108 protein-coding genes, 1 pseudogene and 1 riboswitch (1 of these 110 only partly in view) are annotated in these 115343 nt (G+C 53.4%); of the genes and pseudogenes, 33 read left to right on the top strand and 76 right to left on the bottom strand.

From position 1 onward, the window contains the following. From wcaD to AC6EMZ_RS08250, 7 genes are all read right to left on the bottom strand, one after another. Window positions 1-305, bottom strand: the beginning of a protein-coding gene (gene wcaD, locus AC6EMZ_RS08280) for a colanic acid polymerase WcaD (RefSeq protein ID WP_498401968.1). It extends 916 nt beyond the left edge of the window; 305 of the gene's 1221 nt are visible here — the first part of the coding sequence; it begins with the start codon at window positions 303-305; its stop codon lies beyond the left edge, outside the window. Next, a complete protein-coding gene (gene wcaC, locus AC6EMZ_RS08275; RefSeq protein ID WP_498401967.1) occupies window positions 280-1497 on the bottom strand; it encodes a colanic acid biosynthesis glycosyltransferase WcaC in 1218 nt (405 codons plus the stop codon). The genes wcaD and wcaC overlap by 26 nt, the downstream gene beginning before the upstream one ends. Beyond that, window positions 1494-1982 (bottom strand): colanic acid biosynthesis acetyltransferase WcaB, encoded by a 489-nt coding sequence (gene wcaB, locus AC6EMZ_RS08270; RefSeq protein ID WP_498402302.1) that lies wholly within the window; start codon window positions 1980-1982, stop codon window positions 1494-1496. Before wcaB ends, wcaC begins: the two co-directional genes overlap by 4 nt. A gap of 2 nt (window positions 1983-1984) precedes the next feature. Beyond that, on the bottom strand, window positions 1985-2827 hold the full coding sequence (gene wcaA / locus AC6EMZ_RS08265) for a colanic acid biosynthesis glycosyltransferase WcaA (RefSeq protein ID WP_498401966.1): 843 nt from the start codon (window positions 2825-2827) through the stop codon (window positions 1985-1987). 96 nt (window positions 2828-2923) lie between these two features. Continuing rightward, complete coding sequence (gene wzc, locus AC6EMZ_RS08260; protein ID WP_498401965.1) at window positions 2924-5086, bottom strand: tyrosine-protein kinase Wzc; 2163 nt, start codon at window positions 5084-5086, stop codon at window positions 2924-2926. 2 nt (window positions 5087-5088) lie between these two features. Further along, on the bottom strand, window positions 5089-5532 hold the full coding sequence (gene wzb, locus AC6EMZ_RS08255) for a low molecular weight protein-tyrosine-phosphatase Wzb (protein ID WP_498401964.1): 444 nt from the start codon (window positions 5530-5532) through the stop codon (window positions 5089-5091). 6 nt (window positions 5533-5538) lie between these two features. Continuing rightward, a complete protein-coding gene (locus tag AC6EMZ_RS08250; RefSeq protein WP_498401963.1) occupies window positions 5539-6678 on the bottom strand; it encodes a polysaccharide export protein in 1140 nt (379 codons plus the stop codon). Between the two features lie 693 nt (window positions 6679-7371). Here AC6EMZ_RS08250 and AC6EMZ_RS08245 point away from each other — a divergent pair. After that, window positions 7372-8955, top strand: coding sequence for a TerC family protein (locus AC6EMZ_RS08245; RefSeq protein WP_498401962.1), 1584 nt, complete (start codon window positions 7372-7374; stop codon window positions 8953-8955). Between the two features lie 41 nt (window positions 8956-8996). Here the strand turns inward: AC6EMZ_RS08245 and asmA are convergent, their stop codons facing one another. From asmA to udk, 3 genes are all read right to left on the bottom strand, one after another. Then, complete coding sequence (gene asmA / locus AC6EMZ_RS08240; RefSeq protein ID WP_498401961.1) at window positions 8997-10844, bottom strand: outer membrane assembly protein AsmA; 1848 nt, start codon at window positions 10842-10844, stop codon at window positions 8997-8999. Between the two features lie 27 nt (window positions 10845-10871). Continuing rightward, a complete protein-coding gene (gene dcd / locus AC6EMZ_RS08235; RefSeq protein ID WP_498401960.1) occupies window positions 10872-11453 on the bottom strand; it encodes a dCTP deaminase in 582 nt (193 codons plus the stop codon). Window positions 11454-11544: 91 nt separating this feature from the next. Then, a complete protein-coding gene (udk, locus tag AC6EMZ_RS08230) occupies window positions 11545-12186 on the bottom strand; it encodes a uridine kinase (protein WP_498401959.1) in 642 nt (213 codons plus the stop codon). 343 nt (window positions 12187-12529) lie between these two features. On the opposite strand from udk, the gene AC6EMZ_RS08225 reads away from it, so the two are divergent. Next, a complete protein-coding gene (locus AC6EMZ_RS08225; protein WP_498401958.1) occupies window positions 12530-15859 on the top strand; it encodes a diguanylate cyclase in 3330 nt (1109 codons plus the stop codon). On the opposite strand, the pseudogene alkA reads toward AC6EMZ_RS08225, so the two are convergent. Further along, window positions 15827-16710 (bottom strand): annotated as a pseudogene (gene alkA / locus AC6EMZ_RS08220) (DNA-3-methyladenine glycosylase 2); the annotation flags it as partial. The gene AC6EMZ_RS08225 and the pseudogene alkA overlap by 33 nt on opposite strands. A gap of 133 nt (window positions 16711-16843) precedes the next feature. Between alkA and yegD the strand changes: the two are divergent. The 8 genes from yegD (at window position 16844) to trhP (ending at window position 30919) form a co-directional block, all read left to right on the top strand. Beyond that, entirely contained in the window at window positions 16844-18196 is a 1353-nt protein-coding gene (yegD, locus tag AC6EMZ_RS08215; RefSeq protein ID WP_498402301.1) for a molecular chaperone, read from the top strand. A gap of 203 nt (window positions 18197-18399) precedes the next feature. Beyond that, the gene (locus tag AC6EMZ_RS08210; protein WP_498401957.1) at window positions 18400-19638 is read left to right on the top strand and encodes an MdtA/MuxA family multidrug efflux RND transporter periplasmic adaptor subunit; all 1239 of its coding nucleotides are present in this window, start codon (window positions 18400-18402) and stop codon (window positions 19636-19638) included. Then, window positions 19638-22760 carry an MdtB/MuxB family multidrug efflux RND transporter permease subunit gene (locus AC6EMZ_RS08205; protein WP_498401956.1) on the top strand — a complete coding sequence of 1041 codons (3123 nt, stop codon included), beginning with the start codon at window positions 19638-19640 and terminating at the stop codon, window positions 22758-22760. The genes AC6EMZ_RS08210 and AC6EMZ_RS08205 overlap by 1 nt, the downstream gene beginning before the upstream one ends. Beyond that, complete coding sequence (mdtC, locus tag AC6EMZ_RS08200; RefSeq protein WP_498401955.1) at window positions 22761-25838, top strand: multidrug efflux RND transporter permease subunit MdtC; 3078 nt, start codon at window positions 22761-22763, stop codon at window positions 25836-25838. Further along, window positions 25839-27254, top strand: a complete 1416-nt coding sequence (locus tag AC6EMZ_RS08195; protein WP_498401954.1) for an MFS transporter — start codon at window positions 25839-25841, stop codon at window positions 27252-27254. It abuts the gene before it with no gap. Continuing rightward, the gene (baeS, locus tag AC6EMZ_RS08190; protein ID WP_498401953.1) at window positions 27251-28654 is read left to right on the top strand and encodes an envelope stress sensor histidine kinase BaeS; all 1404 of its coding nucleotides are present in this window, start codon (window positions 27251-27253) and stop codon (window positions 28652-28654) included. The genes AC6EMZ_RS08195 and baeS overlap by 4 nt, the downstream gene beginning before the upstream one ends. Continuing rightward, the gene (gene baeR, locus AC6EMZ_RS08185; RefSeq protein WP_498401952.1) at window positions 28651-29373 is read left to right on the top strand and encodes an envelope stress response regulator BaeR; all 723 of its coding nucleotides are present in this window, start codon (window positions 28651-28653) and stop codon (window positions 29371-29373) included. Before baeS ends, baeR begins: the two co-directional genes overlap by 4 nt. A 184-nt stretch (window positions 29374-29557) precedes the next feature. Then, window positions 29558-30919 (top strand): prephenate-dependent tRNA uridine(34) hydroxylase TrhP, encoded by a 1362-nt coding sequence (trhP, locus tag AC6EMZ_RS08180; protein WP_498401951.1) that lies wholly within the window; start codon window positions 29558-29560, stop codon window positions 30917-30919. Between the two features lie 526 nt (window positions 30920-31445). Here the strand turns inward: trhP and AC6EMZ_RS08175 are convergent. From AC6EMZ_RS08175 to AC6EMZ_RS08040, 28 genes are all read right to left on the bottom strand, one after another. Continuing rightward, complete coding sequence (locus tag AC6EMZ_RS08175) at window positions 31446-32558, bottom strand: SMEK domain-containing protein (protein WP_449567007.1); 1113 nt, start codon at window positions 32556-32558, stop codon at window positions 31446-31448. Window positions 32559-32783: 225 nt separating this feature from the next. Continuing rightward, on the bottom strand, window positions 32784-33005 hold the full coding sequence (locus AC6EMZ_RS08170) for a DNA-binding transcriptional regulator (RefSeq protein WP_449567006.1): 222 nt from the start codon (window positions 33003-33005) through the stop codon (window positions 32784-32786). Between the two features lie 76 nt (window positions 33006-33081). Further along, the gene (locus AC6EMZ_RS08165) at window positions 33082-34251 is read right to left on the bottom strand and encodes a phage late control D family protein (RefSeq protein WP_409255313.1); all 1170 of its coding nucleotides are present in this window, start codon (window positions 34249-34251) and stop codon (window positions 33082-33084) included. Beyond that, window positions 34248-34712, bottom strand: coding sequence for a phage tail protein (locus AC6EMZ_RS08160; RefSeq protein ID WP_409255314.1), 465 nt, complete (start codon window positions 34710-34712; stop codon window positions 34248-34250). The genes AC6EMZ_RS08165 and AC6EMZ_RS08160 overlap by 4 nt, the downstream gene beginning before the upstream one ends. Before the next feature lie 12 nt (window positions 34713-34724). Continuing rightward, window positions 34725-37145: a phage tail tape measure protein gene (locus tag AC6EMZ_RS08155; RefSeq protein WP_498401950.1), complete on the bottom strand. Its 2421-nt coding sequence runs from the start codon at window positions 37143-37145 to the stop codon at window positions 34725-34727. Further along, on the bottom strand, window positions 37135-37257 hold the full coding sequence (locus AC6EMZ_RS08150; RefSeq protein ID WP_106995048.1) for a GpE family phage tail protein: 123 nt from the start codon (window positions 37255-37257) through the stop codon (window positions 37135-37137). Before AC6EMZ_RS08150 ends, AC6EMZ_RS08155 begins: the two co-directional genes overlap by 11 nt. Window positions 37258-37289: 32 nt before the next feature. Continuing rightward, complete coding sequence (locus tag AC6EMZ_RS08145) at window positions 37290-37598, bottom strand: phage tail assembly protein (RefSeq protein ID WP_498401949.1); 309 nt, start codon at window positions 37596-37598, stop codon at window positions 37290-37292. A 56-nt stretch (window positions 37599-37654) separates the two neighbouring features. Then, a complete protein-coding gene (locus AC6EMZ_RS08140) occupies window positions 37655-38173 on the bottom strand; it encodes a phage major tail tube protein (RefSeq protein ID WP_449568517.1) in 519 nt (172 codons plus the stop codon). 12 nt (window positions 38174-38185) lie between these two features. Next, window positions 38186-39379, bottom strand: a complete 1194-nt coding sequence (locus AC6EMZ_RS08135; protein ID WP_409255316.1) for a phage tail sheath protein — start codon at window positions 39377-39379, stop codon at window positions 38186-38188. 123 nt (window positions 39380-39502) lie between these two features. Beyond that, window positions 39503-39925 (bottom strand): tail fiber assembly protein, encoded by a 423-nt coding sequence (locus tag AC6EMZ_RS08130; protein ID WP_409255317.1) that lies wholly within the window; start codon window positions 39923-39925, stop codon window positions 39503-39505. A gap of 1 nt (window position 39926) precedes the next feature. Further along, complete coding sequence (locus AC6EMZ_RS08125; RefSeq protein WP_409255318.1) at window positions 39927-41795, bottom strand: phage tail-collar fiber domain-containing protein; 1869 nt, start codon at window positions 41793-41795, stop codon at window positions 39927-39929. A gap of 11 nt (window positions 41796-41806) precedes the next feature. Further along, window positions 41807-42337: a phage tail protein I gene (locus AC6EMZ_RS08120; RefSeq protein ID WP_409255319.1), complete on the bottom strand. Its 531-nt coding sequence runs from the start codon at window positions 42335-42337 to the stop codon at window positions 41807-41809. Continuing rightward, a complete protein-coding gene (locus AC6EMZ_RS08115; RefSeq protein ID WP_409255320.1) occupies window positions 42330-43238 on the bottom strand; it encodes a baseplate assembly protein in 909 nt (302 codons plus the stop codon). Before AC6EMZ_RS08115 ends, AC6EMZ_RS08120 begins: the two co-directional genes overlap by 8 nt. Before the next feature lie 5 nt (window positions 43239-43243). Further along, a complete protein-coding gene (locus tag AC6EMZ_RS08110; protein ID WP_181826443.1) occupies window positions 43244-43594 on the bottom strand; it encodes a GPW/gp25 family protein in 351 nt (116 codons plus the stop codon). Further along, the gene (locus AC6EMZ_RS08105; RefSeq protein ID WP_123427377.1) at window positions 43591-44232 is read right to left on the bottom strand and encodes a phage baseplate assembly protein V; all 642 of its coding nucleotides are present in this window, start codon (window positions 44230-44232) and stop codon (window positions 43591-43593) included. The genes AC6EMZ_RS08110 and AC6EMZ_RS08105 overlap by 4 nt, the downstream gene beginning before the upstream one ends. Before the next feature lie 1295 nt (window positions 44233-45527). Beyond that, on the bottom strand, window positions 45528-46319 hold the full coding sequence (gene lpxA, locus AC6EMZ_RS08100; protein ID WP_409255321.1) for an acyl-ACP--UDP-N-acetylglucosamine O-acyltransferase: 792 nt from the start codon (window positions 46317-46319) through the stop codon (window positions 45528-45530). A 220-nt stretch (window positions 46320-46539) separates the two neighbouring features. Next, a complete protein-coding gene (locus AC6EMZ_RS08095; RefSeq protein ID WP_059179187.1) occupies window positions 46540-47004 on the bottom strand; it encodes a phage virion morphogenesis protein in 465 nt (154 codons plus the stop codon). After that, on the bottom strand, window positions 46997-47464 hold the full coding sequence (locus AC6EMZ_RS08090) for a phage tail protein (protein ID WP_498401948.1): 468 nt from the start codon (window positions 47462-47464) through the stop codon (window positions 46997-46999). Before AC6EMZ_RS08090 ends, AC6EMZ_RS08095 begins: the two co-directional genes overlap by 8 nt. Then, window positions 47427-47717 carry an Rz1-like lysis system protein LysC gene (gene lysC, locus AC6EMZ_RS08085; protein WP_449567002.1) on the bottom strand — a complete coding sequence of 97 codons (291 nt, stop codon included), beginning with the start codon at window positions 47715-47717 and terminating at the stop codon, window positions 47427-47429. The genes AC6EMZ_RS08090 and lysC overlap by 38 nt, the downstream gene beginning before the upstream one ends. Then, complete coding sequence (gene lysB / locus AC6EMZ_RS08080; protein ID WP_449567001.1) at window positions 47614-47994, bottom strand: Rz-like lysis system protein LysB; 381 nt, start codon at window positions 47992-47994, stop codon at window positions 47614-47616. Before lysB ends, lysC begins: the two co-directional genes overlap by 104 nt. Beyond that, on the bottom strand, window positions 47976-48404 hold the full coding sequence (locus AC6EMZ_RS08075) for a DNZ54_00345 family protein (RefSeq protein WP_059179190.1): 429 nt from the start codon (window positions 48402-48404) through the stop codon (window positions 47976-47978). Before AC6EMZ_RS08075 ends, lysB begins: the two co-directional genes overlap by 19 nt. Then, the gene (locus AC6EMZ_RS08070) at window positions 48401-48913 is read right to left on the bottom strand and encodes a lysozyme (protein WP_449567000.1); all 513 of its coding nucleotides are present in this window, start codon (window positions 48911-48913) and stop codon (window positions 48401-48403) included. The genes AC6EMZ_RS08075 and AC6EMZ_RS08070 overlap by 4 nt, the downstream gene beginning before the upstream one ends. After that, complete coding sequence (locus tag AC6EMZ_RS08065) at window positions 48897-49118, bottom strand: phage holin family protein (RefSeq protein WP_498401947.1); 222 nt, start codon at window positions 49116-49118, stop codon at window positions 48897-48899. The genes AC6EMZ_RS08070 and AC6EMZ_RS08065 overlap by 17 nt, the downstream gene beginning before the upstream one ends. Beyond that, complete coding sequence (locus AC6EMZ_RS08060; RefSeq protein ID WP_409255324.1) at window positions 49109-49312, bottom strand: tail protein X; 204 nt, start codon at window positions 49310-49312, stop codon at window positions 49109-49111. The genes AC6EMZ_RS08065 and AC6EMZ_RS08060 overlap by 10 nt, the downstream gene beginning before the upstream one ends. Then, window positions 49312-49818 (bottom strand): head completion/stabilization protein, encoded by a 507-nt coding sequence (locus AC6EMZ_RS08055; protein WP_409255325.1) that lies wholly within the window; start codon window positions 49816-49818, stop codon window positions 49312-49314. Before AC6EMZ_RS08055 ends, AC6EMZ_RS08060 begins: the two co-directional genes overlap by 1 nt. Before the next feature lie 99 nt (window positions 49819-49917). Continuing rightward, entirely contained in the window at window positions 49918-50673 is a 756-nt protein-coding gene (locus AC6EMZ_RS08050; protein ID WP_498401946.1) for a phage terminase small subunit, read from the bottom strand. 3 nt (window positions 50674-50676) lie between these two features. Further along, the gene (locus AC6EMZ_RS08045; RefSeq protein ID WP_409255327.1) at window positions 50677-51744 is read right to left on the bottom strand and encodes a phage major capsid protein, P2 family; all 1068 of its coding nucleotides are present in this window, start codon (window positions 51742-51744) and stop codon (window positions 50677-50679) included. Between the two features lie 58 nt (window positions 51745-51802). Then, window positions 51803-52657, bottom strand: coding sequence for a GPO family capsid scaffolding protein (locus AC6EMZ_RS08040; protein ID WP_409255328.1), 855 nt, complete (start codon window positions 52655-52657; stop codon window positions 51803-51805). Window positions 52658-52822: 165 nt separating this feature from the next. Here AC6EMZ_RS08040 and AC6EMZ_RS08035 point away from each other — a divergent pair, with 165 nt between their 5' ends. From AC6EMZ_RS08035 to AC6EMZ_RS08025, 3 genes are all read left to right on the top strand, one after another. Further along, window positions 52823-54592 (top strand): terminase ATPase subunit family protein, encoded by a 1770-nt coding sequence (locus AC6EMZ_RS08035; RefSeq protein WP_409255329.1) that lies wholly within the window; start codon window positions 52823-52825, stop codon window positions 54590-54592. A 1-nt stretch (window position 54593) separates the two neighbouring features. Continuing rightward, window positions 54594-55610, top strand: coding sequence for a phage portal protein (locus AC6EMZ_RS08030; RefSeq protein ID WP_409255330.1), 1017 nt, complete (start codon window positions 54594-54596; stop codon window positions 55608-55610). A 423-nt stretch (window positions 55611-56033) separates the two neighbouring features. Next, on the top strand, window positions 56034-56966 hold the full coding sequence (locus AC6EMZ_RS08025) for a hypothetical protein (protein ID WP_498402300.1): 933 nt from the start codon (window positions 56034-56036) through the stop codon (window positions 56964-56966). 97 nt (window positions 56967-57063) lie between these two features. Here the strand turns inward: AC6EMZ_RS08025 and AC6EMZ_RS08020 are convergent, their stop codons facing one another. The 6 genes from AC6EMZ_RS08020 to AC6EMZ_RS07995 all read right to left on the bottom strand — a co-directional run bounded on the left by AC6EMZ_RS08020 (window position 57064) and on the right by AC6EMZ_RS07995 (window position 60841). Continuing rightward, window positions 57064-59337, bottom strand: a complete 2274-nt coding sequence (locus tag AC6EMZ_RS08020) for a replication endonuclease (RefSeq protein WP_498401945.1) — start codon at window positions 59335-59337, stop codon at window positions 57064-57066. Continuing rightward, the gene (locus AC6EMZ_RS08015; protein ID WP_123427353.1) at window positions 59327-59602 is read right to left on the bottom strand and encodes a DUF5405 family protein; all 276 of its coding nucleotides are present in this window, start codon (window positions 59600-59602) and stop codon (window positions 59327-59329) included. Before AC6EMZ_RS08015 ends, AC6EMZ_RS08020 begins: the two co-directional genes overlap by 11 nt. Window positions 59603-59621: 19 nt before the next feature. Next, window positions 59622-59834, bottom strand: a complete 213-nt coding sequence (locus AC6EMZ_RS08010) for a DUF2732 family protein (protein ID WP_498401944.1) — start codon at window positions 59832-59834, stop codon at window positions 59622-59624. 64 nt (window positions 59835-59898) lie between these two features. After that, entirely contained in the window at window positions 59899-60399 is a 501-nt protein-coding gene (gene repB / locus AC6EMZ_RS08005) for a phage replication protein B (protein ID WP_449566996.1), read from the bottom strand. Then, window positions 60387-60566 carry a hypothetical protein gene (locus AC6EMZ_RS08000; RefSeq protein WP_123428134.1) on the bottom strand — a complete coding sequence of 60 codons (180 nt, stop codon included), beginning with the start codon at window positions 60564-60566 and terminating at the stop codon, window positions 60387-60389. The genes repB and AC6EMZ_RS08000 overlap by 13 nt, the downstream gene beginning before the upstream one ends. After that, the gene (locus AC6EMZ_RS07995) at window positions 60566-60841 is read right to left on the bottom strand and encodes a regulatory phage cox family protein (protein WP_123427346.1); all 276 of its coding nucleotides are present in this window, start codon (window positions 60839-60841) and stop codon (window positions 60566-60568) included. Before AC6EMZ_RS07995 ends, AC6EMZ_RS08000 begins: the two co-directional genes overlap by 1 nt. A 119-nt stretch (window positions 60842-60960) precedes the next feature. Between AC6EMZ_RS07995 and AC6EMZ_RS07990 the strand changes: the two genes are divergently transcribed. From AC6EMZ_RS07990 to AC6EMZ_RS07980, 3 genes are all read left to right on the top strand, one after another. Continuing rightward, window positions 60961-61260 carry a helix-turn-helix domain-containing protein gene (locus AC6EMZ_RS07990; protein WP_123427344.1) on the top strand — a complete coding sequence of 100 codons (300 nt, stop codon included), beginning with the start codon at window positions 60961-60963 and terminating at the stop codon, window positions 61258-61260. 114 nt (window positions 61261-61374) lie between these two features. Continuing rightward, window positions 61375-62388 carry a phage integrase gene (locus AC6EMZ_RS07985; protein ID WP_498401943.1) on the top strand — a complete coding sequence of 338 codons (1014 nt, stop codon included), beginning with the start codon at window positions 61375-61377 and terminating at the stop codon, window positions 62386-62388. Between the two features lie 203 nt (window positions 62389-62591). After that, the gene (locus AC6EMZ_RS07980; protein ID WP_498401942.1) at window positions 62592-62900 is read left to right on the top strand and encodes a hypothetical protein; all 309 of its coding nucleotides are present in this window, start codon (window positions 62592-62594) and stop codon (window positions 62898-62900) included. A gap of 74 nt (window positions 62901-62974) precedes the next feature. Here the strand turns inward: AC6EMZ_RS07980 and AC6EMZ_RS07975 are convergent, their stop codons facing one another. Then, window positions 62975-63457 (bottom strand): glutathione peroxidase, encoded by a 483-nt coding sequence (locus AC6EMZ_RS07975; protein WP_498401941.1) that lies wholly within the window; start codon window positions 63455-63457, stop codon window positions 62975-62977. Window positions 63458-63724: 267 nt separating this feature from the next. Beyond that, the gene (locus tag AC6EMZ_RS07970) at window positions 63725-64204 is read right to left on the bottom strand and encodes a hypothetical protein (RefSeq protein ID WP_498401940.1); all 480 of its coding nucleotides are present in this window, start codon (window positions 64202-64204) and stop codon (window positions 63725-63727) included. A gap of 390 nt (window positions 64205-64594) precedes the next feature. Between AC6EMZ_RS07970 and AC6EMZ_RS07965 the strand changes: the two genes are divergently transcribed. Next, the gene (locus tag AC6EMZ_RS07965) at window positions 64595-65089 is read left to right on the top strand and encodes a hypothetical protein (protein WP_498401939.1); all 495 of its coding nucleotides are present in this window, start codon (window positions 64595-64597) and stop codon (window positions 65087-65089) included. Window positions 65090-65303: 214 nt separating this feature from the next. Then, window positions 65304-65735: a hypothetical protein gene (locus tag AC6EMZ_RS07960; protein ID WP_498401938.1), complete on the top strand. Its 432-nt coding sequence runs from the start codon at window positions 65304-65306 to the stop codon at window positions 65733-65735. Between the two features lie 192 nt (window positions 65736-65927). On the opposite strand, the gene AC6EMZ_RS07955 is transcribed toward AC6EMZ_RS07960, so the two are convergent. Further along, window positions 65928-66305 (bottom strand): RidA family protein, encoded by a 378-nt coding sequence (locus AC6EMZ_RS07955; protein WP_498401937.1) that lies wholly within the window; start codon window positions 66303-66305, stop codon window positions 65928-65930. Between the two features lie 383 nt (window positions 66306-66688). Here AC6EMZ_RS07955 and yegS point away from each other — a divergent pair, with 383 nt between their 5' ends. The 3 genes from yegS to AC6EMZ_RS07940 all read left to right on the top strand — a co-directional run bounded on the left by yegS (window position 66689) and on the right by AC6EMZ_RS07940 (window position 69519). After that, entirely contained in the window at window positions 66689-67588 is a 900-nt protein-coding gene (gene yegS, locus AC6EMZ_RS07950) for a lipid kinase YegS (RefSeq protein ID WP_498401936.1), read from the top strand. Between the two features lie 522 nt (window positions 67589-68110). Then, complete coding sequence (locus AC6EMZ_RS07945; RefSeq protein ID WP_498401935.1) at window positions 68111-68818, top strand: hypothetical protein; 708 nt, start codon at window positions 68111-68113, stop codon at window positions 68816-68818. Window positions 68819-69039: 221 nt separating this feature from the next. Next, window positions 69040-69519: an Hcp family type VI secretion system effector gene (locus tag AC6EMZ_RS07940; protein WP_498401934.1), complete on the top strand. Its 480-nt coding sequence runs from the start codon at window positions 69040-69042 to the stop codon at window positions 69517-69519. Window positions 69520-69704: 185 nt separating this feature from the next. On the opposite strand, the gene AC6EMZ_RS07935 is transcribed toward AC6EMZ_RS07940, so the two are convergent. From AC6EMZ_RS07935 to fbaB, 7 genes are all read right to left on the bottom strand, one after another. Beyond that, window positions 69705-70478, bottom strand: coding sequence for an ABC transporter ATP-binding protein (locus AC6EMZ_RS07935; protein WP_498401933.1), 774 nt, complete (start codon window positions 70476-70478; stop codon window positions 69705-69707). Window positions 70479-70487: 9 nt separating this feature from the next. Beyond that, the gene (locus AC6EMZ_RS07930) at window positions 70488-71348 is read right to left on the bottom strand and encodes an ABC transporter ATP-binding protein (protein ID WP_498401932.1); all 861 of its coding nucleotides are present in this window, start codon (window positions 71346-71348) and stop codon (window positions 70488-70490) included. Then, window positions 71320-72225, bottom strand: coding sequence for an ABC transporter permease (locus AC6EMZ_RS07925; protein ID WP_059179213.1), 906 nt, complete (start codon window positions 72223-72225; stop codon window positions 71320-71322). Before AC6EMZ_RS07925 ends, AC6EMZ_RS07930 begins: the two co-directional genes overlap by 29 nt. Then, on the bottom strand, window positions 72222-73259 hold the full coding sequence (locus AC6EMZ_RS07920) for an ABC transporter permease (RefSeq protein ID WP_498401931.1): 1038 nt from the start codon (window positions 73257-73259) through the stop codon (window positions 72222-72224). The genes AC6EMZ_RS07925 and AC6EMZ_RS07920 overlap by 4 nt, the downstream gene beginning before the upstream one ends. Beyond that, window positions 73256-74872 (bottom strand): ABC transporter substrate-binding protein, encoded by a 1617-nt coding sequence (locus AC6EMZ_RS07915; RefSeq protein WP_498401930.1) that lies wholly within the window; start codon window positions 74870-74872, stop codon window positions 73256-73258. Before AC6EMZ_RS07915 ends, AC6EMZ_RS07920 begins: the two co-directional genes overlap by 4 nt. Before the next feature lie 38 nt (window positions 74873-74910). Continuing rightward, entirely contained in the window at window positions 74911-76065 is a 1155-nt protein-coding gene (locus tag AC6EMZ_RS07910; protein WP_498401929.1) for a mandelate racemase family protein, read from the bottom strand. Window positions 76066-76359: 294 nt separating this feature from the next. Further along, window positions 76360-77412: a class I fructose-bisphosphate aldolase gene (gene fbaB, locus AC6EMZ_RS07905; protein ID WP_498401928.1), complete on the bottom strand. Its 1053-nt coding sequence runs from the start codon at window positions 77410-77412 to the stop codon at window positions 76360-76362. Between the two features lie 251 nt (window positions 77413-77663). Between fbaB and AC6EMZ_RS07900 the strand changes: the two genes are divergently transcribed. From AC6EMZ_RS07900 to AC6EMZ_RS07890, 3 genes are read left to right on the top strand one after another with little or no spacing between them, the layout of a single operon-like run. Further along, entirely contained in the window at window positions 77664-78941 is a 1278-nt protein-coding gene (locus AC6EMZ_RS07900; protein ID WP_498401927.1) for a nucleoside permease, read from the top strand. Further along, a complete protein-coding gene (locus AC6EMZ_RS07895; protein ID WP_498401926.1) occupies window positions 78938-79942 on the top strand; it encodes an ADP-ribosylglycohydrolase family protein in 1005 nt (334 codons plus the stop codon). The genes AC6EMZ_RS07900 and AC6EMZ_RS07895 overlap by 4 nt, the downstream gene beginning before the upstream one ends. After that, entirely contained in the window at window positions 79939-80895 is a 957-nt protein-coding gene (locus AC6EMZ_RS07890) for a PfkB family carbohydrate kinase (RefSeq protein WP_498401925.1), read from the top strand. Before AC6EMZ_RS07895 ends, AC6EMZ_RS07890 begins: the two co-directional genes overlap by 4 nt. On the opposite strand, the gene AC6EMZ_RS07885 is transcribed toward AC6EMZ_RS07890, so the two are convergent. From AC6EMZ_RS07885 to thiM, 3 genes are read right to left on the bottom strand one after another with little or no spacing between them, the layout of a single operon-like run. Then, on the bottom strand, window positions 80869-81615 hold the full coding sequence (locus AC6EMZ_RS07885) for a GntR family transcriptional regulator (protein ID WP_498401924.1): 747 nt from the start codon (window positions 81613-81615) through the stop codon (window positions 80869-80871). The two genes, AC6EMZ_RS07890 and AC6EMZ_RS07885, sit on opposite strands and share 27 nt — an antisense overlap. 49 nt (window positions 81616-81664) lie before the next feature. Continuing rightward, a complete protein-coding gene (gene thiD, locus AC6EMZ_RS07880; RefSeq protein ID WP_498401923.1) occupies window positions 81665-82465 on the bottom strand; it encodes a bifunctional hydroxymethylpyrimidine kinase/phosphomethylpyrimidine kinase in 801 nt (266 codons plus the stop codon). Beyond that, entirely contained in the window at window positions 82462-83232 is a 771-nt protein-coding gene (thiM, locus tag AC6EMZ_RS07875) for a hydroxyethylthiazole kinase (protein ID WP_498401922.1), read from the bottom strand. The genes thiD and thiM overlap by 4 nt, the downstream gene beginning before the upstream one ends. A 35-nt stretch (window positions 83233-83267) precedes the next feature. Next, window positions 83268-83364: riboswitch (TPP riboswitch) on the bottom strand. 578 nt (window positions 83365-83942) lie between these two features. Between thiM and AC6EMZ_RS07870 the strand changes: the two genes are divergently transcribed. From AC6EMZ_RS07870 to AC6EMZ_RS07860, 3 genes are all read left to right on the top strand, one after another. Further along, window positions 83943-84452: a hypothetical protein gene (locus tag AC6EMZ_RS07870; protein ID WP_498401921.1), complete on the top strand. Its 510-nt coding sequence runs from the start codon at window positions 83943-83945 to the stop codon at window positions 84450-84452. A gap of 278 nt (window positions 84453-84730) precedes the next feature. Continuing rightward, a complete protein-coding gene (locus AC6EMZ_RS07865; RefSeq protein WP_498401920.1) occupies window positions 84731-86107 on the top strand; it encodes a diaminobutyrate--2-oxoglutarate transaminase in 1377 nt (458 codons plus the stop codon). 18 nt (window positions 86108-86125) lie between these two features. Then, the gene (locus AC6EMZ_RS07860; protein WP_498401919.1) at window positions 86126-87592 is read left to right on the top strand and encodes a pyridoxal phosphate-dependent decarboxylase family protein; all 1467 of its coding nucleotides are present in this window, start codon (window positions 86126-86128) and stop codon (window positions 87590-87592) included. 39 nt (window positions 87593-87631) lie between these two features. Here AC6EMZ_RS07860 and AC6EMZ_RS07855 read toward each other — a convergent pair whose 3' ends face one another. The 4 genes from AC6EMZ_RS07855 to AC6EMZ_RS07840 form a co-directional block, all read right to left on the bottom strand. Further along, window positions 87632-88141, bottom strand: a complete 510-nt coding sequence (locus tag AC6EMZ_RS07855; protein ID WP_498401918.1) for a protein disulfide oxidoreductase — start codon at window positions 88139-88141, stop codon at window positions 87632-87634. Window positions 88142-88284: 143 nt separating this feature from the next. Continuing rightward, window positions 88285-90483 (bottom strand): polysaccharide biosynthesis tyrosine autokinase, encoded by a 2199-nt coding sequence (locus AC6EMZ_RS07850; RefSeq protein WP_498401917.1) that lies wholly within the window; start codon window positions 90481-90483, stop codon window positions 88285-88287. 15 nt (window positions 90484-90498) lie between these two features. Beyond that, complete coding sequence (locus tag AC6EMZ_RS07845) at window positions 90499-90933, bottom strand: arsenate reductase/protein-tyrosine-phosphatase family protein (RefSeq protein WP_498401916.1); 435 nt, start codon at window positions 90931-90933, stop codon at window positions 90499-90501. Then, a complete protein-coding gene (locus AC6EMZ_RS07840) occupies window positions 90933-92072 on the bottom strand; it encodes a polysaccharide export protein (protein ID WP_498401915.1) in 1140 nt (379 codons plus the stop codon). Before AC6EMZ_RS07840 ends, AC6EMZ_RS07845 begins: the two co-directional genes overlap by 1 nt. A gap of 463 nt (window positions 92073-92535) precedes the next feature. Between AC6EMZ_RS07840 and AC6EMZ_RS07835 the strand changes: the two genes are divergently transcribed. After that, window positions 92536-92868 carry an RcnB family protein gene (locus AC6EMZ_RS07835; RefSeq protein ID WP_498401914.1) on the top strand — a complete coding sequence of 111 codons (333 nt, stop codon included), beginning with the start codon at window positions 92536-92538 and terminating at the stop codon, window positions 92866-92868. 84 nt (window positions 92869-92952) lie between these two features. Here AC6EMZ_RS07835 and apbC read toward each other — a convergent pair whose 3' ends face one another. Continuing rightward, window positions 92953-94062 carry an iron-sulfur cluster carrier protein ApbC gene (gene apbC / locus AC6EMZ_RS07830; RefSeq protein WP_498401913.1) on the bottom strand — a complete coding sequence of 370 codons (1110 nt, stop codon included), beginning with the start codon at window positions 94060-94062 and terminating at the stop codon, window positions 92953-92955. Window positions 94063-94229: 167 nt separating this feature from the next. Between apbC and metG the strand changes: the two genes are divergently transcribed. Beyond that, window positions 94230-96263, top strand: a complete 2034-nt coding sequence (metG, locus tag AC6EMZ_RS07825; protein WP_498401912.1) for a methionine--tRNA ligase — start codon at window positions 94230-94232, stop codon at window positions 96261-96263. Between the two features lie 32 nt (window positions 96264-96295). On the opposite strand, the gene AC6EMZ_RS07820 is transcribed toward metG, so the two are convergent. The 3 genes from AC6EMZ_RS07820 to AC6EMZ_RS07810 are packed head-to-tail and all read right to left on the bottom strand — an operon-like array spanning window position 96296 to window position 99211. After that, window positions 96296-96763 carry a YehS family protein gene (locus AC6EMZ_RS07820; RefSeq protein ID WP_498402299.1) on the bottom strand — a complete coding sequence of 156 codons (468 nt, stop codon included), beginning with the start codon at window positions 96761-96763 and terminating at the stop codon, window positions 96296-96298. Window positions 96764-96809: 46 nt separating this feature from the next. After that, window positions 96810-97529, bottom strand: coding sequence for a two-component system response regulator BtsR (btsR, locus tag AC6EMZ_RS07815; protein WP_498401911.1), 720 nt, complete (start codon window positions 97527-97529; stop codon window positions 96810-96812). Beyond that, window positions 97523-99211, bottom strand: coding sequence for a LytS/YhcK type 5TM receptor domain-containing protein (locus AC6EMZ_RS07810; protein ID WP_498401910.1), 1689 nt, complete (start codon window positions 99209-99211; stop codon window positions 97523-97525). The genes btsR and AC6EMZ_RS07810 overlap by 7 nt, the downstream gene beginning before the upstream one ends. A 219-nt stretch (window positions 99212-99430) precedes the next feature. Between AC6EMZ_RS07810 and mlrA the strand changes: the two genes are divergently transcribed. Then, window positions 99431-100162, top strand: a complete 732-nt coding sequence (mlrA, locus tag AC6EMZ_RS07805; protein ID WP_498401909.1) for an HTH-type transcriptional regulator MlrA — start codon at window positions 99431-99433, stop codon at window positions 100160-100162. 79 nt (window positions 100163-100241) lie between these two features. Next, on the top strand, window positions 100242-100355 hold the full coding sequence (locus tag AC6EMZ_RS07800) for a protein YohO (protein WP_498401907.1): 114 nt from the start codon (window positions 100242-100244) through the stop codon (window positions 100353-100355). Here the strand turns inward: AC6EMZ_RS07800 and AC6EMZ_RS07795 are convergent. The 8 genes from AC6EMZ_RS07795 to bglX form a co-directional block, all read right to left on the bottom strand. Next, window positions 100330-101067 carry an ABC transporter permease gene (locus AC6EMZ_RS07795; protein ID WP_498401905.1) on the bottom strand — a complete coding sequence of 246 codons (738 nt, stop codon included), beginning with the start codon at window positions 101065-101067 and terminating at the stop codon, window positions 100330-100332. The two genes, AC6EMZ_RS07800 and AC6EMZ_RS07795, sit on opposite strands and share 26 nt — an antisense overlap. Further along, on the bottom strand, window positions 101051-102001 hold the full coding sequence (locus AC6EMZ_RS07790; RefSeq protein ID WP_498401903.1) for an ABC transporter ATP-binding protein: 951 nt from the start codon (window positions 101999-102001) through the stop codon (window positions 101051-101053). The genes AC6EMZ_RS07795 and AC6EMZ_RS07790 overlap by 17 nt, the downstream gene beginning before the upstream one ends. Next, window positions 101994-103151, bottom strand: a complete 1158-nt coding sequence (locus AC6EMZ_RS07785) for an ABC transporter permease (protein ID WP_498401901.1) — start codon at window positions 103149-103151, stop codon at window positions 101994-101996. The genes AC6EMZ_RS07790 and AC6EMZ_RS07785 overlap by 8 nt, the downstream gene beginning before the upstream one ends. A gap of 12 nt (window positions 103152-103163) precedes the next feature. Next, entirely contained in the window at window positions 103164-104081 is a 918-nt protein-coding gene (gene osmF, locus AC6EMZ_RS07780; protein WP_498401899.1) for a glycine betaine ABC transporter substrate-binding protein OsmF, read from the bottom strand. Window positions 104082-104162: 81 nt separating this feature from the next. Beyond that, the gene (locus AC6EMZ_RS07775) at window positions 104163-105398 is read right to left on the bottom strand and encodes an MFS transporter (protein WP_498401897.1); all 1236 of its coding nucleotides are present in this window, start codon (window positions 105396-105398) and stop codon (window positions 104163-104165) included. After that, window positions 105395-106948, bottom strand: coding sequence for an MFS transporter (locus tag AC6EMZ_RS07770; RefSeq protein ID WP_498401895.1), 1554 nt, complete (start codon window positions 106946-106948; stop codon window positions 105395-105397). Before AC6EMZ_RS07770 ends, AC6EMZ_RS07775 begins: the two co-directional genes overlap by 4 nt. Continuing rightward, a complete protein-coding gene (locus AC6EMZ_RS07765) occupies window positions 106945-108297 on the bottom strand; it encodes a glycoside hydrolase family 28 protein (RefSeq protein ID WP_498401894.1) in 1353 nt (450 codons plus the stop codon). The genes AC6EMZ_RS07770 and AC6EMZ_RS07765 overlap by 4 nt, the downstream gene beginning before the upstream one ends. Before the next feature lie 317 nt (window positions 108298-108614). After that, a complete protein-coding gene (gene bglX, locus AC6EMZ_RS07760) occupies window positions 108615-110912 on the bottom strand; it encodes a beta-glucosidase BglX (RefSeq protein ID WP_498402298.1) in 2298 nt (765 codons plus the stop codon). A gap of 189 nt (window positions 110913-111101) precedes the next feature. On the opposite strand from bglX, the gene dld reads away from it, so the two are divergent. Together dld and AC6EMZ_RS07750 are read left to right on the top strand one after the other, a co-directional pair. Then, window positions 111102-112868, top strand: coding sequence for a D-lactate dehydrogenase (gene dld / locus AC6EMZ_RS07755; RefSeq protein ID WP_498401893.1), 1767 nt, complete (start codon window positions 111102-111104; stop codon window positions 112866-112868). A gap of 94 nt (window positions 112869-112962) precedes the next feature. After that, window positions 112963-113517 (top strand): GNAT family N-acetyltransferase, encoded by a 555-nt coding sequence (locus AC6EMZ_RS07750; protein ID WP_498401892.1) that lies wholly within the window; start codon window positions 112963-112965, stop codon window positions 113515-113517. On the opposite strand, the gene pbpG is transcribed toward AC6EMZ_RS07750, so the two are convergent. Beyond that, window positions 113518-114462 carry a D-alanyl-D-alanine endopeptidase gene (gene pbpG, locus AC6EMZ_RS07745; RefSeq protein ID WP_498401890.1) on the bottom strand — a complete coding sequence of 315 codons (945 nt, stop codon included), beginning with the start codon at window positions 114460-114462 and terminating at the stop codon, window positions 113518-113520. A gap of 167 nt (window positions 114463-114629) precedes the next feature. After that, entirely contained in the window at window positions 114630-115217 is a 588-nt protein-coding gene (locus AC6EMZ_RS07740) for a Yip1 family protein (protein WP_498401889.1), read from the bottom strand. Between the last annotated feature and the right edge of the window lie 126 nt (window positions 115218-115343).

Below are 115343 nucleotides of genomic sequence, written 5' to 3'. Positions count from 1 at the left end.
CGAATACTCCACACCATGCCAATAATAATCACGATATAAACAAACAGCATGGTGGAGGTGACATACTTGCTGGCGTCCAGCGACTGACCAAAGAGGTAGTTAAATGCCGTGAGGCCCACACCCAGCCCCAGCGCAATCATCAGCTTCTTAATGCTGATTTTTTCAACGTACAGCAAAAGCAGAACGGGCAAGAAGGTGACGATGGTTATCGGGAAGCTTTCGCCGAGCTGGGCAATTTTAACGTTAACCAGCAGATAGATCAGCGGCAGCAGCAGATAACTACAGATTCTGATAGAACGAGACATATTCCTCCAGCATCTGTTGGCCGCTGTACGCTTTGCGGCTGCGGTTGCGGAACGATTCCAGGCTGGTGCCAAAAACGGCCTGTGCGATCTCAGCCTTTGGTAATTGCACCATCGGCAGTACTTCGTTTTCGCTAAAGGTTTTCCCGCCGGATTTTTCCAGCACTTCGCGCGCGGCATCGCTGTGGGTGGCAATCACCGGTACGCCGATGGACAGCGCTTCGCACAAAATCAGCGGATAGTTATCGACGCGGGAGCTGAAAACCAACGCATCCATTCCGTTAAGCGCGCTCATCAGCTTGCGTTTATCGGTCTCAAAACCGTGATTGATAACGTTGGCCCCTTCAAACGGCGAGAACTTACCGAAGGTATGAAGCTCAATCTTGTCGCCGAGCGCCATCATGTCGCGCACCAGTTGCTGATTGGTTTTGCCGTCGTAACGCAGATCGTGCGCCACGATCGCGATTTTGGGTTTGCCGAGCGTGTTCGCAATCGGAGTCAACTCGGCCAGAATGTCTTCCGTCGCTACGTCAATCCCATTGTTGATAATCTTGCAGCGCCCTGCCCCATATAAGCTGTTGAATGCATCGGCAACGTGCTGGCTCGGAGAGATAAAGGTGCAGCCGAGCGCCAGCATGTCACGGAATAACTGACGTTTTCCCGCCACCAGCTTGCGTGCTCTGTCCACTTTCACCGGTGGATAGTTATCCAGCGTCGGGCATTTTTGGCAGTGGCTTTTCCAGCCTTCGCAGCCATCGGTAAACGCGCAGCGTCCGGTGACGCTCCAGTGATCGTGCAGAGTCCAGACAAAGGTGATGTCCGGCTTATGCGCCTGGACGTTTTCACAAAACGCCACCACCTCTTCCAGATTCAGCCAGTAGCTGTGCAAAACGTGAAAATGGAGGACCACAGGGCCAGACATGCGGGTGACCTGGCGATAAATATTGTTCAGGTTCCCAAACAGATCGCGGTTAAACAGGCGAAACAGCGCAATGTTAGCGATCGACGTTAAGCGTGGCGTTTGTTTCATGACCTGCGGATAGTTATCGTGACTGACGCTTTTTTTACCACCTTTGCCATAACCGTACACAAAACGCGACTGTAACCCTTTTTGCAGTGCGCGCTGATGCAAATCCAGCGCGACGCCTGCTGCACCGCCTTCTGCGAGGCGAACGTTAAATTGCAGAATATTCATTTCATTACCTTCACGCGGGCTTTTTCACCCACCACCAGCGCGTTATCAGGAATGCTGTCCAGCACCACGCTGCCTGCACCGATGGTGACATTGTTCCCAACGGTAATATCACCAATGATGACCACGTTTGCCCCAAGCTCGACGTTATTGCCAATCACCGGACAGGCCAGGCTTTGCGGGCCACGATTGCCGATGGTCACCGCATGACGAATCGTAAAATCATCCCCTGCCACCACGAATTTATTGATGACCACTGCATAACCATGGTGGATGGTGAAGCGGCGGCCAATTGTCGCGGCCGCCTGGATTTCGTAGCCAAACAGACACTCGGTGAGGATGCGATAGAGCACCAGAACAGGAGCGGCCCATAGATTGTTAAGCACGTTTTTTTTGCGCCAAACGGAGCAGAAATGCGCGACTCGGTAAGCCAGAACCATGCAGCAGGGACGCAGGCTCCAGCTATTCGCGCGGCAATCTTCCAGGATCATTATTTCCCCCTCAGCCCATCGGCCAGACGCTTGCCGTTTCGTACCGACAGCAGCGTCATAAGCGTGCGCCAGTTCATGCGCTTGTTGCGGATCTGATAGAGGGTAAAGAGCTGATATTTACGGCTGGCACGATCGAACTTGTCTTTGTGCTTACGATAAAAATGGAAGTAGCCCGAGAATTTTTTCGGCGACGAGGTAATTTGCATCTCACCGTGATTGATGTGCAGAATTTGCGTGGCGTCTTCCACCTTCCACGGCTCACCATATTCCACCACCATACGCAGGAAAATATCGTAGTCCTGCGCAGCTTTCAGTTCGGTATCGAACAGACATTCTTTGAAACGCCAGGCCCAGGTAAACACCTGATTACCGATGATATTGCGCTTATAAAACAGGCGGCGTGAGAACGGGGATTTCGGATACAGCGGCAGGCTGGCAGGCTGCGAGTAAACCTCACCCTGACAAACATAGTCATTGGCATACAGGAACGCATGCGTGACCAGCTGATGTTTGTGCGACAAAAATACGGACAGACGATTTGGCGTCCATTCGTCATCGTCATCAATGCCGGTCAAATATTGTCCTTTTGCCTGCATGATTGCCTGATTTCGCACGGCACATGCCCCAGAGTTAATCGCGTTATGGGTGTACACCACGCGCGGGTCATTGAGATCGTCGATAAATTTCTGCAACTGCTCGAACGATGAGGAGCAATCATCAACGATGATCAGCTCCCAGTGGTCGTAGTCCTGACGTAATACCGATTTAATCGCACGGATCGCCAGCTGCTGGCGATTCCACGTTGGCATATAGATGGAGATCAATGGGCGTTGTGTTGTCATATTTTCCCCTCACCCCTCACCCCTGCCCTCTGAAGGACCGCACCAGGCAGTCCCCTCTCCCCGGCGGGGAGAGGGTTAGGATGAGGGGGGCTTTTTTTATTTAGAGTCAGACTTATATTCGTACTCGTAGTACCCGTAATCCTGATATCCGGTCGCGCGACGGAAGATGGAGTTCAGAATCACCCCTTTCACCTCGATACCGTTCTGCTCGAAGCGACTCAGGCTGGTTTCGACCTCTTTCAGGGTATTCACCGCATAACGAGCGACCATCAGCGTAGTGCCGACATGGCGACCAACAATGGCAGCGTCAGTCACGGCCAGGATTGGCGGAGTATCGATAAGCACCAGGTCGTAGTGTTTGCTGGCCCATTCAATCAGCTGGGTGAAACGTTCACTCATCAACAGTTCAGACGGGTTTGGCGGGATCTGACCGCGCGGAACCAGGTCAAAATTGGTGATTGACGTTGGCTTGGCGCACTGCTCAATCTCACCTTTGCCGAGAAGAATCTCCGACAGGCCGTTGACGTTATTGGTCCCTAGCAGTTCGTGGGTATAGCCCTTACGCATATCGCAGTCGATCAGCAGCACGCGTTTGTTGGTCTGGCTAATCACCGCCGCAAGGTTAGCGCAGACAAACGTTTTACCGATTGACGGGCTGACCCCGGTCAACATCAATACGTTGTTTTTGGCCTGCATCATGGCGAAGTGAAGGCTGGTTCGCAGGCTGCGCACCGCTTCGATCGCCAGATCCGTTGGGTTTCCGACTGCCAGCAGTTGGCTCTGTTTGTAACGCTTAACGCCTTTCACCGTTTTGACGCTATCGCGAGATTTCTGCCATTCCGACAAAGGAATGCTGGCATACACGCTGATGCCATGATCTTCCAGCACCTGTGGGCTTTCGATTCCGCGGTTGAACAGGGAGCGAAGCAGCACGCCAACGATAGAGAGCATCAGGCCGAGAATAATGCTGCCGAGGACGATCAGCGCTTTCTTTGGTTTCAGCACGCCAGGCTGGGTAATCGCCGAGTCAACGATACGCACATCACCGACGGTACTGGCTTCGGTAATTTTCAGCTCCTGCTGTTTATTCAGCAGTTGCATGTAAACCTGCTGACCCGATTCCACGTCGCGCGTCAGACGCACAATTTCCTGCTGCGTTTTTGGCATCGCCGTCACGCGGTTGTTGAGTTTTGTTTTCTCATCTTCCAGCGCCTGACGTTTTTCCAGCAACGTGCGATACGCCGGGTGACGTTTGGTGTAGAGCTTAGAAATTTCCGCTTCTTTAAAGGTCAGTTCATTCAACTGCGCGTCGATATTGACCATCGAATCCAGAACAGATTTTGCCTCCAGCGGCAGGTCAACGGAGTCTTTGTCCTGACGATAGGCATTCAGCTTGTTTTCAGCCTCATCGAGATGCGAACGGACTTCCGGCAGTTGCTTCGCCAGGAACGCGAGGCTTTTTGCCGCTTCAGCCGACTTACGTTCGATATTTTGCTCAAGATAGTTGCGGGTAATGCTGTTCAGGATGTCGCGGATTTTATCTTTGTCTTCACCGGTGAAGCTCATGCTCAATACGCCGGTGTCTTTACCGTTTTCCGTGACGGTCAGGTTGCTTTGTAGGTTGTTGATCATGCCCAGCATCGAGAACTTACTGACGGTGAATTCACCGCCCTCCGCAGCATGGATATCGCTGACCATCATGCTGACGCCGTTTTTATTCAGCATCTGCCCGACTTCACCCCGCGCGCTAAAGCCCGCGTCACTGGTCAGTTCATACTGCTTAGGCCCCAACACTTGCAGAGTAAACACCTGGTCCCCTGCCCCTTTCGGCAGGTTAAAAGTGGTGACTTTGACCATGTCATTTTGACGCCCCATCAGCCTGTCCCAGCCAGCACCAAATAGCGGGAAGCTGTTTTTGGTGACGCCAATATCCAGATCAAGATCGTCAACCGTTTTGCCCAGCACCAGGCGCGACTGGATAAGCTGAATCTCGGCGTCCGATGCCGGCGGCTTGTTCGCCAGCGCCGAGCCGATATCCTGCACCAGCGAATTACCGGAGTTCTGTTCGATTTGCACCAGCGCATCCGCGCTATAGATAGGCGTGGCAAACAAGGTGTAAATCACAGCGGCGACGGCAAACACCGCCGTAATCCCCAGCACCCACCACTTCGCCTCAACGATCGTCCCTACCAGACGGCCAATATCAATTTCATCACTGCCCGAGATCGGGGCGGCAGAAGGTTTTGTTTTTTCTGTCATTGTTATCCCTGCTGAGCTTTCAGTGCCTGCGCCCACTGTTGGGCAGACTGGTCAAGTAAGGTGTACACCGCCTCAAATGCCTCACGGCTCTTGCGATACGGATCGGGGATTTCGCGTTCGTTGTCCCAGTGACCAAACAGCATCACCTTGCCGCGCATCTCCGGCGCAATTTCACATAGCGCCTGTATATGGCGTTTTTCCATTGCCAGAATCAGGTCGTAGTCCCGGCACATCCGGCCTGAGACCTGACGGGCAACGTGCCCGTCGAGCGATAGCGCATGCTCCTGCGCCACGCTTGTCGCGCGCTCATCAGCACCTTTTCCCACCAGCGCACCCAGCCCTGCGGAGTCAACCTTGAGATCGGGCTGGTAATTTTTCAGCAGCCGTTCTGCCGTGGGGGAACGGCAAATGTTCCCCACGCACACCACCAGAATTTTGTTAAACATCGCGGATTACCAGGTATGAATGTCGCGCGCCGTATCCGTCATGTAGCGAACGCCACTGATGGTTGGCAGCAACTGGTTGATCAGACGGTTCCAGCGAGTGACCGGAGCCGTGGTCACGTAAACCACGTCGTATGGCTGGAGGCGGAATTCGGTTGCCATCACCAGCGATGTCGCATCGGACATATCCAGCTGATAAATGTTGGCGATCTTGCCTTTTGCACTGCCTTCGCCTTTCAGTGGACGAATGACGAAGATGCCGCTGGCGTTCGATGCAGTCATGTCGAGGCCTTCTGCATTGCCCAGCGCTTCGGTCAGGGTCATGCCGCTGAAGTCCATTTTGAGCGTGCTCTGTTTCTTCACTTCGCCCATCACGAACACTTTCAGATCGTCATTGCGTGGTACAAACAGAATGTCGCCCGGATAGAGCAGACGGTTCTGGCTCAGGTCACCGTTTTGCATCAATGCCTGTAACGAAATGCGCTCTTCTTTACCGTTGTGCGTGAGCACCACGTTGCGCCAGTCGGCGGCATCGGTTAAACCGCCCGCGGTATTAATGGCATCCAGGACGGTTAATGGCACGTTGGTGATGGGCTGCTGGCCCGATTTGTTCACCTGTCCCGAGACGTAGGCTTTTTGCGAACGGAAGGCGGCAATATTCACATCCACCTGCGGGTCAGCAATGTACTGCGCTAAACGACCCGTCACGTCACTGCGGATTTCGGCCAGCGTTTTACCGACAACGTGGACTTTGCCAATGTACGGATAGAACATGGTGCCATCAGGCTGAACCCAGTTACCGGTATCGCTTGAACTACGATACTGGCCCGCTGGCGTTGTCAATTCAGGGTGGTCCCAGACGGTAACGCTAACAACGTCACCCGGTCCGACGCGGTATTCGTAGGACGAAATTTCCTGATCCAGAGAGATATTCGGCTGGGCGACGTTAGGACGTGGACGTAATTGCTCGACGAGACGCGGGGTTAATGGATACACATTCACCATTTTGTCGAGATCAAAATCAGCATCCTGTTGCTTAATCACATCCTTACCCGTTGTGGACATATTGCTGCCGGGAAAGACCGTACAACCACTCATCAAGGTCACAGACACCAATAATGGCATCAATTTCATTTTGGATTTGATCATTGATTATTTATCACTTTGGCAGAGTAATTACCCTGTGCAATTTAAAATAAGCCCGGCTGGAATGACTTTTAGAATGCAGTTAATCAAATAAAAATATAACTGGCATCAGTCCTAAAACTAGCTTATTCATCCATTGGCTCTTGACAGAATAATCGAGGCTGATTCACACGCTTTCAGGCACGCTACCGCCCTTGGCTTTCAGTTACCAATCCACTGACTAAACAATGCGTTATGGATAGACACCCTCTAAGATATGGACTTACGGGGAAATATATCAGGCATATCTGACGTTAGACTGATAATGAAATACAGCCCCCGAGACCGGTACAAAAATAGCAACAAGGCGTTTTAACATTTGATGCTGGGAGAATTGTTGCAGTTAACCTAATAGCAGGCAAGGAGACAACCGTCCTAATATTGGTTTTTAAGATTAATATTAAGCGCAAATTTTAAGGCTTTTAGGAATTTCTTCATATTGACAAATTAATATCTAAAAATATCACGTGCGATATTTCCTAAATATATCTTAATTTCATTATTCGCTGTTTCTTTCAGAAATAATAACCTGTGGTGAAGATTGTCATTTTCTTGCGGTTATTAAGAGAAATCTCAGCCTGCCATTGCAATTTTCGCCAGCTTTATCCATGATCGAAGTGTGACAAATGTCATATAACCAAAGGTATTGCTATTACTATGGAATGGATTGCCGATCCATCAATCTGGGCCGGGCTGGTGACGCTTATCGTCATCGAATTAGTCCTCGGTATCGATAATCTGGTCTTTATTGCCATCCTCGCGGAAAAACTGCCTCCGGCACAGCGCGACCGCGCCCGTGTCACCGGTTTGCTGTTGGCGATGGTGATGCGCCTGCTGTTGCTGGCCTCCATCTCGTGGATGGTCACGCTGACAAAACCCATTTTCACCTTCCACGACCTCAGCTTCAGCGCGCGAGATCTGATCATGCTATTCGGTGGGCTTTTCCTGCTGTTTAAAGCCACGGTGGAACTGAACGAGCGGCTTGAAGGTAAAGACAGCGAAAACCTTACCCAGCGGCGCGGGGCAAAATTCTGGCCGGTGGTGGCGCAAATTGTGGTCCTCGACGCCGTGTTCTCACTCGATTCAGTGATAACCGCCGTGGGAATGGTCGATCATCTGGCAGTGATGATGGCTGCCGTGATTATTGCTATTACCCTGATGGTGATGGCGAGCAAAGCCCTGACCCGCTTCGTGAATAGCCATCCGACGATTGTGATTTTGTGTTTAAGCTTCCTGCTGATGATAGGTTTCAGCCTGGTGGCTGACGGGTTTGGCTTCTCAATACCTAAGGGCTACCTGTATGCCGCCATTGGCTTCTCGGTCATTATTGAGACCCTCAATCAGCTCGCCATATTCAACCGCCGCCGTTTTCTCTCGGCCAATCAAACGCTACGCCAGCGCACCGCAGAAACGGTGATGCGCTTGCTAAGCGGCAAGAAAGAAGATGCCGAACTGGACGCCGAATCGGCCTCCATGTTGGCTGACCATGACGACAACCAGATATTTAATCCTCAGGAACGGCGGATGATTGAGCGCGTGCTCAATCTTAACCAGCGCTCAGTCAGCAGCATCATGACCTCCCGTCACGATATTGAACATATCGACCTGAACGCGCCAGACGCACAGGTTCGCGCCCTGCTGGATAAAAATCAGCATACCCGCATTGTGGTTACCGGTGGTGAAGAGGAAGAAGATCTGCTCGGTGTAGTACATGTGATCGACTTGCTGCAACAATCGCTGCGAGGTGATGCGCTGGACCTACGAGCTCTGGTACGACAGCCACTGGTGTTCCCTGAAACGCTGCCGCTGCTGTCAGCCCTGGAACAGTTCCGTAACGCGCGCACCCACTTTGCCTTTGTCGTGGATGAGTTTGGTTCAGTAGAAGGGTTAGTGACGCTGAGCGATGTGATGGAGACGATCGCCGGTAATTTGCCTAACGAGATTGACGAAATCGATGCTCGCCACGACATCCAGAAAAATGCCGATGGCTCCTGGACCGCTAACGGCCATATGCCGCTGGAAGACCTGGTGCAGTATGTTCCGATACCGCTGGATGATAAGCGTGAATACCACACGATTGCCGGTCTGCTAATGGAGTATTTACAGCGTATTCCGCAGCCGGGAGAAGAGGTTCAGGTAGGTGATTTTGTGCTGAAGACGCTACAGGTCGAAAGCCATCGCGTGCAGAAAGTGCAACTGATTCCGCTGCGCGGGGAAGATGATTTGGATTACGAAGTTTAATCAAAAGGCCGGGCAGTGTTGATACTGCCCGGCAGGCAAACTTATAGCTTATCGAGCAGCTTCTTCACGTCTTTACCACTTTGCGAATCCTGATTCTTATCCGCCCATTCGTTCAAACGACGTTTCCCTTCATCCTGAAGATGTTTTCGCAGAATCTGGTCAACCTGCAGGCTGTAGTTAAGCTCCTGCCATTTGCCGTACACTTTCAGCGGGATCGGGGTGTCCTTCAGGAAGTCGATCAGCTTGCCCTCGCCTTCCCAGCCCGACAGAACCCGTACGTTAAAGCGCGTATCGGTGGTTTCTTTGACCAGATCCATGGTGCCGGTCCCCGTCAGGGCTATTAGCGCAGACTGCCCCTGCATATCGTCAAGCGACAGCTGACCGTTGTTCAGCGACAAATCAGTGGCGAAACTGTCGAGCCGCGTAGCGCTATCGTAGCTTTCACTCGCCTTCACGCTGCTGCTGCGCTCAACCGCCTGTTGAACCAACTGCTGGAAGTTAAGACCTTCCATTCGGGTGTTGGCTAATTCGACGTGAGCCTTACCCTGCCAGCTGCGACGGAAGGCTTCCGCATCAACCTTATCACCGGAGAAATCGCCCGCGAGCGTCAGATTGCCGGTTAAAGAGATAGGATAATTGAAGGCTTTTAGGATCGTGCCAATCTCAATGTTGTCGAGCCGCGGCTGAAACTCCGCACGGGCCTCGTCCTGACGAACATCAAGCATGCCCGGCAGCGACATATGCCCGGCTCCCATTTGCCCACTGAGCTCAGAGATAACCAGCAGACCTTTATGGTTGAGCATCTGGCTGCTGACGTTGGTGAAGTCAATACCGCGCCAACGCACCGAATTGGCTTTCAATAAGATATCGGCGCTAAAGCTGCGTAGACCGTTGTAGTCAGGCTGATCGATGTTCGAGGCAATAACGGGGCGCGTTTGTTTCGGCTGATTCTGCCCCTGCTGTACAACGCCATCTGCGGCAAGAACCGTCTGCGGCGGTAAGAGATTCTCAAGATTCAGCTTGTCGAACTGCAGATCGAACACCCACTTTGGCTGCTCTGTCAGCACCACGCTTGCCCGCCCTTTAAGCGCGCTATCATTAGCCTGCAAATCGAGATTATTCAGCTCAAGCTGCTTTTGGTCTTCGTGCCAGACACCCTGCAAACTGCCCTTGCCAGTAATCCCTTGCACGGGTAAGTCTGCCCCGGATAGCTGCCAGTTGAGCTGCTGGATGTCGGCGGTCAGTTTGTGAGGATAGTCAGATGCGTCAACGTTCGCGTTTAACGACAGCGTCATGTCACGCTGGTTGCGGTTGATGCGCCCCGAAAAATCAAGCGTTGCCAGATGCTGCTGGTCCTGTTCCATCTGCAAATTGATATTGCGAACGGTGACCTGCTCATCGCCCTCGTGCTGGAACACCAGCACGCTGTCTACCACCTTGAGGCTACCGATATCAAAAGACCAGCCGGCATCTTCAGGCGCATCGGGTAATGAGTTTTCTCGTGGCGCAACGGGTGCGCTCTGGTCACGAACCGCCTCGGTTTGCGGCGTCAACTGAATCACCGCGCCTTTCAGCATCACCTGTTCAACCTGCAACTGATGGGAAAGCAGCGGCATTAACGCCACGTCGAGACGCATGTTATCAGCCGAGACCAGGGCGACCGACGCCCCGGGTGCGGTTAACGACATCCGCCCGGAAAGAATGCTGAGCTGAGGCCAGACGTGCCAGCGTAGCGGCCCATCCAGCTTCAGTTCGTAACCGCTGCGTGCTTCGACCTGCCGTACCATATAGGCGCGGAAATCATTGGGGTTTACCAGCAGAACCAACGCCGAAAGGCCAGCAACCAGCACCACCAGCAAAATCATCAGCGTCGTCAGAACTCTTCTCATGGCATCCTCAGTGGACCGGCCTTAAGCTCAGTCTTTATCAATACGACTGGCAACAGCACCCTGCTGGTCGCGATATTTTGCATCCTGGCGGCGGTTGTAAGGACGTGCCGCCGGACCGGTCAGCGGTTCGAAGCTCAACGCACCAATCATCATGCCAGGGCGTAATGCCAGCGGCAGTTTACCCGCATTGAAAAATTCCAGTACGATACGGCCAGACCAGCCCGGATCGATACGGTGCGCGGTAACGTGAACCATCAAACCAAGACGTGCCAGGGAAGAACGCCCATCAAGCCAGCCAACCAAATCGGCAGGCAGCGTAACGGACTCAAAGGTGACCGCCAGCGCCAGCTCACCTGGATGCAGATAAAAGGCTTCGCCATCTTCCAGGACGATTTCATCGCTCATCACCCGATCGAGTGATGCGCTGACTTCATCTTTTGGACCGCTTAAATCGATAAACGGTGCCGTGTGTCCGCTAAAAGTGCGGAATTTATTGCCCAGACGGACATCGACGGTTACGCCGTTAATTCGCTCTTCTGGCGGACGCGGGGTAATGGACAGACGGCCATTATCCAGCCAGGCCTCTATATCTCGGTCACAAAGACGCATGACGCTTTCTCCTTTCGTGCATCAAACCCTGAAGCCATAACGGCTTCAGAGTGAACCAGGTTATCCCTGAACGGTACACAATTCGCGCGATTTATTCAAAAAACTGACTGATTTTCGCTTTCAGAATATCAATCGCAATGCGGTTTTTACCGCCGCGCGGCACGATAATATCGGCGTATTGCTTAGACGGTTCGATAAATTGCAGGAACATCGGGCGTACCGTTTTCTGGTACTGAGCCATCACGGAGTCCATAGAACGACCGCGCTCATTGACGTCGCGCTTGATGCGACGCATCAGGCAGATATCCAGTGGAGTATCGACGAAAATAGAGAAGTTCATCGCTTCACGCAGACGTGCGTCGGTCAGCAACAAGATGCCTTCCAGAATGATGACTTTCTTCGGTTCAATGTGGATGGTTTCTTGCGTACGGGTGTGATCGACATAGCTATAGACCGGCAGATCGATAGCGGTGCCGTTTTTGATCATTTGCAAATGCTGGAACAGCAGGCTGTGGTCCATTGCATTGGGATGGTCATAGTTGGTTTTTACACGTTCTTCCATCGACAGATGCGATTGATCTTTGTAATAGCTGTCTTCGGGAATGACGCCGATATGCTCATCACCAACTTGATCACGCAGTTCGCGGTAAAGCGTACTGGCGATAAGACTTTTACCTGAAGCCGAAGCGCCGGCGATGCCTATGATGACGCACTGATGAGACTTATCAGTCATAAATTTAGCGACCTGATTAACCTGGATGTAAAGGAAGGACGACGCCTGAGCGTCAAACGCCGCAATTATAGGGATTTCGCGTGCGTGATACCAGTCGAAACCGCAGGTATTGCGAGAGTCATTCCAAAGTCGCCTTTTTATCCCTGGCTAAAATTTTAACGGTCAAATTTAAAGCGTTAATCATGAATTTTATGCAGACTAAGTATTTAATAACTCTATGATGTCAAATTATGAGCAGTCAGCATATGAATTGTAAATTGTTTGTACTAGCATAATCCAAATTCAAAGTTTAACGCGTCCGGACCTGGTTCCTGGCAGCATGGCGTCCCTGGATAAAGCGGTAATGAATAAACAATACCAGCGCGTTTTGGTTACTACCCCACATCCTTTACTACGGCTTGTCAGTCTGGGTCTGGTCACCTTTATCTTTACCATTTTCTCGCTCGAACTGACTCGATTCGGAACTTTGCTGGCACCGCTGTGGTTCCCGACGTCCATTATGATGGTCGCGTTTTACCGTCACGCGGGCAAAATGTGGCCCGGTATTGCCCTCGCCTGCTCCTTCGGTAACGTGTTTGCCTCGTGGATGCTGTTCTCCTGGGAGTCGATCAGCTTCTGGTATACCGCCATTAATGCGATTGAAGCCTGCGTGGGCGCATTGCTCCTGCGCAAACTTCTCCCCTGGTATAACCCGCTGAAAAACCTGAGCGACTGGATTCGTCTGGCGATCGGCAGCGCCATCATCCCACCGCTGATTGGCGGCACGCTGGCGCATTTCCTGGTGCCCAGTGCGGAGCCACTGCGTAATTTTCTCGTCTGGGTACTGTCGGAGTCCATCGGCGCGCTGGCGCTGGTGCCGTTAGGTTTGCTTTTCAAACCGCATTATTTGCTGCGTCACCGCAATCCCAAACTATTGCTGGAAACGCTCCTGACCATGGCGGTCACGCTGGTGCTGTGCTGGATAGCGATTACCTTCCTGCCCTGGCCTTTTACCTGCGTTATCGTGCTGCTGATGTGGAGCGCCGTTCGCCTGCCGCGCATGGAGGCATTTCTGGTCTTTCTGGTTACGGTGATGATGGTGTCGCTGATGATGGCGACCAACCCTACGCCGATGACCACTCAGAACACGGGCGTTATGCTCAACGCGCCGTGGCTACCGTTTTTAATGATGCTGCTGCCCGCCAACGTCATGACAATGGTGATGTACGCGTTTCGCGCCGAACGTAAGCACATCACCGAAAGCGAAGAACGTTTTCGCAATGCGATGGAGTATTCCGCTATTGGTATGGCGCTGGTCGGGGTTGAAGGCCAGTGGTTACAGGCCAATAAAGCGCTGTGTGAGTTCCTGGGCTATTCCCAGACTGAACTCCAGTCGCTGACCTTCCAGCAGCTAACGTGGCCTGAAGATTTAAACATCGATCTTGAGAATCTGGAGCAACTGGTTCGCGGCGATATCAACAGCTATTCGATGGAGAAACGCTACTACAACCGCAATGGCGAAGTACTTTGGGCGCTGCTGACGGTTTCCGTTGTGCGTCATACCGATGGCTCACCGCTCTATTTTATCGCGCAAATCGAAGACATTAACGATCTCAAACATACCGAGTGGGTGAATAAGCGGTTAATGGAGCGCATTACGCTGGCGAACGAAGCGGGCGGCATTGGCATCTGGGAGTGGGATTTACAGCCTGATGTGATCAGCTGGGACAAACGCATGTTTGAAATGTACGAGATCCCGGCGCATATCAAACCGACCTGGCAACTGTGGCACGATTGCATGGTTCCAGAGGATCGGGAACAGGCAGAGCAGATCCTTCGTGACTCGCTGATGGCCAGAATGCCGTTTAAGCTGGAGTTCCGCATTCGCGTTAAGGAAGGCGTGCGGCACATTCGTTCTCTGGCTAACCGCGTGCTCAACAAGCAGGGAGAGGTCGAACGTCTGCTCGGCATTAACATGGACATGACCGAGGTTAAAGAACTTAACGAGGCTCTGTTCCAGGAAAAAGAGCGTCTGCATATTACGCTCGACTCCATCGGTGAAGCGGTGCTCTGTACCGATATCGATATGAACGTCACGTTTATGAACCCGGTCGCGGAGACAATGAGCGGCTGGTCGCAGCAAGAAGCCATGGGCCAACCCGTGCTGAACGTGCTGCACATTACCTTTAATGAAAACGGCCCGCTGATGGAGAACATCCATAGCGGCGATATGTCGCGGACCGATATTGACCAGGACGTTGTTTTACACAGCCGTAGCGGTGGGACGTTTGATATTCACTACAGCATCACCCCACTAAGCACCCTGGACGGACAGAACATCGGTTCGGTTCTGGTGATTCAGGATGTGACCGAATCTCGCAAAATGCTGCGCCAGCTGAGCTATAGCGCCTCTCATGACGCCCTCACCCATCTGGCTAACCGGGTAAGTTTCGAAAACCACCTTAAACGTCTGCTGCAAACCGTACATGATACTCACCAGCGACACGCGCTGGTGTTTATCGATCTCGACAGGTTCAAAGCCGTGAACGACACCGCAGGACATGCGGCGGGCGATGCGCTGCTGCGCGAACTGTCCTCTTTGATGTTGAGTATGTTGCGATCAAGCGACGTGCTGGCGAGGCTGGGTGGCGATGAATTTGGTTTGCTGCTGCCAGACTGTAATGTCGAAAGTGCGCGCTACATTGCGGGTCGAATCATTCATGCCATCAACGAGTACCACTTTATGTGGGAAGGTCGCTTACACCGCATCGGTGCCAGCGCCGGTATTACGCTCGTCGACGACAGTAACTATCTGCCGGCGGAGATCATGTCTCAGGCCGATATCGCCTGTTACGTTTCTAAAAATAACGGCCGAGGGGTCGTCAGCGTTTATGAACCGCAGCAGGAAAGAATTCACAGCGCGCGCAGCATGATGTCGCTCGATGAGCAGTGGCACATGATCAAAGACAATCACCTGCTGATGATTGGCCGAAGCGTTGCGTCCCCACGCATCCCTGAAAGTAGCAACTTCTGGCTGGTCTCGCTGCGTTTGTGGACCAGTCAGGGCGAAGTGCTGGAAGAACACGCCTTCCGTTCTGGCTTAGCAGAACCTGAGCTATTGCATGCTCTGGATCGTCGAATCTTCCAGGAATTTTTCCGCACCTTTGCCGCGCAGGTGGCAAACAAAGGGATGGGCGTGGCGCTACCGCTCTCCTCTGAAGGATTATCGAGCGTGACGCTTGTCGAAGAACTGCTCGATATGCTGGAAAAGAGCCTGCTGCCGGGTCGCTTGCTTCATCTGGTTATCCCGGTTGAAACCCTGCAAAACCAGGATGCCACTATTCAGGACGGACTCCAGAAACTGCGTCATGCAGGCTGTCGCATCGTGCTAAGCCAGGTAGGACGGGATATGGAGGCCTTCAACTACCTGAGCGCGCACATGGCCGACTATCTGCTGCTGGACCCCGAACTGGTCAGCAACGTTCACGGCAACCTGACGGATGAAATGATGGTGACCATCGTTCAGGGACATGCCCAGCGGCTGGGCATGAAAACCATCGCCGGACCGAGCAATCAGCCCATGATGATGGACACGCTTTCCGGCATTGGTATCGATTTTATCTATGGCGATACCATTGCCGAACCGCAACCGCTGGAGCTTTTGCTTAACACCAGCTACTTCGCTATCAACTGAGAATCGCCGCTTTCAGGCTTCCAGCCGTCGGTGTACCAGATATGCAGCAATGCATAGGAGCGCCACGGCTTCCATCGCTCGGCATAACGACGAATTTGCGCTGGCGTCATGCCCGCAAAACGTTGTTTGATCAGATAATCATCCGGCAGAAAAACATCTTTCGCCTGCCATCCGCGCAGCGCCAGATAGTTTGCCGTCCAGCGTCCGATACCGGGCCGCTGCTGCAATGCCGTCATTTCAGCGTCGATATCCTCCGGGGGCTGTAGCGCAAACGTGCCATCAACAACTGACTGTGCCAGATGTATCAATGACTCCGCGCGTTTCAGCGGCATACCCAGCGCCTTCAATGCCAGCGGGTCGGTGGATGCTAACGCCAGCGGGGTCGGAAAGCAGGTGTACTGCGCATTATCGTGTAACGGCTCACCGCACAGCGCAACAACGCGCCCGGCAAGCTTAGCCGCCATCGACACGCTCACCAGTTGCCCAAGAATAGCGCGAACGCCCTGCTCATACGCATCCATTGCCCCCGGCAGGCGTAATCCCGGACGGGCCGCTCCCAGCTCGCCCAACGCTGCGGATATTCGCTGCGGGTCGCAGGCGAGATCGAATAAACGCGCAATCCGCGTCAGACAATCTTGCGCAACGGGAATTAACCCTTCGCTGAGCGTCACTCGCAACGTGCTGTCGTTGATATCGGGCGTCACGCGAAACAGCCCCTGATGCCCCTTGCAGACAAGGCTGCGTTCATAATATTCCCCGGTGACGGTTTCTACCCCCGCGACGGCACGTGCGCCAAGAAATTCAAACATCCAGCGCCAGTCATACGGCGGTTGCCAGTGGAGGGTGTACATGGTTGCTCCTTTTTTTGCCCTCATCAGCATAAACCGTCTTTCTGCGCGCTGCTTTGCTTTCATATTCCAGTTGTCGCCGACACAACATTTCGCTAAAGTCTCGCCCCTTCTCAACGGCATGGGGACTACGTCAGTGTTTATTGGTTTTGACTACGGTACGGCAAACTGCTCGGTCGCAGTAATGGATAACGATCAGCCTCGTCTGCTGAAAATGGAAAAAGAGAGCACACTATTGCCATCCATGCTTTGCGCCCCGACGCGTGAAGCCGTGAGCGAGTGGCTGTATCGCCATCATCAGGTACCTGCTACCGCTGGGGAAACCCAGGCACTGCTGCGTCGTGCGGTCAATTTTAACCGTGAAGAAGATATCGAGGTCACGCCTTCCAGCGTCCAGTTCGGCCTCTCTTCTTTAGGTCAATACATCGAAGATCCTGAAGAGGTTTACTTCGTTAAATCCCCAAAATCCTTCCTCGGTGCCAGCGGGCTTAAGCCGCAGCAGGTGGCGTTGTTTGAAGATTTGGTGTGCGCCATGATGCTGCATATCCGCAATCAGGCGCAGACGCAGGTTTCAGAGGCGATCACCCAGGCGGTAATAGGACGCCCGATTAACTTCCAGGGTCTGGGCGGTGATGATGCGAACCACCAGGCGCAAGGTATTCTTGAGCGTGCAGCACACCGCGCGGGTTTCCGCGATGTGGTGTTCCAGTATGAACCCGTTGCTGCTGGTCTGGATTTTGAAGCCACGCTGCGCGAAGAAAAACGCGTGCTGGTGGTGGATATCGGCGGGGGTACTACGGACTGCTCATTGCTGCTGATGGGTCCACAATGGCACCAGCGACGCGATCGCGAAAATAGCCTGCTGGGCCACAGCGGCTGTCGCGTCGGCGGTAACGATCTGGACATCGCGCTGGCTTTCAAGAGCCTGATGCCGCTGCTTGGCATGGGCGGTCAAACCGAGAAAGGCACCGCGCTGCCTATCCTGCCGTGGTGGAACGCCGTCGCCATCAACGACGTGCCAGCACAGAGCGACTTCTACAGCACCGCGAATGGCCGTTTCCTGAACGATCTGGTACGCGATGCTCAGGATGGCGACAAAGTCGCGCTGCTGCATAAGGTCTGGCGTCAACGCCTGAGCTATCGCGTGGTCCGTAGCGCAGAAGAGAGCAAAATTGCGCTTTCCGACGTCGTCGAGCACGCCGTGACGCTGCCGTTTATCAGCGACGAACTGACTACCGCCATTTCTCAGCACGGTCTTGAAACCGCATTAACCCAGCCACTACAGCGCATTCTGGAGCAGGTTCAACTGGCGCTGGAAAACGGCAAAGAGAAGCCGGACGTGATTTATCTGACCGGCGGTAGCGCCCGCTCGCCGCTGATCAAAAAGGCGCTGGCGGAACAGTTGCCAGGCATCCCGATTGCCGGTGGCGATGATTTTGGCTCCGTTACAGCAGGCCTGGCGCGCTGGGCGAAGGTGATGTTTAGCTAATGTGGTAGCGCCGGGTGGCGCTTCGCTTACCCGGTCTACATTTCCAGTATTTTGAGTGCAGTTCACAGCCGCCACCTCGCGAAACACACGCCTCTCTATCAGACAATTCCAGACAGTCTTCCTTATTTCCTCCATTTTTCTGCCGTGTAAGCTGACTAAACTAGTATCATCCCCCGAAGTGTTCAGGATGAGAACGTATAACGATGAAAGGTAGTCACAAATCCCGCTGGGCAATCGCCGCTGGTGTCATTGTGGTGGCTCTTGCCGCCGCCTGGTACTGGCACAGCCACGCTTCAACCACTGAGACCGCTACACAGCAGCAACGCCCTGGCGGCGGTGGACGCCAGGGTATGCGCAGTGGCCCGCTGGCTCCGGTGCAGGCCGCTACGGCGGTTAGCAAATCCGTGCCTCGCTATCTCTCCGGATTAGGCACCATAACCGCTGCAAACACCGTCACCGTGCGAAGCCGCGTCGATGGGCAGTTGCTGGCTATTCACTTCCAGGAAGGCCAACAGGTCAAAGCCGGCGATCTGCTGGCGGAGATCGACCCGAGTCAGTTCAAAGTGGCACTGGCTCAGGCACAGGGCCAACTGGCAAAAGATAACGCCACACTTGCCAACGCCCGGCGCGATTTAACTCGCTATCAGCAACTGGTGAAGACCAACCTGGTTTCGCGCCAGGAGCTGGATACTCAACAGTCACTGGTGAGTGAGGCGCAAGGCACGCTCAAGTCTGACGAAGCCGCCGTGGCCAGCGCACAGCTTCAGCTCGACTGGAGCCGCATCACCGCTCCGATTGACGGGCGCGTGGGCCTGAAGCAGGTTGATATTGGCAACCAAATTTCGAGTGGCGATACCACTGGCATCGTGGTCCTTACCCAAACGCACCCTATCGATCTCGTATTCACACTACCCGAAAGCGATATCGCCACCGTCGTGCAGGCGCAAAAAGCCGGGCAGACGCTGGCCGTAGAAGCCTGGGATCGCGCCAATAAATCGAAACTGAGCGATGGCACCCTGCTGAGTCTGGATAACCAGATTGATGCCACCACCGGCACCATCAAACTGAAAGCACGCTTTTCTAATCAGGACGATGCCCTGTTCCCGAATCAGTTCGTCAACGCCCGCATGCTGGTCGCCACGCAGGAAAACGCCGTCGTCATCCCTACGGCCGCACTGCAAATGGGCAACGAAGGCAACTTTGTCTGGGTGCTGAACAGCGATAATAAGGTCAGCAAACATCTGGTGAAACCGGGGATTCAGGACAGCCAAACGGTGGTTATCAGCGCGGGGCTTTCTGCGGGAGATCGTGTAGTGACCGACGGGATCGACCGTTTGACCGAAGGCGCAAAAGTCGAAGTAGTGGAAGCGCACAGCGAGACGACCGCAGCCGTTGAGAAACCGGCGAAACGCGAGCAGGCGAAACAGGGAGCGCATTACTGATGCAGGTGTTACCGCCGAGTTCAACGGGTGGGCCATCACGCCTGTTTATTATGCGCCCCGTTGCCACCACGCTGCTGATGGTCGCCATTCTGCTGGCGGGGATTATTGGCTACCGCTTTCTGCCCGTTTCCGCCCTGCCCGAAGTGGACTACCCGACGATACAGGTCATCACGCTCTATCCCGGCGCCAGCCCGGATGTGGTGACGTCCGCCATCACCGCCCCGCTGGAGCGCCAGTTCGGCCAGATGTCAGGCTTAAAGCAGATGTCCTCGCAAAGCTCCGGCGGCGCCTCGGTGGTTACGCTCCAGTTCCAGCTCACGCTGCCGCTGGACGTTGCCGAGCAGGAAGTGCAGGCTGCGATTAACGCCGCCACCAACCTGCTGCCATCCGATCTGCCGAATCCACCGGTATACAGCAAGGTGAACCCTGCGGATCCGCCGATCATGACGCTTGCCGTTACCTCAACCGCGATGCCAATGACGCAGGTTGAGGACATGGTCGAAACACGCGTGGCGCAGAAAATTTCTCAGGTGTCTGGTGTGGGTCTGGTCACGCTTTCCGGCGGCCAGCGCCCTGCCGTACGTGTAAAGCTCAACGCACAGGCGATTGCCGCGCTGGGGCTGACCAGCGAAACCATCCGTAGCGCCATCACCAACGCCAACGTGAACTCGGCGAAAGGTTCACTTGATGGCCCCACCCGCGCGGTGACGCTCTCTGCCAACGATCAAATGCAGTCCGCTGATGAATATCGCCAGCTGATTGTCGCCTATCAAAACGGTGCGCCCATTCGTCTGGGTGATATTGCCACGGTTGAGCAAGGGGCCGAAAATAGCTGGCTTGGCGCGTGGGCCAATAATGAACGAGCGATCGTGATGAACGTCCAGCGTCAGCCGGGCGCGAATATTATCGACACCGCCGACAGCATTCGAGCCATGCTCCCGCAGTTGATCGAAAGTCTGCCAAAATCGGTGAGCGTGAAGGTGCTTTCTGACCGCACCACCAACATTCGCGCCTCCGTCAGTGACACGCAGTTTGAACTGATGCTGGCGATAGCGCTGGTGGTGATGATTATTTACGTCTTTCTGCGCAACGTCCCGGCAACCATTATTCCCGCCGTCGCCGTACCGCTGTCGTTGGTCGGGACCTTCGCCGTTATGGTGTTCCTTGATTTCTCGATCAACAACCTGACGCTGATGGCGCTGACCATCGCCACCGGTTTTGTGGTGGATGACGCTATCGTCGTTATCGAAAACATCTCGCGCTATATCGAAAAAGGCGAAAAGCCTTTGGCTGCTGCGCTGAAAGGGGCAGGCGAAATCGGCTTTACCATTATCTCACTGACTTTCTCGCTGATTGCGGTGCTGATCCCCCTGCTGTTTATGGGTGATATTGTTGGCCGCCTGTTCCGCGAATTTGCGGTGACGCTGGCGGTCGCCATACTGATTTCCGCCGTCGTCTCCCTGACGCTGACGCCGATGATGTGCGCGCGCATGCTGAGCGTGGAATCCCTGCGCAAGCAAAACCGTTTTTCCCGTGCGTCTGAGCGCATGTTTGAACGCATTATCGCCGCCTATGGCCGCATGCTGGCAAAAGTGCTGAATCATCCGTGGGCAACCCTGAGCGTGGCGCTGGGAACCCTGGCACTCAGCGTGATGCTGTGGATTTTTATCCCAAAAGGATTCTTCCCGATTCAGGATAACGGCATCATTCAGGGCACGCTTCAGGCACCGCAGTCGGTGTCCTTTGCCAGCATGGCCCAACGCCAGCAAGCGGTGTCGGAAGCGATCATGAAAGATCCGGCGGTCGAAAGCCTGACCTCATTCGTTGGCGTGGATGGCACGAATCCGTCGCTCAACAGCGCGCGTCTGCAAATCAACCTAAAACCGCTGGACGATCGCGACGACCGCGTGAATACCGTGATTGCACGCCTACAAAATGCGGCGGCAAAGATTCCAGGCGTGGAGTTATACCTACAGCCCACGCAGGATTTGACGATTGATACCACGGTCAGCCGCACCCAGTATCAGTTCACGCTTCAGGCCACCAGCCTGGAGGCGCTCAGTACCTGGGTGCCTCAACTGGTAGACAAGCTCAGGGCACTGCCACAACTGTCGGATGTGAGCAGCGACTGGCAGGACAAAGGGTTAGCCGCCTACGTCAACGTCAACCGCGATACCGCGAGTCGTCTGGGCATTACCATGGCCGATGTCGATAACGCGCTGTATAACGCCTTCGGTCAGCGTCTGATCTCCACCATTTATACCCAGGCTAACCAGTATCGCGTGGTGCTTGAGCACGACACTGCACAAACGCTAGGCCTGGCCGCGTTAGATTCAGTGCGCCTGACCGGTAAAGACGGCGGCATCGTACCGTTAAGCGCTATCGCCACCGTCGAGCAGCGCTTTATGCCGCTGGCGGTGAATCATCTGGATCAGTTTCCATCGACCACCATCTCATTTAACGTCCCGGATAATTACTCGCTGGGCGAGGCGGTAGAAGCGATTCTGAATGCCGAAAAAACGCTTAATTTCCCTACCGAAATCCAGACTCAGTTCCAGGGCAGCACGCTGGCCTTCCAGGCCGCGCTGGGCAACACCATCTGGCTGATTGTCGCGGCCGTAGTGGCGATGTATATCGTGCTCGGCGTGCTCTATGAAAGCTTTATTCATCCGATCACTATCCTCTCTACCCTGCCGACCGCAGGCGTGGGTGCGCTGTTGGCGCTGTGGCTGGCGGGAAGCGAGCTGGACGTGATTGCGATTATCGGCATCATTTTGCTCATCGGGATCGTCAAGAAAAACGCCATCATGATGATCGACTTTGCTCTGGCCGCCGAGCGCGAACAGGGTATGCCGCCGCGCGAGGCCATCTATCAGGCCTGCCTGCTGCGTTTTCGCCCCATTCTGATGACCACTATGGCGGCCCTGCTGGGCGCGCTGCCGCTGATGCTCAGCACCGGCGTGGGTGCTGAACTGCGGCGTCCATTGGGGATCGGCATGGTCGGCGGTCTGCTGGTCAGCCAGGTGCTGACGCTGTTTACCACCCCGGTGATTTATCTGCTGTTCGACAGCCTGGCGCTGAAGATGAAAGCGCGTTTCCCAAAACGTGAAGAGGAGGCGTAAGTGAAGTTTTTCGCCCTCTTCATCTACCGCCCGGTGGCGACGATTTTGATTTCGCTCGCCATTACCCTGTGCGGCGTGCTCGGCTTCCGTCTGTTGCCGGTGGCCCCGCTGCCGCAGGTGGATTTCCCGGTGATTATGGTTAGCGCCTCCCTGCCGGGCGCGTCGCCAGAAACCATGGCGTCGTCGGTGGCTACGCCGCTGGAGCGTTCGCTGGGCCGTATTGCGGGGGTCAATGAAATGACCTCCAGCAGTTCGCTCGGCAGCACGCGTATTATTCTGGAATTCAATTTTAATCGTGACATTAACGGCGCGGCGCGCGACGTGCAGGCAGCGATCAACGCCGCACAAAGCCTGCTGCCGAGCGGGATGCCGAGCCGACCGACCTATCGTAAAGCCAACCCATCCGATGCACCGATCATGATTTTGACGCTGACCTCGGATACCTATTCTCAGGGCGAGCTGTACGATTTTGCCTCGACCCAGCTGGCGCAGACCATCGCGCAAATCGACGGCGTGGGCGACGTGGATGTGGGCGGTAGCTCCCTGCCCGCCGTGCGTGTGGGATTAAACCCGCAGGCGTTGTTTAATCAGGGCGTCTCGCTGGATGACGTGCGCAGCGCCATCAGCGATGCCAACGTGCGCAGACCGCAGGGAGCCATTGAAGACAGCAGCCGACGCTGGCAGATCCAGACCAACGACGAACTGAAAACCGCCGCCGAATATCAGCCGCTGATTATTCACTACAACAACGGCGCGGCGGTGCGTTTAAGCGATGTGGCAAACGTCACCGATTCTGTACAGGACGTGCGTAACGCCGGGATGACCAACGCCAAACCGGCCATCCTGCTGATGATCCGCAAACTGCCAGAAGCCAATATCATCCAGACGGTGAACAGCATTCGTGAACGTTTGCCGGAACTACAAGAGACCATTCCGGCAGCTATCGATCTGCAAATCGCCCAGGATCGCTCCCCGACTATCCGCGCCTCGCTGGAGGAGGTGGAACAAACGCTGGTGATTTCAGTCGGGCTGGTGATTCTGGTGGTGTTCCTGTTCCTGCGATCGGGTCGCGCCACGCTGATCCCCGCCGTGGCGGTGCCGGTTTCGCTGATTGGTACCTTCGCCGCGATGTATCTTTGCGATTTTAGCCTGAACAACCTGTCGTTGATGGCGCTGACTATCGCCACCGGCTTTGTGGTCGATGACGCGATCGTGGTGCTGGAAAATATCTCGCGCCATCTGGAAGCGGGCATGAAGCCACTTCAGGCGTCGTTACAAGGCACGCGCGAAGTCGGCTTTACGGTGCTGTCGATGAGCCTGTCGCTGGTGGCTGTTTTCCTGCCGCTGCTGCTGATGGGCGGATTACCCGGGCGCTTGTTGCGCGAGTTTGCCGTCACACTCTCGGTGGCTATCGGCATTTCGCTGGTGATCTCCCTGACGCTCACGCCGATGATGTGCGGCTGGATGCTCAAGCGCAGCAAACCGCATTCGCAGCCGCGCAAAAAAGGCTTTGGACGCCTGCTGATGGCGATGCAGGAAGGCTACGGCAAATCGTTGAAGTGGGTGCTGAACCATAACCGAATCGTCGGGCTGGTGCTGATCGGCACCATCGTGCTGAACGTCTGGATGTACATCACCATCCCGAAGACGTTCTTTCCGGAGCAGGATACCGGCGTGCTGATGGGCGGTATTCAGGCGGATCAGAGCATTTCGTTCCAGGCGATGCGCGTAAAATTACAAGATTTCATGAAGATCATCCGCGAAGATCCGGCAGTGGATAACGTCACCGGTTTTACCGGCGGCTCGCGCGTCAACAGCGGCATGATGTTTATCACCCTGAAAGCCCGCAGTGAACGTGATGAAACCGCGCAGCAGGTCATTGACCGCCTGCGTGGCAAGCTCGCCAAAGAGCCGGGGGCGAATCTGTTTTTGATGGCCGTTCAGGATATCCGCGTCGGCGGGCGTCAGTCGAACGCCAGCTATCAGTACACGTTGCTGTCGGACGACCTGACGGCGCTGCGCGAATGGGAGCCGAAAATCCGCAAAGCGCTGGCGGCCCTGCCGGAACTGGCAGACGTGAACTCTGACCAGCAGGATAACGGCGCGGAAATGAACCTGACCTACGATCGTGACACCATGTCGCGGCTGGGTATTAACGTCGAAGCGGCGAACAGCCTGCTGAACAACGCCTTCGGCCAGCGGCAAATTTCCACCATTTACCAGCCGATGAACCAGTATAAGGTGGTGATGGAGGTCGACCCGCGCTATACGCAGGACATCAGCGCCCTGGATAAAATGTACGTTATCAATGATGACGGCAAATCGATTCCACTTTCCTACTTCGCCAGTTGGCAACCCGCCAACGCGCCGCTGTCGGTGAACCATCAGGGGCTATCGGCAGCCTCTACGATTTCGTTTAACCTGCCGACGGGCAAGTCACTGTCGGAGGCCAGTGAGGCGATCACTCGCACCATGACTCAGCTCGGCGTACCGTCCACCGTGCGCGGCAGCTTTGCCGGTACCGCGCAGGTGTTCCAGGATACGATGAACTCGCAGGTGATGTTGATTCTGGCGGCCATTGCCACGGTCTATATCGTGCTCGGCATTCTGTACGAAAGTTACGTCCATCCGCTGACGATCCTCTCGACGCTACCGTCGGCAGGCGTCGGCGCACTGCTGGCGCTAGAGCTCTTTGATGCGCCGTTTAGCCTGATCGCGCTTATCGGGATTATGCTGCTTATCGGCATCGTGAAGAAAAACGCGATCATGATGGTCGATTTCGCCCTCGACGCGCAGCGCAACGGAAATATGACGCCACAGGAAGCCATCTTCCAGGCCTGCCTGCTGCGTTTTCGCCCGATCATGATGACCACGCTGGCGGCGCTGTTTGGCGCACTGCCGCTGGTGATTTCTGGCGGCGATGGTTCTGAACTGCGCCAGCCGCTGGGCATTACCATTGTCGGCGGGCTGGCGATGAGCCAGCTGTTAACGCTGTACACCACGCCAGTGGTCTATCTGTTCTTTGACCGTTTGCGGGTGCGTTTTTCGCGAAAAAACAGAACGACGGTGACAGACTAAATGACCGATCTTCCCAATAACGTGCGCTGGCAATTGTGGATTGTCGCCTTCGGCTTCTTTATGCAGTCGCTGGACACCACTATTGTGAACACCGCCCTCCCCTCCATGGCAAAAAGCCTGGGCGAAAGCCCGCTGCATATGCACATGGTGATAGTCTCCTACGTGCTGACGGTCGCCGTGATGCTGCCCGCCAGCGGCTGGATGGCAGACAAAATTGGCGTGCGGAATATCTTCTTCACCGCCATTGTGCTGTTCACGGCGGGATCGCTGTTTTGCGCGCAGGCCAATACGCTGAATGAGTTGGTGATGGCGCGCGTGTTGCAGGGCGTTGGTGGCGCGATGATGGTGCCAGTCGGGCGGCTAACGGTGATGAAAATCGTCCCGCGCGAGCAGTATATGGCGGCGATGACCTTCGTCACGTTGCCCGGACAGGTGGGGCCGCTGCTTGGCCCGGCGCTGGGCGGTGTTTTAGTGGAGTACGCCTCCTGGCACTGGATATTCTTGATAAACCTGCCGGTGGGCATCGTCGGCGCGATTGCCACGCTATGGCTGATGCCGAACTACAAAATGCAGACCCGACGCTTTGATCTCTTCGGTTTTGTGCTGTTGGCGGCCGGGATGGCCACGCTGACGCTGGCACTCGACGGGCAAAAAGGGTTGGGGATTTCCACGCTGACGCTGAGCCTGCTGGTCATTATCGGCGTGGTCTCGATCCTCTGGTATTTATGGCACGCCCGCGACAATGACCGCGCGCTGTTCAGCCTGTCGCTATTTCAGAACGCGACCTTCAGGCTCGGTCTGTTTGGCAGCTTTGCCGGACGCCTCGGCAGCGGCATGTTGCCATTTATGACCCCCGTATTCCTGCAAATTGGCCTCGGGTTTTCGCCCTTCCACGCTGGTCTGATGATGATCCCGATGGTGCTCGGCAGCATGGGCATGAAGCGCATCGTGGTTCAGGTGGTCAACCATTTTGGCTATCGCCGGGTGCTGGTGACGACAACGCTGGGACTGGCACTCATCAGCCTGCTGTTTATGGCCGTGGCGCTGATGGGCTGGTACTACGCGCTGCCGGTGGTGCTGTTCTTCCAGGGCGTGATTAACGCAACGCGCTTCTCCTCGATGAACACCCTGACCCTAAAAGATTTGCCCGATGAATTCGCGAGCAGCGGCAACAGCCTTCTTTCGATGATTATGCAGCTTTCCATGAGCGTTGGCGTCACCGTAGCAGGCCTGCTGCTGGGGATGTACGGCCAGCATCATCTGAGCGCCGACACTGCCGTTGCCCATCAGATGTTCCTGTATACCTACCTCAGCATGGCGGTGATTATCGCCCTGCCCGCCATTATTTTCGCCCGGGTCCCGGATGATACCAGCAAGAACGTCGTCATCAGCCGACGCAAAAGGAGTGAACGATGAAATTCTGGCGTCCCGGCATTACCGGCAAGCTTTTTTTGGCGATTTTCGCCACCTGCATCGTCCTGCTGATCACCATGCACTGGGGGGTGCGGCTTAGCTTTGAGCGCGGTTTTATCGACTACATTAAGCGCGGCAACGAACAGCGTTTGCAACTGCTCAGCGACGCGCTAAGCGAACAGTACTCCCTCCACGGCAACTGGCGCTTTTTACGCAATAACGACCGCTTTGTGTTCCAGATCCTGCGCTCGCTGGAGCATGACAATGACGATGATCGCCCCGGCCCCGGCATGCCGCCGCACGGCTGGCGCACCCAGTTTTGGGTTGTCGATCAGGATAAGCACGTGCTGGTTGGCCCGCGCGCGCCGATTCCTCACGACGGCATGCGACGCACCATTACCGCGAACGGCGCGGCGGTCGGCTGGGTCATAGCCTCTCCCGTGGAGCGCCTGACGCGCAATACCGACATTAACTTTGACCGTCAGCAGCGGCGTACCAGCTGGCTGATTGTCGCGCTCTCGACATTACTCGCCGCGCTCGCCACCTTTCCGCTGGCGCGCGGCCTGCTGGCTCCGGTCAAGCGGCTGGTGGAAGGGACGCACAAGCTGGCGGCGGGCGATTTCTCCACCCGGGTAGACACCCGCAGCCAGGATGAGCTCGGCAAGCTGGCGCAGGACTTTAACCAGCTAGCCAGCACGCTGGAAAAAAATCAGCAAATGCGCCGCGACTTTATGGCCGATATTTCACATGAACTGCGCACGCCTCTGGCGGTATTACGCGGTGAGCTGGAGGCGATTCAGGATGGCGTGCGGCAGTTTACGCCTGAGTCGGTTGCCTCGTTGCAGGCGGAAGTCGGTACGCTCACCAAACTGGTGAACGACCTGCACCAGCTGTCGATGTCCGACGAGGGCGCGCTGGCCTACCAAAAATCGCCAGTGGACGTTATTAACATTCTGGAAGTGATTAGCGGCGCGTTTCGCGAACGCTTCGCCAGCCGCAATCTGACAATCGAACTGTCGTTGCCGGACAGCGCCGTGGTCTTTGGCGATCCGGACCGACTCATGCAGCTGTTCAATAATTTGCTGGAAAACAGCCTGCGCTATACCGACGGTGGCGGCGCGCTGCGTATTTCCGGCAGGCTGGAAGATGGCCGTTTTGCCCTGACGTTTGCCGACACCGCGCCGGGTGTGCAGGACGCGCAACTGGAAAAACTGTTCGAGCGATTTTACCGTACCGAAGGCTCACGCAACCGCGCCAGCGGGGGATCGGGTTTAGGGCTGGCGATTTGCCTGAACATTGTTGAAGCGCACGGCGGCACCATCCGCGCCGCCCATTCGCCTTTTGGCGGGGTTAGCATTACAGTAGAGCTACCGCTGGAACGCGATTTATCGAGAGAAGTATGACTGAGTTACCCATTGACGAAAACACGCCACGTATTTTGATCGTGGAGGACGAGCCTAAGCTTGGGCAGTTATTAATCGACTATCTGCGAGCGGCGAGCTATGCGCCGTCGCTTATCAGCCACGGCGACCTGGTTTTACCTTACGTGCGCCAGACGCCGCCCCATCTTATCCTGATGGATCTGATGCTGCCGGGTACCGACGGCCTGACCCTGTGCCGAGAGATCCGCCGCTTCTCCGAAGTGCCGATTGTCATGGTCACCGCCAAAATCGAAGAGATCGATCGTCTGCTGGGACTGGAAATTGGCGCAGATGATTACATCTGCAAACCTTACAGCCCGCGCGAGGTGGTGGCCCGCGTGAAGACGATTTTGCGCCGCTGCAAGCCGCAGCGTGAACTCCAGATGCTCGACGCCGAAAGCCCGCTGATTGTTGACGAAAGCCGCTTCCAGGCGAGCTGGCGCAGCAAAATATTGGATCTCACCCCTGCGGAGTTTCGTCTGTTAAAAACGCTGTCACAAGAGCCCGGAAAAGTGTTCTCCCGCGAACATCTGCTGAACCATCTTTATGACGATTATCGCGTAGTCACCGACCGCACCATCGACAGCCACATCAAAAACCTGCGCCGCAAGCTGGAAGCGCTCGATGCCAATCAGTCTTTTATTCGCGCTGTGTATGGCGTGGGGTATCGATGGGAAGCCGATGCGTGCAGGATTGTGTGACCGTTTGTCGGGCCTACAAAACAACACATCCCCGTAGGCCGGGTTAGGCAAAGCCGCCACCCGGCGCAATCACTTTACCTATCCCTTTTGCAGCGCTACAATCCCCGCCCTTAAAGTAAGGGATCTCCCCTGCCGCTGCACCTGGTGTACGCGGATCTGACCTGTCATCAGAATGAGAACAAACATGTTTAAACCTGAACTCCTTTCCCCGGCGGGAACGCTGCAGAATATGCGTTACGCTTTCGCCTATGGTGCCGATGCGGTATATGCGGGCCAGCCGCGCTACTCGCTGCGCGTGCGCAATAACGAATTCAACCACGAGAATTTACAGCTCGGCATCAACGAAGCGCATGCTCTGGGTAAGAAATTCTACGTGGTGGTAAACATCGCGCCGCACAACGCCAAGCTGAAAACGTTTATTCGCGATCTGAAGCCGGTAGTGGAAATGGGTCCTGATGCGCTGATTATGTCGGATCCGGGTTTAATCATGCTGGTTCGGGAGAACTTCCCGGAGATGGACATTCACCTCTCTGTTCAGGCTAACGCCGTTAACTGGGCGACGGTGAAATTCTGGAAGCAAATGGGGCTGACCCGCGTGATTCTGTCGCGCGAACTGTCGCTTGAAGAGATCGAAGAGATCCGCACTCAGGTGCCGGAAATGGAGATTGAAATCTTCGTTCACGGCGCGCTGTGTATGGCCTATTCCGGCCGCTGCCTGCTGTCCGGCTACATCAACAAGCGTGACCCGAACCAGGGCACCTGCACCAACGCCTGCCGCTGGGAATACAACGTTCAGGAAGGTAAAGAAGACGACGTTGGCAATATCGTGCATCAGCATGAACCGATTCCGGTGAAAAACGTTGAACCGACGCTGGGCGTGGGCGCACCGACCGACAGCGTGTTTATGATTGAAGAAGCTAAGCGTCCAGGCGAGTACATGACCGCCTTCGAAGACGAACACGGCACCTACATCATGAACTCCAAAGATTTGCGCGCCATTGCCCACGTTGAACGTCTGACCCAGATGGGCGTACACTCCCTGAAAATCGAAGGCCGTACCAAATCCTATTACTACTGCGCGCGCACCGCGCAGGTGTATCGCAAAGCCATCGACGATGCCGCAGCGGGTAAACCGTTCGACACCAGCCTGCTTGAAACGCTGGAAGGCCTGGCGCATCGCGGCTATACCGAAGGCTTCCTGCGTCGTCATACGCACGACGATTACCAGAACTACGAGCACGGCTATTCCGTATCCGAGCGTCAGCAGTTTGTCGGTGATTTTACCGGCGCGCGTAAAGGTCCTTTGGCCGCCGTCGCGGTAAAAAACAAGTTCACGAAAGGCGATAGCCTGGAGCTGATGACCCCGCAGGGCAATATCAACTTCCGTCTGGAGCATCTGGAAAACGGTAAAGGCGAAGCCATCACCGTCGCACCGGGCGATGGACACGTTGTCTGGCTGCCGGTCCCGGAAGAAGTGGAACTGGAGTATGCGTTGTTGATGCGTAACTTCGAGGGCGAAAGCACCCGTAATCCGCATAACAAATAGTTCAGCAGGGTTATTTTTTACGTTCGGAAGATTCTTAGAATCGGATCACATACCGCTTCGTTCAATAAGGGTATTATCCCCAGCGCTGAAAAACATAACCCATAAATGCTAGCTGTACCAGGAACCACCTCCTTAGCCTGCGTAATCTCCCTTACGCAGGCTTATTTTTTTGCTTTAACTTAATGAAATAAATGGATTTATTTCTAGCAACGTCCACACATTGACCACATCGATACCATAAGCCTCGCAGATGCGGGGCTTTTGTTTTAGTGACTTATCGGTTCACAGATAGCAAAGACTCAACAGCATTGCCACACAGATAGATGAAGCAAAGTGAAAAACGCTAAGCTATGAATCACCCGCAGAGCGTTTTAAGCAATCTGTTGCATCCATTTGTTGAACTCACAGCGAGAATCAGAAAATAACTTCATGGTAACCAATAATGCCCTGAGCATGAAAAGCCATTTTTGAGTGAATTTTCATATATAAATATAATTTTCACTATTCCTTAGGAAATGATTCCGCATTAATAAACAAGCACAAAATCATTACTCCTGATTGCCCGATACAATTCTTTTTCATCATATCTTGACATGTAAAAATTACCTATCGCCCTAAAAAGATTATAGTTCGCATCCCAGTTAGACCATTTTAGAATTAATTCTTTGTAATGAGGAAAAGTACCACTGTCTGGTTCGTAAAAATCCGAATCGAACGCTTCTAAGATTTCACAAATACCCCACTTATATAAGCCATAATATATATCATCAAATCGCTCAGCCTCTTCTTCTGTAAAATGTGTTACATATTGTGCGAGGTTTAATCGAATTGGTTCCGAAACCGCATGCTCTCTATTTCTACCATTCACAAAACCATACTGATAAATCATACAAATAAAATTACGCTGCAATATTGACAATTCTGATAACATTTTTTGAAGTTGGTACAAATCATTTTTACACTGTTCACGTAACCATTCAATATCGGAATAGGTCAAGCACCGATTTCCACCCGAATAATTAATTTCAATAAACTTATTAAATAAGGATTTATTCGTTTTAAAATCAGTCAATTGTGGCATGAAGAGTTCTGAAGAAGTCCGAGAGATCCAATCGGAAAAGTTCTCTTCTAGATAAGCAACAATTTCCTTGCGCTCTTCATTTCCTGACGTGCATAGAGAGGAAATCAAGTCTTTAATGTCGAAAACCTTTACATTAAAATCTTGATGAGAATATTCTACTCTTCTGTTGGTAGAGTTAATAAAAAAATGAAAGTCTTTATATCCACTTTCCTTTAACCAATCAGGCATTTTATCTATGCTATCTCTGAACTTTTTATTACTTGCGGTTGCTGTTATTTGCATAACAACTTTATTACGTTTGTCAACATAATCTATGCCTGGATAATTATGTTCATATACTTTATTAGCGTCTTCAAACTCCTTTTTAAAGGCTTTATTGATTAGCCACATTAAAGCATCCTCCGAGGAGGTTGTTCCATTTTGTAAATTAATCTTTGCTTCGTTAGAAATTGTTGCGCTATAACTACTTAAGACACCGGTTATGAATCTTTTAAAAGTTTCAGTTTTAGTTGCATATATATACATTCTTGGGAACCTTATACCTACTTTGATAGACAATAATTTTTCATCTGGGTTCTAAAACTACTCATTTCAATCAACATACCAAAATATTATTTTTTTTCAATTGGTTATATTGGAAAATGCTATATAAGGATTTGATATTTATTTCGAAAGTGGAGACTTTGATGACTTCCGCTCCTGGCACTCTGCTGACAACCATGTAATTAACACCGCAAATCTCACAGATACAAAAAGCCCCGCGTTTGCGGGGCTTCTTTTTGGTCACATCCAGTGGATCTGTTGCTGACCTGACGTTGTCGGATGCGGAGGCGCTGGCACTACTTCACCCGGTGAAACGATAAACCGCTCGACCGTCTCAGTGGTAACAAACGTACAACTGCAGTTGATATTCTGGCACTGATGATACCGCTCCTTTGTCGTGTCAGAGAAATAGCGGCTAGTGCGAGCGTGGGCGGCGAAGTGGCATTTTGGGCAGTGAAACATGATGAGCACCTTTTAACGTTTCCGATGCAGTCATTTTATCCAACTTAACTATATAAAACAAACACATACCATTGATTTAGCCATCTATTTCGTCTGCTTCATACTCTACATCCGAGACCTTCACCTCAAGCTCTAAGCCTGTCGTGTAGCCGTTCCCGTTGAGGTTATGCACCACCCGGCTGATTATCCACGCCTGCTCGTCTATAACGCGCTTAAAGCCTTTGACCGCAACCGGCGTTTCAGGAAATAAATCCGCCCGGCCAGTGGCGAGCGTAATCGAAAACTCCGCCACCCCGCGCTGCAGTTTATCCCACTTCGCCTGAGCCGCGCGCATCGCCTGCGCCTTTGTCGCGTAGATGGTCGTGAGCTCCAGCACGTTGTCAGACTCACCGGCCATATACTCACCCTCTCGCGCCTCCTGCTCCTTTTTCACCAGGCTCTTTGCCGGTGCTTTGACGGCTTTCGGGTGTTGCAGTGCGCGCAGGTGCTGCACCTTCGGCTTGCGTTTCAGCTTCACCTTTTGCTTTTGCGGTTTCGGGTCTTTGGTATGCAGCCATTTCGCCGTCACGCCGGTGTACGCCTCGCGGTCAGCAATGGCAAACTGATGCCGGTCGCCGTCGCCACGTTCGACGGTCATCTGCGGGATGGGTTTGCCACTGGCCACCTTGCCGCTACCGGCTTTAAGAAATAACAGTTTTCCCGCTTTGACAGAAACCGACGCACCGTTTCGGTCAGCCAGTCGGGAAAGAAACGCCGCGTCGGATTCCTGTGACTGGTCGATATGCGGCACGGCGATCGCTTTCAGGGTCTCAGCGACGCTGGCCGTGAGTTTGTTACGCTGCGCGATGGTATCGATAATTACCCCGAGCGTGGTGTCATGCCATGACTGCTCGCGGCGTGAGTTCAGCGTCCCGCGAAAATCCGCACTACGCCCCCGGATGGTCAGCGTATCGGGCGCGCCCCGGTGCTCGATTTCATCGACCGTGAACGTCCCTTTTTTTATCAGCGCGGAATCCTGCCACCCTAACCACAGCGTCAGCGTAGCTCCGCGCGGCGGCATTGCTATCTGGCCGTCAGTGTCATCGAGCTCGATATCGAGCTGGTCGGCCTCGAATCCGCGATTGTCGGTCATGGTCAGGCTGATAAGGTGGTCACTAAAATCCTGCGTGATATCCTCGTTATCCAGCTTGAGCATAAACGCCGGGGCTATCTTCGCCCCGGCCTGCACGTTCATTCCCGTTATCATCCCGCCAGCCCTCCGAGCCAGTCACCGGCAGACGTGACCAGATTATCAGCCTGCGTTTTCAGGTCGCCATAAATGGCCGCGACAGAATCATCGACGCGTTTCAGCGACAGGCTAAAGTCGATTTTGCGCGCCTGACCATCGCTGAAAAACTCGGTGTGCGTATGGGTCACTTTCTCGATGACATACATCCCGAGGATAAGGCCTGTCCCGTCAATCAGCGGCCACGCGCGCCCTTCATTCGCCATCAGCTCGACCGCCGTCAGCGACAGGCGACCGCCGGTGATTTCAGGGTAAAGCGTACCCGACAGGGTGCGGGAGGTTTCCCCCTCTCCGAGAAACTGATACGCCGGTGGCTTGCCGATGCGGTCATTAGACGCCCAGCGGTAATCCTTCGAATATTGCATAGACTGATACGGCAGGGTATGCCGTTCAAACACAAAAAAGCCCAGCACCATTAGCATGTGTTTCCCTCCTTAATCGTGTCTCATGCTGGAGCGCTGGCGGGCCCGTTTCTCACGGTCGAGTTTTTCGACGGCCTCGCGCAGCTGGCGGTCGAGGTCACTGCCCGGCGCGCCCCCACCCTGCAGGGTGATGTTGTACTCGCTTTTGCTCTGGTCGATATAGGATTGCCCGGCAGAGGCCGTCACTGGCCGGTAAGCCTGATAACCACCATACCCTGCGGTCTGCGGGATGTACCCGCCACCCGGCGCAGCCTTGTCTGCTTTCGCCGCCGTCTGGTCAAGGTTGCTGGATTCCTTTTTGATAACGCCCAGCTTTTCCAGCAGCCAGCCGACCTTGCCGCTCAGGCTGTTAAAGATATTCAGTGGAGCCATCAGCGCATCGGCCAGCCCCTTACCAAAGGCCACCCCGACATTTTTGCAGCGCTCGAAAATATCCTGCAGGGATTTAACCGGCGCAAACAGGTCTGTAAACCACTTCCAGACAGCACCGAGCTTTTCCGCGATAGCGTCAAACACCGGCGAAAGCGAGGCAAAGGCCGTTTTAATCCCGACCACTACCTCCGAGAAAAAGGCGCTGATTGGCTCCCAGTATTTATAGATGAGCAAGGCAGCGCCCACGACAGCCGCCACCACAGCCACCACCGGCACACTGATTGCAGTAATGGCCGTGACAATGGCCGTCCCGGCAGTGGTAAAAATCACACTCAGCAGACCTGCAGCGGCGATGATGCCGTTTATCCCGGCGATGACCGGCCACGCAATAAGGCCAATCCCGCCCAGTATGCCGACCAGCGCCAGCGCACCGGCTGTCACACTGAAAATGGTCTGCGTCAGCTCAGGATTTACTTTCGCCCATGCAGACACCTTGCCGAGCATCTCGGTCGCGGAAACCGTCAGGCGACGCAGCGCGGAGTTCTCTTTATCGAACACCTCAATCTGCAAATCTTCATAGGCCGACTGCAGGTTTTTCAAATCCCCGTCGAGGTTGTCGGTCTGGATTTTGGCTATCCGCTCCGTGGTTCCCTTCGAATCCCCGATTTGCTGGCGTTTGCTGGCAAGCGATCCATCACCGGCGGCGGCGACGAGCTTAATCGCGCCCTTCATTGCCTCCTCACCAAAGATGACTTTCAGGTATTCGCCCTGCTCCGCCGTACCGAGCTTGTTTTTCACAAAGGATTTATGAATATCTTTGAGGATCTTCTCGACCGGCAGCATGTTCCCTTTGCCGTCGCGGGTTTTCACGCCCAACTCTGAGATAGCATCAACCGCTTTGCCCATCGGTGCCTGCAGGCGGTTGAAAATAGCGCTTGCCCCGGTCCCGGCCATCGAGCCTTTAATCCCGTTATCCGCCAGAATACCGAGCATCGATGTCGTGTCTTCAATACTCGCCCCTGCAGCTTCCGCAATCGGCGCGACATATTTCATCGCCTCGCCCAGCTCGACAAGGCCAGTATTGGATGACGTAAAACCTTTGGTCATCACATCCGCGACGCGCTCAATCTCGGTTGTCGACAGGTTAAACGCTGATTGCATGTTGGTAATGATGTCGGCGGCTTCGGCAATATCCACGTCAGCCGCAAGGCTCAGGTTGACGGTTGACCCGGTCGCGGCCAGCACATCGTCGGCGTTATAGCCCGAGCGTGCGAGCGTGGTCTGTGTGCGCGCCACATCACCCGGTGAAAAGGCCGTGGTCGCACCGATATCACGCGCCTGTTTGCGAATGGCCGCGAGTTTGTCATCGCCCTTATCGAGACCGAGGATCGCCTGCGTGCCTGACATCTGTTTATCAAAACCAATACCCGGCGCGATAAACCGTGATGCGCCATATAGCCCGGCGGTCGCCACACCCACGCCGACCATTCCGGCATTGCGCGCACCGGCGGCGAGCTGTTGCCCGGATTCATAGCGTTTTTTTACCGCACTCAGTCTGGCCTGTTGCTGACTGACCCGCGCCAGTGCATCGCGCTGACGGTTAAGCTGTGCGGTTGTCTCGCTGATGCGCGACTTAAGCCCCCGCTCATCGGTCGACAGCTTGCGGGTATTTATCCCGGCCTGTGCGAGCTCCGTGCGCTGGCGCTGCACCGAGTGCCTGAGCCCGTTATATTTGAGCTGCAGGTCAGCAGCGGATTTCTTTGCCGCTTCCAGCGCGCGCGCCTGCGCAAGTGTCGGGGTCTGGGTGTTTTTAAACTGGACGGCCAGCGCAGCCGCTTCCTGTTTCGCCTTATTGAGTGACTGGCCGGTCACGCCGAGCTGCGCGCTGGCTTTCCTGAATCCGTCAATGCGGGACGCCTGCGCGTTAAGGTCGCGCAGGCTTTTTTGTGAATTGCGGGTATCGCCAGACAGAGATTTGCTGGCGTTCTGGATAGCCTTAAGCGGTCGGCTTGCCCGGTCGACCGCGTTCAGCAGCACCTCAAGTCTGACGTTATTGCTCATGATGGTTTCCGCTACGTTGCAGCGCCTTTTCACGCCATGTGAAGAGCTCGGTCACGCTCAGGGCATTCAGCTCTGAGGGCGGCCAGTGAAAAATCACCGCGATATCCGCCATCAGGTCATCGACCGACAGGTTTTCGGGAAAGTCTAGCGATCCGATGCAGGTGATAAAAAACCGACCACCTTACCGGCGAGCGAAATCAGGTCGGACACATCCAGACGCACGACCTCGTGCTCAGTCAGCGCGGGATAGGTCATGCGGGGCAGCACCTTAATCAGGGCATCGACGTCAGAGTTTGCCAGTGATGCCAGCGACACACCGCGCAGGGTTCCCGCGTTCGGTTTGGTCAAAGTTACCTGCTCGATTTTCTGCTCGCCGCGCATCAGCGGGGTATCGAGGATCACGACGTTTGGGTTTTTGGTTTCGGTGGTGGCGGTTTCGTTGATATTTTCCATGATGTTTCTCTCTTCAAAGTTAAGTGACCGGCCAGCATTGCTGACCGGGTCAGGGGTTACAGACCGATGGCCTTGCGGTGCTCAGCCAGCCGGTCGACACCGTCGACTTTCAGCACCATGTTGATGACGTCAATCTCGATGACTTCCCGGCCATCGATCGTGAGCTGGTAATAGGCGCACTCGGTCGACATTTTGGTCGTCCCGCTTTCACCCTGCTTGTTTTCGCCGCCGTCGTACTCTTTGTGACGGCCACGCATCACCACCTCAACGGCAGAAATCGCACCGGTGTCGTCGCGCTGATACGAGCCGGTAAAGCGCAGCGGCACGCTGTCAGCACCCGGCGAGGCGTACTGCGCCCACAGGTCAACGTCGGGCAGACCGCCGAGCGTCCACTCAAGCGACAGCGCGTCGTCATCGAGACCGAGGTCAATCGATACCGAGCCCGGCATCCCGCCGCCGCGATACTTCTCAAATTTGCGGGTCAGCTTTGGCAGGGTGACGGATTCAACGACGCCCATGTAGCTCAGGCCATCGTTGAACATGTTCAGATATTTAAGCTTGCGCGGTAATGCCATGCTTTCAGCTCCTTAGCTGTTGACCGAGTCCGACAGGTTCGCCAGATAGGTATCGGTGATGCGCTGGCGCAGGGTCAGGTTTTCCAGCGGCGGGACGGGGGTGTAGTCGTAATCGATATACAGTTTCCCCACTTTCAGGGTCGCGGTGTCGTTCGACTCCGGGTCGTACCAGCAGGAGCCATCGACGATATAGCCGTTGTTTTTCAGCTCGCGGAATTTGGCATTGATACCGGCGACGATGTCGCGGATAAGCGTCGGGGTAATGGGTTTATCCATCGCCCACGCGTGCGCCTCCGCCATGGTGTCGGCCAGCACCTGCGCGGTGCGGGTGTAGTTCTCAAACAGGAAAAGCGGGTCATCTGAGCAGGTGCGGTTGCCCCAGAACTTAAAGCCGTCGTTGCGAATCAGCGTGGTGACACCGGCCTGATTAAGCAGGTTGGCGTCGGTCGCTGGCTCCTGCAAATCCCACGACACCGAAGCGCTGACGCCAGTGACGCCATTCACGCCGACGTTTGACAGGGTTTTGTGCCAGCCGGTCGTCTGGTCGATTTTGGCACGCAGACCCAGCGCGCGCGCCGTCGCCCAGGCGGTGTCCGTCGCGTTCGCCGTGGTATCCCACGCCAGAAAATCAGGGAAGATGACCATCAGCTCACGCTGGCTGAAATTCTTGCGGTAGTCGATGGCTTCGGAAATGGTTTTGCAGCCCCACGCACTGATATAGCCAAAGGCGCGCAGGCTCTGACCGGTAGACGCGAGCGCGGTCGCCACTTCCTGCGTATCCAGCCCCGGCACACCGAGAATGCGCGGCTTAACGCCGGTGACGGTCTGCGCCGTCAGCAGCGCTTTCAGGCCGGTATATTTCCCGTTTTCGTCCGTGGTGCCGATGATGTTCGAAATCGTTTCTTTCTGTGCCGCGTCCGGGTCGTCGGGGTCATCGACACCTTCGGCCACGCGCACGACGACAATGACCGGTTTGCACTGGTCGGCGATGGCCTGCAGGGATTGTGAAAGCGTGCCTTGTTTACCGGCTTTACCGATAGCGGTTTGCACGCTGGTAATCAGCACCGGCTCATTGAGCGGGAATGCCTTTTCGTCAGCATCGCTGGCCGTGCAGACCATGCCGATGATGGCCGTTGAGACGGTGGAAATGGTGCGCACGCCGTCGTTAATCTCGATGACCTGCACGCCGTGATGATAGTCGCTCATCCGTTAAACTCCGTGGTGAAGTGGAGCCACTATTTTCTGTTGTGCGCGCGACTGGCGCGATGAATGTGCGTTGGTGGAGGCATAACACAACCAGTAAAAAGCCCTCCGGGTGGAGGGCTTCGTTTATGCAGGCAATTCAGGCCACTGTATATCCGGTGCGTTACTGATATCCAGTCGGTTTAACATGACGCGGTAAAGCCGCCAGCGCTCAAGCGCCGCTAACTCATCATCTGTGGCTATCCCGAGCTCCTGCGCATCCAGCAGCGGCGTAAGCGCTTCACTGGCGACTTTCATCAGGGAGGCCTTTTCAGTGGATGCCTGCTTTACCCGTTCTTCCAGCGAGGGTGCCGGTGGTTCAACCAGCACAGGATAACAACGTTTATCAGGGGCGATCACCTTGCCGGTGGCCTGCCCGGCCATGAGCACGTGATAATCCGCATCCGCCACGCGAACATAAAAACCCGGCCACGTTCCCGCCGCACGATAATCAGCCTCCAGCGCATCGTTATAAAATGCCCCCGTCATAGGGCGATAAACATAACCCATATTAATAACCTCGCGCTTCAAAGTAGGCTGTCACCTCGCCGCTGCCTGCAACATAGGTGAAGCCTGATTTGTCCGGGCTCTGAACATAGACATTCTGGTCGTGAAAACCACCCGGCCAGACGAGCGTCAATTGCACACCGGTACAGGCATTCGGAAACGCCGTCGGGAAGGTAATACGCGTAGAGTTTGCACTGCGCGTCGCCACTCCCCATTGCTTCATGACGCCTGTCGAATTGTCTTTTTCCCACCCCGCCGCCGCCTTGCTGGCTGTATTTTTGAGGTTATAGCGTGCGTCACTTTCGGCTTTGGTATACGCCCCCGTGCGCGGCATACATGCCGCATCGGACTGTGCTTTGGTGTAGTAGCGCGCGTCGAAATTAACGAAATTGACCAGACCCAGCTTATTGATGGTCACGTCACCTGTTGCCAGATTCACCGCGAACGGGCGCAGACTGTTATACGCGCCATACTGATCACCGGCATTTGTGATCATCAGATATAAATTGGCACCGTCCTGACGCCACATCGTCCCGTAACTGCCATAAATCATGCGATAGCTGTTTGCGGATGTCGTCTGCACCTCAGCGGCAACCTTCAGCGTGCCCGTCATCGTATCGCCCCCCTTAGATACCGCATTGACTTCTGCAGCAGTGGGCCTGTTCGCCGCGTCATACTGCTTTGTCCAGGCGGTCCACACGCCGCCATACAACGTGCGGATATAGCTACGCGAGTTGTTATAGACACGATAAATCTGAGTCACACCGGCATGTTTATACACCTCAAGCGAACCAGCATTGGCCTCGGGGTAATTGATTCCGGATATGGCCTGCGCATTCGCTGGCTGGTAATACAGCCCCGGTATGGTGTAGTTGTTTAAGTCGAGCGCATTGCCGATACCCACCGTCTGACCGTTGAAAATATCCTGCGCGGTGACACTGATGTCAGCCGTCAGCGGCCTGCCATTCACTTTGCGACCAGAGGGTACACGCCCGTTAGCGTTATCATTTGCCGCTTTCACCGCTTTCGGCGTGGCAGCAAAGGCTTCAGACGTGCTATCGGTCACACTGGTTAGCTGGACAATGCCCTTTCTCGTCGTGGTGGCTTCCTGAGCCGTATATTTCCCGCTGGCAAGGTCATACGCCGCCTTGACCGCTTTCGGCGTCGCGGCGAGCGCCTCTGACGCGCTGTCGGTTGCGCTACTGAGCTGGACAATCCCCTTCTGCGCCGTGGTCGCGTCCTGAGCCGTATATTTCCCGCTGGCAAGGTCATACGCCGCCTTGACCGCTTTCGGTGTCGCTGCGAGCGCCTCAGACGCGCTGTCGGTCGCACTGCTTAACTGCGTGAAGCCCTTTTCTTTCAGCGTGGCGTCAGGATGGCGACGGGACTGCTCATGCTCCGCGAGTTTGTCGTCGACATAATCCTGCGTTGCCATCACCAGTGTGGTATCGATGGACAGCTCGACCGTCTCGATGTCGCTCACCATGATAACCATGCGCAGGGTCTGCGCGCGCCCTGACCCTTCCGCCAGCTCGGGCTTGTAGCTCTCCGCCATATTACCGACCGCAATCAGCGTGCCGGTGTCATCGTAAAGCCCCATTTCACGCAGCCAGAAACCGCCAGTCTCTGGCGGAATAACCAGCTCGGCGACGACATAGTTTTTGTGCTTTTTGTCCTGGCTGATTTTATTCAGCGTATGACGCCAGACCTCATTGACCAGTTTTGTCTGACTGGCGTTCGGTTCGGGCAGTTTCCCGCCGCCATCCCCGACGGCCATCGCCACAAAATTGACTTTCTTCCCGTTCGGGACGCTCGCCGCCGCCAGTTTCTCCGCACCGGCTTTGGTGATAACGGTTTTATATTTTACTGTCATTGTGCTCTCACTTATCCGGGGTAAACCGTGGTGATATCGCCGTCATAGGTCAGCGCGCCGTAATACAGATGCCCCGGAATATCCTGAATAATATTCAGACCGATAAGATGGCGGCTCGCGGGTTTGGCATCGGCAATCAGCCGCTCCATTTCGTAATACATTTCCTCAGTGATGCCGGTCTCTAGCACGCCGATATCGAGGCGGAATGTGCCGGGCGGGTCGTTGGTTTCCCACCATTCTGTGACGTTAATCAGATACCCGAGCGGCTCGACCACACGGCGCACCGCGCCTATCGTCCCTTTGTGCGCATGAATAAACCACGCCGCGCGGATCACCTCGCGTTTTGTTTCTTCCGGCCAGCTTTCATCCCAGCGGTCGACCGAAAACGCCCAGGCAAGCCACGGCAGCAAATTTGACGGGCAGGTGTCGGCGTTCCACAGACGGCGCAGCGGGACGGGGGTATTTTCGATATCTGCACAGGCGCGTGCCGCCGCCACCTCAAGCGGTGACGAGCCGACCGGCAGCAGTCGGTTATTACTCATCGTTACCCCCGACCGTCACGCTATACGCGGTGCAAAAAGAGGCCTGCGTATCATCGAGCACGATATCGGCCACGGGTGCTACCAGTTCGACACGCTGCACACCCTCGACGTGGAGCGCGGCATAAATGGCTGACTTGCGAATATCCCGCCCGAGCCGGTGCTGTGCGCTGATATAGGTCTGCAGCTTCGCTTTTGCGGCACTGAGCACCGGCTCGCTTTCGGGGCCGGGATAAAGGTAAAGCGCCGCGTCGATGGTGTAGTCGACAATGGTCGCCGACTGGACGGTCACGCGGTCAGCGACCGGCCTCACGTCCTCATCGTTCAGCGCGGCACGCACCACGGCGAGCAGCTCGTCGGACGCCGCGCCGTTAGTCTCGCGGGACAACACCGACACGGTCACGCAGGCAGGCTCCGGGCTGATGACTGAAATATCGGCGACCCGCCCGTCAGCGCTGCGGCCATGAAACTGATACGCACCGGTCGACCCGGCCACGCTCATTCCCTCAAAGGCCTGTTGAATGCGCAGGCGATAGTCGGTGTCTGATTCCATCACGGCGGGTGTCGGCGGCAGCGTGGTCTCATCGGCTGGCGTGATAACGAGGCGCTCGACGTTGTAGTTTGCTCCGAGATTATCGAGGTCATGCCCTGCGGCATACGCCAGCATCACCGCGCGGGCCGACTCATTGACACGCTGTCGCCAGATAACTTCACGATAAGCGTTCTCCTGCAGGAGCTTCACAATCGGCTCAGATTCAAGCGTTAGCGTGCGCGCGACCGCCTCCTGCTGGTCTTCGGGATAAAGCGAGACAAGCGTCGCCTTGCGCTCGGTCAGGATGGTTTCAAAATCCAGCTCTTCCACGACATCGGGCGCGGCGAGCTGGTTCAGGTCAACAATAGCCATAGCGTTTAACTCAGTGGGATAGTGAGGGAAAAAGGCTGGTTTGAGTTGGTGCGCGTGCCGGTAATATCGACATACAGCGCGCCGTCATCCTCACCGCGCTCAAAGGTGATGGTCGACAGACTGACGCGTGGCTCCCACTTCTGGATCGCCGAGTAGCACGCGGCCATAATCTGCAGCCGCAGCGCCGGGGTCTGCGGCTGGTCAATCAGCGCTGACAGCAGCGAGCCATATTCACGGCGCATCACACGCGAACCAACCGGCGTGACCAGAATGTCGCGCACGCTCTGCCTGATATGGTCGGCCTCAGAAATACTGAGCCCGGTGTGGCTGTTCATACCTAAATAACGCACCGTCATTTCGTCCCCTCCGTTCTGCTACCGCCGCGTTCTACTCCGCCGTGGTCGTGGTCATCCACCTGCACGCCGTTCGAGGTCAGTTTCCCGCCGCTGTGCTCGATATTTCCTTTCATCGTCCCGCCCTTCTGCACTTCGAGTGAGCCGGTGATGAGCTTGTTAGTGCACACCACTTCTGGGGTATCGAGCGTGATGCGGGTTTCAGCTTTGACCAGCACCACCGGCACAGTGGCGGTAAGGGAATCTGACGCGGTGACGTCAGCGGTTTTAATCCCGGACACGGTGAGCGCCCCGCTTTCAGGCTCGTACTCAATGACCGCGCCGTCAGGAAAGGCGATGTGAAGCGCATCCGGCGAGGCATCCGGCGCGGGATGGTCATCCGAGAAAATGGCGGGCAGCACAAACGCGGTGTCGAGTTCGCCACCGATGGCAAGAATCAGCACCTGCTCGCCAACGGAAGGAGCCCACCACACACGCGAGCGACCGGCGCGGGAGGTCAGCCAGTTAAGCCAGGTGGTTTGCATCCCGCCGGTCTGGACGCGACAGAGCCCAGCATCGTGATCGACGTCGGTCACGATGCCGGTACGGATAAGGTTGCGCATAGCGCGAGCGATATCCTGAAGTGAATTTAATGTGTTCATGGAGGTAGAATGCCGCCTGGTATGGTCAACGACAATTAAATGCAGTTTGAAGAGGCATGAAACAACACACTGATACTGTGCGAGATCAAAAAACTGTCGTTCCCTTGTTGTTCAACCTCTTACTTTTAAATAATTGAGATATTGAAAGTCATACAAGTGAACTATTCCATTGCAATCAGGAAATATTTAAAAAAATAAAACCAATTAACTCATGCTATAAGTTAAAAAATTTCCGATTGAACCATGAAGGAAACTAGGCAATAATAATAGCGTAGGTAAACCAAAAACTAAGCAATGATATATTAGCGGACGGTGATGTCGCCAACTCCGCTCTTTTCATTAAATTAAACCCAGCCCTCCAGAATAATTATTACAATAATAAATGCTTGAAAGTTAGAAAAATATGATCATGAAATTAAAATCGTGGTGCCGGGTGCCTCCCGGTGCTTCTTTGCCAGACCAAAGAAGCGCGAGCATATCGCAAAGGTGTCTGGTTCGACCCGCCGCATAGGGGGATTCACCACACCTAGAAAAATAGAAAACAGTCTCACGTGAGTCAAGTTTTTTTAGCAGACATGTGTTTTTTCATGATCCCATGATCACAATAAAGAAATGTTGTGTCAGCTATGCTTATACCAAACGAAAAAGCATGCTTTTGTCACATCAGCTTAGTTTATATTTCCAACATTAATTGACAATCATTATCTGACCTGCATGAAAACGCAAAAAAAAGTCCATCAATAAATTGACAGACTTCTGAAATATCAGAAAAGGTGCTTACCAACCATTTACTTCAGATGAAGTAAATTTAGCATAGCACCACTTATGAGAAACGTACAAGTTTTTAGTATTCATTACCTATAGAACCAATAGAATGCTTACCATGCGTCTATGATAAAACACATGGAACCACTCAGTAAGGACCTGCTTAACCACACAAAACTGCTTCAACTCTATTTAAATCAATAACTCCAGCTTAAAATAGAGAATATATGAATACGTTCTCCATAACTCACTTCAGTTTTCTTAGAATCAACTGTTCAATGAGAAACTTTTCTTGCATATCGAACACGAGTAACTTGCGTTCTGGGTATTGCACATTTACTGCCACCAAACCTTGAATAGCCAATCGAAAAATAGTTAAAGATATTTTTCAATTGCCGTATTTAAAACGAACCACCACTATTAAATGCCACATTCCACATTTTGCTGACAGTAGCATTTTTCAATCTTCATTCTGTTTACCTATCGCATAATTCGAGATTCGACACTCATCCAACTAAATATATACTCTACTAACGGATAATTCCACGTGTTGAGTGCTGGAAAAACCATTCGAATAGTTCGCCAACAGGATGCTTATTTAACCTCTCTTTTAACATAACCTTCGCTTCATGTAACGATAGTGATTTATTGTAAAGTATATCGTAACAACCTTTTATTAAGCTCTGATCGCTCTGACCCGACCCGGTGAAATATCTGGATGTGGTGTCTCTTCCATTGGGTTCAGCATAGTTACCGCTAGCATAAACAAATGGGGGAATATCCTGAGTTACACCTGAGTGATGCCCAACATTTGCATATGCACCTAATACACAGAATTGATGGATTGCGCACATGAACCCGACCACAGCACCATCACCCAGTGCAACATGTCCTGCCAGGCCGCTGTTATCACCAATGTGCGTACTATTACCAATGATGCAGTCATGCCCAATGTGAACGTTATTCAGGAGGGTATTATCGTCACCTATTATAGTGTAATTATTATCTTGCGCCGTGCCTCGATGGATTGTTGCATTGTTACCAATATTGTTACGACTCCCTATAATTAGCCTGGTTGGCTCATTTTTATATTTTAGATCTTGATTCACTTCACCTATCGATGAAAACTGCCCAATCTGATTATCACACCCGATAACTGTAAATCCATTAATAACTGAATGGGACCCTATAATAGTTCCCTCACCAATAACAACATCCGCAGAAATAATACAAAATGGACCGATATTGACATGTGCCTCGATCACTGCGCCTGGTGCTATGATACTGCTACTCGGAACGCGTGCAGTAGAAGAGATCGTCATTTATATTTCCTGATAGCTAGAATGCTTATCGTCCAAAAAACGTTACGTTGGCTATCGTTCTGGAACAGCCACAAGGTAACGCTAACACTTTTATCAAGCTACAGAATACTCGTAATATCGTTACGTAGCGAATGTCTTGGCAGGAACAGTTTCTGCTATAACCTGGCTATTCAAGCGCTTTAAATACTATCATAATGAAATGCAAAATTCCCATCCGAAATTATTCAAAGGCTGAACTATCCCCAAGGTAATCAACTATCAGCTCCTCAATATATTTTTTATCAGCACGACTAAATCCCAGCAACTCACGCTGTGGATACTGAACATCCTGACTATTAGGGGTTGGCCTGTCTTTAAGTCCGTACTGATGGATCTGCACGATACGTTGCACCTTACCGGTAAACTGCACCACAGCAGTATCATTGCGGCCACGGGCTTTCATGTAGCGGCTGGTTCGCAGCTTCTGAAACATCGCCCTTTTAATACGCCCTTTTTTTGCCCTGATCGGCTGACGCTTTCGCGCCTGATACGGCGTGCCATCCGGGGCTTTTTGCAGTTTAATCCGTTGCTGTTGCGATTTTCGCAGCTCTTTCGCAATCGCAGCAGCAAGCTTTCGCCGCCCCGCCGGTGACAGCGCCCCAATCAGCCCGGCGAGCTTATCGTCAAAAGGCTTAAACTCATTCATCCCATTTGCTCACCAGTTCGCCATTGATATAGAGCTCGGTCGGGCGCGTGACCGGCTCGGGTAATGGCGGCTCAGGTGCATAGCTGACGTGCAGCGCGCCGTTCTCCTCCCTGACCAGCGTGCGCTCGGTAAGCTGCAAACTGATACTGAGATCAACGTTGTCACCGTCGTTTAAATCCATCTGGAAGCGGTAGCCCTTTTTGCGCCCCTCATCCGAGGTGCAAATATCCGGCTGATTCTCACGCAGCCACGCCGTCACCGGTACAAAAATCAAATCGGGGTCGCCGACAAAGTCACACACGATCACATTCAGGGTGTACATCTTTTCGTGCGACAGCGAGGCCGCGAGGCGTGCATCGATATTCCCCTCGTCGGCAAAGATGCGCATCATTTCGGGATTTGTTTCTAACTGCGGCACGGCATCAGTGAGTGCCTTGCGCAGACTTTTCATTTTCTGCATCGATTTTGTCCTGACAGTCTTTAGTGGTCTCGACCTTGAGCGCGCAGGCGGCGAGCGCATTCTCAAGCCTGCGGATATCGGCACTCAAATCGCCGTTAATCGTGGGCTCGCTTCCCGGCATCGGGCAAAGGCTCACTTTCGGGCAGGCGTTATAAACAATGACCGGCGGAGGCGCAGGCCTTTCGGGTGTGCAACCGGCGCACAGCATCAGGCAAATCAGCGCGATACCAGCGGCGTAAATCTTCGTTTTCATTGAGTAACCTCGTGATAGTTTGTTCGCGCCTTACCGCCTGCTCACCGGCGGCAGTCAGTTCATCAGCGAGCCTGACCTGACCGGCCTCATTCGCCCTGGCGATACGTTGCGACACGGCAAGCTGATTTTTCAGCATCCCGATAGTCGTCTTTTGTTCGGTGGCGACTTTATTCGCCCTGTCGAATGAGCGCCGTAAATTGCCGTTCTCATGACGCAGCCAGAGCACCGACGCCAGCACCAGACCGGCGGCAAGCAATATCACAATGATTCTGGACACAGGCCAGCCTCCTTAATGCGCCGACGGTACGAACAACGAACCATGTTAAACAGGATCAGCCAAAGTAAGTACGTGAATGCGATAAACACCTTGCCCCCGGTAAGCAGGCATAAAACCGTACCAGCAGAAAGAATCAGAGACCAAAATCGACGCCATAGTGGGCGGGGCTTTCCGATAAGAGACCTAAAAATAGCCATGTGTTTTGGCGTTCGGTAAGGGTCAGACTGACTCGCAAACCAGTCCTCATAGCTGACAGCAGCCAGCACACTTCCTCCGATACAAACCAAACAGCCAAATAACGCCCAGACGGCAATAAAATTAACGGCCACACCGTCGGGATTGTTCAAACCCAGCACAAGTAGAACGGCAATCACGACATTAAAAATCAGAGAAGATAACAACGCTTTCATTGAGGTACTCCTTTCATGCAGTAAGCCCATTCCCGCGCACGGCGGTTTTCCAGCCCTTTGTTTCTGACGCCGTTCACGAACACCCATCGGGTGAGCTGGTCGCACGCCTGCGACCACTGCTGACGTTTGATAAACGACACCAGAGTCGAGCGACAGGCCGCGCCGGTTCCCACGTTGAATGAGAAGCTCACCAGCGCGTCATACACGCGCGGTGGCATTACCACCGGCACACACACCGCGAGCCGTTGCTCGGTATTCAGCACATCCGCGATAAGGTTTGCCGCAGCCTGTCGTTCGGTGATTTCCCCTTTCGGGGTGACACCGGCAGTGTGGCCGATGCCCGACGTCCACACTCCCGCGCTGCACTGGTAAGGCGTCAGACGACATCCTTCGAGGTCGGCAATCAGTGCCAGCCCCTCGGGCGAGGTGTTAAGCAGACGAAAGTCAGGCATCAGTACGGCCAGCGCCAGCACGGCGGCCACACTGCAGCGTTTAATGATTGAGCTCACGTATCGCCCCCTTATCCAGTCCTAGGGATTGCAGATAGCGGAATGTTTTGCGCTTAAACCACAGATTCGTCAGCGCGGTAAAAATGGCGCAACCGCTACCCACATAAAGCGCCATTTTCTCGGGCGACATCGCCCCGAAGTACGCCAGCCCCACGGCCAGCCAGTAGGCGATAAACGTCGTGATTTTTTCCATGCTCAGTCCCATAGATTCACCGTTTCGGTTTTCGGTGCGCTGTCGGTCTCGGGCAGCTCAATCGCCGTGCCGTGCGGCAGGATAATGCCCAGCTCAGACAGCCCCGGATTAGCCTGCAGCACCGTCTCGACCACGCCCTCGGTGCGCCCGTAATAGCGCGCACATATCGCGTCGAGGGTGTCGCCCTGCATCGCGTAAACCTTCATCAGATTTGCCCCACGATACAGCGCGCCTTGTCCTGAATACGCGCCACTGACCAGCGCATATCCCGCCACATTTCATCGATGGTGCTGTCGATGCTGTCGGCCTTTTTGTCACCCTTGCTGGTCGCATCCACGCCGCGATAACGCTCATACAGCGTGGCGGTCGTCATCGAGCACACGGCGTTAAAGTAGTGGAAGCAGCGCACGCTCTCGCCGTCGAGCTCGTCGGTCGGAACATCCGCGAGCGTGGCATGACCGGCGTTGAGTTGCAGGTCGCGCCAGTCGCGCAGCTCCGCGTTAGTCTCCGCGATGGCGGTCTTAATCGCCCGGCGCAGGCGCACAGGGGACACGGTCTGCTCCAGTCGTATTTCTTCGCGCACGCGCTTCGGATCTACATCAGGAAAAAAAACGGTATTTTTAATCACCGGCTCACTCTCGCCCGGTGGCGGTATCACCACGCCCGGCACGTCCTGCGGCGTTGTTTTGGGCTCAATAATCAGTGTCGTCATGACAACCTCGGGTAATGGGTGGGCGGTGGACGCCGGTCGCAGTCAGGGCAAGCGATACCCGCATTGACCGGCGTGCCGCCCGGCTCGGGGAGCGTTCGGTTAACCTGCGGCTTTTGCCGCCTTTGGTGGACGCCCGCGCCGGGCCGCCGGTTTAGCAGCGGGTTTGCGCGTGCGGGGTTTATTCGTTTTCGGTGCTGGTTCGGGTTTAGGCTTGAGCTGGCGCTCAAGCTGTTCGATATCCTTTTTCACGCCGATAGTTCGCTCTAACTGGATCGCACGTTGCAGGTGCGCCAGCGCCTCGGGCAGTTCCCCTGCCTCACGCAGCACGTAGCCGGTGATTTTGTGCAGCTTCGCGCGCACGATATCGGGCATATCTGCACGCTCAGTCAGCGCAAGGGTATCGAGCAGCAGCGCCAGCTCAGGTGACTGTCTGGTGTCACGCAGGCGCTGTGCGGCAAGCGCCACCTCTTCGGCCAGCAAATACGGCGTGGTACGGCGATGACCGCCGACCGGCATCGTGAGTCCCCAGGTCATCGCATATCGGGCAATCTCCAGCGCACCGGCGATATCATCCGCATCGAGACGCCAGAGCATGACGGTCATGACAATGTCATCCTGTGCGCCCTTGCCATTTGCAAGGACACCCTCCACCCACGGCAGATAGAACGGCAGCAGCTCGCGCTTTTTATCTGCCTTGCGCTCTTTGGATCGGATTTGTTTTAACGTGCGAGAGTCTGCGGCCAGCTTAACGAGCATCTGCTCATAGGCAGTTGCATTGCGCAGCGGAGCAGCAGCCCGCCGCGCGGTTTCAGAGGCCGAGACCCGCATCATGTGAAGCGCTGCGGGGCTCGTCATGGTTTACTCTCCGCCGTTATCGTCTTCAGGTGCAGCGAATTTGCCGAGGGTGATGTTTTCAATCAGACAACCGGCGGCATACGCCTCAACCACGTAATCGACGTTCATCGACTCGTAGTTTTCGATGCGGTCTTTCTTCGGCTCCTCGATGATGGCGCGGCGGTGCGCGTCATCCATGAAGTAAATAGACAGGTTATCGAGGCGCGTCACCATCAGGGCATTTGCCGGGAAGTACGGCACGCGCACGGCAGGCAGGTTGCCGATACGTTTCTGGCTGATGATGATGTCAGCGGCCAGCGCCTCGCTGTTTTCCTGCGTCTTGTTGACGATCGGGAAATATTTGTCAGCCAGCAGCTTGCGACCGGTGATGACGACGAGCTCCGGGTCATCCTGATAAATCTCGTCAATCAGGTTGGTCGTGGCATCCATCACCAGCGCGTCGAGGTTTTGATAGTCACCGTTCTCCCCCACGCGGATCACATCAGAAATGACCTTTCCGTCTGCGTCGGTGATTTTTGACATCACGCGCGCCGGTGCTTCGTTTCGGTATTTCTGCAGCCAGCCCACCGCGACATCCTGCAGCATCGGATTGTTTTTGCGGTTGGAGGTTTCCGCGCGCTCGATACCGTTGAAACCGGCCATGATGAAGTCGAGCGACTGGCGCTTGATAATCGCGTCACGGATACGGGTCTGGAAGTCCTGGAATCGCGCCCACAGATCGAGCTGTTTGTAACGGATATGGAAATCAAAGTTGATTTGCGCACATTCGTATTTGTTGGATTCAAGCGCCGTAAAATCAGCGGTCTTACGCTCATCATCCCCGGCGGTATCAGCGGTGCTTGCAATGGTACCGTTAACTCCCACACCGACCTTTTCGCCTTTCAGCTCATCGACCGGCACGATGTTGATTTTGGTCAGAAACGCGGATGACAGCTGCAGGGTATTCATCAGCGTCTGCGTCACGGATGGCTCGACGGTGAATTTCTTCGCCACGTCGTCGGTTTCGACGCCGTTCAGCTCCGCGACGCGGGTCAGGTAAGCATTAAATTTAAAGCGGGTTTCTTTACGCATTGTTATTCCTGTTTTCTAAAAATGGGGCATCAGGCCGGGCAGCGAGCCCGGCGCGGTATCAGCAGTTAGTCAGCAGCTCGTCGCCCGTCCCGCCTTTGGATTTCTCGCGGCGCGGCTGGCGCTGGCTTTCGGTGTTATCGAGGGAGCTTTTCAGGGAGGAAAATGCCTGCGCGCTTTCGTCTGCCTTGCGGGTCACTTCCTGCTTAAACTGCGCAAACGCGGTTTCCAGCTCAGTGACGCGGCTGTCGGTGGCGGTGAGGTTTGTCTGCACCAGTTCAGAGACTTCCGTCACCGCTTCATGCACATCAGCAAAACGTGCATCGTCAGTGGCCTGTTTGCGGCCGAAAATCGCCTTAACCTTGTCAGTCAGGCTGTTGAGTACGGTGTCGGGAACATCCTCAAATTCCAGCGCCGCCAGCGTGGCAACGGAAAACAGGTCGTCAGGGTGGGCTTTTTTACCGGCGAGCGGGTTCTGCGTCGCCCGGCTGCAGAATTCGAGGTATTCCGTGCCGAGGCTTGCCGGGTCATCGGTGACGGCGAGGCCCACGAGGTAACATTTGCCGCTGTTGGCAAAGTTCGGGCGAATTTCCATCGAGGTGTAAACCTTCTGCCCGGCTTTCACCATGCTCACCAGCTCGTCGAGCGGCGCGATTTTGCCAAACAGCGCTTTTTTGCCGTTCAGCGCCGAGTCATCGCTGATGATTTCCGCTTTGACTTCGGTCACGTCGCCATAACGCTTAAGCACGCTGTCGGGCAGGATGCCGCGCAGATGTTCGAGGTTGATGCGACAGCCATAGACACGCGGGTCGAACGTGTCGGCCATATCCTGAATATCATCGCCACTGATGACACGGCCATCGCAGGTGTCACCCTCGACGCCGATGCGAAACCATTTAGAAACTTTCTTTGCCATTGTTCAGGTGTCCTGATGTTGGGTTTTCGGTTCGGGGTTAGTTTCCCGACTCCGACCCGCATCAGCCACCGCTTGCGCTCCTGTTAGGTCTGACACAACAGGGGTTTAGCGAATACACGCGATGATTTCCTTAGCCTTGCCTCGTACCAATAAAACGAGGTGAGAATGACCATTTCGACCGACTTATCACTGTTAAATGACCCAAGACGACAGGCGCGCCTGTTGTACTGGCAAGGGTTCGCCGTGCCGCAAATTTGCGACATGCTGCAGGTGAAGCGCCCGACGGTGCAGAGCTGGAAGCAGCGCGACGGATGGGAGGACACCGCGCCGATTAATCGTGTCGAATCGACATTAGAGGCGCGGCTGATTCAGCTCTACGCAAAGCCTGACCTGACGCCATATGATTTCAAGGTCGCTGATTTTCTTTCGCGCCAGATGGAACGGCTCGCGCGCGTCAATCGTTACGGCCAGACCGGAAACGAGGCGGATTTAAACCCCAACGTGGCGAACCGCAACAAAGGCGATCGCAAAAAACCGAAACGTAATTTCTTTAGCGATGAAGCCATCGAGAAGCTGGAAGAGATTTTCCTCGACCAGTCGTTTGAGTATCAGCTCAACTGGCATAAGGCCGGGCTTGAGCACCGCATTCGCCACATCCTTAAATCGCGTCAGATTGGCGCGACGTTCTACTTTGCGCGTGAGTCACTGCTGCGCGCCCTTAAAACCGGACAAAACCAGATATTTTTGTCAGCGAGTAAGACACAGGCGTATGTGTTCCGTAAGTACATCATCGCCTTTGCGCGTCTTGTCGACGTCGACCTGTCAGGCGACCCGATTGTCATCGGTAACAACGGCGCAGAGCTGATTTTCCTCGGCACCAACTCCAACACCGCACAGAGTCACAACGGCGACCTGTATGTCGATGAAATTTTCTGGATACCCAATTTCCAGCGGCTGCGCAAAGTGGCGTCAGGGATGGCGTCACAGTCGCACCTGCGCACCACCTATTTCTCAACCCCATCCACGCTGGCGCACGGGGCTTATCCGTTCTGGTCAGGCGAGCTGTTTAACCGGGGGCGCAGCAGCGCCGCCGACCGGGTCGACATCGATATCAGCCACAAAGCGCTCGCCGGTGGCGTGCTCTGCCCGGATGGGCAGTGGCGGCAGATCGTCACCATCGAGGACGCGCTCGCCGGGGGCTGCACCCTGTTCAATCTGGATCAGCTGAAACAGGAAAACAGTGCCGACGATTTCCGCAATCTGTTTATGTGCGAATTCGTCGACGACAAGGCGTCGGTGTTCCCGTTCGAGGAGCTGCAGCGCTGCATGGTCGATGCGATGGAAGAATGGGAGGACTTTGAACAATATGCCGACCGTCCGTTTAACTGGCGCCCGGTATGGATTGGCTATGACCCGTCACACACCGGCGACAGCGCAGGCTGTGCGGTACTGGCTCCGCCACTGGTTGCCGGTGGCAAGTTCCGCATCCTTGAGCGTCACCAGTGGAAAGGCATGGACTTTGCGGCGCAGGCCGAGGCCATTCGTTCACTCACTGAAAAATACACCGTCGACTATATCGGCATCGATGCGACCGGCATCGGCCAGGGTGTTTACCAGCTTGTGCGCTCATTCTTCCCGGCGGCGCGCGCCATCCGCTACACACCGGAAATGAAGACCGCGATGGTGCTGAAAGCAAAAGACACCATTCGACGCGGGTGTCTGGAATATGACGCCGGTGCGACAGATATCACGCAGTCATTTATGGCTATCCGTAAAACCATGACCAGCAGCGGTCGCAGCTCAACCTATGAAGCCAGCCGCAGTGAAGAGGCCAGCCACGCGGATATCGCATGGGCGACCATGCACGCCCTGTTAAACGAACCGCTTTCCGCAGGGAGCGGGATGCACTCAACCTCAATTCTGGATATTAACTAAGATGAAAAAACGACAGAAGAAACCAGCCACCATGACCGCCAGCGCCCCCCAAAAAATGGAGGCGTTCACCTTTGGTGAGCCCTCTCCGGTTCTGGATCGCCGCGACATCCTCGACTATGTCGAGTGTATTAATAACGGGAAATGGTACGAGCCGCCGGTCAATTTCTCGGGGCTGGCGAAAAGCCTGCGCGCCGCCGTACACCACAGCTCGCCGATTTACGTAAAACGTAACATTCTCACGAGCACCTACATCCCGCACCCGTTGCTGTCACGTCAGGATTTTAGCCGCCTTGTGCTCGATTATCTGGTCTTTGCCAATGGCTACCTTGAGAAGCGAATGAGCGTGACCGGCCAGCTCATGAAGCTGGAAACCTCCCCGGCAAAATACACCCGCCGTGGTGTCGAGGATGGCGTTTACTGGTACGTGTCGAACTACGCCCAGCCGCACGAATTTGCACCCGGCTCGGTGTTCCATTTGCTTGAGCCTGATATCAATCAGGAGCTTTACGGGATGCCGGAATACCTGAGCGCGCTTAATTCCGCCTGGCTGAATGAATCCGCCACGCTGTTTCGTCGCAAGTATTATCAGAATGGCGCGCACGCGGGTTACATCATGTATGTGACCGACGCTGCGCAAAGCAGCACGGACGTCGAATCGTTGCGTGATGCGATGCGCAACTCAAAGGGACTCGGGAATTTCAAAAACCTGTTTTTCTACGCGCCCAACGGAAAACCGGACGGGATTAAGATCGTCCCGTTGAGTGAGGTCGCCACCAAGGATGACTTTTTCAATATCAAAAAGGTGAGCGCCGCTGACCTGCTCGATGCGCACCGTGTGCCGTTCCAGTTGATGGGCGGCAAGCCCGAGAATATTGGCTCAATGGGGGATGTTGAGAAGGTAGCAAAGGTGTTTGTGCGTAACGAGCTGTCACCACTGCAGGAGCGATTCAAAGAGATTAACGACTGGCTCGGGATGGAAGTGATCCGCTTTAAAGATTACAGCCTCGAATCAGAATAAAACCCGCCAAAAATGCCGCCTCCGGGCGGCATCATCATCGACCGCCTCTGACACCCCACATGCGACGTAAACACCACCACCGCATCATCGCAGATCCGCGAAGCGACAGCGCAACCACAACGCCCTCAGGCGCATTAAATTAAATGCCGTCACCACCACTGGCGCGCAATGCTTTCCCCGCCACGCCTGCCCGCTTCATGGGGCGCTTTTGATGCAGGTGCATCAGTTTGCCTGAGCCGCGCCAGCACTGGCGCTAGATGGCAAATATCGATATCAATAATAAATGCAAATTCATGCAGCTAAGAAACGCACGTCCCTAAAAGCACTGAATTCATCAAGAAAAATGCCATATTCAGAGCACCTTTTTTACTGATATAGTTTTAGCATTAGCATGAAAATTTTGCAGGTACCCCATTGAAAGATATGAATCCCAAAGGTAATGCTTCAAGGGTTTGCGCAGCATTCGGATACTATCCATACGCAATAGACATAGAGGATCAACGTTTTAGCGTGAAGACTTCACCAAGTTTGCATCAATCAATAGTTGATGTTAACAGTCATCCAAATGTAGTCAAAGATTGGATTTACCCTGGAGCAAAACAGGTGCATATCATGGCGAATGGAATAAAATCTATGCCATATAACACCAGGGTGTTTGGTTTACCAAAAACACATTACCTCCAGTTAAATGGCAAGTGGAGCTCCGATGGCTTAAATTTCGTTATATGGTGCTTATCATTTTTCATGGGTATTAGGCTTACAACTACTGACGCAGGTTTTCTCGATGCTGCATCAATTAAACCTAATAAGCTAGTCGACTTTGTAATGACACCTGCTAATACTCGAAGCATCATAAACATATCTCTGGATTTCATTGAAGATAAAAAAAATCATCATGCAATTCCACGCTTACCAGCTGTTGTGCATGCTTTATTTCTATCTCAGTACCCCCAAGCTATGGGTTTTGAGAGATTTCAATACTTGTATATGGCAATTGATGGATGCTTTAAAATCTTATGGGAAGGAAGCCCTCGCGTAGATCGTCAACCAAGACACTCAGAGCGAATTGAATGGATGTGTAGCGAACTATGTATGCCCGTACCATTTTGGTCTACAGGAAAAGAGGGTATTGCCTCTCTTAGAAATGATAATTTCCATGAGGCTATTTTCTTTGGTCAACCATTAGGCTTCTCCAGCTTTAAAGGTGCTAACCAGCACAATCTACCCACTAATTTAATTGTACAGATGGAGGCATTGGTATGCAGACTCCTTGTCGCAATTTTGGGCGTCAAAGACCAAACCTATATCACATCAGCTATTGACTCACGGGAATATGTACCCTTAATCCTCACCTAAAAAAATAAGTCTTTGCCCCTGAGTATTCAGATTCTAAGTGAATGACTACACTCAAACCATTTTCCCGTTTGATTCCCTTGTCTTTAACCAAATGCCTTCACTCAAAACCCGGCCATCCATCAGTGGCCGGGTAATGGAATTTTTTATCCCCATAAATCACAGTTGCTCCGCGCGCCAGCGCGTCGAGCTCCCACCGTTCCGGGGTAATACCTTCCTGAGCCAAATCGAAGCGAATTTTTGGTATGCGCTCGCGTTCTGCTTTGGTCATCCGGGCTGATGGCGCTTGTTCTGCAGGTTTAAGGGGCGCTGCGTTTCTTTGCTGGCGATTTTTGCGCGGCGCGCCGTCTTTTGAGGCTGCTCTGAGCACCCTCATCACTTCGGGGTCATCCCATCCGATGACCCCTTTATCAATCAGATTTAACACCGCTGCGGCTTGCTCAGACGGTGTAGGTGTCATAACTGGATCACCACCGTTGGTGAGCTTTCCACAGTTATTGACAGGACTCCGAGGCGCGGCAGAGCCGCTTTTCAAAGTCAAAGGCTCAACGGCCAAAACCTTTGGAACGATGCGCCAGTCTGCGGATCGCGTTATACGGATATGACCCGCGCCGAGGTGAGGGGCATAAATGCCAACCACTCTCTCGATATCTTCCTCGTATTCGTTGACCTCATCCGTCACCTTACGGGCGACCCTGACGGTCTGGCCGTCACGCGGCATGTTTGCCCCACCCTGCGCGATGATATACAGGTCAAAATCGCCTTTATCTGCAGCCGCTCGCGCAGCCTCGACTCTGTCGTCAAACTCGCTGGCGATACTCACGCCGCGAGGCAGCTTGCGCAGTTCGCGGTAAGCGCCCATTGTCGGGAGGCCAATTGGTTTAAACTGCGGGATGCGCCATGTAGATGCCCATGCGGTGACGGCTGCGGCTGTATCTTTCAGAGGCTTGCCGGTGTCGTGGTCGAGCTGGCCGTCGAGCGCGTAACCGTCGATATTTTTGGCAATATATTTAGCGATATAACCCGCCGCGCCGCCCTGATTAAGATGGCGTGATTCAAAGCGCTGTTTTGCCGCACCCTTTTCGTGGCCGTCCTCTTTTAGCGCGTAACGACGCATAATTTCGTTAATGGCTTTACGCTGACCGGGTTTGCAAAACAGCATCATGTGCCAGTGTGGCGTGCCGTCGTGGTGCGGCTCGACAACGCGCATCCCGTAAACATCTAAATCGTTATCTTTGAAGGCGGTGCGTATCAGGCTCCAGATACGGCAGAGATAGCGCTGGCCGTCTTTGGGAGTGAATGCGGTTTCGTTCCAGCCGTGATTAAGCTGTACCGTTTTGTTTTTGCCTTTGCCGACCTGTCGGGTCGGGTGATACTTCGACGGCGTGGTCAGCGTGATAAACATTCCAACGTCACCAACGCTGGCCGCGTAGCGCTCAATCCCGGCGATAGTGTTCATCAGCTCCATACGACGGATTTCAGGGTTTGAGATACTCCCCATGACCTTGCTGATGAGGTCGATACGTTCGCCGGTGATTTTGTTTTCCAGCTCGCATGATTTGAGGTATTCAAGATTAGCCAGGCGGCGCGCGTGAACATCGCGGATCGCCCTTTTGCTTGCGTAAGGTGAGCGGTCTTTATTGACCTCACCGGCAGCGATGAGCAGCGCCTCGCACCAGCGCATACGTTGCGCTTTGAGCTGGTCAACCCACCACTCATCCTTAATCAGACGGGAAATAGCGGAAAACGCCTGTCGGATCGTCATCTGACCCTTACGGTATTTTTTCCAGTTCATCGGTGTGAGGTTGAAAGCGCGCGCAACACCGGCAACTTTCCCGTATAAATGCGCCTGCGCCTCATCGGTGAAAAGAGTCTCTCTTCCGCCGTGCGCGTGAGCCCATGCGTCGCTTAACTCCTCGTATCTGCTCCAGAGCTGAGAGGCTATTCTGGCCGCAAATTTCCTTAGCTCTTTGTCGTTCATATCCGGCAGGCGTGCATATTCATCACGCGCAGACAAAAACCCAATCGAGGCGGATTCATTCATCCCGCACAGCTCATTAACACGCTCAAGACGCGGCAGCAGCTTGCGCTCAAAAGTGTTTTTGAGGAAATAGAGGCCACCAAGAGGGCTTTTGGATCGGCGGATGAAGTTATAACGCGAGGTAAAAAGCGTTTGCAGGAAAAACGGCAGGCGGTCAATCCGGTTTAAAACGCCTTGCACCTGACGGAGTTCGGCACGTGTAAGGGGTCTGTCGCGGCCAATGGCCTTGCGGGATTTATTCCACGGATAAGCACCGACGAAGGTATCACCGGTGCTTTTTGATAGTGGAGGTGGTGGCGAGGGGGCGACGCCCCCCCGATTCTCAGCGGTCATTAGCGGTGAATGCTTCCAGACATTTTTGACCTAACAGCTCAACCTGCTTTTCTAAATCGGAAAACTGACGAGCTTCACCGGTTAGAAGGTTATGCAGAATCAGGCCAGAAACGAGCTTAGGAATCGTTGGATAAAAGCCCACGATATCGAGCCACTCTTTACCGGCATTCTTTCCAGATTTTGCGATTTTCTTTTCCTGCAAAATAAACTGAAATTGGTCGCTGGTAATAACGAATCTATTATCGATAACGATATTAATGCTCATACAGTCCCTTATTAATTTATTACTGACTCAAAAGAGAATTGTGAAGCTTTTCGGATTCCTGCCCCAACAGCTCGATAATTTCAGTCCGATTCATTTCAGACTTACAAATGTGAGCTATCAAAGAATCAAGCGCCGACGCGAAACTGGTCGCCGTGACTAGCTGCGCCTCAACTGCAGCCTGTGCCAACAGTGCTTTCATATTGCTGCGAGGTGCTGATATTTCTTTATCCATTTACCTGGCTCCAGACAAAAAGATGCCCCGCACATTCAAGTGCGTAAAATGTTCAACTAGCTAATTAATGCAAATACTGTTCAGGCTTAACCGAGGTTAAAATAGTTGGGGCATATTCAAACAAGCTGAATAATTCACGGAGCGCGCGGAATAATTTCTCACGCCAATAACAAGAATCTTCATCAATGCGCCAGTAAGGCTGATTAAATTCGACCTCGCTTAAACCAGCATGAAGGAATAAAGTGCGGCGCTGGCCTACGGATAAAAAACCGATGTATGACGACTCAGAAGCACCAACCTGACGACGTTTTGAAAATGCCGCTCGTAATTCATCGATGCCACAAGCCAAACGCTCGCGGTCGACATCGTTCATTTCCTCAAAGCGCATAGTTGCATGACGCTGTTTTAACTGAGCATGAAAACATACTGTCAGGCGATCACGTTCCATCATCTGATTATAAAAATCACAAGTATCCTGCCAACGGGGAAGCGCAAGATGTTTACCGATTACAACGCGAAGTGATTGAGGTTGTTTTTGGACCAGCGCAAGAGTCATAACCGACATAGGGATAACCCTCTTGATTTAAAGATAAGTTTCGCGGTGGCAAAAATACCAAGCTTGCGGGTTCTAATGATAACGCCCTGACGTCCACGGCCATGGGTGATCGTGAAGTTAATCGAAACAGGGCTTTCATTACGGAGCAACTGGGCAATACAACGTGGCTCGGTCATCATTTGGGCTCCCCCAAACCAAGCCACATAAGCCACCCTTCACGAATTTCTTTCGGGCGGCTTTCGTAGGCAAGTTTCATTCCGTTGTTCCAAGCAGGCAGATAAATCCAATACTCCCCAGCACGACCAGATGCCGATTGAGGATCTGTCATTTCAATTACCGGCAATTTCCCTCTATCAATCATCCCCTTTACAGCACGCTCCGATTTGCCAATCAGTCTTGCAAACTCCTGATATGGCACTGCATCTGTTTGTAACGCGATTTGCTTCGCCATGCTAAAGACCCCTCAAACATTTATGAATCGCTTCTAATGTCTTATAGTGACTTATTGTGTTCATTTCTAAACACAAAACTATCTACATCTAAATCAAATGGTATTGAGATCTAAACACTATGTCAAACGCGCTGAATGAAAAACTTGTACTCATTAGAAAGTCAGAATACCTAAGCAGGCAGCAACTATCTGATTTAACAGGGATTCCATATGGGACATTAAGCTATTACGAAAGCGGTCGGTCGACACCGCCTACAGATGTGATGATGAAAATATTGAAAATGCCTCAGTTCATGAAATACACACTTTGGTTTATGACTGACCAAATTTCTCCAGAATCCGGGCAGATTGCACCGGCACTCGCACACTTTGGGCAAGAAACAACAAACTTGCCGCACTCAGACCAAAAGACTGGTTAACGCTTCATCGCAGGTACATTTTTGAAAAGTGCTTAATACTGGCCGAAAAGTACCCAGCATTTAAAAACAAGCAGTTAGCTACAAAGAGTAAACATACCTTCGGAGGGTTTTCTTATGACAATTAAGAAACTCGATGATGGTCGATATGAAGTGGACATTAGACCTGCAGGGCGCAACGGAAAGCGCATCCGCAGGAAGTTCGAAAAGAAAAGCGAAGCTATCGCTTTCGAGAAACATACGCAGTACAACCATCACAACAAAGAATGGTTAGCGAAACCGACAGATAAGCGGCATCTGTCGGAACTGACAAAAATTTGGTGGGAGTTGAAAGGCAAACACGAGACTCACGGTCGAGATTACCTGGGCAAGATTGAGCTGTTTACCAAGATAACCAGTGACCCATGTGCCTTTCAGATTACTAAATCATTGATAAGCCACTACAGCACTGTGCGGCGTTCTCAAGGCATCAAGCCATCGAGTATAAATCGTGATTTAACGTGTCTTAGCGGGATGTTTACTGCATTGATAGATGCGGAGCTATTTTTCGGGGAGCATCCTTTCCGGGGCCTGAAAAGGTTGAAGGAAGATAAACCAGAAACTGGATATCTCACGCAAGAAGAGATCGCCGAGCTTCTATCTAAAGTAGACGGAGATAATAAAAAAATTGCGATTCTTTGCCTTAGCACCGGCGCGAGATGGAGTGAGGCGGCAAAACTGAAAGCGGAAAACATCATCCAAAATCGCGTCACGTTTGTTAAGACAAAGACCAACAAGCCGCGAACCGTTCCGATATCCGAGGAGCTGGCAACAATGATCACTGCAGGTAAGCGTGGCTTTCTGTTCACTGACGCTAACTATCCAGCGTTCAGACGGCTAATGAAGGAGTTGAAACCGGACCTGCCACCGGGTCAGGCAACGCACGCATTGCGTCACAGCTTTGCCACCCACTTTATGATTAACGGGGGCAGCATTATCACGCTTCAACGGATTCTCGGGCATTCACGAATTGAGCAAACCATGACGTATGCACATTTCGCCCCTGAATACCTGCAGGACGCGATAACGCTCAATCCTTTACGCGGTGGCACTGACGCTCAGAGTGTCCACACAGTGTCCACGCTTGAGTGATTTATAGTGTTTTTCAGTGGTCTTGTGTGCCGCGCAAACCCGCATTGCACCGCTGAAAGTCCCTATTGTAAGGGCGTATAAACGCCCTTACGCAGGCTTATTTTTTTGTTATAAGCAAATCAGCTTCAGGCTACATCCCCACACTGTTTACCTTATACAAAGAATCTGGACATAATCTCTCGGTACACCGTAAAGCAGGGAAAATGAAATTGAGGCTTTTAACACTGTTTGCATTACTTTTTGCTATTCCCCTCCATGCTGAAGAGCATGATTATGGCCCACCAATCGCCGTATGCCTGAACAAGCATACGATTCCGTATATAAACACAACGATCCCTGCGGTAGACATTGTTAATGATGCTTACAAAGCGTGCGGCAATATCGTAGATGAATGGAATAACGAGCGGATATCCTTGCCCAGGGAAATGGTTATCAAACAGGATAAAGAGCTTCGGGATAGGTATATCAGAATGATTGAAATCCGCCGGAAAGCGGGTGAAGACAAAAAATAAGGGTGACTTTATTTTCACCCCTTTTAGCGTTGTCGGAAGCGCTCAACAATTGAATAGTGCACATCACCGAACACTTAAATTTCAAGTGCGGCAAGGATGGCGGCTTCCATTTTCTCCGGCGCAGTGATCGGGGCAAAACGCTTAAGCGGTTTACCGTCGCGTCCAATCAGGAATTTAGTGAAGTTCCACTTGATCCGCCCACCCAGTACGCCGGGTAATTCGTTTTTTAGATAACGAAACACCGGGTGTGCTGCGGTTCCGTTGACCTCTACTTTTTCGAACATCGGGAAGCTGACACCGTAATTAATGTGGCAGGTCTGCGCGATGTCATCGGCACCGCCGGGTTCTTGTTTACCAAACTGGTTGCAGGGGAAACCAAGCACCACCAACCCCTGGGCAGCGTATTTCTTGTAAAGCGCCTCAAGGCCACCGTATTGAGGTGTGAAGCCACAATGGCTGGCAGTATTAACGACCAGCACCACCTTACCAGCGTAGTCGACCATCGGGATGGTCTTGCCGTCCAGACTGGTGGCGGTAAGTTGATGAAAGGCGGTCATATAGGAATCCTCAAAGCAGAACCTGTTCCTGATTATGTGGCAGGTCTGGAATCGTGTACGAAACATCTTTGCAAAGTCGGACGAAAAGAACAACGAACAGGCGACCTTTGACCTGCTCCTCCGTTGATCAACACACCATGATGTTTGTGGCGTGCGTTTGGCACGGAGTTAAAGATGGTGTCATTATCGGCTGCGAGGTGCGAAACTTTGCCATCACACTATCACCTGATGGCGGACGCCCCCGTGGTCGGACAGGGATGTGGAGACTCAATCCATCCAGGGTACAGGCTCACCAATATAAGTGTGTGTGCAGCAGCGGCAAGTCACCGTAACATCCTTCCCCGAAATCAAAGGATTTACCTGTTGCAGAATCCCATTTTCATCAATAAACAGACCCGGATAAAAGCTGCTTTCACCAATGCAGACTAAATCCCTTCGCTGATGCTCATGTAGCGCCACCAACCAGAAAACAGGCTCGTTGGTATCAAGACGTCCAGATACTTCGCTGAATATTTCATCCCACGGTTTGCCAATATGTTTGATCAGAAAGTAAAACAATGGCGTATAATCCCGGCCACGCTTCTGCCGGCCATGCATTGTCTCGCGCTTTGCCAGTAGCTCATCGCCGACTTTTTTACGATTACGTTCCCAGCGATAATCAGCACCCTGATTATTAGAATGATGCCGCGTAGTCGTGTTGACGCTGCGATACAATTTACGGGACTTATTCAGTTGATGAGTACGCATAGCTCGATTTCCTGCATCCTTTCTTTAGGGAGTCGGTAAACCCTGTTGGAGCCAGATTCAACAGTTTATGACTTCATAAACAATGGCAATACCTAAAGTCAGCCTAATTCTCCTGAAATATTTTCCTACTGACAACTACCAAAAAGTCCGCTCCTGGCAAGAAGCGGACGTGTTGCATCCATCAGTTGAACTCACAGCGAAGAGCGTACATTGGCCTTGGAGGGTCTCCGGAAATTATCTAAAAGCGAATAGTATGGATTACAGGAATGCTTGCAATTCCCAACAAACTAAAAACAGCGCGAAGTCGCGATTTTTTCTGCTACTGAATAAAGTTTTTAACATTTTGGTCGTTAATTATCTTTTAGGTAGTTGTTTTTCAGGAGAAGTGTAATGACATTTACCGTCGGTGAAAACTATCCATTCAGGGACATACAGAAGCGTTATAAATCCCTGAAACCGTGCGAAAAGGGACTGTCGCAGGGCGGTTTTTTAAATCCCTCGCGTGGCAATTCCTCTACATTAATTCGTGCCATCTTTGCGCGCAGAGACGTCAATGGCCCTTTGGATAATCTATTGTTCATTTCTGGCGATAATGCGTACCGAAACTACTTCAACCGTCTTGAGAAAGTGCAAAAGGAATGTAGTCCATTCCTCTATTTTAAAGAAAACAATGGCGAGTGGTCTTATATGGGGCACAGTAAGGTGGATCGTTTACTGGAGCCCGACTCAAAAGAATTAACCCTCATGCTTGACGAAATGGGTTGCACGCTGGAAACGGTTGGTGAGGTGGGTGGCCAACCATTGTGGCAGCTTTCAGCATTAGGAGGGCAAGGTTTTATCAGACCGCGTAGACTGGAATTTATAGCGGTCTTACAGCAGGATTGATCTGCTCCCCATAATCTAACATATCTCAATGTTATCAATGTCCGTTTTTGGCACGGAGCGCGCAAACCAGTTAGTTGAAGGTCAGGTCTGAGCGAGGTGCTGAGTTACCCTGAGATCACTAATAGCTAAGAGGCTGTGCTGCCGACTATATGCATTACTACCAAAGCAGTGGGGATTCGGTTATTGTATTTAATCATTATGAATGGAACATAGCATGCGTCACAAAATTATCGGTTGGAAAAGCTTTGTCTTCGCCTTTATCACCCTGTTAGGTGGTTGTGCTACAACTGTTGTCAGTAATGAAGATGCTAAAAATGTTCCAGCAGAACGTATAATTTTAAAATCTTCCCAAACGAAAATTCCAGGCGACGCTACCCTAGTAGTCAAACGTGACTCTGGTTTCACTGGAAGTGGTTGCAACATAGTTGTTTATCTTGATGGTAGAGCAATTGCCGAATTGGATACTGGAGAGAAAGTAACATTTTATGCTCAACCCGGGGATCATGTTTTAAGTGCAAAACAGACAAGCATTTGTGTCGCTGGTTTAAAAGAAGTAGGTATAACTCTAAAGGAAAATGAAAGTAAAACTTACCGCATTGGATTCGGTGGGAACGTCGATATGTCGATAAATGCTTCAGCCTTCTAAAAGTATGCGTAGCACTAAAAATAATTAAGACGTGTTGATTCAGCATCCCTATTAACATCTTGGCTTTTGCAACCACAATGGTTATTTGTAACGGTGTCCGCTCATGGCACGGAGCGGACGGTTACGGCCTTTGGTGCTTAGTTAGATTAGCTTAGAGCATGTCTCGCGCGACATTAGGCTCTGAACAATGAATCAAAGGCCGAATATAGCCTCAATTTCTATTGATAGGTCTGGTGAAAAAAGGCGGCTGACTTCTACTAGAGAACTGGCAGGCAAGTAATATCCGTAGTTTTGGTAAAGCACTTTACGGAGTTCATCGATCGCATCAAAAGAGGTAATGAATATGGTCACTTTGATAAGCGCTGAATAATCAATTTCTTCTGTGCTGACAATTTTCCTTATTTGACTGAATATTTCTTCAGCCTGCTCAACAATGCCCTGATGTTGAGCAGTTGTGCCAAAGGCAGTTAATCCAGATATATAGAGAGTATCGCCGTGCTTTACTGAATGGACATAGGGTGCTTTTACTTCGCCTAACTCAGGATAATTCGTTCGTATTACATTGCTCATGTTGAAAACCTCTCATTAAGAACAAGTGTCTACCTTAGCATCCCCATGTTAATGCTCAAGGTTGTTTATCTGATTGTAAGTAGGTAACGTCCGCTTCTGGCACATACCCATCAATCACGTAATCAACATCACAAATCTAAAAGATACATGAATGCAGGTTTTTCTCTCAGTCAGCATCCAGCAAAGGTTGATAGCCTGATGCTATCGGCTACAGCTAAAGCGGCGTAAGCAAAAAGAGATGACGTCAGGCCATCAGCGTTATTTGATTTGAATCAGCCCTCAAGCGCAACGAACCTTAATTTCGTCCCTTTCATCCAGTTCTTACCCGCTTTTTCCTTCCCTGAGATACACTCTTGATAGAGCTAAAAAAGGGAGCACCGTGGATGGCAACATATCCAGATAGTTTACTGATCCTCAACGGCAAAAGTGCTGGCAACGATCTGTTGCGCCAGGCGATTACCGACCTGCGTGACGAAGGGGTGAATATCCACGTTCGCGTCACCTGGGAAAAAGGCGACGCCACACGTTACATTGATGAGGCCTGTCGGCTGGGCGTCGAGACCGTGATTTCTGGCGGGGGTGACGGCACGATCAATGAAATTGCCACTGCACTTATCAATCTGGATCCTGAAAAGCGCCCGGTGATGGGCATTTTACCGCTTGGGACCGCCAATGACTTCGCTACCAGCGCCGGGATCCCAGAAAGCCTCGATAAGGCGCTCCAGCTCGCCATCGTCGGCAAGGCCACCGCTGTGGATATTGCGCAGGTGAATGAAAAAACCTGCTTTATCAATATGGCGACGGGTGGCTTTGGGACGCGTATCACTAGCGAAACACCGGAAAAACTAAAGGCTGCGCTGGGCGGCGTGTCGTATTTGATTCACGGGCTGATGCGCATGGATACGCTCAAACCTGACCGCTGCGAAATCAACGGTGAAGGTTTTCACTGGCAAGGTGATGCTCTGGTGATTGGGATCGGCAACGGTCGTCAGGCGGGGGGTGGTCAGCAGCTTTGTCCCGAGGCATTGATTAACGATGGTTTACTCCAGCTGAGAATTTTCACTGGCGACGGCCTGCTTCCGGCGCTGTTTACCACGCTGACCAACCCCGAGGAGAGCCCGAATATTATTGACGGCCAGTCCGCGTGGTTTGAGGTTATCGCCCCACACGGTATGACGTTTAACCTCGACGGCGAGCCGCTCAGCGGTGAGCATTTCCGCATAACACTGCTGCCCGGCGCACTGAACTGTCGCCTGCCGCCGGACTGTGCGCTTCTGCGTTGATGCCCTCCACTAACCTCTCCCCCACGGGAGAGGTTGAGCGTAATCAAAGGAGATCCAAGAAATTAGACACTCCATGAAAAAGAACCAGACCACTTTTAAACCTGAAGTTGTTAAGTTATCAAACTACCCGCTATTACTAATCCCCAGGGTATCCCTCTTTCACACCTCGTGATTTTCGTCGCACATTTAAATCTTTAGCCGGACAAATGCAACTGTCTAAAAAATCAAGGTACGCATTCAGAATCACACAAACAATGATGTTTCTTCAAAGCATCAGGACAGCTAAGATTAATTTGTAGAAAAACTGGATACACAGTCATCTGGTAACTTAAACCACTTACATTTGTTAATTAATTCAAAATCAAAAATTGCATTGATTCTACGAATAAACAAAACTTAAACATCTAAAATACGCATAATATGTAATTTCTTTTTAATGCTCATGCAACAAAATGTGAATTACATCACATTATTACATTTAGTAAAGTCTGACCATTATGATTTATGGCAAAAGAGGATCATATGTACTACAACAATTTGATCATGGATAAAATCGGTACAGATGAACATTTAGCCGCAAGGCTCGATCAGGCTTTCGCTGGAGTAAAAGATGAGTTCATGAAATCACTGAATAACATGAATGATGGAGCGAAGCGAATCTTATACTATACCTCTTGCCTAACAGATAACTATCAAGATGTATGCAGCAAATTAAAAGAAGAAGATAAAAGATTTTTCTTAGGGTTATATCATTTAGTGAAAGATACTGATGTTGTTTTTCACATGATTTATATTTATATAAAAACTCTATTGAAAAATAGAAATGCGCAACAAAAAAAGACCATATTAGAAAGAGTTGTGCCAATTACAACTAACTATTCAGTGGGGCAAGCATCTGATGCTGCATTGATGTATGCAGTAACAAAAGCTATATGTTTGACCTACGAAATGAACGTCGCAGTGGAAAGCTCACTTGGTAAAGCAATTGCAGGACGAGCTGCGTTTGTAACCTTCGTGTTAGGCTCAGAAGGGACGATAAAGCAATCCGCTGATAGTGCTAATAATTTAAAAAAAATGTGTCCTCAGTTCTACAATGCATTATACGAAGAAACGCTTGAAATGTTGTATTTCAGCATAGAGCCAATTATAACGAAAAATGGTTACTTCAATATAAATACAGCTTCAGATGCAAAAATAGCATCTACAATAAGGAGTATGTTCAAATCATGATGTATTATTTGAAACGTATTCTAAAGTGGGTGTTAAAGCATTTTATTGATGAAATTATTAATTTAGGTGCATTCATAATTTTTATCATCATAGCAGTTACTATTGCAGTGAATATAGAAGATGCAGGAACGGTAATGGTACTCATCGGCATTTCATTATTGATAGTGCTTTTTATCTCGACATATTTATCATATTTACACCACAAAAACAGAGGATGACTTATGTCAATACCAGCTCATATATGGATGTATGATGAAGATGATTCGCCATTAGTAGGTGAATGTATTATGCCCACTCGGTTAGGCTCTACTGAAATGAAATCATTTAACCACTCGATTTGGATTCCAACAGATCATAACACAGGCAAATTAACAGGAACACGATTACATACACCAATCACATTCGAAAAAGAAATGGACAAACTAACGCCATATCTATTTCGTGCTGTATGCGCAGGGAGAACATTTTGCAAAGCCATCATTAAAATGTATAAAATTAATGAGGCTGGTATAGAATTTGAGTATTTTAATATCGAGCTTAATAATGTTAAAGTTACAAGAGTGTCACCAGTGTTATTCCCATTAGGTGTAGCTAGCGTACATCTTGAAGAAGTTGAATTGAGATATGAATCGATTAGCTGGAAGTATGTTGAAGGCAACATAATTTATAATGACTCGTGGAATGAAAGAGCCACAGCATAAATATAGAGCAAGCCCTTTACGGGCTTGCCTTGATTAGTTTACATATATAAAAAAAACTCCGGAAGGATGTCGTTTGCTCGGAAAAACTGCACCTACTATAAGGATGATGTATAAAAAAGGGGATTTCTCGGCCCCGTGCAAGTGTGGAGGAACGTTCCTGGGTTGGCATGAATCCCCATGGTTAATTAAAGGGAACCAACTTCCCGCGCCATCTCCCGACTGTACTGCTGGCTGGCATTCACCAGCATCCGCGTATAGTCGGTTTTGGCGTTTCCAGCGACCAGTTCGTCTACGGTTAACGTTTCCAGAATTTTGCCGTACTGCATCACCGCTACCTTCTGACACAGATGGGCAATCACCCCGAGATCGTGGGTCACCATCAGGTAGGTCAGATTCGACTCACGCTGGAGTTCCGCCAACAGGTTGAGAATTTCGGCCTGGACGGACACGTCCAGCGCCGAGGTTGGCTCATCCAGCAAAAGGACCTGCGGCTCCAGAATCAACGCCCTCGCAATCGCCACACGCTGGCGCTGTCCGCCCGAAAGCTGATGCGGATAGCGATCGCGAAACGCCCGGTTCAGCCCCACCTTATCCAGCAAACCGTGGATACGCCGATCCCGGTCCTGAATGCCGTGGATTTGCAGCGGCTCCTCCAGAATATCGCCAATGGTGTGACGCGGATGCAGCGACCCGTAAGGATCCTGAAACACCATCTGCACGCGACGACAGCGTTCCTGGCTGATGCGCTTCTCGAGCGGTTTGCCGTTAATCGCCAGCTCGCCGTCCCAGTGGGTGAACAACCCGGCAAGGCACTTCAACACCGTGGTTTTACCGGAACCCGATTCGCCCACCAGCCCGTAAATCTCCCCTTCCTTAACGTGAATGTTCACGTCGTCCAGCACCTGATTACGCTTTTCACCCTCGCCGAACGCGAGGTTGAGGTGTTTGATTTCGATCATCTCTGCTCCTTACTCGGTGAGCCAGCTGGCCTGACGCTGCAAAACAGGCAGCACCGGGCGGCGATGGTTAAGTTCCGGCAGCGCGCTGATGAGGCCCTGCGTGTACGGATGTTTCGCATTGTGCAGATCGCAGGCGGCGATGGACTCCACCACCCGCCCGGCGTACATCACCAGCACCCGATCGCAAAAACTGCGCACCAGGTTGATGTCGTGGCTGATAAAAATCAGCCCCAGCCCGCGCGATTTCACCAGATCGTCCAGCAACCCCAGCACCTGCAAACGCACCGAGACGTCCAGCGCCGAGGTCGGTTCATCGGCAATCACCAGCTCGGGATCGGTTATCAGCATCATGGCGATCATGATGCGCTGCCCCTGCCCGCCGGAAATCTCGTGGGGGTAAAGGTGATATACGCGCTCCGGCTGGCGAATGCGCACTACGTCGAGCATCTCCAGCACTTTGGCTTTGGCCTCCGCTTTGCGCCCCGGATGGTGCGTGAGCCAGGCTTCTGCAATCTGGTCACCTACACAAACCACCGGATTCAGCGAGTATTTCGGATCCTGCATAATCATCGAGATACGCTTGCCGCGAATGCCGCGCATCTGCGCTTCGCTGACGGCTTGCAAATCGACATCGCCAAACTGCATCCGCGTGGCACTGATTTGCGCTTTGGCCGGGTGCAAACGCAGCAGCGCCCGTCCGACCGTCGATTTGCCGGAGCCAGATTCACCGACGATTGCCAGCTTTTCTCGCCCGAGTTGAAACGAGACGCCGCGCACCGCGTGGGTGATGGCACCGCCGTTGATAAAGTCGACGTGGAGATCGCGCACGTCGAGCAGAGGATTATTCGCTGCGAGGATCGAGGATGTCACGTAGGCCATCTCCTAAGAAGTTGAACGCCAGGCTGTTGATCAAGATCGCCAGCCCCGGAATAGTCACTACCCACCAGCACTCCATCATGTAGGTGCGCCCGCTGGAGATCATCGCGCCCCACTCCGGCTCAGGCGGCTGCGCGCCGAGGCCGAGGAAACCCAATCCCGCGGCGGTCAGGATGATCCCCGCCATGTTCATGGTGATACGGATAATGACTGATGGCAGGCACAGCGGCACGATGTGTCGCCACAGCACACGCGGTGCAGAAGCCCCCTGCAAACGTACCGCGGAGATAAAATCGGCCTGACGCAAAGAGAGCGTTTCGGCACGCGCCAGTCGCGCAATCGGCGGCCAGGCAGTGATCGTAATCGCAATGACCACGTGCTCCAGCCCCGGACCGAGCGCCGCCACAAACGCCAGCGCCAGCACCAGGCTCGGGAAGGAGATAAAGATATCGGTCACGCGCATCAGTACTGCATCGACTTTGCCGCCAAAATACCCGGCGGTCACGCCCAGCAGCAGGCCCAGCGGACCGACGGTGACCGATACCAGCAGCACGATATACAGCGTGATGCGCGAGCCGTACACCAGGCGGCTAAAGATGTCGCGTCCAAACTCATCGGTACCGAACCAGTGCTGCGCGTTCGGTGCAACTAACGCGTTGTTGAGATCTTGAACCAGCGGGTTATAGGGCGCAATCCATGGCGCAAACGCCGCAACAATTAGCAGGAGCAGGACAATTCCACCGCCAATCGCGGTCAGCGGATTGCGCGCCATTTTGCCCACAAATCCTGCGGCACGCAGAGCCGTACGTTTGATACGCTGACGGCTTTCGCTGTTGCGCGCCCCCAGCGGCGTATCCAGAGAAACGGTCATGATTTCGTCCTCGGGTCGAAGAATTGATACAGCATGTCGGAGAGCAGGTTGAGCATCACGAAGATCAGCCCCACCAGCAGCACGCAGCCCATCACCGCGTTCATATCACCCAGCAGTAGGCTGCCGGTCAGATACGAGCCAAAGCCCGGCCAGGAGAAGACGGTTTCAATCAATACCGCACCCTCCAGCAGCGAGCCATACGCCAGCGCCACCACGGTTAGCAGCTGAACCAGAATGTTGCGAAACGCATGATTCCAGATAACCTGACGCTCGGTTAACCCTTTAACCCGCGCGGTGATGATGAACTCCTGCGACAGCTGCGCGAGCATAAAGCTGCGGGTCATACGGCTGATATAGGCCAGCGAGTGAAAGCCGAGTAACGACGCGGGCAGCACCAGATGGTTAATCGCGTTCCAGAACACCGCACTGTTGCCAGCGAGCAACGCATCGACGGTCATCAGCCCGGTACGGCGTGGCACGATGCCATCCAGCCCTAAGTCCAGCCGCCCTGCACCACCCACCCAACCGAGCCAGGCGTAAAATAGCAGCAGCCCCATCATCCCCACCCAGAAGATCGGCGTGGAGTAACCGGCCAGGCTAATGATACGCACCACGTAGTCAGAAAGACTGTTACGACGTGCCGCCGCCAGTACGCCCAGCGGAATGCCTAAACCGGCACCGACAATAATGGCCATCGTGGCCAGCTCCAGCGTGGCCGGGAAGACGCGCATGATATCGTCGGTCACCGGCTTGCCGGTCAGCAGCGCATTGCCGAGATCGCCGTGCAGCAGGTTGTTCAGGTAAATGCCGAACTGGGTCAACAGCGACTTATCAAAACCTAACTGCTGATAAACCTGCTGATAGGTACTGTGGTCAGCGTCCGGGCCGACAATGGCCAGCACCGGATCGACCGGCATGACGCGCCCGATGAAGAACGTCAGCAGCAGCAAACCAAACAGCGTGATCAGCACCTGCGTCAGACGCTTTGAAAAGCGTCGGGTGCGGGAGCCGGGAGAGAGGATCGCAACGCTCATTTGTCACCTCCTGTTTTGTAGACTTCGCGCAGGAAAGTGGTCGCCGACGGGTGCGACTGGAAGTTTTTGACTTCGTTACGCACCACCACCGAATCCACCATTTGCGATAGCGGGACCATCGCCGGGATCAGCTCGTCGTAACGCACCTGGATTTGCTGGTAATCGGCGATTTGCTGTTTCGGGTCGCGCTCAAGCAGCGCTTTGTCGATCATCTCGTTCAGCGGCTTGTCGTAGAAACTGGTGCGCCAGCCCTGGAAGTTGGTCAGTCGGGCTTCGTCACTGTTGTCCGGGTTATAAACCAGCGCGCGCAGGCTGGAGTGCGGATGCGGCTCAACGCCACTCCCGCCGCGCCCGACCAGCATGTCGAACTTACGCTCGCGCATTGCGCCGTAAATCTGGTTCCCGGTGCCGGTGATGATTTTGGCGTTGATCCCCGCCTGCATCAGCGTGGACTGCACGGCAATGGCGATGTTCAGGAATGGTTGATCGGCCAGCACGCGCAGCGTGGTGTCGAACCCTTCCGGATAACCCGCTTCCGTAAGCAGCTTTTTGGCCCGAGGAATATCCAGTTTATAGCCCGGGTCCGGCAGCGTGGACGGCATCCCAGCCTTAATAGGGCGTTGATGCAGTACGCCATAGCCCGGCATCAGCGCCTTGTTGATACCCTGATAATCAATCAGGTAGCGCACCGCTTCGCGCACCTTAGGATTCGCGAAGTGGCTTTCCTTCATGCTCATCGCCACGTAGTAGACCGTTCCTTTTTGCACGGCTTCGACCGTAAGATTCGGATCTTTACGTAGCGCGTTGATATCGGACACCGCCATATTATTAGCAATGTCCAGATCGCCTTTTTCAATCATCAGGCGCAGGGTTTGCGATTCCTGAAAATGGCGCAGGACGATGCGGTTCATCTTCGGTTCTTCGCGCCAGTAGTGCGGATTGCGCTGCATGCGCAGTACGTCTTTTGCCTGCCAGATGTCGAGCATAAACGGGCCGGAACCGGCCTCGTTAGTGGTCAGCCAGCGGTTGCCCCAGTCGTTGTTTACCTCGTGGGTTTGCACCGTTTTGCTGTCGAGCACGCCCAGATTCCCGAGCGCGCCAAGAGAGTAAATCACCAGTTGTGGATCGTTGGCTTTCGGCAGCACGATCTGCACGGTGTAGGCATCCGGCGCACTGATTTGCTTATCGATGTTTTTCTTAGAAAAACCGTAGGATTTCCAGACCGAGGCCTGCGCCAGATTAAGGTGTAATAAGCGACGCATCGACCACACCACGTCCTCTGCGGTCAGCGGGTTGCCGGAGTGGAACGTCACGTTATCGCGCAGGTGAAAGGTCAGGGTTTTGCCGTCTGGCGCGATATCCCAGCTTTTCGCCAGCGCCGGCCTGACGTTGGTGAGTTCATTCGGGTCGAGCTCTACCAGCGAATCGTAGAGATTCACCACGATACCGACCACTTCGTTGCCGGTCATTGCCGCCGGGTCGAGCGTCAGCAGGTTGTTCATGTTCATACCGATGATGAGCTGATCGGGCGGCGTTTTTGCGTACGCCGCACCGCTCCCCACCATCAGCGAGAGCGCGAGTAAACACGCCCTCGTGAGGGAGTTGTTGTTCATCTGTGTATACCGTTTGTAGGGTGAGATATCGTTATGTGTCAGTCGTGGCTGACGGTATTTTTTTCGATATACGCAAAATTGATGTCTTCGCCCAGTCCCGGGCCAGTTGGCAGGCTGACAATGCCGTTTTCGTCCATTGGGTCGACGATGCTGTTGAGGTACGCCGCAGGGACGTCGTAGTCGAGGAACGGATGCAGCAGGCCGCGTTCGTACCAGCGGCAATTCTTGATTGCCCCGATGACGGCCAGGCTCGCCGCGCCGTTGCCATGCACTTCGCAGTCCATACCGAACGACTCCGCCAGATTGGCCACTTTCAGCGTTGGTGAGATCCCACCCACACCATTTGCCCCCGCGCGCAGGATGTCGCACGCGCCCGCTTTCACCCAATCAGCACGGCTGTGATGTTTTCCGCCCAGGCTCTCCGGGCCGATAATGGGGATCGACAGGTTTTCAGCAAGCCAGGCGTAAGAGGCCATGCTCTCTTCTTCCATCGGCTCTTCAAACCAGGCGAAGTCGAGTTTTTCTAATTCTTTGCCGATGTACAGCGCTTCGGTGCGGCTGTACCAGTGATAGCCGTCGATCATCAGATCGATATCCGGACCGACCGCTTCACGTACGGCGGCGCAGGCTTTGACGTCCATTTTAGGGTTGGGTGCGAAAGAAACAGGTGGCATCCAGGTATGCAGCTTGATGGCCTTGTAGCCACGCGCGACCAGCTTTTCGGCAAAGCTGGCGTATTCGTCTGGCGTAGAGAGACCGCCGGGCAGATCGTCACCACACATGGTGCTGCCGTAAGCGGGGACTTTGTCGCGAAAACCGCCGAGCAGTTTCCAGACCGGCATGTTCAGCTTGCGGCCTATCAGGTCCCACAGCGCCTGCTCTACAAACGACAGCGCGCGTTCGGTCAACTGGTGTGCGCTCCCACGCTGCCAGTGCGCCAGATCCTGCCAGATGCGTTCGCGGTTAAAGGCATCCTGGCCGACCAGCACTTTGCGGAAAAAGGTGTTCACTACAAAAGGACGCACCACTTCCGGCGGCGCAAATGAGTACCCTTTGGTGCCATCGTCGGCGGTGATGGTCAGCATCGCCATTTTAGCCATGCTTTCCGGGCCGGGGTGCGAGTGCCCCGCAGTATCGGAAACCCGACGCGTGGGATACTGGAAGACGGTGACGTTTACAGATTCAATTTTCATTATCAGTCCTTAACACAACAGAGGTCAGTGCGACGTCTTAATTTGAAAAGCTGTTTCGAAACTAACTTTAAGCGCAAAATTCGTCCGCGGCCTTAGACAAATTCCGCTAAGCATCGACCATTTATTGTGCATATGCACGGGAGGGAGTGACACTTTTCACAAAAGGACAGAGAACTGTGAACTGGATCGGGATGGATGTTTGAATGGAATGAAATGAGGTTTCGAATTAATGCACTTCCCCTCACCCCGGACCGTACACCCCAAAGGGGCGAGGGTTAGGGTGAGGGGAAAGATTTAAGCAATCGTGACTTTGCTATCCAGATAGACGTCCTGCACCGCGTTAATCAGCTTCACGCCGTCGGCCATCGATTTCTTAAACGCCTTACGCCCCAAGATTAGCCCCATCCCGCCCGCGCGCTTGTTGATCACCGCCGTGCGCACCGCATCGGTCAGGTCAGTTTCACCGCCCGCCGCGCCGCCGGAGTTAATCAGCCCCGCCCGACCCATGTAGCAGTTCGCCAGCTGATAACGCACCAGATCGATTGGGTTGTCGCTGGTCAGCTTGCTGTAAACACGATCATCGGTATAACCGAAGTTCACCGCTTTATAGCCGCCATTATTTTCGGCCATTTTCTGCTTCACGATATCGGCGCCAATAGTGGCCGCCAGATGATTCGCCTGCCCGGTCAAGTCTGCGGATACGTGATAATCCACGCCGTCTTTCTTGAACGCATTATTACGCAGATAAGCCCACAGCACGGTGACCATACCCAGCTCATGCGCGCGCTCAAAGGCCGCCGAGATCTCTTCAATCTGCCGACGAGACTGCTCGGAGCCAAAGTAAATAGTCGCCCCTACCGCCACCGCACCCATGTTAAACGCCTGCTCGACGCTGGCGTACAGCGTCTGATCATATTCGGTTGGGTAGCTCAGCGTTTCGTTGTGGTTGAGCTTAACGAGGAAAGGAATGCGGTGCGCGTAACGGCGTGATACCGAAGCCAATACGCCGTACGTGGACGCCACACAGTTACAGCCCGCTTCTATCGCCAGTTCGACAATATTCTTCGGATCGAAATAGAGCGGATTCGCCGCAAAGGAGGCCCCGGCGGAGTGCTCCACGCCCTGGTCAACCGGCAAAATGGACAGGTAACCCGTGCCGCCAAGTCGCCCGGTGTTGTAGAGCGTCTGCATATTTCGCAGAACGGCCGGAGGACGATTGTTATCAATCATGACGCGGTCAACGTAGTCGTGACCCGGTAGATAAAGCTGGTCGGCTGGAATGGTCATACAACGATGCTGTAAAAGGCTGTCGGCGTCTTTGCCAAGCAGCTGCGCAATATCAGTCATAGTGATGCTCCCGTAAGTTCCGACATCATGTCGGAGCATGTGATCCAAACCCAAACGGATTGGGCAGACTAAGCCTGGTACCGACTTAACAGATTTTCCACCGCCTGCCTCTTTTTTCAGCACAATCTGCTGGCTCGTTTCGTGTACAACCAAACTGTTACATTGATCAAACATTCACCACAAAGGTATTTAAAAGGTATTATTGAATGGTATGTTAAAGGCGTACCCTTTCTGACATGCAGGATTAAACAATGAAAACGAAAGTCCAACTGTCATTCATGATGTTTGTTGAATGGTTTATCTGGGGCGCATGGTTTGTGCCGCTATGGCTCTGGCTGAGCAAAAGCGGATTTACCGCTGGGGAAATTGGCTGGTCGTATGCCTGTACCGCGATTGCCGCCATCCTCTCGCCGATCCTTGTAGGATCGCTGACGGACCGGTTCTTCGCCGCGCAAAAAGTGCTGGCAGTATTGATGTTTGCCGGTGCTGTCCTGATGTACTTCGCCGCGCAGCAAACCGAGTTCAGCACCTTCTTCCCACTGCTGCTGGCCTACTCGCTCACTTATATGCCCACCATCGCGTTGACTAACAGCATCGCCTTCGCCAATGTTGACGACGTGGAGCGCGACTTCCCGCGTATCCGCGTAATGGGCACCATCGGCTGGATTGCTTCTGGCCTGGCATGCGGGTTCCTGCCGCAGATGATGGGATACGCGGATATTTCTGACAGCAATATTCCGCTGCTGATGACGGCGGCAAGTTCGGCGCTGCTCGGCGTGTTTGCGTTCTTCCTGCCGAACACGCCGCCGAAAAGCACCGGTAAAATGGACGTTAAAGTCATGCTGGGTCTGGATGCCTTGATCCTGCTGCGCGATAAAAACTTCCTCGTGTTCTTCTTCTGTTCGTTTCTCTTTGCGATGCCGCTGGCCTTTTACTACATCTTCGCCAACGGATACCTCACCGAAGTAGGAATGAAAAATGCCACTGGATGGATGACGCTCGGTCAGTTCTCCGAGATCTTCTTCATGCTGGCGCTACCGTTCTTCACTAAGCGCTTTGGTATCAAAAAGGTTCTGCTGCTAGGCCTTATCACGGCGGCGATCCGCTACGGCTTTTTCGTCTTTGGCGGCGCAGACGAATACTTCACCTACGGCCTGTTGTTCCTCGGTATTTTGCTGCACGGTGTGAGCTACGACTTCTATTACGTGACCGCGTATATCTACGTGGACAAAAAAGCGCCGGTACATATGCGTACCGCCGCACAGGGCTTGATCACGCTGTGCTGTCAGGGCTTTGGCAGCCTTTTAGGCTATCGGCTGGGTGGCGTGATGATGGAAAAGATGTTTGCGTACAAAGAGCCCGTGAATGGTTTGACCTTCAACTGGGCCGGAATGTGGGCGTTCGGCGGCATCATGATTGCCGTTATCGCCGTGCTGTTTATGCTGTTTTTCCGCGAATCGGATAAAGAGATCACCGCTATTGAGGTGGTCGATAACGATACTGCGCTGACACGAGGGGAAGTTAAATGAAAGCAGAACGAATTCTCGGTGCCCTTTACGGGCAGACGTTGGGGGATGCGATGGGTATGCCGTCGGAACTGTGGCCACGAAGCCGTGTAAAAGCACACTTCGGCTGGATTGATCGCTTTTTGCCAGGCCCTGCTGAGAATAGCGCCGCCTGTTATTTTGGGCGCGCGGAGTTCACGGACGACACCTCAATGGCGCTCAGTCTTGCTGATGCCATTATTGAGTGCGACGGCGAGATTGATGCCGATGCCATCGGCAGACACATCCTGCTGTGGGCCGTAGAGTTTGATGCGTTTAATAAAAATGTCCTTGGGCCCACCTCAAAAATCGCCCTGAGTGCTATCCGCGACGGCAAACCAGTGAGCGAACTGGAAAATAACGGCGTGACCAATGGTGCCGCCATGCGCGCCTCCCCGCTGGGCTGTCTGCTGCCCGCCACGCGGCTTGAACACTTTGTCGCGCAGGTCGCACTGGCTTGTAGCCCTACGCATAAATCGGATCTGGCGATTGCCGGTGCCGTGGTGATTGCCTGGGCGATTTCCCGCGCGATTGATGGCGAAAGCTGGCAGAATATTGTCGACGCGCTTCCCGGTATTGCGCGCTACGCGCAAGAGTCGAAAGTGACCACCTTTAGCGCGTCGCTTGCCGCACGCATTGAACTGGCGGTCAAAACGGTACGGGACGCCAACGGCATTGACTCCGCCAGCGAAGCGATTTATCAGTTGGTCGGGGCTGGCACCAGTACCATTGAATCCGTCCCCGCCGCGATTGCTATGGTCGAACTGGCGGGTACCGATCCTAATCGCTGCGCCATCTTGTGCGCCAACCTCGGTGGCGATACCGACACCATCGGCGCGATGGCCACGGCCATTTGTGGTGCGCTGCATGGGGTTAAGGCCATTGATCCGGCTTTGAAAGCAGAACTTGATGCCGTCAATCAGCTCGACTTCGGGTATTACTGCGAAAGGTTGCTGCACTATCGGGAACAGAGAGAGGGAGTATGAATACAGATCTCTGCGAGCGTATCGATACCTTAAGCGCGCGGCGTCCGATAACGGTTTTGGGGGCAGCGGTGATCGACGTCATTGCCGACGCTTACGCCCTTCCCTGGCGCGGTTGCGATATCGAGCTTAAACAGCAGGGCGTTAATATTGGTGGCTGCGCGCTGAATATCGCTATTGCACTCAAGCGACTCGGCATCACGGCACAAAACGCACTCCCGGTGGGGCACGGCGTGTGGGCGGATATCATTCGTCACGCGATGGCAAAGCAGGATCTGCACAGTGCCGTTGACGCTGAAAGCGGCGATAACGGCTGGTGTCTGGCGCTCGTTGAGCCTGACGGTGAACGTACCTTTATGTCGTTTAGCGGCGTAGAAAATCAATGGCAACAGCGTTGGCTGGACGCGCTGACGGTACCGCCGCAAAGCCTGGTGTATTTATCTGGCTATCAGCTCGCCTCGCCGTGTGGAGAATTGCTGACATACTGGCTGGAAAAACTGACCGATATCACTGCATTTATCGATTTTGGTCCTCGCATCGAGGATATTCCAGCTGCGCTGATGTCGCGCATCATGGCCTGTAAACCGATAGTGTCATTGAATCGTCAGGAGGCGCACATCGCCGCCGTACGCCTGGGCGTTGAGGATGATTCTCTGGGTATGGCGTGGCAGCAGCATTATGGTTGCCCGCTGATTGTGCGTCACGATAAAGACGGAGCGTGGTATTACGACGCCGAAAAGACCGGCCATGTCCCGGCGTTCCCGGCAACCGTGGTGGATACCATCGGCGCGGGTGACAGCCATGCTGGCGGTACGCTCGCCGGACTGGCGGCGGGTTGGCCGCTTGCAGACGCGATATTACTGGGAAATGCGGTGGCCGCGTGGGTGGTTAGCCACCGTGGCGGAGACTGCGCGCCAACGCGCGAGGAATTACTCCTCGCATACAAAGACGTATAAATCGCTGCGACAGTAGCTAATGCTGTACTCAATCGGCCGGTGCTGCTGGTCAAGCGCAACTTGCTTGATCACCAGCACCGGTATTTTGTCGTCCATTTTAATGTGCATCTGGAATTCGCTATCAGGCATTCGCGCACTCACCCGAGAACGCGTCCGCTGCGGAAAGATATTCTGGCTGCGAAAGTAGTCATACAGCGAAATGCCAATCGCATCCGGATCGTGAATGAGCCCGACCGGCACCCAGGACTCCTCAATCGATACCGCATCGTCATCAACATAACGAATACGTTTAAGCATAAAGACCTCGCTCTGCGGCGCGATCGACAGCTCTGCCGCCACGTCATCAGGGCATTTTATCACGCGTTTGTTGACCCAGAGCGTGTCAGGCTTTTTACCGCGCAGCACCACCTGCTGAGAAAATCCGCGCGCCTCTTTAAGCGAATATTCAAAGATATTATTGATTTGTGTGCCATAACCCCGGGCGCGGGTGACGACACCTTCCTGTTCCAGCGCCTGCATCGCTTTGCGCACGGTGATACGAGATACTCCAGTCAACTGGCTGAGATCGCGCTCACCGGGCAAAATATTGCCATGCTCCAGCAAGCCAGTGCGGACGGCATTTTTGACCGTCTCGGCAAACTTGAGGTACAGCGGGGTATTATCTGGCGCTGCGAAGCGTTCACTGAGCTGAGCGATTAACCGGGTATGCGCTTGTTCCATCTCTGTTTTCCAGGCCGAAAGTCCTTATCCATTATACTACCTGAGCGCCTTACCACCACGCATGAAAATGGTGTACCGGGCCAATACCGTGACCCACCTCCAGACTATCGGCTTTCGCCAGCGCAGCAGAGAGCCAGCCTTTTGCTTCCTGCACCGTATCGGCCCAGTTTTCATGGCGCGGGCGCAAGGCTGCCAGGGCAGCGGAGAGCGTACAACCGGTGCCGTGGGTATTTTTGGTTACTACACGCGCAGCTGTAAAACGCTGCGCGCCTTCGCGGGTAAAGAGCCAGTCCGGACTTTCTGCATCATCCAGATGTCCTCCCTTCATCAGCACCGCTTCACAGCCTAGCGCCAGCAGCGCATTGCCCTGCTCTATCATCTCCGCTTCATTACGTGCAGGAGGCGTATCAAGCAATGCGGCGGCTTCAGGGAGATTGGGGGTGATCAGCGCGACGTGCGGTAGTAACTTTTTCCGCAGCGACTGCACCGCCGAGTGCGAAAGCAGCGGATCGCCACTTTTGGCCAGCATAACCGTATCCAGAACCACGTTTTGCACGCGGTAGCGTTTAAGACGCTCTGCCACCGCTTCAACGATATCCGTTTCTGCCAGCATCCCGATTTTGGTGGTATCAATGCGCACATCGCTAAAAACAGAGTCCAGCTGTGCCGCCACAAAATCAGGTTCAATGCGATAGACCGATTGCACACCACGCGTGTTTTGCGCCACCAGCGCGGTAATCACCGAACAGCCATACGCCCCCAGCGCCGAGAAGGTTTTAAGATCCGCTTGAATCCCCGCGCCGCCGCTTGGATCGGTACCAGCGATGGTCAAGGCATTAATGCGTTTCATGACTGCGCCTCCAGATTCCATAACGCGTCGATAAAGGCTGAAGCAAAGCTGCCCGGACCATGGCTTTGCGCCGCAGCACGCTCGCCCGCTCGCTTCATAAAACCGCATGCAGCGGCAATGTTATCCAGTCGATCGCCCGGGAGTGAACAGGCAGCGGCTACGACAGCGGAGAGCGCACAGCCGGTTCCCACGACCCGCGTCATCAGGATATCGCCTCCGGCAACGGTTCGCGTGCGTTGCCCGTCGGTGATGTAATCCACTTCGCCCGTCACGACGATGATGGCGTTAGTCTGGCGTGCCAGCGCCTGCGCTGCGGGTAGCGCACTGGCCGCGGAATCGGTCGTGTCGACGCCACGCCCACCGGCGCTCATTCCTGCAAGCGCCATGATCTCAGAGGCATTACCGCGAATGGCTGTGGGTTTAAGCGTCAGGATTTGCTGGCAAAAACGAGATCGAAATGCAAGCGCGCCCACTGCCACCGGATCGAGCGTCCAGGGCTTACCAGCGGCCACCGCACTTTCGATTGCGCGGCGCATGGATTGCGCACGAGGAGAAGTCAGCGTGCCGACGTTAATCAGCAGCGCATCGGCTAATGTCGCAAACTGTTCAGCTTCTTCGGCTTCTATGACCATCGCAGGAGATGCCCCTAGCGCCAGCAAAACGTTGGCTGTAAAGGCCTGCACCACATCATTAGTCATGCAGTGGGTCAGCGGAGAACGAGTGCGGAAGTGATGTAAGGCATGTAAATCGAGCAGGTCAGGCTGCATGGTTTCGCTCCTGCCTTGCGTGAAGAAGCGATAACCGGGAAGGCATCTGACTTCCCTACGCTGGCATTATCCAGATCAGGTGGTACGGGTATTTCTCAGCCTTCACGTAGAAGGGCACCCCGAGTCATTGTGTAAAACAAAATATTTCAGCTAGCGTAGAAGATGCCAGCAACGAAAGCAAGTACCTCAAGCTACCGTTTATTAATCACCTCGCTCAACCTAACGTAAAAGGCTTCAAATAATGTCTACATTAAAACACATTGATTATATAAAGATTAATTTCGCCCATCCTACTATATATTCTTCAAAATAAACCCACTCACTTAGTAAGACATTGAGATACAACACGTTATGTTGCAGATGGGATTAATCCTGGCTTATTACCGATTCGTGTCAAACCTGATCTACATCAAGATTATCAGCCTCACCTTACGGGATAGTAGCCCGGCGTAGCTATTACAGATACGCGCTGAATGTAATAAAGTACAGAGGCGAGTAATTGAACATTAATTATCACTCACGTCTTTGTCTATAATCATAATGATGGTAGCCAATGTTAAAAACAATTATCGCTTCGGCAATAGTCTCTATTGCACTTGTCGCTACAGGCGTTTTTATTGGTGTCATATATAAAAATACGGTCATCAGTCTGGCGGGTAACTGCCAGGACGAGTAACGTCAGTTTAAGCACATAGAATTAGGGTAAGTTAATGAAAAAAATATTAATGGTATTCATCACCGCCACGTCTGTTATTGCGCTTTCGGGATGCACAACGGAATCACAGCGTATCGCTAACTGTACCAATACCGGCGTGAGTCTTGATACCTGTTATAAGGTCGAACACGATAACCAAAATGTGAGTCGTGCTGCTGCACTTCAGAACGCCTATCAGCGCTCCGATGAATACGCAAAACAATACGATGCTAAACATCATCACCAACATGTTGACCAACATGCGCAGGCGGCACATGTTGCTGACCCTTTGCGCGAGGCGTCATTCTCTGCGAATGGAATCAACGCCACGGTGAGCAACGGCTTCTTTACCGCGACAATCAATGGCAAAAAAGCGACGGTTAAACGTTTTAATGCCAATGCCTATGAGCTTAGAGGCGCAGGCTACATCCTCTCTGTTACGCTTGATGAAAACGGTATTACGGATGCCTCCTGGAATAAAACCAAAGGGCGAGATCACGGCCTGCTGCAGGTTGTACAAAAATAATTGTATCGTCAGCCCTATTCTTCATAGGGCTTAATATTATCTGGCGTAATAATTTTACATAGGTTTACGCCCGTCATGCCTTAATAAAACCACATCAAAAACAATGGCTAACCCCCCTTCACTCAACGCATTTTTATTGTAACAAAACAGTAAACAAATTAACCATTGAGCCACGTGCCAAAAGGCTCTATATTGGCCCCGATTTTTCCATGACCCATCTTTCTTTTAACTATTTATTCAATCGAGGCGCTAAAGGCAGCCCCGGTTGTGGGAGTGATATGATGACGGATAAAGTCCGTATTGACACCGCAGATGCCCATAAAAGCAACGAAACCTATCTGGCCCGTCAGGCCGAGTTTGAATCGAACGTCAGGAGTTATCCTCGCAAACTGCCTTTAGCGATTACTAAAGCAGACGGCGTGTGGATAACCGATGCAGATAATAAAGAATACCTTGACTGTCTTGCAGGCGCTGGCACCCTCGCGCTTGGCCATAACCATCCTGATGTGCTGAAAAGCATCCAAAATGTCATTACCAGCGGCTTGCCGTTACATACACTGGATCTGACGACTCCGTTGAAAGACGAGTTTTCTGAATACCTGCTCTCCCTGCTACCAGGTCAGGGCAAAGAATATTGCCTGCAGTTTACCGGCCCATCCGGCGCTGACGCCGTTGAAGCTGCGCTGAAGCTTGCAAAAAAAGTGACCGGTCGTAGCAGCATTATTAGCTTCTCCGGCGGCTATCACGGCATGACCCACGGTGCATTGTCCGTTACGGGCAACCTGTCGCCGAAAGAAGCGGTCGATAACATGATGCCGGAAGTGCAGTTCATGCCGTATCCGCACCAGTACCGTTGCCCACTGGGTATCGGCGGTGACGCGGGCGTGAAAGCGCTGACCTATTATTTTGACAACCTGATTAACGACGTGGAAAGCGGCGTACGTAAACCTGCGGCGGTGATTCTGGAAGCCGTTCAGGGTGAAGGCGGCGTTAACCCGGCCCCTGCCGAGTGGCTGCAACGCATCCGCAAAGTGACTCAGGAACACGGCATTCTGCTGATCCTCGATGAGGTTCAGGCAGGCTTTGCACGTACCGGTAAGTTCTTCGCGTTTGAACACGCGGGTATTGAGCCAGACATCATTGTGATGTCCAAAGCCGTTGGCGGCGGTCTGCCGTTGGCCGTTCTTGGCATCAAAAAGCAGTTCGATGCATGGGCTCCAGGCCACCATACCGGTACTTTCCGTGGCAACCAGCTGGCGATGGCTACCGGCCTGACCACGCTGAAAATCCTGAAAGATCAGAACATCGCTGACAAAGTGGCCGCTCAGGGCGAATGGCTGAAAGATCAGTTAACCGAACTGCAGAAACGTTATCCGGTGATCGGCCACGTACGTGGTCTGGGCCTGATGATCGGTATCGAGATCGTTAAACCGAACGAAGCCGCTGACCATATGGGCTGCTTCCCGGGCGATGGCGACTTGTCTGCGCTGATCCAGAAGAAATGCTTCGAAGCAGGTTTAATCCTGGAGCGCGGTGGTCGTGATGGTGTTGTGTTGCGCCTGCTGCCGTCCTTGCTCATTAACGAGCAAGAGCTGAAAGTATTCCTGGATAAATTTGAGCAAGCGTTGCTTGCCGCGGGCGTTCGCCCGGTATAACCGGAGTTGTTGACAAAGATGTCTGATTCAAACCCAATTCTGTCGTCTTCGGCGCAAAGCATCGAAGCGTACAAGCAGGCAATCGAGCAGAGCAGCCAGGCCGTTATGCAGTGGCTGCAGCAGTCCGAAATGTATCAGGGGAAAACGGTCGCGGAACTGCGCGAGAATATCTCCCTGAGCTTCGGTCAGAAAGGCCTCGGCAACGAGGCCGCGATTGCGCGTGCCGTTGAGTATTTCCTGAAAGACAGTCTGTCCGTACACCATCCTCAATGTGTGGCGCACCTGCACTGCCCAAGCCTGGTGGTAAGCCAGGCAGCGGAAGTGCTGATTAACGCGACCAATCAGAGTATGGATTCCTGGGACCAGAGCCCGTCTGCAACCATCATCGAAATCAAACTGATTGAATGGCTGCGTACCCGCGTGGGTTATCAGGCTGGCGACGCCGGCGTGTTCACCAGCGGTGGAACCCAGAGCAACCTGATGGGGCTGATGCTGGCACGTGACGCGTTCTTTGCGCGTCAGGGCCACTCCGTCCAGCAGGATGGTCTGGTGGGCGATCTGCGTAAGATCCGCGTGCTGTGCTCCGAAAACGCGCACTTCTCCGTGCAGAAAAACATGGCGCTGATGGGCCTGGGTTATCAGTCCGTGGTTCAGGTTAAAACTGACGAATTCTCGCGCATGGATCTGACCGATCTGGCAGCGAAAATTGCGCAGTGCCATGCTAACGGCGAACAGATTCTGGCGATTGTGGCCACAGCGGGTACGACCGACGCTGGCGCTATCGATCCCCTGCGCGCGATCGCTGAACTGGCGGCGAAGCAGAATATCTGGGTTCACGTTGATGCGGCCTGGGGCGGCGCGCTGCTGATGTCCGAAAAGTATCGCGATTACCTGTACGGCATCGAACTGGTGGATTCCATCACCCTGGACTTCCACAAGCAGTTCTTCCAGACCATCAGCTGCGGTGCATTCCTGCTGAAGGAAGCGCGTCACTACGAGCTGATGCGTTATCAGGCGGCGTACCTGAACTCTGAGTTCGACGAAGAGCAAGGCGTACCGAATCTGGTGTCTAAATCACTGCAGACCACACGTCGCTTTGACGCGCTGAAGCTGTGGATGAGTCTGGAAGCGCTGGGTCAGGAGCAGTATGCCGCGATCATCGATCATGGCGTCACGCTGGCGCAGCAGGTTGCGGCCTATGTGCAGGATCAAGAGGCGCTTGAACTGGTTATGCAGCCGCAGCTGGCGAGCGTGCTGTTCCGCTTCCGTGGGCAGCAGACGCTAAACGATGCCGCCGTTGCATTGTTGAACCAGAGAATTGGTGATGCATTGCTCGACTCAGGCCGCGCTAACGTGGGCGTCACTGAGCACAACGGTGTCACCTGCCTGAAGCTGACCCTGCTTAACCCGACCGTGACGCTGGAGGATATAAAAATCCTGCTGTCTCTGGTTGAACGCACAGCACAAGAAATCCTGGCAAAATAAACGTGTATTTCGCCCTCTCTTAACGGGGAGGGCGAAATATTAGCGCCAGACCCCAGCCCACCACATCCGCCATTTTATACCCCAATAACTCGTCCATCCCGTAGTCGTGCTAAGCACCTCCCCTTTTGACACCACAACTAATGTAGGCGTCACACTGACCTGCCACCGCTGGGAAATCGCGCCACTGTTATCGTTAACCACCGGCATCGTTAGCTGTTTTTTATGCATCCACCGGGCAAGCTTCTCATCATCACCCGAACGTAACGCGACGCTGACCACGTTACCGCCCTCTTTCGCTAACTTCTCCACGGCAGGTGTGGTGTATCGACAAATCCCACACCAGGTGGCCCAGACGTATATCAGAAGCGGTCTTTGCTGGCTTAATACGGCAAGATCAATGCGGTCACCCGCGATGGTTTGCAGCGCTGTGTCAGTAAACTCAGCCGGTAGTGTCGGTTTGCGAAACTGATCCATGCCCCAGACAACCAGCCCCACCAGCAAAGCCAGTATGAAGAGCTCACGCAACCCGCGACGAAATTTACCGATCATTGTTTCTCCTTTGGCCCCTTCCCTTGATGAGGCTTATCTTAAGGAGCGATAAGCAATTGGCAATTATTACGCTGTAAAGAAGTGTCGGCTGGCGAAATTACCCGCTTTATGCAAGCGGGTTTTGGAGGGGATTGCGAGGGGGATTATCGCTTATCTTTCTGCGTTTCTGTCACGTAGCCGTAATCATAGTGACTGTAGCCCGAGGTGTAATACAGTGCGGCCGATTTCACGACGTCATTGAGAATGACGCCATCAACCTTCACCCCCACATGCTGAAGACGTTTTTGGCTCAGCCGAATCTCTTTGATGCTGGTTATGCCAAAGCGAGCAACCAGCAAGGTGGTTCCGACCCTACGCCCCACCAGTGCGGCATCGGTGACGGCGAGAATAGGTGGCGTGTCGACAATAACCATGGCGTAGTGATCTTTCGCCCACAGTAAAAATTGCTGGAATGATTCGCCCATCAATAGTTCCGAAGGATTAACGGGAACCTGACCACAGGTTAGAACGTCTATCCCCCCTGCGGCATAATGCTGAATCGCCGTTTTATACTCCGCCTGCCCCTGCAATATCCCGGACAAGCCGCACTGATTATTTAGGCCAAAGATGTGGTGAACATACCCTTTTCGCATATCTGCATCGATGAAAAGCACCTTGTGACCCGCCTTGGCAACAACCGCCGCCAAAGAGGTGCTGACCAGCGTTTTACCGCAATCCTGCGTAGGACCGGTAAGCATCAATATCTGATTATCTGCCTCCATCATCGTAAAATGCAGGCTAGTCCGCAGGCCGCGAATCGCCTCTACAAATTGATCGACAGGTCTGTCTACCGGCAGGAAAGGCACGCTGGAGGTTTTATGTTTGATACGGGAGCCAAAAGAATATCTGCCGCGTAAGCGCGTTGCTTTCCATAGCCATACCGAACGCGGCAACGTTGCAAATAACGGAATGCCCAGGGCTTCAAGATGTTCCGGATTGTCGATGCCACGCTTCAAGGCCATACGAAGCAAGACGATTCCCGATGAGAATACCAACCCGAACACCAGCCCTAAAACCACGATCAGTGCTTTATTCGGTTTGATCGGATCCGGTTGAGCCACGGCGGGATCAATAATGCGCACATTCCCAATCGCGCTGGAGCGTGAAATGCTGAGCTCTTGCTGGCGAGTCAGTAATTGTAGATAAATCGCTCGCCCGGAATCAACATCTCTGCTGAGGCGCAAAATCTCCTGCTGCGTCGATGGCATAGCGGTCACGCGCTGATTTAAGCGCTTCTTTCCATTTTCCAGCGTTTGTCGTTTCTCAATGAGCGCCCGGTAAGTTGGGTGATCTTTTTTGAAGAGCTGAGAAATCTCCGCCTCGCGGAAAGTCAGTTCGTTGAGTTGATTATCGACGTTAACGATCTGCTCCAGCACCGATTTTGCTTCAAGCGTTAAATCGACCGAATCACGCTGCTTACGGTAGACGTTCAGTCGTTCTTCAGCGATATCGAGATCGTTTCGAACCTGCGGCAGTTGCCGCTGTAAGAACTCAAGGCTTCTGGCATCCTGAGCCTCCTGACGGGCGATGTTTTGTTGCAGATAGTTATCCGCAATACTGTTTAATATTTGGGCGATCTGCGCGCGATCAGCACCGGTCAGTGACAAATTAAGGATGCCGCTCTGCTTGCTGGCTTCAGCCACCACGAGTCTCTGGCTGAGTGCGTTGATGCTTTCCAGAATAGTCTTCTCACTGAGCGTGAACTGCGTGCCGGGCGCGGCCGTCATCGTTTCGACCAAAAGGGATACGCCACCTTTCTCAAAAGAGGTACCGACTTTTCCTTCACCCTGAAAATCATCGCCTTCTACCCGATAACGCCCCTTTTCAAGAACGGTCAGTAGCAACGAGCCACGCTCGTTATCAACCGTCGGGATATCCAGATGGACGATGTTCAACGTAGCCGGTTTTTGCCGGATAAGTCTTGCCCACGCGCGACCCACAACAGGGAAATAACGCACCTTGACGATGTCATTCAGATGCAGGTCTTGCACGGTTTTTCCGATAATCATCCGCGATTTGAGCAACATGATTTCCGGGGTCGCATCGGGTGAACTATCCGGGCTCAACTGGCTGAGGCTTTTCAGCAAGCCATTATCCTGCTTACCCTCTACCTGCACCAAAGCATCGGCTTTATATATCGGCGTCGCGAGAAGGGCATATCCCCCTGCGCAGACCGTAAACAGTAAGGTGATACAAATAATAAGAAGACGATGGTCGATCAGTTCACCCAACAGGCGAACCAAATCTATCTCATGAGTTTCCGAGGCTGGAACATCATAAGCATTTGAAGTAGTTGACGACATTAGCGCGCTATCCCTTTATTGACGCAATTTTAGAGCCCATTTCTGGCTCGCTCTGCCAAGCAGTCCAAAGACGTACTCATACGCTTCATGACTCTTACAGTAAGGATCGGGTATTTCGCGCATTTGCATCCATTGTCCAAACAGGAGCGCCTTGCCTCTGATTTCCGGTGCAATGGTTGAGATATGGTTAAGATGCCCGGGCTCCATCGCCAGAATCAGATCGTATTCGCGCATCATTTGAACGTTTAGCTTACGGGCCTGATGACCTTCCAGCGATACCCCGTGAAGCGCCGCGATTTCCTGTGCACGCGCATCTGCAGGGCGCCCTACCAGCCCACAAATGCCGGCTGAATCAACGATGATTCCGGGCATATGCTGACGAAGCAGGCGCTCCCCCGTTGGCGAGCGACAGATGTTTCCGGTGCATACCACTAAAATTGACTTAAACATTATTCTGGCCACGACTTAATGAAACGTGCCGTTTCGGTCAGGTCATGCACACCGCTGATCGTTGGAACTAGTTGAGAAATAACACGATTCCAGCGCGATATTGGCGCCGTGGTGACATAGACAATATCGTAAGGTTCAAGCTGGAATTCGGTTCCCAAAACCAGCGCTGAAGCATCTTTGGCATCAAGCTGATAAATGCTGGCGATTTTCCCTGCCTGAGGGGTTTTTGACGCTGAGCGAATCACAAAAATGCCCGTGGCATCAGCCATGTTTTGGTTCAAACCACCTGCATTCCCCAACGCCTCAGCGAGCGTCATTCCGCTGCGATCCATTTTGAGTGTGCTCTGTTTTTCGACTTCGCCCATCACAAATACTTTTAATGCGTCGTTGCGTGGGACAAATAAAATATCCCCGGGATAGAGCAATTTGTTCTGCGTCAGGTCGCCATGCTGCATCAACGCATAGAGCGAGACGCGCGTATCCTGCCCCTTATGCGTTAACACGACATTTCGCCAGTCCGCATCCGTCGACAGGCCCCCTGCCGCATTGACGGCGTCCATGACGGTAAGCGGAATATTGGTGATAGCCTGCTGCCCTGATTTTTGAACTTCGCCCGTCACATAGGCTTTTTGCGATCGAAAAGCCGCCACGCTCACATCAACCTGTGGGCTTTCAATGACACTGTCCAGGCGTTTGGCGACCTCTTCGCGCACCTGAGAGGCCGTTTTACCCGCCACGCGGAGCTTGCCAATATAGGGATAGAAGATGGTTCCATCCGAATTGACCCAGTTACCCGTATCGCTTGCGCTACGATACTGCCCAGCAGGTGTCGTGAGCTCTGGATGATCCCAGACGGTAATAGTCAAAATATCCCCCGTACCAATGCGGTATTCCCAGTTCTTTAATTGCTCATCCAGAGTAGGATTTGGCTGAGATTTCAGGGAGTCAGGGCGTAATTTTTCTATTAGTGAAGGCGTGACGGGATAAACATCAACCCTTTTATCAAGTTGATAGTGGGTATCTGTATCTTCAATAACATTTTTACCCGACACGCTAAGATGCTGCCCAGGAGAAAAGACACAACCTGTCAACGGAATTATAACTAATGCTAAAAAAGGGAACGCTACTTTATTTTTCATTTATATTAACAGGTCTTAATAATACTCGCGGCATCAGATTGCACCAACATACCAGCACGCATATAAATATCTATTTTTCATATGAATATGACAAATCCGCCATAATCGGAAAATAAATAATGCTTTAAAAAGCACTGATAGTCGAAATAGTAGTCAGTTAAGGAGGGTGAAAAACAATCACCTGGAGCCAATATTAAAGGCTGAGAGCATTAAACGCATATAGTTATAAGTACATTTTTGTACCCAAAATACGTTTTTCAGAATTTGTTAGCAAAAACATAATTTAAATAATTGATTCGAGTGCAATTGATTTACGCAGTGTATGATTAAGCATTGCAAGAGCCCGTTCAGATTTGTTACATTTTTTTTCGAACAAGCTCAACGCCGATACATAGAATAGGCTGCTGGCCGCAGGTAGGCCGAGGGTTTAAAGTATCAGTAAAATGGTTTAACTGGAGAAAAAATGGCTAAGTGTAAATTGCTGCTTCTGGGTGTGTTGATGTCAATGGCGGGTGCTGCTTACTCTGCCCCGCAAACGGCTGTCGCGCCCTCTGGTATCCAGGCCTATGAAGAACAAGAGTTCATTGCCGATTTCACTAAATTCAAAATTGGCGACACCGCCCCGGCGCAATATCAAACGCCTGAATACACCATTAAGCAGTATCAATTGCGTAACCTCCCCGCACCAGATGCCGGTACGCACTGGACCTACATGGGCGAGAACTATGTCCTGATTGGTGATGCAGACGGCAAAATCCATAAAGCCTATAACGGGGATATTTTCTATCACCGCTAATCCATCACTTAACACGGTGAAGCACTTTCATTCGTTGCTGATGCATGACAGGCTGCTCTGACGAACAGCCTGTCAGTTGCGCGATTACACCGCGCGGAAGGCAATTTCACTCGGAATGACTTCGCCCTGCCAGTACATCTGCGCCGCAACGCGACCTGCCAGCTGACGATACATCTCAGCAAACTCACTTTCGGGACGGCTAACCACTGTTGGCTTACCGCTGTCCAGATCTTCACGTAAGGTGATGTGCAACGGCATCTGACCGAGCAGCTGCGTATGATATTGCGCAGCCAGTTTTTCTGCGCCACCGGTACCGAAAATTGGCTCATGGTGCCCACAGTTGCTGCAAATGTGCATGCTCATGTTCTCGACAACGCCGAGTACCGGCACTTCCACTTTTTCGAACATCACGATGCCTTTTTTGGCGTCGATCAGCGCGATATCCTGCGGTGTTGTCACCACGACTGCACCTGTGACCGGGATATTTTGCGCCAGCGTCAGCTGAATATCCCCGGTACCTGGCGGCATATCAAGCACCAGATAATCCAGATCCGGCCACATCGTTTCTTGCAGCATTTGCAGTAACGCTTTGCTGGCCATCGGACCGCGCCAGACCATGGCGTTATCGTCAGTCACGAGATAACCGATCGAATTCGTTGCCAGTCCGTACGCCATAATCGGTGCCATGTGGGTTCCATCCGGCGACGTCGGTCGCTGATTTTCCGCACCCAGCATGTTTGGAATGGATGGACCGTAAATATCGGCATCCAGAATGCCGACCTTCGCCCCTTCGGCGGCCAGCGCCAGCGCCAGATTGACGGCGGTAGAAGATTTCCCAACCCCACCTTTGCCGGAGCTAATAGCGATAATATTTTTAACGCCGTTAACGCCTGGCTGATTTTTCACGCGCTTGAGCGTGGCAATGCTGTGCGTCAGCTTCCAGTCAATCGCCTTGGCGCCAGTGATACGTAGCAGATCGGAACTGCACTGCTCTTTTAGCGTCTCAAACGCATTGCTCCAGACAAACGGCATTTGCAGTTCAACGTGCAAAGTATCATCCAGCCACGCGACGTGGTGCAGCGCTTTGAGCGTCGTAAGATTATGCTTCAGTGTTGGATGCTGAAAATTAGCCAGCGTCCCGGCGACCATTGCTCGTAAGGCTTCCGGTGATTTGGCCTGGGATTGAGAACTCATCCCGACTCCTTTGTTGTTGTTCGGAAAAAAACATTCGTAACTACCAAGTTTACCCCAGAGGACACAATTATTCATTTAAGGATTGATGCCCTTATTTCTTGGCGTAGTTATTCCCTTTCGGGTAACATCAAAAGCCCTTTTTACAGCTATAAGAAGTAATGCCCACTATGACTCAAGTCGCGAAAAAAATTCTGGTAACGTGCGCACTGCCGTACGCAAACGGTTCAATCCACCTCGGCCACATGCTGGAGCATATCCAGGCTGATGTCTGGGTCCGTTACCAGCGAATGCGCGGCCACCAGGTAAACTTCATCTGTGCAGACGATGCCCACGGCACGCCAATTATGCTGAAAGCGCAGCAACTGGGAATTTCTCCAGAGCAGATGATTACCGAAATGAGTCAGGAGCATCAGACCGATTTTGCTGGCTTTGACATTAGCTACGATAACTATCACTCGACGCACAGCGACGAGAACCGCGAGCTGTCTGAGCTGATTTACACCCGCCTGAAGGAGAACGGTTTTATTAAAAACCGTACCATCTCTCAGCTGTACGATCCGGAAAAAGGCATGTTCCTGCCGGATCGTTTTGTGAAAGGCACCTGCCCGAAATGTAAGTCTCCGGATCAGTACGGTGATAACTGCGAAGTGTGCGGCGCGACCTACAGCCCAACCGAGCTTATCGAGCCGAAATCCGTGGTATCCGGCGCGACGCCTGAAATGCGTGAATCCGAGCACTTCTTCTTCGATCTGCCGTCCTTTAGCGAAATGCTCCAGGCGTGGACTCGCAGCGGCGCGTTGCAGGAACAGGTCGCGAACAAAATGCAGGAGTGGTTCGAATCCGGTTTACAGCAGTGGGATATTTCCCGCGATGCGCCGTACTTTGGCTTTGAGATCCCTGATGCACCGGGCAAATATTTCTACGTCTGGCTGGATGCGCCAATTGGTTATATGGGTTCGTTCAAGAACCTGTGCGACAAGCGTGGCGACACCCTAAGCTTCGACGAATACTGGAAGAAAGACTCTGACGCCGAGCTGTATCACTTCATCGGCAAAGACATTGTTTATTTCCACAGTTTGTTCTGGCCTGCCATGCTCGAAGGTAGCGGTTTCCGCAAACCAACCAACCTGTTCGTTCATGGCTACGTCACCGTCAACGGCGCGAAGATGTCCAAATCTCGCGGCACATTCATTAAAGCCAGTACCTGGCTGAACCACTTTGATGCCGACAGTCTGCGTTACTACTACACGGCAAAACTGTCTTCCCGTATCGACGATATCGACCTGAACCTGGAAGATTTTGTGCAGCGCGTTAACGCCGACATCGTGAACAAAGTAGTGAACCTGGCGTCCCGAAATGCAGGCTTTATCGGCAAGCGTTTTGACGGCGTATTGGCAGCTGAGCTTGCCGATCCTCAGCTTTACAAAACCTTCATCGACGCTGCTGCAACCATCGGCGAAGCATGGGAAGCGCGCGAGTTTGGTAAAGCAGTGCGTGAGATCATGGCGCTGGCAGACCTTGCTAACCGTTATGTCGATGAGCAGGCTCCGTGGGTGGTGGCGAAACAGGAAGGCCGCGATGCGGATCTTCAGGCTATCTGCTCAATGGGGATTAACCTGTTCCGCGTGCTGATGACGTATCTGAAGCCGGTACTGCCGACGCTGTCAGAACGTACAGAAGCGTTCCTGAATACCGAACTGACCTGGGATGCCATCCAGCAGCCGCTGCTCAGCCACAAAGTGAACACCTTTAAAGCGCTATACAACCGCATCGAAATGAAACAGGTTGAAGCGCTGGTTGAAGCGTCTAAAGAAGAAGTGAAAGCCGCCGCAGCACCGGTGACCGGTCCGCTGGCTGACGATCCGATTCAGGAAACCATCAGCTTTGACGATTTCGCCAAAGTCGATCTGCGCGTAGCGCTGATTGAAAACGCAGAGTTCGTCGAAGGCTCAGACAAACTGCTGCGCCTGACGCTGGATCTCGGCGGTGAGAAACGTAACGTCTTCTCCGGCATTCGCTCAGCTTACCCGGATCCACAGGTGCTGATTGGTCGCCAGACAGTGATGGTTGCCAACCTGGCGCCGCGTAAAATGCGCTTCGGTATTTCTGAGGGAATGGTGATGGCCGCAGGCCCCGGGGGGAAAGATATCTTCCTGCTTAGCCCGGATGAGGGTGCAAAACCTGGCCAACAGGTGAAATAACAAAAAAGCCGGAGATAATCTCCGGCTTTTTTTTAGGCTTTTTTGTGCATTCGATTCGTCAGCCCGCGCAGGAAGTAGCGCAAAAACTGATCGCCGCATTCGCGATAATTCTTGTGGTCCGGCGCGCGCATCATGGCGGTAATTTCCGGCAACGATACGCGGAACTGCTGCTCGGTCAAAATCGCCAACACGTCGTCTGTTTTGAGCGAAAACGCAATGCGCAGCTTCTTGAGTACAATATTGTTGTTGATTCGACGCTCGGGAGAGAGTGCTGGCGTAGACTCATCCTTGCCGCGCTTCTCGTAAATCAAACCGTTCAAAAATGAGGACATGATGATGTCCGGGCAACGCACAAAGCCCTCTTCATCTTCTTTTGTCACCCACTTTGCGATATCCGCGGAGGTAACCTCAACGTCAGCCAGCGCGAGAATGCGCACCAGATCGTTGTTATTGCATTTCAGGATGTAGCGCACGCTACGAAGAATGTCATTACTTACCATAGTGCCTTCAGCTTTCGGTGATGCGATGGGGCGCAGTGTACCAGTTTTATAACCCAATCGCCTCCTTCAGGCTTTTGAGGTAGCGTCGGCTCACCGGCACCGTTTGACCGGCCTTCAGCACCAGTTCAGCCTGACCATTTTCTTCCAGACGGATCTCTTTAAGGTGCGCCATATTCACCAGATATTGTCGATGGCAGCGAATCAACGGTGTTCGGCTCTCAAGCGTTCGCAACGTCAGCTCGGTAAATCCTTCACTCCCTTCAGCGCTGGTCACATACACGCCGCTCATACGGCTGCTGACAAACGCAACGTCGTCCATCTGCAACAGATAAATTCGGCTATGCCCGGTACAAGGGATAAATTTCAGCGTCTGCTGGTGTTCGGGGAGCAGCGTGACGTCCTGCACGGTGCGCTCCTGGCGCAGGCGATTGAGCGTCTTTTCAAGACGCTTTTCTTCAATCGGCTTCAACAGATAATCAAAAGCATGCTCTTCGAAAGCCTTCACCGCATATTCATCAAACGCGGTGAGAAAGACGATATACGGGCGATGTTCAGGGTCCAGCATTCCCACCATTTCCAGGCCACTTATACGCGGCATCTGGATATCAAGGAATAGCACGTCCGGGCGCAGCTTGTGCACCGTACCAATGGCTTCGATGGCGTTGGCACATTCACCGACTATCTCAATGTCGGTTTGCTCCTGTAGCAGGATCCGCAGATTTTCCCGCGCTAACGGCTCATCGTCGACAATCAGCACTCTCAGCATGCGTTTTCCTCCAGGGGCAATCGTAGGGTAATACGGGTAAATTTATCCGGCTCGCACGCCGCGGTGATCCCGCAGCCATCGCCAAAGTGGGCCCGCAGACGTTTATCCACCAGCGTCATGCCCAATCCGCTGGACTCAGCGCCGGGCTGATAGAGTCCGGCATTATCTTCGATATCCAATACCAGATGGTGATTAAAGCGACTGGCAGTAATGCGGATTTCACCAATGCCCAGCAGTTGTGACGTTCCGTGTTTGATAGCATTTTCGACGATCGGTTGCAGCGTAAACGCCGGAAGATGCTGATACGCCAGTTCATCCGGCACGGATAACGACACCTGCAAGCGAGACTGGAACCGCGCCTTTTCGATTTGCAGATAGGCATTCACATGCTCAATTTCATCGGCCAGCGTGACAATCTCCGACGGACGTTTCAGGTTTTTACGGAAAAAGGTCGACAGGAACTGCACCAGTTGCGCAGCCTGATCGCTGTCGCGTCGGATCACCGCTTTTAACGTGTTGAGCGCATTGAACAGGAAGTGCGGATTTACCTGCGCGTGCAGTAGTTTTATCTCTGACTGGGTCAGCAACGCTTTCTGGCGCTCATACTGTCCGGCCAAAATCTGCGCCGAAAGCAGCTGCGCAATCCCCTCCCCCAGCGTACGGTTGATGGAGCTGAACAGACGATTTTTTGCTTCGTATAATTTAATCGTCCCCATCACCTGCTGATTTTCACCACGCAGCGGGATCACCAGCGTCGAACCGAGCTTACACTGGGGATGCAATGAGCAACGATAGGGAACTTCGTTGCCATCGGCGTACACCACTTCGCCAGTTTCGATAGCGCGCAGCGTGTAGGTTGATGAAATCGGCTTGCCTGGTAGATGATGGTCGTCGCCTGTGCCGGTGAAGGCCAGCAGCCGTTCGCGATCGGTTATTGCCACCGCACCAATGTCCAGCTCCTGGTACAGTACCTGTGCCACCTTCATGCTGTTCTCTTCGTTAAAGCCCTGGCGCAGGATCCCCTCGGTCGAGGCGGCGACTTTTAAGGCCGTGGCGGAAAACGCCGAGGTGTATTTTTCGAACATGGCGCGCTTGTCCAGCAGGATGCGCATAAATAGCGCCGCCCCGACGGTGTTCGTGACCATCATGGGCGCGGCAATATTACTGACGAGATGCAGGGCATCTTCGAACGGGCGCGCAATCAACAAGATGATCAGCATCTGCGCCAGTTCAGCCACAAGGGTAATGGCTCCTGCGGTGAGCGGGCTAAAGACTTTATCCGGGCGGCCGCGCTTCACCATATAACTGTGGACCAGACCGCCGAGCAAACCTTCTACGATCGTCGAGATCATGCAGCTCAGCGCCGTCATGCCGCCCATTGAGTAACGATGTAATCCGCCGGTTAACCCCACCAGACCACCGACAACCGGGCCACCAAGCAGCCCGCCCATCACGGCACCGATGGCGCGAGTATTGGCGATAGAGTCTTCGATATGGAGACCAAAATAGGTCCCCAAAATGCAGAAAATGGAGAAGGTCACGTAGCAGAGCAGTTTGTGCGGAAGACGTACCGTCACCTGCATCAGCGGGATGAACAATCGCGTCTTGCTCATCAACCACGCAATGACCAGAAAAACGCACATCTGCTGAAGCAGCAGCAACACCAGATTAAATTCGTACATACCCAGAAACCGCACTCTCTAAAAACGCGTAACATACACTGATGCGACCTAACTTTCTTTGAAGCATTCCAAAAAAGCCGTAATTCGTGCCTGGCATCACATCCTTTCGCCGAAGATAATTCATCCTTCGCATTATTTGGTTAAAAAACGGCCAATTCTTCCTGGTTCGCGAATCAGCGTCTACAGTTATTCTGGGGACGCGTAAGCCAGGGGGCGAACATGGCGCTTTACACGATCGGGGAAGTGGCACTCCTGTGTGATATCAATCCTGTTACCCTGCGGGCGTGGCAGCGACGTTACGGTTTACTCAAACCGCAGCGAACGGATGGCGGGCATCGCCTGTTTAACGATGCCGATATCGACCGGATCCGCGAGATCAAAAGCTGGATCGATAACGGTGTGCAGGTCAGCAAGGTCAAATCACTACTCTGCGAAGACGATCCCGAAACGCAAAGCGAGTGGCGTGAGCATCAGGAGACGTTGTTGCGTTTTCTGCAAGCGGGCAATTTACAGCGCCTGCGTCTGTGGATTAAAGAGCAAGGGCGCGATTACCCCGCACAAACGCTGATTGCTCATCTTTTCATTCCACTGCGCCGTCGACTTCAGTCCCAGCAACCGACCCTGCAAGCCTTACTGAGCATGCTGGACGGCGTGCTGATTAATTACATTTCAGTGTGTCTCTCCTCTGCGCACAAGAAAACCGGCAAAGACGCGCTGGTGGTGGGCTGGAACGTGCATGACACCACTCGACTGTGGCTGGAAGCCTGGATCGCGACGCAACAAGGCTGGAGAGTGGACGTGCTGGCGCATTCGTTGCCGCAGCTTCGTCCCGAGCTGTTTGAAGGACAAACGCTGCTGGTCTGGTGCGGCGATATTCCCACCGCAGCTCAGCAACAGCTGCTGAGCGAGTGGCGCGAACATGGGTATCCTGTTATCACCCTTGGCCCATAATCCGCCATAACGGCATTTAATGGTTCATTAACAGGCGTGCTTCACCGTATAATTACGCGGTTAACAAAAGGAGCACATTATGCAGGCAACCAAAGTCGCCGTTATCACCCTCTTCGTTTTGATGGCCGTCAGCGGCATCGGCGGCGTTATGCTGGCCGGTTACTCATTTATTGTGCGCGGCGGTGTCGGCTGAGGTAGTGCGCCAGACGTTCGAATCCTCTGTCAACCACGATCGCGGCTAAGGCCACCAGCACGGCGCCCTGTAAAATATAGGCCGTGTTGAATCCGCTCAACCCTATGATTATCGGTGTGCCTAACGTGTTGGCTCCCACCGTTGAGGCAATTGTCGCGGTACCGATGTTAATGATCACCGAGGTTCGAACGCCCGCCAGGATCACCGGAGCCGCCAACGGCAGCTCCACATTTCGCAGCCGCTGTCCGGCGCTCATGCCCATTCCTTCTGCCACGCTAATGACCCCAGCGGGAACCGCCGTCAGTCCGGCAAGCGTTGCCTGTAAAATCGGTAATACGCCGTAAAGTATCAGCGCAATAATGGCAGGCTCCTGTCCAAATCCTATCACCGGTACCGCAATCGCCAGCACCGCAACCGGCGGAAACGTCTGGCCGATCGCCGCGATAGTCTCCACCAATGGCCGAAACTCTTTGCCAGCCGGACGGGTCACGATAATGCCCGCACCAACGCCCAGCACCATCGCTACCACGCTTGACACCCCAACCAGCCAGAAGTGCGCCAGCGTCAGGCTGATAAAACTCTCCTGCAAATACACGGGCCGAGGGAGTTCGGGGAATAAAGCGCTAAACAGCCAGCCGCTGTGTGGCATCAGAAATAAGAGTGCGACAAAGCACAACACTAGCCAGAGTAGCGGATCACGTATCCATTTCACGTGCAACCTCCCCCGCCAGCAGATCGCGAAAATGCAGCGTACCGCACGGCGCGCCCTGGTCATCGACTACAGGTAATACTTCGCACTGGCGGGCGACAAAAACAGAAAGCGCATCGCGCAGGCTCATCTGCGCGCGTAACGGCTCGCCCTCTACAGCATGAGCCTGTGGACGCATATAGTCATTCACCGTGCGCAGTGAAAGCAGCCGCACGCCCAGCTCGCTGCGCCCAAAGAACTCACGGACAAAATCGGTGGCCGGATGCGTTAATAGCTCCAGCGGCGTACCCTGCTGCACCACTTCTCCGTGGTCCATCAGCACCAGCCGGTCGGCCAGGCGTAGGGCTTCATCAATATCATGAGTCACCAGGATAATGGTGCGCCCAAGGATGCGATGAATGCGGGTCATCTCCATTTGTAACGCGCTGCGCGTCACCGGATCCAGCGCGCCAAAAGGTTCATCCATCAACAACACCTGAGGATTCGCCGCCAGCGCGCGCGCCACGCCAACGCGCTGCTGTTGACCGCCAGACAGTTGATGCGGATAGCGGTGACGCAAAATTGGCTCCAGCCCCAGTAGCGCCATGAGTTCATCCACACGATCGGCTATTTTCTGTCGCGACCATTTTTGCAGTTGCGGCACTGTGGCAATGTTCTGAGCCACCGTCCAGTGGGGAAAAAGACCGATGGACTGAATGGCGTACCCCATCCGGCGGCGAAGCTCCAGTATCGGTAGGCTGCGGATCTCTTCCCCGGCAAAGCGGATAAGCCCGCTGTCATGTTCCACCAGGCGGTTGATCATCTTTAAGGTGGTCGATTTGCCCGATCCGGAGGTGCCGATAAGTACCGTAAACGCCCCTTCTTCAAATCGTAGATTCAGGTTGCTCACCGCCGGCTGTCCGGCAAAGCTTTTATTTACATCGTGAAATTCAATCATTGTTTCTCCCCTTGAGCAGGGCCAGCCACAAGGCAAAGAGTGCGTCAATGATCACCGCCAGGGCGATCGTCGGAATAACGCCCAGCAAAACTAAATCCAGTGCGCTGCTGAGAAGCCCCTGGAACACCAGTGCGCCAAAGCCACCTGCGCCAATCAGCGCCGCAATCACCGCCATCCCCACCGTCTGTACCGCAACCACTCGCAGGCTGCGCAGCAGTACCGGTAAGGCAATCGGTAGCTGAATCTTCCAGAAGCGCTGGCTTTGACTCATCCCCATGGCGTTTGCGCTTTCCAGCACATCCGGTGATACCTGGCTTAATCCCGCCACCACGCCTCGCGCAAGCGGTAGCAACGCATAGAGCACGAGCGCAATCAGCGCTGGCGTCATCCCCGTCCCGGCAATACCCAGCGAGGAGAGCAGCGGAAAGGTCTTCACCAGCCCCGCCAAAGGCGCGATCAACAGGCCGAACAGCGCAACGGAGGGAATAGTTTGAATAATGTTCAGTACGGTGAATACCGGCCCTTGACGCGCGGGATGGCGATAACACCACAGGCCAATCGGTACGCCGATAAGCAATGACGGGAGCAAGGTGCCGAACAAAATGGTCAGATGCTGTAGAAAGGCATCATCGAACACGTCCTGCCGGTTCGCGTACTCTTTGAGCAGGGAGAGAGAGTTGAGTTCACCGCTAAATAACAGCCCCAGCGGTAGGATCCAAATCTGGGCGTGCAGGAGCCAGCGCCAGAAGGGCTGGTGAGTCAGGCGTCGAATGACATCGCTACAGGCCAGCAGGCATAACGCCATCCACAACCATAGCCCGCTGCCTATCGAGGTACGCGCAAGCGGGCTTTCCGTGTTCGCCAGATGGGTAGCTGCCTCGCCCGCGCTCCAGGTCAGCACCCCAAACAGGAGCTCACACGCTATCAGCGTCAGAATAAGCGGCAACCGCCCTTGCCGCAGCGCGAGCGTCGCAACAAAACAGATCGCCAACGCCAGCAGGAGAGGCGCAAACGGCCAGACCTGCCAGACAGCACGCCCCTCACCCGACATCAGGCGGTTGGGGGAAAAGTTTACATACGGGAGCGCGCACGCCGCCAGCGCAAAGAACACCAGAAGCAGCAGTACGCGGTTATGACATTTTATCGGCACAGCATTACCTTGTTACTTCACGAGCCCTTTTTGCTTCAGGAAATCTGCCGCCACTTTTTTGGCATCCAGCCCTTCCACCGCAATGCTCGCATTCAGCTGCTGCAGCGTTTTTTCATCCAGTTTTTCAAAGACCGGCTTCAGCCATTCATCCATTTGCGGATAGGCTTTTAGCACCGCTTCGCGCACAACCGGCGCGGGGGCATAAATAGGCTGGACGCCTTTAGGATCGGATAAGGTTTGTAGTCCCAACGCGGCAACCGGGCCGTCAGTGCCATAGGCCATGGCGGCATTCACGCCGGAGGTCTTCTGCGCAGCCGCTTTAATGGTCACCGCCGTATCACCACCGGCCAATGACAGCAGCTGGCTCTGTTCTAATTTAAAGCCATACGCTTTTTCAAAAGCGGGCAATGCGTCCGGGCGCTCGATAAATTCCGCCGAGGCCGCCAGCTTGAATTCGCCTTTGTCTTTCAGATAGCGACTCAGGTCGTCAAGCGAGGTCAGCTTGCCCTTCTCCGCGAGATCTTTGCGTACGGCAATGGTCCAGGTATTGTTGGCCGGTGCAGGCGTCAGCCAGATTAGCTTGTTTTTTTCGGCATCGAGTTTTTTCACTTTCTCATAGCCCGCGCGGGCATTTTTCCACGCTGCGTCGTTCTCATCTTTAAAGAAAAACGCACCGTTTCCGGTGTATTCCGGGTAGATATCCAGCTCGCCCGAAGTGATCGCACCGCGCACCACGGGCGTGGTACCGAGCTGGACTTTGTTAACGGTTTTCACCCCGTGGCTTTCAAGCACCTGCAGAATGATATTCCCCAGCAACGCCCCTTCGGTGTCGATTTTTGATCCTACTTTCACCGGCTCTGCGGCGTGTAAAGGCAAGCTCAGCGCCGCAAGAAGCATCGCTGAGCCTATTATCCCCTTTGAAATTGTCATGCTGCTTTCCTCATTATTTTGCGGCCTTTTTCAGAGGCTTGAGAGAAAAGCGTAGACGAAAACCACCGTTTCTACCTGGAATCAGCGCTCAGCGGGGAGTTTCAGCGGAATCGTCAGCACGCTGGCGGCAAAATAGAGGATGGCGATGACCCACAGCGTGCCTTCCACGCCAAACGGTGAAACGCACAGCGTCACAATCAGCGGGCCGACGAAATTGCTCAACCCGGACCCCAGATTAAGACACGAGATGGCTGCGCCTTTGTTGTCCGGTAGTAACGATGGGATAAGCGCACTCAACGGGCCAAACGCCCCCAACCCGATGGCGTAAAGCGCCAGCGCCAGAAACAGCGCGATTTCACTGTCACCAAACCACACCGGGGCGTAGCACACTGAAATCATCGCCAGCCCACACAGCGTGCCAGAAAACCAGACCACCGTGTTGCGCCAGCCGAGGGTATCGCCCAACCAGCCGAAGAAATAACTGGCGAAAATATTCACCACGTTCACCAGCCCCCAGATGGTGAGCCACTCCGCGATGCTAAAACCAAAGCGCGGCAGGTAAACCGGCATCAAAATCACCAGCGAGAATTTACCGATATCGTTGATGGTTTTGACGATAACCGCGAGACGCATTTTCGGTTCACGGACCAGCACCAGGATCCCTTCAGCACAGGCGGCTCCGAGTCGCCCGTCGCGCTGCCAGTGAGGACGGTCACGATTGAGCACCAGCGCACAACATGCGCCCAGCATGACAAATGCAAAGCCGCTCAGCAGCGTGGCTATTTCACCGATAATCGGCAACATCAGGCTGGAATACCAGGGCCCAACAATGGTCATCCCCACGCCGAAAGCAATCCAGAACCACGACACCGCGCGGCCTAATATTGCCGGTTCGCAGCGCTGATTAATCCACACCAAAAAAGAGTAGGCAAACAGTGGATACGCCACGCCGCGCAGGGCATAGCTCGCCACCATCAACGGATAATTCCCGTGCGGCAGCGCGTAGCCAATAAACGGAATCGAGCCGATAAAATAGACAAGCGTGGCGGCCCACATCAATCGCCGCAAGCCGAGCACCCCCGCCCCGATGCCGGAAAACCACGACACCGCCGCCACACACAGGCCGAATACCGAAGAGAGCAGGCTGATTTGTACGGCATCAAAGCCACGATGTTGCAGCATCGATGCCAGCCAGCTCTGCTCAATCGTGGCTCCGGTGATAAACAGAAAGATGCCGATAAAACCCCAGCACAGCTCCCGGGGCAATCCCAGCCGAGCCCAGAGCCCCTGCTGGATAAAGACGCTCTGTTCCGTCATGCGATTTTGTCCTGAAGCAGGCGGGCATTCATCCGCTTGCGGTTCAGATAACCCACGGTGTTTTCGCCCCAACAGCACTCATAGGGCATACCGGTCAAGCTTTCTATCACCGCCTTATTCTCGGCGCTCACGGTGGCCTTACTGCCGCCCTGCTTCAGACGGGCCACCTCTTCATTAAGAATGCCGTGAGTTCGGCTGTTGACCTTAAACTGGAAGGCAGACCAGATCCCCCACACGGTGAGGATCACCGGCAGAACAATCATGATCATCAGAATCATGTTGATGGCCGACTGCGGCTGCACGCTTTGTCCCGAAACAAATCCCGACATCTGTAACGCTACGCCGACCAGGAAAATCGACAGCGCCTGAGAAGCTTTGCGCAGCAGGCTCATAAACCCGGCGAAAATGCCCTCCCGACGGCTGCCCGTCAGAATTTCGTCCACGTCAGCGACAAAGGTGTAGTTATTCCACGGGATGGCATAAATCCCGCCGCGCGCCAGCCCGGCGACCGCCGCTCCAACGTACAGTAACGACATTCCGCTTGTTCTGCTGAAATACGCCGCGACGAACAGGGCAAACGCCACCAGCGCCATCGTGGCCTGAGTTGCAAACGCGCGCGACGGTGAAAAGCGTAACGTCAACCAGGTGGCGATGCCGACCCCAAAGAATTGCAGTCCATTCACGACGCCCAGCAAATTGGATGCCATGACCGATGAGGTCATCAGTGCAAAGACCACAAAGTAGGTAAAGACGGAGTTGAAAATATCCTGGGCAACCGACCCGCCCAAATACATCCCCAGATGCGAGCGGAACGTTTTGATTTTCAGCGTTGAGACAAAATCGTAATAGATATGGTAAACCCGCGTCGCGAACGGCTCTTTTTCTTCGTCCTCATCGTGTTGTTCGTTTTGCTGGATCTCTTCCAGCGAACGCTCCCAGGTACCGAAGTAGACAAAGAACAGCACGATCATAAAGGAGACGGTGAATATCGCCCCGGTATAGAAAAAGGAGTCCGACGACTCAGGGCCGAACCAGGCCACCAGCCGCCCGGGGAGGAACGCTGCTGCAAATCCGGCAAGCTGAGCGATATACATCCGGGCGCTGGTCAGTTTTGATCGTTTTTTGAAATCGGACGTCATCTCTGCCGACAGGGTGTCGTAAGGGATAATGATCATGGTATAGACGATTTCAAACAGGATATAAAACAGCAGGTACATCCAGTAGTTAAAGCCTTCAACCCACAGCAGGCTATAGACAGACACCAGCGGAATGCTGGCCAACAGGAAGAAACGGCGGCGACCAAAGCGACGCCCCAGGCGTGTTTTATGGAAGTTATCAGAAACATATCCGATCACCGGGCACATAATCACATCAACAATGCGCGCCACGGCAAACAGGGACCCCGCCTGAATGGGCGTCAGGCCGCAGAAGGTGGTTAAAAAGAACAGCAGCCAGGCGCTTACCAGCGTAAATGCCCCGGAGCCAATCACATCCGCCAGCCCGTAACAGACATAGTTACGCAGCTTAATTTCCCGCACTTTTTTTATCATTTTGATCCCCTGCTTTCGCCGCTGTTGATTCGAACATCGTCTGTATCCCAGCCCGCAGGAAGCGGCGCGGGACGGGTGAGATTGACCGCATTGAGATGCAGGTTCTGCACCCCGCTGGCATAGATGGCGGGAAGCCCGTGTGGGTAACGTTCCACGCCATGAGCGCAGCCCGTTTGCGGATCGACCCAATAGGCGTTATCCAGCCCCATTCCGGTTGGACGCTGCGGATTGCACGGCGGGCGCACGTCGTAACGCCCCTGCTGATCCGAGCCGCTGACAATTTGATGGAAGGTCAAACCGTTAAAGCTGATATCACGAATAGCGCCCGCTATTTCGCTATGCAGATTGATGGCCCCCTCGCCGGTACCGTTCAGGTTGGTGAAGCTGATTTGGCTGATTTCACCCGGCATCACGTCGGGCGCGCGGTGGCGAACGGAGATGAATACCGGGTCGGCTTTGCCCCAGTGGCAGGGATCGCCGTGACGGCAGTCGAAGGTCATGTTGCAAAAGCTCATCTGGCGGAAATGTCCCCCGTCGCGCGAGACCAGGCCAATCCCGCGATTGGACTCATAAATCACACAGTTGGCGACGGTGACATTGCTGATATCGGCGAAGGTTTCGGTGCCGACTTTGATGGCACAGCTTTTTGAACGAATGATGCAGTTGTTGACCGTGACGTTTTCGATTGGCTGCTGGAGTGCAGCTGCCTTGGCGGTAGTCTTCAGGCAGATGCCATCATCGGCGGCGCTAAAATAGCTGTCGCTGATGTGAACGTGCTGACAGCTATCGATATCCAGCGCGTCGGTGTTGGACAGCGTCAGGTCGTTATCAATGGTGATATTGCGGATAAAAACGTGATGACAGCTGACCAGATGCACCGTCCACATAGGCGCGTCGCAGAGCGTGATATCCGTCAGCCGGACCTGCTCGCAGCCTTCCAGCACCAGCAGTCGCGGGCGATGGACTTTCGGCTGCCTGTAGCCCTGTTTATCAACCTGCGGACTAAACCAGGCGGTCGCACTCCCATCGATACAGCCCGCCCCGCTCAGGGTGACGCGCTGCGCATCCCTGGCGTAAATCAGCGCCATGCGGGAAAGCTCGGCGATACTGTGCGTTTCGGCGGCCTGATAATCTGCCTCGTGCGGGCTGGCGTGCAGCCGCGCCCCGGCCTCAAGGTGTAGCGTGAAATTCGACGGCAGTATCAGCGTACCCGTCAGGTAGGTGCCCGGCGTCACCACCAGCGTCCCGCCGCCGGCCTGCGCGAGCGTAGTAATGGCGTGCTGAAGTTCGACGGTTACCGCCGTCATGCCGCTGCGGTCGAGATCGACATTTTCTAAAGAGAGCTTCATGTGAATACCTGTCAGCTGTAATTTGACAGGCATTAAACGGCGTCATGGCCCGGCATCGGGGGCGCATTTCACCAGATTTTATGTGAAAAGTGAGAGCCATCACTCCGCCCGGAGAAGGCGACAAGCACTTATGATACTGTTCACGTTTTCAGCTGACGCGCAGAAATGAGTTGTGAAAAGCCTCACACTTTAGGGGGAACGGCGTGTTGAAAAGGGCGGAATTGAGGTGATTAATGCGCAGAGACGAGAAAAGGTGTGTTATCTGTCACGAAACCCGCAGCGAGGCGGGTTTCGTGTGTTGTCTTTGGTGATGTCTATTACTTCAGTTCGAACTCACCTTTATTGACGCGTGCAGAATCGACCCCGATATAGACGTTAAACTTGCCCGCCTCAGCGTCGTACTTCATCTGCTGGTTCCAGAACTTGAGCGCATCCACATCAATCGGGAAGCTCACGGTTTTGGTTTCGCCAGGTTTAAGGTCAACTTTGTCAAAACCACGCAGCTGCTTCACCGGACGGCTCATCGACGCCGTAACGTCCTGAACATACATCTGAATAACCGTTGCTCCTTCGCGTTTGCCGGTGTTGGTGACATCCACGCTGGCCGTCACGTTGCCGTCACGCGTCATGGACGGTGCAGACATTTTCACATCGGACACCGTAAAGGTGGTGTAGCTCAAGCCGTAGCCGAACGGATACAACGGACCGTTGGCCTCGTCAAAGTAACGCGACGTATATTTATTCGGCTTGTCGGCATTGTAAGGACGGCCAGTGTTCAGGTGGCTGTAATACACCGGAATCTGTCCCACCGAGCGCGGGAAGGACATCGGCAGCTTGCCAGACGGGTTGTAATCACCAAATAGCACGTCGGCAATCGCATTTCCGCCCTCGGTACCGGCAAACCACGTTTCGAGAATCGCATCCGCCTGCTGGTCTTCTTTCACTAACGTCAATGGACGACCATTCATCAGCACCAATACCAGCGGCTTGCCGGTGGTTTTCAGGGCGGCAATCAAATCACGCTGGCTTTGCGGAATATTGATGTCAGTTCGGCTGGAGGCTTCATGCGCCATACCCTGCGCTTCACCCACAACGGCCACCACCACGTCAGCCTGTTTCGCTGCGTTAACGGCTTCGTCGATCATCTCCTTAGCCGAGCGCGGATCGACCTTCACCGCCTCTTCATACTGGTTCAGGAAGGTGACGATATCCTTGTCGCTGGTGACGTTTGCGCCTTTGGCGTAAACCACTTTACCGTTTTCACCGAGCGCATTTTTAATGCCGGTTAATACAGTGACAGACTGGTCAGCCACACCCGCAGCGGACCAGCTTCCCATCACGTCGCGTTTACTGTCGGCCAGCGGACCAACCACGGCAATCGAGGCGGATTTTTTCAACGGCAGCGTGTCGAGGCGGTTTTTAAGCAGAACCAGGCTTTCGCGCGCCACTTCACGCGCCTCTTTACGATGCAGACGGCTTTCGGCGTTGGTATCTTGCGGATCGGAGTCTTTCGGCCCCAGATGGCTGTACGGATCGTTAAACAGACCCATGTCATATTTCACGTTCAAAACGTGACGCGTCGCATCGTCCAGCTCCGCCATCGTCACCTTGCCGGTTTTTACCAGGTCGGGCAGATATTTGCTGTAATACTCGTCGCTCATGCTCATGTTAATACCGGCTTTGAGCGCCACGCGCACTGCGTCTTCGGGATCGGACGCCGCACCATGCTTAATCAGTTCTTTAATTGCGCCGTGATCGGAAACCGTAATGCCTTTGAAGCCCCACTGGTCGCGCAGCACATCTTTCAGCAACCATGAATCAGAGGTAGCAGGCGTACCGTTCAGCGAGTTCAGCGCCACCATTACCGCACCGCTGCCAGCGTCCAGCCCCGCTTTGTACGGCGGCATGTAGTCGTTAAACAAACGCTGCGGACTCATATCAACGGTGTTGTACTCTTTACCGCCCTCTACGGCACCATAAGCCGCAAAGTGTTTCACGCTGGTCATTACCGAGTAACGATCGGCCGGACTTTTGCCCTGCATCGCTTCGACCATGGTTTTACCCAGCGTGGCGGTCAGATAAGTATCTTCACCAAAACCTTCAGATGCCCGGCCCCAGCGTGGATCGCGAGAGACATCGACCATCGGTGCCCAGGTCATGTTCAGGCCGTCATCGGCCGCTTCATACGCGGAGACGCGCCCAACGGTAGTCACGGCATCCAGATTGAAAGAAGAGGCTAACCCGAGGCTAATAGGGAAAACGGTACGCTGGCCGTGAACCACGTCGTAGGCAAAGAAGAGCGGGATTTTCAGGCGGCTAAGCTGCATGGCCTGATCCTGCATTTTGCGGATATCTTCACGCGTGACGGTGTTAAAAATCGCCCCGACCTGGCTCTCTTTGATCATCTCGCGGATGGCTTCTTTAGGATTGTCCGGCCCGACGCTTATCAGACGCAGCTGGCCGATTTTCTCATCGACGGTCATTTTAGTGAGCAAGTCCGTGACAAAGGCGTCACGCGCTTCTGGCGTTAACGGGTGATTGCCAAACAGATCTTCAGCCAGCGCGGGTTGCAGCGCCAGACCGACTGCGACAGCTACAGAACAAAGCCATTTCATGTTGTTGTACTCTCTCATCATTAACCGCCGGACTTTCTCGACCAGACCGTACGAAAAGCGCAGTGTGCCATAAACCCTGTGAACCTGGCAGGGTTATTCTCTGATTTTTCTGGTGAATACTCGCTCGCGTAACGGTTAATCGCGCTATGCTTTATGGCGAGAAATTTGCCCCATCACAAGGAGTGGATAATGACTTCCGTTCGGACCCAAAATAACAACGTATTCATCAACGAACTGTCGCGCCTGGTGGGTCACTCTCACCTGCTCACCGACCCGGCAAAAACCGCTCGCTATCGTAAAGGCTTCCGCTCGGGTCAAGGCGAAGCGCTGGCGGTGGTTTTCCCTGGTACCTTGCTGGAACTGTGGCGCGTATTAGCCGTCAGCGTCGAAGCCGATAAAATCATTCTGATGCAGGCGGCAAATACCGGCCTGACCGAAGGCTCTACGCCAAACGGCAATGATTATGACCGTGATATCGTCATTATCAGCACCTTGCGTCTGGATAAGCTTCACATCCTGGATAAAGGCGAGCAGGTTCTGGCCTATCCTGGCACCACGCTCTATTCGCTGGAAAAGGCGCTGAAACCTTTGGGTCGCGAGCCACACTCGGTGATCGGATCGTCCTGTATCGGGGCGTCGGTCGTGGGTGGGATCTGCAATAACTCCGGCGGTTCGCTGGTGCAACGCGGCCCGGCCTATACCGAGATGTCGCTGTATGCCCGCATTGATGAAAATGGCAAGCTTCAGTTGGTTAACCACCTGGGGATCAATCTTGGCGTGACGCCGGAACAGATCCTCAGCAAGCTCGACGACGAGCGTGTCAATGATGGCGACGTCCAGCACGACGGGCGTCACGCCCACGATCATAATTACGTCGAGCGCGTACGCGATATCGAGGCCGATACTCCAGCGCGCTATAACGCGGATCCGGACCGTCTGTTTGAATCCTCAGGCTGCGCAGGCAAGCTGGCCGTGTTTGCCGTCCGTCTGGACACGTTCCCGGCAGAGAAACAACAACAGGTCTTTTATATCGGCACCAATCAGCCTGAAGTGCTGACCGAAATTCGTCGTCATATTTTGGGGCAGTTCACGAATCTGCCGGTCGCGGGCGAATATATGCATCGGGATATCTACGATATCGCCGAGCGCTACGGTAAAGACACCTTCCTGATGATCGACAAGCTTGGCACCGACAAAATGCCCTTCTTCTTCACGATGAAGGGACGCGCCGACGCCATGCTGGATAAGGTGTCGCTGTTCAAACCGCATTTTAGCGACCGCTTTATGCAGAAGCTGGGCAGCGCCTTCCCGTCGCATCTTCCCCCGCGCATGAAAAGCTGGCGCGACAAGTATGAACATCATCTGCTGCTGAAAATGTCAGGTAACGGCATTGCTGAAGCGCAAAGTTGGCTCGCTGAGTTCTTCAAAACCGCTGAAGGCGATTTCTTTGCCTGTACGCCAGAAGAAGGCAGCAAAGCCTTTTTGCATCGCTTCGCCGCTGCGGGCGCGGCTATTCGTTATCAGGCAGTGCATGCCGATGAGGTAGAAGACATTCTGGCGCTGGATATCGCGCTGCGCCGAAACGACACGGAATGGTTCGAACATCTGCCAGCGGAAATCGACAGCAAACTGGTGCATAAGCTCTATTACGGCCACTTTATGTGCCATGTATTCCATCAGGATTACATCGTCAAAAAAGGCGTCGATGCGCATGCATTGAAAGATGAGATGCTTGAATTGCTGCGCGTACGCGGGGCGCAATACCCTGCTGAGCATAACGTTGGGCATCTGTATGAAGCGCCAGAAACGCTTAAGCGTTTTTATCGCGAGAACGATCCAACAAACAGCATGAATCCCGGAATTGGTAAGACAACCAAGCATAAATACTGGAAAGAAGCCGTGGAGACAGTGGCTGACGATCCACAAGCCATTGAACCCACAGTAAAGCCGCACTAACGCTATTGTTAAGCGCGTCGTAATCGTACTAGAGTAACGTCACATTGCCGGAGAAACGTTTCTCCGGCCTTCCCTGACGAGGAGCAAACCCACCATGTCGGCCGTCGAAATATTATCTACCACCGAAGTTGAGGTGCGTGACGCCCAACCTGACGACGTTCATGCTATCGCCGCGATTTACGCCTGGCATGTGCTTAACGGTCGTGCATCATTTGAAGAAATCCCCCCAACCGTTGATGAGATGCGCCAGCGCATGAGCAGCATAGTGGCCGAAGATTTACCCTGGATGGTGGCGCTGTATCGTGGCGTGGTCGTCGGCTATTGCTACGCCTCGCTGTACCGTCCGCGCCCGGCTTATCGTTATACGCTTGAAGAATCCATCTACGTTGACGCCAGCGCCACCGGACGTGGGTTTGGCAGCGCGCTGATGGACGCCCTGATAGAACGGTGCGAGAAAGGCCCATGGAGGCAGATGATTGCTGTCGTGGGTGACGGGCACAACAATGCAGGCTCGATTCGACTGCATAAAAAGCATGGTTTTGAGATTGCCGGACAGCTCAGAAGCGTGGGTTACAAGAAAGGAAACTGGCGGGATACATTAATAATGCAGCGTCCACTCAACGAGGGTGACTGGACGCTGCCGGAATAGTTAGTCGTTCTGCGCGGTTTGTTCACCGGACGTTGACGCACTGGCCATTTGCGCTGCCTTTTGCTTTTTATAGCTCAACGCAGCAGCCGGAACAGGCATCACCTTCCCGGTTTCAATCCAGGTACGCAGACGGCTGGCGTCGGCAAAGTGAGTATATTTGCCGAAGGCATCCATCACCACCAGCGCCACCGGTTTGCCGTTAAAGACGGTACGCATCACCAGACAGTGACCAGCCGCATTGGTAAATCCAGTTTTGGTAAGCTGAATATTCCAGTTATCGCGATACACCAGATGGTTGGTATTACGGAACGGGAGGGTATACGGCGGGTTGGCAAAGGTCGCCATCTCTTCACGAGTGGTGCTGAGCTGGCCTATCAACGGATACTGCTTACTGGCAATCAGCATTTTGGTTAAATCACTGGCGGTCGAGACGTTATGAATCGACAGCCCTGTCGGTTCAACAAAGCGCGTATTCACCATACCCAATGACTTCGCTTTCGCATTCATTGCACGAATGAATGCGTCATAGCCGCCGGGATAATGATGCGCCAGGCTTGCCGCTGCGCGGTTTTCAGACGACATCAGCGCCAGCAGCAACATATTCTTGCGGCTGATTTCACTGTTTAAACGCACGCGAGAATAAATCCCCTTCATTTCCGGCGTCTGGCTAATATCGACTTTTAGTTTCTCATCCAACGGCAGCCGTGCGTCCAGCACCACCATCGCGGTCATTAATTTGGTGATAGAAGCGATCGGGCGCACCAGATTCGGGTGGCTTGAGTAGATCACTTTATTGGTATTGAGATCGACAATCATCGCACTACCGGAGGCGATATCCGGTTGGGCGGCGCTGGCCACCGTGGACGTTTTGGCGATCGCAGGCAGCGCAACGGGCACCGCCAGCATCAGCGCGAGGCTAAGTAAAGAAACTCGGATTTTCAGCATGGTGAGACTTCTGATAATTATTCAGGCACGTGATGACGTACGCCTCCTGTGAAAACGGGCCTACACAGGCTGGCAAAGGCATCATAGCGGTCCATGTAGCATGTCGCCAGTGGATATTCGTGAACAGATGCTGCATTGCTGGCATTTACGCCAGCAATGCATTCAGGTCAGAAGAGGCGGTAACCATAACCCCACAGGATGACGGTCAGCGCGAGGAGCGCTTCGAGGACCAGCACCCCAATGGCGAGGGTTGAGCCGGAGAAGTTGAGCCCCTCATCTTTGTTGATATTCAGGAAGGTTGGGATCCCGACAAACAGCAGGTAGCCGGTATAAAATAGCGCGATAGTTCCTATCAGCGCGCAAAGCCATACCAGCGGATAAAGCGCCACAACGCCGCTCATAAACAGCGGTGTTGCCACGTATCCGGCGAAAACCATACAGAGCGTCAATGACGGACGTTGCGGATAGTTCCGCGCCATCCAGTATATGACTCGCCCCATGATCGCCACGCCTGCCAGCATCAAACCGTAGAACACCACGGCCAGCGCCAGCCCGGACATCCATGAGAGCTTCACGATGTTACCATCGCCGAAGTTCCAGCCAATTTGTGTTGTGCCAATAAATGCGCAGATCACCGGCACTGCCGCCATGAGCAGAACATGATGGGTGTAGTGATGCGCGACCGTTTCGTTCTCAGTTCTAATGACATGCATCTCACGATCGGGATGGGAAAACAGTCCCCAGACATGGTTCATACAGCCCCCTTGTTGTCGACCCGGACAGCGATACTCTCAGTATAATGCAGCATTTAGATTATTTTATGTACAGCATGAAAAATGCAGTTGATGGGAATTGTCTGTGGTTTCCCCTCCATTGATTCA

The sequence above is a fragment of the Enterobacter sp. SCRI0065 genome, assembly GCF_059766475.1.
Note: the sequence above shows the minus strand (reverse complement) of the source record. Positions and strands in the feature narration are given on the sequence as shown.

Bases quoted from the DNA above. Each gene is read 5' to 3' on its own strand.
- AC6EMZ_RS07925 (WP_059179213.1), bottom strand. From the start codon at position 72,225: ATGACCGTTTCTCTGGATACGCCGCTGGGGGCGCGCAACAGCGAAAGC.
- AC6EMZ_RS08075 (WP_059179190.1), bottom strand. From the start codon at position 48,404: ATGAAAGCGTTGTTATCTTCTCTGATTTTTAATGTCGTGATTGCCGTT.
- wzb (WP_498401964.1), bottom strand. From the start codon at position 5,532: ATGTTTAACAAAATTCTGGTGGTGTGCGTGGGGAACATTTGCCGTTCC.
- AC6EMZ_RS08035 (WP_409255329.1), top strand. From the start codon at position 52,823: ATGACCATTTCGACCGACTTATCACTGTTAAATGACCCAAGACGACAG.
- AC6EMZ_RS08030 (WP_409255330.1), top strand. From the start codon at position 54,594: ATGAAAAAACGACAGAAGAAACCAGCCACCATGACCGCCAGCGCCCCC.
- AC6EMZ_RS08020 (WP_498401945.1), bottom strand. From the start codon at position 59,337: ATGACCGCTGAGAATCGGGGGGGCGTCGCCCCCTCGCCACCACCTCCA.
- AC6EMZ_RS07820 (WP_498402299.1), bottom strand. From the start codon at position 96,763: ATGGTAAGTAATGACATTCTTCGTAGCGTGCGCTACATCCTGAAATGC.
- AC6EMZ_RS07955 (WP_498401937.1), bottom strand. From the start codon at position 66,305: ATGAGCAATGTAATACGAACGAATTATCCTGAGTTAGGCGAAGTAAAA.
- AC6EMZ_RS08165 (WP_409255313.1), bottom strand. From the start codon at position 34,251: ATGATAACGGGAATGAACGTGCAGGCCGGGGCGAAGATAGCCCCGGCG.
- AC6EMZ_RS08090 (WP_498401948.1), bottom strand. From the start codon at position 47,464: ATGCAGAAAATGAAAAGTCTGCGCAAGGCACTCACTGATGCCGTGCCG.
- lpxA (WP_409255321.1), bottom strand. From the start codon at position 46,319: ATGACGATCTCTTCTACTGCACGCGTTCCGAGTAGCAGTATCATAGCA.
- AC6EMZ_RS08050 (WP_498401946.1), bottom strand. From the start codon at position 50,673: ATGACGAGCCCCGCAGCGCTTCACATGATGCGGGTCTCGGCCTCTGAA.
- udk (WP_498401959.1), bottom strand. From the start codon at position 12,186: ATGACTGATAAGTCTCATCAGTGCGTCATCATAGGCATCGCCGGCGCT.
- wcaA (WP_498401966.1), bottom strand. From the start codon at position 2,827: ATGACAACACAACGCCCATTGATCTCCATCTATATGCCAACGTGGAAT.
- AC6EMZ_RS07985 (WP_498401943.1), top strand. From the start codon at position 61,375: ATGACAATTAAGAAACTCGATGATGGTCGATATGAAGTGGACATTAGA.
- apbC (WP_498401913.1), bottom strand. From the start codon at position 94,062: ATGAGTTCTCAATCCCAGGCCAAATCACCGGAAGCCTTACGAGCAATG.
- AC6EMZ_RS08060 (WP_409255324.1), bottom strand. From the start codon at position 49,312: ATGAAGGTTTACGCGATGCAGGGCGACACCCTCGACGCGATATGTGCG.
- AC6EMZ_RS07975 (WP_498401941.1), bottom strand. From the start codon at position 63,457: ATGACCGCCTTTCATCAACTTACCGCCACCAGTCTGGACGGCAAGACC.
- thiD (WP_498401923.1), bottom strand. From the start codon at position 82,465: ATGAAACGCATTAATGCCTTGACCATCGCTGGTACCGATCCAAGCGGC.
- AC6EMZ_RS07940 (WP_498401934.1), top strand. From the start codon at position 69,040: ATGTCAATACCAGCTCATATATGGATGTATGATGAAGATGATTCGCCA.
- AC6EMZ_RS07890 (WP_498401925.1), top strand. From the start codon at position 79,939: ATGAATACAGATCTCTGCGAGCGTATCGATACCTTAAGCGCGCGGCGT.
- AC6EMZ_RS08065 (WP_498401947.1), bottom strand. From the start codon at position 49,118: ATGGGACTGAGCATGGAAAAAATCACGACGTTTATCGCCTACTGGCTG.
- bglX (WP_498402298.1), bottom strand. From the start codon at position 110,912: ATGAAATGGCTTTGTTCTGTAGCTGTCGCAGTCGGTCTGGCGCTGCAA.
- thiM (WP_498401922.1), bottom strand. From the start codon at position 83,232: ATGCAGCCTGACCTGCTCGATTTACATGCCTTACATCACTTCCGCACT.
- fbaB (WP_498401928.1), bottom strand. From the start codon at position 77,412: ATGACTGATATTGCGCAGCTGCTTGGCAAAGACGCCGACAGCCTTTTA.
- AC6EMZ_RS07935 (WP_498401933.1), bottom strand. From the start codon at position 70,478: ATGATCGAAATCAAACACCTCAACCTCGCGTTCGGCGAGGGTGAAAAG.
- AC6EMZ_RS07835 (WP_498401914.1), top strand. From the start codon at position 92,536: ATGGCTAAGTGTAAATTGCTGCTTCTGGGTGTGTTGATGTCAATGGCG.
- AC6EMZ_RS07980 (WP_498401942.1), top strand. From the start codon at position 62,592: ATGAAATTGAGGCTTTTAACACTGTTTGCATTACTTTTTGCTATTCCC.
- AC6EMZ_RS08135 (WP_409255316.1), bottom strand. From the start codon at position 39,379: ATGAGCGACTATCATCACGGCGTGCAGGTCATCGAGATTAACGACGGC.
- pbpG (WP_498401890.1), bottom strand. From the start codon at position 114,462: ATGCTGAAAATCCGAGTTTCTTTACTTAGCCTCGCGCTGATGCTGGCG.
- metG (WP_498401912.1), top strand. From the start codon at position 94,230: ATGACTCAAGTCGCGAAAAAAATTCTGGTAACGTGCGCACTGCCGTAC.
- AC6EMZ_RS07765 (WP_498401894.1), bottom strand. From the start codon at position 108,297: ATGAAGCTCTCTTTAGAAAATGTCGATCTCGACCGCAGCGGCATGACG.
- trhP (WP_498401951.1), top strand. From the start codon at position 29,558: ATGTTTAAACCTGAACTCCTTTCCCCGGCGGGAACGCTGCAGAATATG.
- AC6EMZ_RS07860 (WP_498401919.1), top strand. From the start codon at position 86,126: ATGTCTGATTCAAACCCAATTCTGTCGTCTTCGGCGCAAAGCATCGAA.
- AC6EMZ_RS08195 (WP_498401954.1), top strand. From the start codon at position 25,839: ATGACCGATCTTCCCAATAACGTGCGCTGGCAATTGTGGATTGTCGCC.
- AC6EMZ_RS07810 (WP_498401910.1), bottom strand. From the start codon at position 99,211: ATGTACGAATTTAATCTGGTGTTGCTGCTGCTTCAGCAGATGTGCGTT.
- AC6EMZ_RS07960 (WP_498401938.1), top strand. From the start codon at position 65,304: ATGCGTCACAAAATTATCGGTTGGAAAAGCTTTGTCTTCGCCTTTATC.
- mlrA (WP_498401909.1), top strand. From the start codon at position 99,431: ATGGCGCTTTACACGATCGGGGAAGTGGCACTCCTGTGTGATATCAAT.
- AC6EMZ_RS07850 (WP_498401917.1), bottom strand. From the start codon at position 90,483: ATGTCGTCAACTACTTCAAATGCTTATGATGTTCCAGCCTCGGAAACT.
- AC6EMZ_RS08140 (WP_449568517.1), bottom strand. From the start codon at position 38,173: ATGGCATTACCGCGCAAGCTTAAATATCTGAACATGTTCAACGATGGC.
- AC6EMZ_RS08015 (WP_123427353.1), bottom strand. From the start codon at position 59,602: ATGAGCATTAATATCGTTATCGATAATAGATTCGTTATTACCAGCGAC.
- AC6EMZ_RS07915 (WP_498401930.1), bottom strand. From the start codon at position 74,872: ATGAACAACAACTCCCTCACGAGGGCGTGTTTACTCGCGCTCTCGCTG.
- AC6EMZ_RS08115 (WP_409255320.1), bottom strand. From the start codon at position 43,238: ATGGCTATTGTTGACCTGAACCAGCTCGCCGCGCCCGATGTCGTGGAA.
- AC6EMZ_RS07740 (WP_498401889.1), bottom strand. From the start codon at position 115,217: ATGAACCATGTCTGGGGACTGTTTTCCCATCCCGATCGTGAGATGCAT.
- AC6EMZ_RS08045 (WP_409255327.1), bottom strand. From the start codon at position 51,744: ATGCGTAAAGAAACCCGCTTTAAATTTAATGCTTACCTGACCCGCGTC.
- AC6EMZ_RS08145 (WP_498401949.1), bottom strand. From the start codon at position 37,598: ATGGAAAATATCAACGAAACCGCCACCACCGAAACCAAAAACCCAAAC.
- AC6EMZ_RS07770 (WP_498401895.1), bottom strand. From the start codon at position 106,948: ATGATAAAAAAAGTGCGGGAAATTAAGCTGCGTAACTATGTCTGTTAC.
- AC6EMZ_RS08245 (WP_498401962.1), top strand. From the start codon at position 7,372: ATGGAATGGATTGCCGATCCATCAATCTGGGCCGGGCTGGTGACGCTT.
- AC6EMZ_RS08110 (WP_181826443.1), bottom strand. From the start codon at position 43,594: ATGACGGTGCGTTATTTAGGTATGAACAGCCACACCGGGCTCAGTATT.
- AC6EMZ_RS07970 (WP_498401940.1), bottom strand. From the start codon at position 64,204: ATGCGTACTCATCAACTGAATAAGTCCCGTAAATTGTATCGCAGCGTC.
- AC6EMZ_RS07775 (WP_498401897.1), bottom strand. From the start codon at position 105,398: ATGACGGAACAGAGCGTCTTTATCCAGCAGGGGCTCTGGGCTCGGCTG.
- yegS (WP_498401936.1), top strand. From the start codon at position 66,689: ATGGCAACATATCCAGATAGTTTACTGATCCTCAACGGCAAAAGTGCT.
- AC6EMZ_RS07920 (WP_498401931.1), bottom strand. From the start codon at position 73,259: ATGAGCGTTGCGATCCTCTCTCCCGGCTCCCGCACCCGACGCTTTTCA.
- AC6EMZ_RS07995 (WP_123427346.1), bottom strand. From the start codon at position 60,841: ATGGCGAAGCAAATCGCGTTACAAACAGATGCAGTGCCATATCAGGAG.
- AC6EMZ_RS07790 (WP_498401903.1), bottom strand. From the start codon at position 102,001: ATGATTGAATTTCACGATGTAAATAAAAGCTTTGCCGGACAGCCGGCG.
- AC6EMZ_RS08170 (WP_449567006.1), bottom strand. From the start codon at position 33,005: ATGTTTCACTGCCCAAAATGCCACTTCGCCGCCCACGCTCGCACTAGC.
- dld (WP_498401893.1), top strand. From the start codon at position 111,102: ATGACTTCCGTTCGGACCCAAAATAACAACGTATTCATCAACGAACTG.
- AC6EMZ_RS07800 (WP_498401907.1), top strand. From the start codon at position 100,242: ATGCAGGCAACCAAAGTCGCCGTTATCACCCTCTTCGTTTTGATGGCC.
- AC6EMZ_RS08250 (WP_498401963.1), bottom strand. From the start codon at position 6,678: ATGATCAAATCCAAAATGAAATTGATGCCATTATTGGTGTCTGTGACC.
- AC6EMZ_RS07885 (WP_498401924.1), bottom strand. From the start codon at position 81,615: ATGGAACAAGCGCATACCCGGTTAATCGCTCAGCTCAGTGAACGCTTC.
- AC6EMZ_RS07845 (WP_498401916.1), bottom strand. From the start codon at position 90,933: ATGTTTAAGTCAATTTTAGTGGTATGCACCGGAAACATCTGTCGCTCG.
- AC6EMZ_RS07855 (WP_498401918.1), bottom strand. From the start codon at position 88,141: ATGATCGGTAAATTTCGTCGCGGGTTGCGTGAGCTCTTCATACTGGCT.
- AC6EMZ_RS08205 (WP_498401956.1), top strand. From the start codon at position 19,638: ATGCAGGTGTTACCGCCGAGTTCAACGGGTGGGCCATCACGCCTGTTT.
- AC6EMZ_RS08150 (WP_106995048.1), bottom strand. From the start codon at position 37,257: ATGGCGGATATCGCGGTGATTTTTCACTGGCCGCCCTCAGAGCTGAAT.
- AC6EMZ_RS07945 (WP_498401935.1), top strand. From the start codon at position 68,111: ATGTACTACAACAATTTGATCATGGATAAAATCGGTACAGATGAACAT.
- AC6EMZ_RS07900 (WP_498401927.1), top strand. From the start codon at position 77,664: ATGAAAACGAAAGTCCAACTGTCATTCATGATGTTTGTTGAATGGTTT.
- dcd (WP_498401960.1), bottom strand. From the start codon at position 11,453: ATGCGTCTTTGTGACCGAGATATAGAGGCCTGGCTGGATAATGGCCGT.
- AC6EMZ_RS08040 (WP_409255328.1), bottom strand. From the start codon at position 52,657: ATGGCAAAGAAAGTTTCTAAATGGTTTCGCATCGGCGTCGAGGGTGAC.
- AC6EMZ_RS08225 (WP_498401958.1), top strand. From the start codon at position 12,530: ATGAATAAACAATACCAGCGCGTTTTGGTTACTACCCCACATCCTTTA.
- AC6EMZ_RS07750 (WP_498401892.1), top strand. From the start codon at position 112,963: ATGTCGGCCGTCGAAATATTATCTACCACCGAAGTTGAGGTGCGTGAC.
- AC6EMZ_RS08010 (WP_498401944.1), bottom strand. From the start codon at position 59,834: ATGGATAAAGAAATATCAGCACCTCGCAGCAATATGAAAGCACTGTTG.
- AC6EMZ_RS08155 (WP_498401950.1), bottom strand. From the start codon at position 37,145: ATGAGCAATAACGTCAGACTTGAGGTGCTGCTGAACGCGGTCGACCGG.
- AC6EMZ_RS07910 (WP_498401929.1), bottom strand. From the start codon at position 76,065: ATGAAAATTGAATCTGTAAACGTCACCGTCTTCCAGTATCCCACGCGT.
- baeR (WP_498401952.1), top strand. From the start codon at position 28,651: ATGACTGAGTTACCCATTGACGAAAACACGCCACGTATTTTGATCGTG.
- btsR (WP_498401911.1), bottom strand. From the start codon at position 97,529: ATGCTGAGAGTGCTGATTGTCGACGATGAGCCGTTAGCGCGGGAAAAT.
- AC6EMZ_RS08105 (WP_123427377.1), bottom strand. From the start codon at position 44,232: ATGAACACATTAAATTCACTTCAGGATATCGCTCGCGCTATGCGCAAC.
- baeS (WP_498401953.1), top strand. From the start codon at position 27,251: ATGAAATTCTGGCGTCCCGGCATTACCGGCAAGCTTTTTTTGGCGATT.
- AC6EMZ_RS08000 (WP_123428134.1), bottom strand. From the start codon at position 60,566: ATGACCGAGCCACGTTGTATTGCCCAGTTGCTCCGTAATGAAAGCCCT.
- AC6EMZ_RS08125 (WP_409255318.1), bottom strand. From the start codon at position 41,795: ATGACAGTAAAATATAAAACCGTTATCACCAAAGCCGGTGCGGAGAAA.
- osmF (WP_498401899.1), bottom strand. From the start codon at position 104,081: ATGACAATTTCAAAGGGGATAATAGGCTCAGCGATGCTTCTTGCGGCG.
- AC6EMZ_RS07865 (WP_498401920.1), top strand. From the start codon at position 84,731: ATGATGACGGATAAAGTCCGTATTGACACCGCAGATGCCCATAAAAGC.
- AC6EMZ_RS08095 (WP_059179187.1), bottom strand. From the start codon at position 47,004: ATGAATGAGTTTAAGCCTTTTGACGATAAGCTCGCCGGGCTGATTGGG.
- AC6EMZ_RS08055 (WP_409255325.1), bottom strand. From the start codon at position 49,818: ATGACGACACTGATTATTGAGCCCAAAACAACGCCGCAGGACGTGCCG.
- AC6EMZ_RS07840 (WP_498401915.1), bottom strand. From the start codon at position 92,072: ATGAAAAATAAAGTAGCGTTCCCTTTTTTAGCATTAGTTATAATTCCG.
- AC6EMZ_RS08130 (WP_409255317.1), bottom strand. From the start codon at position 39,925: ATGGGTTATGTTTATCGCCCTATGACGGGGGCATTTTATAACGATGCG.
- AC6EMZ_RS07895 (WP_498401926.1), top strand. From the start codon at position 78,938: ATGAAAGCAGAACGAATTCTCGGTGCCCTTTACGGGCAGACGTTGGGG.
- AC6EMZ_RS07870 (WP_498401921.1), top strand. From the start codon at position 83,943: ATGAAAAAAATATTAATGGTATTCATCACCGCCACGTCTGTTATTGCG.
- AC6EMZ_RS07965 (WP_498401939.1), top strand. From the start codon at position 64,595: ATGACATTTACCGTCGGTGAAAACTATCCATTCAGGGACATACAGAAG.
- lysC (WP_449567002.1), bottom strand. From the start codon at position 47,717: ATGAAAACGAAGATTTACGCCGCTGGTATCGCGCTGATTTGCCTGATG.
- AC6EMZ_RS08025 (WP_498402300.1), top strand. From the start codon at position 56,034: ATGAATCCCAAAGGTAATGCTTCAAGGGTTTGCGCAGCATTCGGATAC.
- wzc (WP_498401965.1), bottom strand. From the start codon at position 5,086: ATGACAGAAAAAACAAAACCTTCTGCCGCCCCGATCTCGGGCAGTGAT.
- repB (WP_449566996.1), bottom strand. From the start codon at position 60,399: ATGTCGGTTATGACTCTTGCGCTGGTCCAAAAACAACCTCAATCACTT.
- AC6EMZ_RS08210 (WP_498401957.1), top strand. From the start codon at position 18,400: ATGAAAGGTAGTCACAAATCCCGCTGGGCAATCGCCGCTGGTGTCATT.
- AC6EMZ_RS07990 (WP_123427344.1), top strand. From the start codon at position 60,961: ATGTCAAACGCGCTGAATGAAAAACTTGTACTCATTAGAAAGTCAGAA.
- AC6EMZ_RS08120 (WP_409255319.1), bottom strand. From the start codon at position 42,337: ATGAGTAATAACCGACTGCTGCCGGTCGGCTCGTCACCGCTTGAGGTG.
- wcaC (WP_498401967.1), bottom strand. From the start codon at position 1,497: ATGAATATTCTGCAATTTAACGTTCGCCTCGCAGAAGGCGGTGCAGCA.
- AC6EMZ_RS08160 (WP_409255314.1), bottom strand. From the start codon at position 34,712: ATGCTAATGGTGCTGGGCTTTTTTGTGTTTGAACGGCATACCCTGCCG.
- asmA (WP_498401961.1), bottom strand. From the start codon at position 10,844: ATGAGAAGAGTTCTGACGACGCTGATGATTTTGCTGGTGGTGCTGGTT.